Here is a 115343-nt window from a genome sequence, read left to right as displayed (position 1 = left end):
GTCATAAAGCCCCTGCGGTGCAACAGGTCCTGAAACCCGCGTTCCGCGTGGTTAGCGCTTCGTTAAATGATTGCGGCGATAATTGGACTCCAGGGGGCTCTCTTCGGGGAGTCACGGGTGGGAACAGTTTTGACGTGGGAACCAGCGTGAACAGCAATGTGAGCAAGAACATTACGGTCAGCCGCCGTCTCTGGATGGCCGGCTTCGGCGCATTCGCCGGCCTCGGCGCGACCATCGCAATCTCGGCGTATGGCAATATGTCCGTCAACGAGGCCCTCAGGGGATCCGTGACAGCCGAACAGTTCAACCAGCAGATCACAGGCATGCGGCTTGCCAATACAGAGCTCGTCCTCGCGGCGATGGATTCGATCATCGACGCCGACGCAAAGACCATCCCTGCCGACCGCATGAACATCATCACGCAGAACTCCGAATTGCTGAAGAACGGCACATCCGAACTCGTCGGGCTCGCGAAGTCGCAGGGCCTCACGGAGATTGCCAACACCCTCGCCGACAACATCACTGCCCTGACAGCTGCCATTCAGACCGATCTCGTCAAGATGATAGAGACGGGCGCCGACGTCAGCGAGTATGCGAAGATCGACGACGTCATCGATGGTGCCGGCGAACGCGTTACGCAATCCCTGGCGACCCTTGCCGAGGCGGCGGGCAAACTCCAGTTCCAGCACATCCAGAACGCCAGCCAGTCGGTCACCAGCACATTCTACGTCCAGCTTCTGGCAGGTCTTGCCGCACTTGCAGCGGTCTCGCTCATCGTCTCCTGGCAATCGCGTAACATCCTGCGCGGCATCCGCAACCTGCGCGACAGCCTGCAGCACATCGCCAGTGGCGACTACGACAGCGCCGTCGGCAGCATCAAACGCGGCGACGAGATCGGCGACATGGCCCGTTCCGCCAACATTTTGCGTGTGGCAGCGCTCGAGAAACGCAAGGTCGAAGCCGATGCCGCACTCGCGCGCAGCCAGCGGGAGACGGAACAGAACCAGCGTGTTGCCACCCATGAGCGCGAGCAAGCCGAAATCCGGCATGCCGTCGACGCCCTCGCCGCAGGCCTCACGAAACTCGCCGACGGCGATCTGAGCCATGACATCGTCGAACCCTTCCGCGCTGACCTCGAACGCCTGCGGACCGACTACAACAGTGCGCTCGTCAAGCTGCGCGGCGTGATGCAGGTCATCAAAGAACAGTCGAGCGCCATCCACGCCAATGGCAGCCAGATGCGCAACGCCGCGGACGATCTCGCCCGTCGCACCGAACAGCAGGCGGCCTCGCTTGAGGAAACGTCATCCGCGCTCGACCAGATCACTGCGACCATGCGCAACGCCACCGCGCGCGCCGAGGAAGCGACCCGCCTCGTCGGCCATACCAAGTCGCGCGCCGAACATTCCTCCACCGTCGTCACCGAGGCGATGGAAGCCATGGGCCGGATCGAGACCGCCTCGGCCGAAATCGGCAAGATTATCAACGTCATCGACGAAATCGCCTTCCAGACCAACCTTCTGGCGCTGAATGCCGGCGTCGAGGCGGCCCGCGCAGGTGAAGCCGGCAAGGGCTTTGCCGTCGTCGCCCAGGAAGTCCGCGAACTGGCCGGCCGCGCCGCAGGTGCCGCCAAGGACATCAAGCATCTCGTCGCCCGCTCCGGCGCCGAAGTGCAGACCGGCGTCGAACTGGTCACCGCCACCGGCACCGCCTTGCGCGAAATCAGCGGCGACGTCGTCCAGATCAACGACCACATGCAGTCGATCGTTGTCGCCGCCCGCGAGCAGAGCGCCGGCTTGAACGAAATCAACACGGCCGTCGGCCAGATGGACCATGTGACCCAGCAGAACGCCGCCATGGTCGAGGAGACCAATGCGGCAAGCCATACGCTGCATCAGGACACCGTCCGGCTGGAGGAGGTCATCGGCCAGTTCCGGCTTGGCGATCGCAACGAAGGCTTCGCCCGTCCGTCGGCCGCGCCGCACTCCGCCGGACCCGCAGCCGCCCCTCGCCCGGTCGCCGCTCAGCCGAAGCCGGCTCCCTTCCGCACTCCGGTCAAGGCTGCCGATCCGGCCGCCAACAGACCGCGCAATTCACCCGCACATTCGTTGATGGGCAAGGTCGCCTCCGCCTTCAACGCACCAGCCAAAACCTCAAGCTCAACTGATAATTGGGAAGAGTTCTGATCATGAGCAATGCCATCAAGCAAACCGGTTCCTACCTGGAAATCGTCTCTTTCCATCTCGGCGAGCAGGAATTCTGCATCGACATCATGGCCATCCGCGAAATCCGCGGCTGGGCCCCGGTGACACCGATGCCGCATACGCCCGACTACGTGCTGGGTCTCATCAACCTGCGCGGTGCCGTGATCCCCGTCATCGACATGGCCTGCCGCCTCGGCATGCCGATGACCGAGCCCTCCGAGCGCTCGGCCATCATCGTGACCGACATCAACGGCAAGCTGGTCGGCCTCCTGGTCGAGCAGGTCTCCGACATGATGACCATCAAGTCCGAAGCCCTGCAGCCGGCGCCTGAGATCATTCCGGAAGTCCAGCGCGATTTCTGCCGCGGCATCGTCGCGCTCGAAAAGAGCATGGTCTGCTTCCTCAACCTCGACACGGTCATCGCCGAGCAGCTGCAACAGGCCGCCTGAGGCCTGTCAGCACCGATCGCTTGCAAACCGGGGGCTTCGCGCCTCCGGCTTTTGGCGTTTGCAGGCGACGGAAATAAAAATGCGGCAGGTGGAGAGGTGATCCAGCCTGCCGCATGAGCGAGATACAGACAGTTCCCGGGCTTTCACCCGTGAGTCAATTCTGTATCAACTCCAGAATTGCCACAACGACTGTCACGTGAAAATGACAAACGAACCAATTCCCGGTTGATCAAGGATATTTGATCGAAGCAACCGCCCTCCTACACCATATGGGTGAGGATGGCGAAAACGACCGTTCGGGATCACTTCTTCTCCCACTGGACATCCTGGTTGAACAACGGAACCGTCGAGATCGCCATCTTGGCCGAACCGTCCGTAACCTGGCGCGAATGGACGAGGTAGATCAGCGTGTTGTTCGGCTTGTCGTAGATCCGGTTGACGACCAGCTTCTTCCAGATCAGTGAGCGCCCTTCCTTGAAGACCTCCTCGCCGCCCTCACCCATGTCGATGTCGCCAATCTTGATCGGGCCGGTCTGCCGGCAGGCGATCGAGCTGTTGGAGGGATCCTCGAACCAGTTGCCCTTGCTTAAGCGATCGATGATCGAGCGGTCGAAATAGGTCACATGGCAGGTCACGCCCGTGATCTTCGGATCGGTCAGCGCGTCAACGATGATGTCGTTGCCGACCCAATCGACACCGACCTTGCCGACCACCTCGGCTTGCGCGGGCGCGGACAGGGAGGCGAGACTGGCGATGAGGGCCATGGCAGCTATTTTGAGGCGCATCCTGATCTCCTTGGGAAACGATGTTTCATAGGTAAGGCTGCGGCCAAGATTTGCAAGATTGCCCGGCTTTGCAGGCGTTTGCGAAATATCCGCTGTACATTCTGGCCTTTGGCGGCTAGGAACGCGGCAACTAGGCCGGCGGATGGCAAAGTGCTGTCCACCACGCGAGACTGCGTGCAAGGGTCCACCAAACCCCTTTATTCGAAAGACTGATCCATGACTGATATTGACGGCATCGTTTCGACGATCGCCGAGGCCCTGCGCAAGCGCGGCTACGACACCCTCACCCCGGTCCAGACGGCGATGATCGATCCCGATCTCATCGAGCGCGACGTGCTCGTCTCGGCCCAGACCGGCTCCGGCAAGACGGTCGCCTTCGGCCTGGCGCTCGCGCCGAACCTGCTTGAGGAAGACGGACGCTTCGACCGCGCGGCAACGCCGCTCGCATTGGCGATCGCGCCGACGCGCGAACTGGCCATGCAGGTCAAGCGCGAACTCGAATGGCTCTATGAGATGACCGGCGCCAGCCTCGCGACCTGCGTCGGCGGCATGGATGTCCGCACCGAGCGCCGGGCGCTGGAGCGCGGCGCGCATATCGTCGTCGGCACGCCGGGCCGCCTGCGCGACCACATCACCCGCGGCGCTCTCGACCTTTCCGACCTGCGCGCCGTCGTTCTCGACGAAGCCGACGAAATGCTCGACCTCGGCTTCCGCGAAGACCTCGAATTCATCCTCGAAGCCTCTCCAGAGAGCCGCCGCACGCTGATGTTCTCGGCAACGGTTCCGCGCTCGATCGCCGATCTCGCCAAGACCTACCAGCGTGACGCCCGCCGTGTCGAAACGGTGTCGGAGAAGAAGCAGCACGTCGATATCGAGTATCGCGCCCTCGTCGTCGCCAATCCCGACCGCGAGAACGCCATCATCAACGTGCTGCGCTATTACGAGGCGAAGAACGCCATTGTCTTCTGTTCGACGCGCGCCGCGGTCAACCATCTGACCGCAAGGCTGCACAACCGCGGCTTCTCGGTCGTGGCGCTGTCCGGCGAACTGACGCAGAATGAACGCACCCACGCGCTGCAGGCCATGCGCGACGGCCGCGCCCGCGTCTGCATCGCCACAGACGTCGCCGCCCGCGGCATCGACCTGCCCGGCCTGGAACTCGTCATCCATGCCGACCTGCCGACCAATTCGGAAACGCTGCTGCACCGCTCCGGCCGTACCGGACGTGCCGGCAACAAGGGTGTCTCGGCCCTGATCGTGCCTATGAGCGCCCGCCGCAAGGCCGAACGGCTGCTGATGGGCGCCAGCGTCCAGCCGACCTGGGCGCTGCCGCCGACCGCCGACGAGGTGATCGAGCGCGACAACGAGCGTCTGCTGGTCGACCCCTCCCTGAACGAGGCGGTCACCGACGACGAGGCACCGCTGGTCGCCCGCCTGCTGGAGGCCCATGGCGCCGAAAAGCTCGCCGCCGCCTTCCTGCGCCTGCAGAGCGGCCATCGCTCCGCGCCCGAAGACCTGATCCCGGTGACGCTGGAGCCGCAGAGGAAGCGCCGCGAAGGCGAGGATTTCCCGGTCCAGACGACCAGGGGCCGCGATGCCGAATTCGGCCCGAGCCGCTGGTTCTCGCTCGCCGTCGGCCGCAACCAGCGCGCCGAACCGCGCTGGCTGATCCCGATGCTCTGCCGCCACGGCAACCTGACGAAGCGCGAGATCGGCCGCATCAAGCTGATGCAGGAAGAAACCTTCGTCGAGATCGCCGAGAATTCCGCGGAAAGCTTCCTCGCCTCGCTCGGACCGAACAAGACCATCGATCGCGGCATCAATGTCCGCCCCGTCGACGGCATGCCGGATTTCGCCGCTCCGCAGAAGGAGCGCGCTCCACGTCCGCCGCGCGACAACGCCGATCGCCCCCGCCGCGATCGCGATGACGCCTACGAGAAAGCGCCGCGCAAGGACTGGAAAAAGGACAAGCCTTCCGGCGACGGCTTTGCCGCAAAGAAGCCCTACGCCGGCAAGCGCCGCGACGACGACATGCGCAAGGCCGACGACGAAGTCTGGGGCGACGCGAAGCCCGCAGCTGAAAAGCCGTTCCGCAAGAGCGACGACAGCGCACCATGGAAGAAGGCGAAACCGGCCGGCGGCAAGTCCGCCTTCGCCGGCCGCGACAACGGCGACAGGAGGGGCGACAAGCCCGCCTATGCCGGCAAGCCCAAGGGCGGCCCCGGCGGCAAGGGCAAACCTGGCGGCAAGCCATTCGGCGGGAAGCCATTCAAGGGGAAGAAAAAGGGCTAGCTTTCAACGCAGCTGTGAGCCAGAGGGCTTGGACACCATCGCCGTTGGTGGTAAAATTTGCCACCAACGAGGTGTGTTATGGCCAACGTAGAGAAGATCAGCATATCCATGACGCCGCAGCAGGCGGAACTTCTGCGTGACGCGGTTGATAGCGGCGCCTATGCCAGCAGCAGCGAGGTCGTGCGCGAAGCGATGCGTGAATGGTCGGCAAAATGGCTGCAGCGACGTGACGATATTGCAAGGCTGAAGGCACTGTGGGCGGAAGGAAAAGCCAGCGGCGCCGCGGCAGAAATCGACCTGGAACAGCTCCTTGACGAAGCCCGTGAGGCGCTTGCCGCGGCCCGGACTGATGATCGCTAAGCTGGTATGGTCCCCAAGAGCCAGAGAAGACGTCAAGCGGATTTATGTCGACCTGGGCCTTGTCAACCCGCTAAGCGCAGAGCGCTATTTCGCACGCTTCAAATCAAAGACTGCCTTGCTTGCCGAACATCCGCGCCTGGGCTCACGGCATCCCGAAATCCATCACTCAGCAAGAATGCTCGTCGAAGCGCCTTATGTCATCCTCTACGAGACAATTCCGGATACGGAAGAAGGCGAAGTCCACACCGTCGAGATAGTACGGGTCATTGACGGTCGCAGAGACCTGACGAACCTCTTTTGAACACCCCTCACCCACCGATCAGCGCAAGCCATTCGTCCTCGTCCATTGTCTGGATGCCAAGTTCCTGGGCCTTCGTGAGCTTTGAGCCGGCACCGGGGCCGGCGACGAGGATGTCGGTCTTCTTCGACACCGACCCCGCCACCTTGGCGCCGAGGCTCTCGGCCCTCGCCTTGGCTTCGTCGCGGGTGAACTTTTCCAGCGAGCCGGTAAAGACGACCGTCTTGCCGGCAACCGGGCTGTCGGTCACCACCGGCATTTCGGCGGCCTCCGGCGTCACCTCGGCGAGCAGCCGTTCCAGCACTTCGAGATTGCGCGGCTCCTTGTAGAACTCGACGATCGACCGGGCGACGACTTCGCCGATGCCGTCGATATTGTTGAGGTCGTTCCAAGCATCACCGGAGAGGCTCCCCGCCTCCTTCATCGCCGCCGCAAAGGCCTCGTAGGTGCCGTAGGAGCGCGCCAGGAGCTTGGCCGTCGTCTCGCCCGCGTGGCGGATACCGAGCGCGTAGATGAAGCGATGCAGCGCGATAGAGCGACGGTCGTTGATCGCGGCGTAGAGCTTCGCCACGCTCACCTTGCCAAAACCGTCGATGTTTTCGAGCTTGGTCAGCTCCGACTGCGCCTGCCGCTTCTCCAGCGTGAAGATCTCCGGCGCCGTGCGGATCTGCAGGGACGGATCCTCGTTCTCGAAGAAAAAATCGACCTGCTTCGAGCCGAAGCCCTCGATGTCGAATGCGTTGCGAGAGACGAAGTGCTTCAGGTGCTCGACGGCCTGCGCCCGGCAGACGAAGCCGCCGGTGCATCGCCGCACGGCGTCAATCTTGCCGGTCTTCTCATTGACTTCCCGGACCGCATGGCTGCCGCAGACTGGGCAGCTCGTCGGGAACCTGAAGGCTTCCGCCCCTTCCGGCCGCTTCTCCGGCACGATGTCGACGATCTGCGGGATGACGTCGCCGGCCCGCTGCACGATCACCGTGTCGCCGACGCGGATGTCGCGCCCCTCGCGGATCGGCTCGCCGGAATTGCCGATGCCCTTGATGTAGTCCTCGTTGTGCAGCGTCGCATTGGTGACGACGACCCCGCCGACGGTGACGGGCTCGAGGCGTGCGACGGGCGTCAGCGCCCCGGTGCGGCCGACCTGGATGTCGATGCCGGTAAGCTTGGTGAAGGCCTGTTCGGCCGGGAACTTGTGCGCCGTCGCCCAGCGCGGCGAGCGCGAGCGGAAGCCGAGCCGCTCCTGCAGGTCCAGCCGGTCGACCTTGTAGACGACACCGTCGATGTCGTAGTCGAGGTCGCCGCGCTTGAGGCCAATGTCGCGGTAATGGGCAAGAAGATCATCGAGCGACGACAGGCGCGCCATCAGCGGATTGACCGGAAAACCCCAGTCCTTCAGCACCATGACCATGTCATATTGGCTTCGGGCCGGCATTTCCGACATTTCGCCCCAGGCATAGGCGAAGAATTTGAGCTTGCGGCTGGCCGTCACCTTCGCATCGAGCTGGCGCAGAGAGCCGGAAGCGGTATTGCGCGGATTGACATAGGTCGGCTTGCCCTCTTCCTCCATCAGCTTGTTGAGGGCCAGGAAATCGGACTTGGCCATGTAGACCTCGCCGCGCACTTCGACGACGGCCGGAACTCCTGCGGGCAGCCTTTCGGGGATCTGCGAGATGGTGCGGATATTGGCGGTGACATTCTCGCCCGTCGTGCCGTCGCCGCGTGTCGCCCCCGTGACCAGCCGGCCGTTCTCGTAGCGCAGCGACATGGAAAGTCCGTCGATCTTCGGCTCGGCGGTAAAGGCGATCGAATTGTCCGGCAACTGCCCGAGGAAACGATAGACCGAGGCGACAAAGTCTTGCACGTCCTCGTCGGAAAACACGTTGCCGAGCGACAGCATGGGGCGGGCATGCGTGACCGGCGCAAAGGTGTCCGACGGCGCAGAGCCGACCTTCTTCGACGGGCTGTCGGCGCGGATCAGGTCCGGAAACCGTTCCTCGATCGCATCATTGCGCCGCTTCAGCGCGTCGTAGTCGGCATCGCTGATCTCCGGCGCGTCCTTGCCGTGATAAAGCTCGTCGTGACGACGAAGCTCGGCAGCGAGGAAGGCAAGCTCGCTCTCCGCCTCTTCGCGGCTCAGGGTTTCGACGGGACGGGGCTCAGGGGTGTCGGACATCGGGTCGCCTCATGCAGATTTCCGCATTGTGTTTAGCCGTGAAGTCGGCGGAAGAAAACCACTCACGAGCCGGCTCCAGCCGAATGCTGACAGGTTTAAGCATCCACCCGGTCGAGATTGACGATGCCGGTCAGCGGCAGATGGTCGGAGGCGGTGCGCGCCAGCGCGCTGTCATGCACGGCAAGCGCCTGCACCAGCCCCTGCCGGTTGCCGAGAATGCGGTCGAGCGACAGCATCGGCAGGCGCGACGGGAAGCTCGGCACAGGCTGCGGCAGCGGCCCGAAATCCGCCTGCAGCGCCGATAGCGCCGAACGCTCCCCGAGCCGCCATTCGTTGAAATCACCCATCAGCACGGTGGCGATGTCCGGGCCGTTGCGCATCAACGAGGCGATCGCATCCACCTGCCTGAGCCGCGCCCAGCGCAACAGGCCGAAATGGGCGGCGATGAAGCGCAGCGCCGAACCGGTCTCCAGTTCGATCTCGGTGACCAGCGCGCCGCGCGGCTCGATCCCCGGCAGGTTCATCTGGTGGATGTCGCGAATGATCGCCCGGCGCACGAAGAGCGCGTTGCCGTGCCAGCCATGGGCCCGCGCAAGCCCCGTGATCGGCACGGCGGTCAATCCGGTCTCCATCTGCAGCCGCTTGAGATCAAGGAGGCCGGTCCGCTCGCCGAAGCGCGTGTCCGCCTCCTGCAGGGCAATGACGTCGGGATCGATTTCACCAATCACCTTCAGGATGCGTTCGGGATCGAAACGTCCATCGGTGCCGACGCATTTATGGACATTGTAGGAGGCGACACGCAGCTGGCCGGTCTCGACGGCCACCCTCTCCGCCGGCCGGCTCGCCCGCCGGGTGCGCAGCGAGGTGATGATCGTGGAGGTCAGGTTGTCCTTGCGCTGCCTTCGCATATCCATCCTTCGACGGGTTTGTTGCGTCTTCCCCTATAGATAGGGCGAGCCCAACCAAAGGATACGGTCAAAAAGCCGCAAGAGGAAAGGCCGTTCGCGCAAGCTCCTCAGCGTGACCGGCTCGCCCCGGTCGATCGCCGCACCGATCCGGTTGGAGATCATCGTCGCGAAGTCGGCGTCGAACACTTCGAGGTCGATCTCGAAATTGAGCCGCAGCGAGCGCGAATCAAGATTGGAGGAGCCGACAAAGGACCAGGCGCTGTCGACGCAGAGAAGCTTGGAGTGATTGAAGACGCCGGCACCCCGGTAGATCCGGCACCCCTCCTTGATCAGCTGGTCGAACTGCGCCGTCATCGCACGGTCCACCAGCATCAGGTTGTTGAGCGACGGCACGATGATCTCGACGTCGACGCCGCGCCTTGACGCCGTCGCCAACGCGCTGATCAGCTCCTTGTCCGGCAGGAAATAGGGCGACATGATGCGGATCGAATGCTTTGCGACCGAGAAGGCGCCGAGCAGCATTTTCTGGTTGGCTTCCAGATGCCGGTCGGGGCCGGACTGCACCGCACGCATAAACACCGGCGACTTCGGCGCAGCGACGCCTGCCGCGACCTTCCACGCCGGACCGTCCAGGGTCTCGCGGGTGGCGAAATGCCAGTCCTCGGCCGCACAGGTGAACAGACTGCCGACGATGGGCCCGCGCACCCGAAAATGCGTGTCGCGGGCGGAATCGGGGCCCCGGAAAGCGTCGCGGATATTCATGCCCCCGACAAAGGCGACTGATCCGTCCACGGTCAGGATTTTCCGGTGCACGCGCAGATTGGCGTAGGGCAGCCTCAGGCCGACGATGACGTTGCCGTTGAAGACATCGGCCCTCACCCCCTTGTCACGAAGATAGCCGAGGATGCTCGGCGTCGAGTAGCGCGCGCCGACGGCATCGACCAGCACCCTGACCTCGACCCCGCGGCTGACGGCCTCGCCCAGCCGATCGGCAAGCGCCTTGCCGATCCCGTCGCGGTCGAAGATGTAGGTCTCGAGGAAAATGCTCCGCTGGGCATTGCCGACCGCCTCCAGCATGGACGCGTAGGTCTCGTCGCCGGACGACAGCAGCTCCACGCTGTTGCCGGACGTCACGGGCCAGCGCGTAACACGGTCGCCGAGCCGCACCATGGCGGCCGTGCGTTCGCCGAAGATCGGCTCCAGTTCCTGGTCCGTCACCTCGAACTGGTCGGCGTCGACATCCAGAACCTCGGTGAGGAGATGGCGGCGGTAGCGCATCTGCTGGCGGCGGATGCGGTTGATGCCGGCGATGTAGTAGAGGAGCGCGCCGACCACCGGTGAAAGCAGGATGATGCCGACCCAGCCGACCGCGGAGCGCACGTCATCCTTGGTCAGGGTCGCATGGATTGCAGCCGGAGCGCCGAGAAGGATGGAAAGGACGGCAAGGATGTGCGGCCAGTAATGCGCAATGATATCGATCATCAAACTCCCTTTCCCGCCGCCGGAACGGCCGCGGGCAGAATGTCAGGTCCGGGTCGAGCCGCAAGCCGCCCCGGACAAGCGGCGGAGGCTCTAGCCGCCGGACAGGAGCTTGGCCGCCGCGGCCCTCGCCTCGTCGGTCACGGTAGCGCCGGCGAGCATTCGGGCAATTTCCTCCATCCGCGCCTCGCGCGCCATGCTGGCGACACGGGTGGCGATACGGTCCTCCTTGCCGCTCGTCGGGGCCTTGGAGATGAGATAGTGCGTCGAAGCCCGTGCTGCCACCTGTGGCGCGTGCGTCACGGACAAAACCTGCACCCGCTCGGAAAGCCGCTTCAGCCGCTGTCCGATGGCGTCGGCGACCGCACCCCCGACGCCCGTGTCGATTTCGTCGAAGACCAACGTCGGCGCGGATCCGCGATCGGCAAGCGCGACCTTGAGCGCCAGCAGGAAGCGCGACAGTTCACCGCCCGATGCGACCTTCATGATCGGCCCGGGCCGGGTGCCGGGATTGGTCTGCACATGAAACTCGATCGTGTCGATGCCGTCGGCAGAAGCCTTGCCGGCATCCGTCTCGACCTCGACGGTAAAGCGCGCCCGCTCCAGCTTCAGCGCCGGCAGTTCGGCCATGACGGCGCCGGCGAGCGCATCCGCCGCATTGTGGCGCTTTGCCGAAAGCGCCTTCGCTTTCGCCGCGAATGCTTCGCGGGCGAGCGCCTCGGCCCCTTCCAGCGCCGCAAGCTTTTCCGCGCCCGCATCGACTTCGGCGACTTCCGCGATCATCCGCACGGCAAGCGCCGGCAGTTCGCTGACCGGCACGGAGAATTTGCGCGAGGCGGCCCTCAGCGAGAACAGCCGTTCCTCCACCCGCTCCAGTTCGCGCGGATCGAATTCCGTCCTGCGCAGCGCCGCCTCGACCGACATCTGCGCCTCGGAAAGGCTGTTGAGCGCCGCGTCCAGCTGTTCGACGGTCTCCTCGAGGAGGCCCGGCGCCTCGTGCGACTTGCGTTCCAGGCGGCGGACCAGCGAGGCGATCAGCGGTACGGGCGATGCGTTGCCATTGAGGATTTCGCTCGCCTCGGAAATGTCGCCGGCGATCCGCTCCGCCTTCATCATGTCGGCGCGGCGCTCGGCAAGTTCTTCTTCCTCGCCATCGGCGGGACCGAGCGATTCGAGCTCCTCGACGGAGGCCCGGAGATAATCGGCCTCCCGCGCTGCGTCCTCGACCCGCTGGCGCTGCTTCTTGACTGCCCTCTCCGCCTCGCGCATCGCCGCATAGGCATGGGCTACCTCATCCGCCTCGCCGGTCAATCCGGCGAAGGCATCGAGCAGAGCCCGGTGTGCGTCCGTGTCGACAAGGGCGCGGTCGTCATGCTGTCCGTGGATTTCGACGAGCAGCTGGCCGCATTGCCGCATCAGTTGCACGCTGACGGGCTGGTCGTTGATGAAGGCACGCGTGCGGCCGTCGGCGGATTGAACGCGCCGGAAGATCAGGTCGCCGTCGTCATCGATGTCGTTGTCGCGCACCAGGGCGCGGGCCGGATGATCCATGCCGACGTCAAAGACGGCCGTGACCTGCCCTTTGTCCTCGCCATGGCGCACGAGACCGCCATCGCCCCGGCCGCCAAGCGCCAGGGAGAGACTGTCGAGAAGAATGGATTTGCCGGCACCCGTCTCGCCCGTCAGAACCGAGAGACCATTTTCAAAGGCAAGGTCCAGCCGTTCGATCAGTACGATATCGCGGATCGAGAGCTGTGTAAGCATTCACCTTATGCCTTAGGTTCCGAGAAGCAGCTTCTTGCCGGCCCGCGAAATCCACGATCCGGTGCTCTCCCGCGGTTCGAGACCGCCAGACTGCAAGAGCTTATAGGAGTCGGCATACCACTGGCTATCCGGATAATTGCGTCCGAGAACGGCGGCTGCGGTCTGCGCTTCGCTGGTGATGCCCATCGCATAATAGGCCTCGACGAGACGGGCCAGCGCCTCCTCGATCTGGTTCGTGTTCGAGTATTTCTCGACGACGATCCGGAATCGGTTGATGGATGCAAGATAATCCTTGCGCTCCAGATAGTAGCGGCCGATCTGCATTTCCTTGCCCGCAAGGTTGTTGCGCGCGTAGCGGATCTGCTTCTGCGATTCGTCCGCGTACTGGGACTGCGGATAGCTGTCGAGCAGTTCCTGGCAGATGTCGACGGTACGCTGGGCGTTACGCTGGTCCTGCGTCACATCGACGATCGTGCGTGCCGACGACTGGCACATCAGGTAAAGCACGTAATCGCTGTCGTCGGAATTGCTGTACTGCTTCATGTACCGCTTGCCGTTCTGGATCGCGGTCTCGTAGTCGCCTTGACGGTATTTGATGAAGGTCGACATGACGAGCGCCTTGCGGGCCCAGTCGGTGAAGGGATGCTCGCGGTCGATCGCGTCGAACTTGCGGCCGGCCTCGGTCATGTTGCCGGCCTGGATGTTGGCCAGACCCTGATTGTAGAGCTGTTCCGGCGGATCGGTCTGCACGCCGAGCTTGGTAATGTCTATATCCTTGTCGGACTGGCAGCCGGCCACAAGGACACCCGTGCCGAACATCAAGGCGGAAACCAATGCCAGCCGAACGGTATTCTTTCTGGCAGATGACACTACATACTTCATCGAACAATCCCGTTTGTGCCGCATCGAAACTAGCGGCGTCTTGTCTGGCGCATGAGACCGATGGCGTTTCTAGACTGAGATGCGCTTAAATGAAAGCAATAATGCAATTTTAAGGCACGCGGCAGCGTCAGCGCCGATTTCCCCATGGAATTGATTTATTTCCGTCTTCACGCATCCCCCTGCCCCATCCACCGCAATCAAAAGGCCGCTTCCGGGGAAGCGGCCTTTATCCATTTTCAAGTGATTCCTGTCCGGTTCAAGCCGACCAGGGCGCAAATTCCGGCGCGTTGATCGCGACCATTTCGCGGGCCCTGACGGTCGGTGCCGGCACCTGCGTTTCGACGACTTCATAGGCCGTCGGATCGCTGAGCAGCGCCTTCAGCGCCTTCGCGTTCATCTTGTGGCCACCGCGATAGGACCGGTAGCAGCCGATGAACTGCGCGCCGGCAAGCGCCAGGTCGCCGACGGCGTCGAGCGTCTTGTGACGCACGAACTCGTCGACCGGATAGCGCAGGCCTTCCGGGTTGATGACAGTGTGGTCGTCGGAAATGACGACCGAATTCTCAAGCGAGGAACCAAGCGCCAGACCTGCGGCCCAGAGGCGTTCCACGTCCCGCATGAAACCGAATGTACGGGCGGCGCAAAGCTCGTCCTTGAAGGTCTGCGCCGTCAGGTTGCCTTCCCACTTCTGGCGGCCGATCAGCGGCGTGTCGAACTCGATCTCGACCTCGAACCGGGTGCCGTCATAGGGCAGGAACTCGCTCCAGCTCTGGCCTTCCTCGTAACGCACCGGCTTCAGCACGCGAATGTAGCGGCGCTTGACGCCGAGATTGACGATGCCGACTTCCTCGATCGCCTCGATGAACATCCGCGAGGAGCCGTCCATGATCGGCATTTCGGCGCCGTCGCATTCGATCACGACGTTGTCGAGGCCGAGCGCGTAGATGGCCGCCATCACATGTTCGACGGTCGCGACCGAATGGGCCGACGAGAAGCCAAGAACCGTGCAGAAATCGGTGTTGCCGACCTGCGAGGAAACAGCCTTCAGTTCCGTCGAGCTACCGTCAGCGTGCATGCGCTGGAAGATAACACCGGTGCCGGCCTCGGCCGGGTTGAAAGTGATGCTGACCGGCTTGCCGGAATGAACGCCGGCTCCGGAAATCGTCACCGGCTCTGCAACAGTCGTTTGAAAACTCAGCAAGCCAATTGCCATCGTTTCTACCTTTTTAGCGCCGAGACCAGCTGGCACCCGCGCCTATTGCCCCGAAATAAATCAAGTATGAGTTCCGACCAGCAAACGGCCGTTACGTTACCCACACGTCCCAGTGCATGTTTACGGTCGCCCGAAAGGAATTCCAAATCACTGTTTCTTTCCAATTGTTACGAAGGCAAGACATTGAATCAAAAAGGAAATTCATCCTCAGAAAAAGCCCCTGAAACACGATGGCCCGGGCATTTCTGCCCGGGCCATCGATGACAATCTGGAATCACTCGCCGTTAGTTCGACTGCCGGCGAAGGAAGGCCGGGATTTCCAGGTGATCGTCGTCGCGCGACGCGCTGGACTGCGGTGCAGCACGGCCGTGGTCGTCGAGCTGGCCACGACGCGGCGCATAGAGGCTGGCCTCCGGCGACAGGGCGGCGCGGCGCTGCTGGACGGAAGGCTGTGCGGCCGGAGCCGAAACCTCTGCCCGCGCATCGTCGTCTTCGTCACGACGCGACAGCGAGTTGGTGATCTTCTTCAGAAGACCCATCGGACCGCGTTCGTCGGTGTCGGGCGCGTGGATGGTGTGCGCACGATGTTCGATCTCTGCCTTCAGGACCGGCGGAAAATCCTCGACCTTCGGCATGCGGACCGGCTCGACCATCTGGTTCATGGACGGCTCGCTGCGCAGCGTCGGCTGCGGAGCGACAGGGGCCGGAGCCGGAGCGCGCTGCATCACAGGTGCCGGTGCCGGAGCTGCAGCCATCGGCTGCGGCTGGGGCTGCGGCATCGGACGAACCGGAACCGGCTGCGGAGCTTCAGCGACCGGTGCTGCGCCTACAAATAGCTTGCTCTGGGGGCGAAAGGTCTCGTCCTGCTGGACGACCTGCCTTTCCTCCTGAGACGCCTGATGACGGTTGGCGATCTCGAGTTCGCGTTCCATTTCGGCTTCGGCAGAGCGGATCGTGTCGGCGATCGGATCGGCAGCCTTCTGCTGAACCGGAGCCACCGGAGCCGGCTGCTGCATCATCTGCGGCTTGGCAGCCGGACGGACGATCGGGCGGGAAGCGATTTCCTGCTGATAGGCCTGGTTGATCTCGCGATCGATACCGGTGGCAACGACCGACACGCGGATGATGCCTTCCAGCGATTCGTCGAAGGTCGCGCCGAGGATGATGTTCGCATCCGGATCGACTTCCTCGCGAATGCGGGTCGCAGCCTCGTCGACTTCGAAGAGGGTCATGTCGCGACCGCCGGTGATGGAGATCAGCAGGCCCTGCGCGCCCTTCATCGAGGTTTCGTCGAGCAGCGGGTTGGCGATTGCAGCTTCGGCTGCAGCCATTGCGCGGCCTTCGCCGGATGCCTCGCCGGTGCCCATCATCGCACGGCCCATCTCGCGCATGACCGAGCGAACGTCGGCGAAGTCGAGGTTGATCAGGCCTTCCTTGACCATCAGGTCGGTGATGCAGGCGACGCCGGAGTAGAGAACCTGGTCGGCCATCGCGAAGGCGTCAGCGAACGTGGTCTTGTCATTGGCGATACGGAAGAGGTTCTGGTTCGGAATGACGATCAGGGTGTCGACCGACTTCTGAAGTTCCTCGATGCCCATCTCGGCGAGACGCATGCGACGCGCGCCTTCGAAGTGGAATGGCTTGGTGACGACGCCGACCGTCAGGATGCCCTTGTTGCGGGCTGCCTGGGCCACAACCGGAGCTGCACCCGTGCCGGTGCCGCCGCCCATGCCGGCGGTGACGAAGCACATGTGGGTGCCGTTCAGGTGATCGACGATCTCGTCGATGCATTCTTCAGCGGCTGCACGGCCGACTTCCGGCTGCGAACCTGCACCGAGACCTTCGGTGACCTGCACGCCGAGCTGGATGATGCGTTCGGCCTTGGACATCATCAGCGCCTGGGCGTCCGTGTTGGCGACGACGAAGTCGACACCCTGGAGGCCGGCGGTGATCATGTTGTTGACGGCGTTTCCGCCACCGCCACCGACACCGAATACGGTGATGCGGGGCTTCAGCTCCGTAATGTCTGGCTTCTGCAGCTTGATAGTCATATACCCAGTTCCTTCTCGATTATGGCCGCATCGCCACGCCGGCCAATTCCTTGTGTTCCGTTAAAAGCTCTCTTTCAGCCACTGTCCCATCCGCGCCAGACGGCCGCTGCCGCCGGACAGGGAAGACAGAAGGCCGCCACCTGACGCGTGGGCTTCCTGACCGGCTGCCTGCGGATAGATCATCAATCCGACCGCAGTGGAGAAGGCCGGTCCCTTGGCTGCCGTCGGCAGCCCGGAGACACCCATCGGACGACCGACGCGGACGTTGCGGGCGAGGATGCGCCGTGCAACTTCCGGCAGGCCGGTCAGCTGGCTTGCGCCGCCGGTCAGCACGACCCGCTTGCCGACGATCGGGGAGAAACCCGAGCGCTGGATGCGGTCCCGGATCAGCTCCAGCGTTTCCTCGACGCGGGCCCGGACAATGCGGGACACCAGCGCACGCGGCACGTGGGTGGGAAGATCACGGTCATCGTCGCCAAACGGCGGAATGGTTATGACGTCGCCATCGTCGGCGCCGGCCGGCAGAGCCGTCGCATGCACCGCCTTCAGGCGTTCGGCATCGTCGATGCGGCAGGACAGCCCGCGCGCAAGATCGGTCGTCACATGGTGTCCGCCGAGGCTGATGGCATCGGTATGCACCAGCTTGCCTTCGGCGAAGACGGAAATCGTCGTCGTGCCGCCGCCCATGTCGATAGAGGCGCAGCCAAGCTCGATCTCGTCCTCGACGAGAGAGGCAAGACCGCTGGCGTAAGGCGTCGCGACCATCGCTTCGACCGAGAGGTGCGCGCGATTGACGGCGAGCTCCAGGTTCTTCAGTGACGGCACTTCGGCGGTCACCACATGCATGTCGACGCCGAGCAGGTCGCCGTACATGGCCAGTGGATCGCGAATGCCGCGCTCGCCGTCGAGCGTGAAACCGGCCGGGATCGAGTGCAGCACGGTGCGCTCCTGGCGCATCGACTGCTGGGCTGCGAGCGACAGGACCTTGCGCAGGTCGGTCTCGACGACCTCCTGGCCGCCGAGGTCGACGGTCGCGGTGTAGATCTCGCTGGCAAGACGGCCGGCCGAAACGTTGACGATCAGGCTGTCGACAGTCAGGCCCGCCATGCGCTCGGCCGAATCGACGGCCAGGCGGACGACGTTTTCCAGAGCGTCCAGATCGACGATGACGCCGGTCTTCACACCGCGCGAGCGCTGGTGGCCGATCCCGATGATCTCGATGCTGTGCGTTCGGCCCGGAAGGATCTCGCTTTCCTGGCGCGGCGTCAGCCGGCCGATCATGCAGACGACCTTGGTCGAGCCGATGTCGAGCACGGACACGACATGCGAGCGCTTCAGCGAAAGCGGCTTCATGCGTGGCAGGCCGAAACTCTGTGACCCGAAAAGGCTCATATTTGCCGCTCCGCTTTCTTCAGTTCCTTCATGCGCACGGCAACAGCCGCATCACGGCGCTTGGCGGCATCGGGGGTGAGTTCGATGGTGGTCCGGTCAGCAAGCCGGAAGTCGACCGAGGCGATCTCGCGCTCGAGCAGCTGCTGCGAGCGTTCCATGTCGGAGAGCTCAGCCAGCGCCTGATCGATGCCCTCTTCCGGCAACTTCACGATCACGCCGTTGTTGAGATAGAGGTCCCAGCGACGGCCGCCGACGCGAACATATGCCCTCACCCGCGCCTTGACGTCGGGCCACGCGGCGAAATCGGCATCGAATTCGCGGGCGGCCACTTCGGCGTCGCGACCAACGAGCAGCGGAAGGTTGACGAACTTGCCGTCCTTGAGCGGTGCGATCACGGAGCCGCTCTTCTCGATCAGCGAGAGATCGGAACCGTGCTGCCAGATGGCATAGGCCTGACGTTCAACCAGACGGACATCGACAGTCTTCGGGTAAATCTTGCGAACCTCGGCCTTCTCGACCCAGGGCAGCTTTTCCAGGTTGCTCTTTGCAGCCTCGGCGTTCAGCGCCATCAGCGAGGTCGCACCATCAAGGCCAAGCACCTGAAGGATTTCGATCTCGGAGGTCTGGACATTGCCGGAAACCTTGACGTCTTCGATGGCGAAGCCGGCCGCAGTCGTCGTGGCCTGGGCGACGGCATCCGCATGACCACCAAGGACCATGCCGTAGATGCCGACGGAGGCCAGGAAGGCGATCGCGGAAACGGTGCCGACATGCTCGGGGATATGAACCCGGCCACCGGCAAGGCTCGACATGAAGCGAACCACGCGACGAACCGGACGCGGCAGAACCATCACCTTCTGCTGCGACGCAGGAGCAACAGGCTCCCGCCCCGTATGTCTCTTCAGACTTTGCAGCTTCAACGCAGGCACGATGCGTCCTCCACCATCCAACGGAGAAATTCACCAAAGGAAAGACCCTTGTGCTGGGCCATTTCCGGTACGAGCGAGGTCGCGGTCATGCCGGGCTGCGTGTTCACTTCCAGCCAGATAATCTCACCATCCCCACCAGCGCTGTCGTCGAACCGGAAGTCCGAGCGGCTGACGCCGCGACACCCGATCGCACGATGCGCCTGGAGAGACAGTGTTTGTATTTTTTGGTAAATAATCGGTGAAATTTCCGCCGGAAGGACATGTTTTGATCCACCCGGCGCATACTTCGATTCGTAATCGTAAAATGTGTTGCCCTGCGGCAATACTTCCGTCACGCACAGCGCCTCATCACCCATGACGCCGCAGGTCAGTTCGCGGCCGGGAATGTAGCGCTCGACCATGACGCGGTCGCCGTATTTCCATTCCGACGAAGTCAGGAACTGCGGCGGATGCGACTGATCTTCCTTGACGATGACGACACCGAAGGACGAGCCTTCCGTGACCGGCTTCACCACATAGGGCGGCTCGATCGGATGCTTGTCGCCGATTTCGAAGCGGTTCATCACGCGTGCCGGCGCGACCGGGATGCCGTGCGCCATCGCAACGCACTTCGCCTGCTGCTTGTCCATGGCGAGCGCCGAGGCCAGCACACCGGAATGCGTATAGGGAATCTGGAGATATTCGAGCACGCCCTGGATCGTGCCATCTTCTCCAAACGGGCCATGCAGCGCATTGAAGGCGACATCGGGCTTGAGTTCGGCAAGAACGGAGGAGACGTCGCGGCCGACATCGACGCGCGTCACGCGGTAGCCCACCGATTCCAGCGCATCAGCGCAGGCGTTGCCCGAAGAAAGGCTAACGGGCCTTTCGGAGGAAAAACCTCCCATCAGGACAGCCACATGCTTGGCACTCATAAATACCCCCAAACTAGACTTCTCAACCTATGTGCCGACGCTTGCGTCAGACTGGCGGGTTCGTGAATCGGTTAACGGCAATCGCCTGAAACCCACTTCAAAACCATTATGGTTAATATTGCGTTTACTTTCGTTAACTGATGTCGCGAATGAGGAAATCCATCCTCTGCGGAAGGTCGCGACAGATCCACTTCTCCCATGCAAATCAGACACTTGCATGGCGAACGAGACTCAAGACATGAGTACAAAAAGAAACGCCCCTGATCCGGCTTTCGGACGGGGGCGTTAAGGATCAGGTTAACGGTTTTGAGGCCTACGGCGTAAAGATTTCGACCTCGCGACCGGGCATGAAATTGCCGATCCGCTTGATCTCCCACTCCAAGAGAACGCCGGAATTCTCGTAGACCCGGCGGCGTACGGTTTCGCCGAGACTTTCGAGATCATAGGCAGTCGCCTGCCCCGTATTGATCATGAAATTGCAATGCAGCGACGACATCTGCGCGCCGCCATAGACGAGACCGCGGCAGCCCGCTTCGTCGATCAGCTTCCAGGCGGAATGGCCGGGCGGATTCTTGAAGGTCGACCCGCCGGTCTTCTCGCGCACCGGCTGCACGGTTTCGCGGTGCTCGCGCACGGCATCCATATCGGCGCGAATCTTCGCCTTGTCTTCCGGATAGCCCTCGAAGGTGGCGAACGTGAAGATCAGGTCGGCCGGCGCTTCCGAATGACGGTAGCTGTAGCCCATGTCGGCATTGGAAAGCCGGACCGGATTGCCCTTGCGGTCGACGGCTTCGACCTCGACCAGCCGCTCGCGCGTTTCCGAACCGTTGGCGCCCGCATTCATGCGCACCGCGCCGCCGATGGCTCCGGGAATGCCGTAGTAGAAGGCAAAGCCGCCGATGCCGTTGTCGAGCGCCATGGCGGCGATGTTCTTGTCCGGGCAGATCGCGCCCGCGCGGATGCGATTCTCTCCGGCCAGATCAACCGAACCGAAGCCCTTGGCCGAAAGCCGGATGACGACACCCGGAATCCCGCCGTCGCGCACGAGGAGGTTGGACCCGACCCCGATGATCGTCGCCGGCACGTCGTCCGCCAGGTTCTTCAGAAAGGTCGAGAGATCCTCGACGTCATGCGGCTGGAACATCAGCTCGGCAAAACCGCCGGCGCGGAACCAGGTCACACGGTCCATGGGCGCATTCGGCGTCAGCCTGCCCTTCAATCCACTCACGCTGTCGCCAAGCGAGGCGAGCAGCTTTTCACCATCTACAGTCTTCATGCACGAGCTCCGGGAAGAGCGGCCAGTTCGCCTGCAAGCGCGGCCGCCCAGTATGTAATGCTTCCTGCCCCCAAAAATACGACGTAGTCACCCGGGCGGGCAAGCTCGGCGACGATCGGGGCGATTTCCGCCGGCGTCGCCACATAGCGCGCATCGCGGTGACCGCCGGCGCGGATCGCCGAAACCAGGCCTTCGGCGTCGGCGCCCTCGATCGGGTCTTCGCCGGCGGCATAGACCGGCGCGATCAGGATGCTGTCGGCATCGTTGAAGCAGGCGGAGAAGTCGTCGAACAGGCTCGACAGCCGCGAGTAGCGGTGCGGCTGGTGGATGGCGATGATTCGGTTGGAGCAGGCATCGCGCGCAGCGCGCAGCACGGCCTTGATCTCGACCGGATGATGGCCGTAGTCGTCGAAGATGTGAACGCCGTTCCATTCACCGACCGGGGTGAAGCGGCGCTTGACGCCGCCGAAGGAGGCGAGCCCCTTCTTGATGTCCTCTTCCGAAATGCCAAGCCGGTTGGCGACCGCGATTGCCGCCGTGGCGTTCGAGACATTGTGCCGGCCGGGCATCGGCAGGACAAGATCCTTGAACTCGAACACACGGCCGGTGCGACGGCGGCGGATCACCACGTCGAAGATCGCCCGCGCGCCTTCCGTGCGCACATTCATGAAGCGCACGTCGGCCTGCGGGTTCTCGCCATAGGTAATGACCTTGCGGTCCTCGATGCGGGCGACCAGCGCCTGCACTTCCGGATGGTCGAGGCACATGACGCCGAAGCCGTAGAAGGGCACATTCTCGACGAACTGCCGGAAGGCGGCGCGCACTGCGTCGAACGAACCGTAATGATCGAGATGTTCGGGATCGATGTTGGTGACGACCGCGACGTCAGCCGGCAGTTTCAGGAAGGTGCCGTCGGATTCGTCCGCTTCGACCACCATCCACTCGCCCTCGCCCATGCGCGCATTGGTGCCGTAGGCGTTGATGATACCGCCATTGATGACGGTCGGGTCGAGATTGCCGGCTTCGAGCAGCGTGGCGACCATCGAGGTCGTCGTCGTCTTGCCATGCGTACCGCCAATCGCGATCGCATTGCGGAAGCGCATCAGCTCGGCCAGCATTTCCGCCCGGCGGACGATCGGCAGCGATTTCTCGCGCGCGGCGACGAGCTCCGGATTGTTCTTCTTGATGGCGGTCGAAACAACGACGACTTCGGCGTCGCCAAGGTTTTCCGCCTTGTGGCCGATGAACACCTCAATGCCCTTGTCACGCAGACGCTGCACGTTGGCGCTGTCGTTCTGGTCCGACCCCTGAACCTTGTGGCCGAGATTGTGCAACACTTCGGCAATGCCGCTCATGCCGATGCCACCGATGCCGACGAAGTGTACGAGGCCGATGGCCTGCGGCATTTTCATGCGACTGCTCCCTTGAATTTCTGTACGCCCTGTCTGTCGGCAATAGCTTCAACCATATCGGCAAGCAAGTCCGCAGCATTCGGCTTCCCCGTCCCTTTCGCGGCCAGCGCCATTTCGGCGAGCCGTTCGGGGTCGTTCATCCAGTCGGCGATCATGCCCGACAGCCGCTCCGGTGACAGATCGCGCTGCTGGATGACTTCCGCGCCACCCTTGGCCGCGAGCGCCGCGGCGTTGGCCGACTGGTCGTGGTCGAGCGCGTGCGGATAAGGCACGAGGATAGCCGGACGGCCGATGACCGAGATTTCCGAAACGGTCGACGCGCCGGATCGGCAGATCAGCATCTGCGCGGAGCCGATGCGCTCCGCCATGTCGGTGAAGAATGGCGAGACGTCGGCCGGCACGCCAAGGCCGGCATAGGCGGCGATGACCGCATCCTTGTCCTCGGGCCGGGCCTGCTGCGTGATCTTCAGCCGTGCCCTTAAGGGTTCCGGCAGCTGTTCCACGGCGGCGGGCAGCGCCTGCGAGAAATACTGGGCGCCCTGGCTGCCGCCGAAGACGACGAGATGGAAGGGCTGACCTTCGCCGGACGCTGTATACCCAGCCTCGGATGCGGCAATGACAGCCGGTCTCACCGGATTTCCGGTGGTCACTGTCTTTTCCGAAAACGTGCCGCCCTGTTCGGGCAGGAAGCCGCCGGCGATCGCCTGCACACGCGCGGCGAGCGCCTTGTTGGCGCGGCCCATCACGGCGTTCTGCTCATGGATCATCGACGGCACATGCAGCGCAGTCGCTGCCAGAAGCGGCGGGACCGTCGGATAGCCGCCGAAGCCGACGACGACCTTCGGCTTGACCGTAAGGATCATCCGCTTGGCCGTGCGGTATCCGGTCCACAGCGTCAGCAGGGACTTTGCGACCGAGGCCGGATTCTTCGAGGCGATCGTCGCCGACGGCACCACATGCACCTCGTCGGCCGGGAACTTGCCGGCATAGCGCTCGGCGCGGCTGTCGGTGACGAGATGCACGCTGTAGCCGCGCGCCTTCAGCGTGTGCGCCAGCGCTTCGGCCGGAAACAGATGACCGCCGGTTCCGCCGGCGGCCAGCATGACAATACCTTTACTAGCCGTCATCGATTACTCCGCTGCTACGCTTTCCTGGACGCGGAACATGCTGCGCTCCTGCGCCCGCCGTTCGGGTCGGAACCGGGTCAGCGCCAGGATGAAGCCGGCCGTCACCGCGATCGCCACCATCGACGAACCGCCGTAGGAAATGAAGGGCAGCGTCATGCCCTTGGCCGGCAGCAGTTCGAGATTGACGCCGATGTTGATCATAGACTGGATGCCGAGCTGCAGCACCAGGCCGGCGATGGCGAAACGCTGGAAGTCGTTCTTTTCCTTCAGCGCGTGCGACAGGCCGCGCATGACGATGAAGGCGAAGATCAGCACGATGAACATGCAGAAGATGATACCGAACTCTTCCGCCATTACCGCGAAGATGAAGTCGGTATGGCTGTCGGGGATGATGCGCTTGACGGTGCCCTCGCCCGGCCCTTGGCCGAGAAAGCCGCCGCGCATGATCGCGTCGCGCGCCGCATCCACCTGGAACGTGTCGCCCTCGCCGGTCAGGAACCGGTCGACGCGTCCTGTCACGTGCGGCAGCATGTAATAGGCGGTCATGAAACCGGCGACGCCAAGGCCGCCGAGAACGAAGATCCACAACCACGGCACGCCGGCCATGAAAAACATGCCGCTCCACACGAGACTGGTCAGGATCGTCTGGCCAAGGTCCGGCTGTGCGACCAGAAGCGCCGCGACGATGACGAACAGGATCATCGCGAAGAAATTGCCGGGAATTTCCGGCTGGCGGGCGTGTTCGGAAAACAGCCAGGCGCAGATGACGATGAAGGCAGGCTTCATGAATTCCGAAGGCTGCAGCGAGAAGGAGCCGATATTGATCCAGCGCCGCGATCCCTTGACCTCTATGCCGAAGAACAGGGCAATGAGCATCAGAGCTATGGCTGCCACCAGCATGATCAGCGCGGTGCGGCGAACCTGCCGCGGCGTCAGGAACGACAGCCCGATCATAACCGCGAGCGACGGAATCAGAAAGACCGCGTGGCGGATGACGAAATGGAAGCTGTCGTAGCGCAGCCGCTCGGCGACCGCCGGCGACGCCGCAAACGACATCATCATGCCGATCCCCATCAGCAGCACGAACACCGCGAGGAGATAGCGATCTATGGTCCAGAACCAGTCGGCGACCGGCCCGCGCTTCGCTCGGCTCATCACCATGTCAATTCGCTCCCGTTTCCTGATCGATCAGCATCGCCATGCCATCGAGTGCACGCACATGCCCGACAAAGGCGTCACCGCGCACTTCGAAGTTCTTATACTGGTCGAAGCTTGCGCAAGCCGGGGATAAAATGACCGCAACCGGCCCGTTTTCGTCTTTTTCGGCGTCATTGGCCGCATGGGCGACCGCCTTTTCCAGTGTTCCGGAAATTTCATAGGGCACCGCCTCGCCGAGCGTCGCCGCGAATGCGGGTGCCGCCTCGCCGATCAGATAGGCCCTGGCGATCTTCGGGAAGAAACCCGTAAGGCTGGTGATCCCGCCCTCTTTCGGCAAGCCGCCGGCGATCCAGTAGATGCGATCGTAGCTCGAAAGCGCCGGCGCCGCGGCATCGGCATTGGTCGCCTTGGAATCGTTGACGAAGACAACGTTGCCACGTCGGCCGACCGGCTGCATGCGGTGTTTGAGGCCCGGGAAGGAATTGAGACCGGCGACGATCTCCGCTTCGGAGACGCCGACCGCGCGGCAGGCGGCAATCGCCGCGGCTGCGTTCTGCGCATTGTGAGCGCCGCGCAAAGTCTGGATGGCGGAGAGGTCTGCCACCTTGTGCGTCGCGCCGCTATCGGCTTCGACGATGCAGCCCTTTTCGAGGTAGTAGCCGTCCGCCAGCACCTGCCGGCTGGAAATGCGCCTGACGGTCACGCCGGCGCGCTCGATGCGGTCGGCAATCATCAAGCAGTAGCTGTCGTCGACGCCGACGATGGCCGTCTTGCTGCCGGCCACCAGCCGTTCCTTGATGTCCGCGTAGTGCTGCATCGTGCCGTGCCGGTCGAGATGATCCGGCGTCAGGTTCAGGAGCACGCCGGCGGTCGGATCGAGCGTCGGTGCGAGGTCGATCTGGTAGGACGAGCATTCAACGACGAAGAACCGTCCGTCCTTCGGTGGGTCGAGGGTCAGCACGGCCGTGCCGATATTGCCGCCGAGTTGCGTGTCGCGGCCGCTCGACTTCAGGATATGGGCGATCAGCGCCGTCGTCGTCGACTTGCCGTTGGTGCCGGTAATGGCGATCAGCGGGCAGTCGGGCGCTTGAGCGCGGCGTTCGCGGACGAAGAGTTCGACGTCGCCGATGATTTCGACGCCCGCCGCCCGTGCCAGATCGACCGTCCAGTGCGGCTTCGGATGGGTCAAAGGCACGCCGGGAGAAAGCACGAAGGACGCGACGGACGTCCAGTCGACGCCATGCAGGTCGGCGGTAGGAACACCAGCCTCGCCGGCCTTCTCCACGCTTGCCGGATTGTCGTCCCAGGCGATGACATTGGCACCGCCGTCAACCAGGGCTTTCGCCGTCGCAAGGCCGGAACCGCCAAGCCCGAAAAGAGCAACTGTCCTACCCTTGAAGGAAGTGACCGGGATCATCGCGCCCTCAACGGATCTTGAGGGTGGAAAGGCCGAGCATGGCAAGCGCCATGGCGATGATCCAGAAGCGGATGACCACCTGGCTCTCGGTCCAGCCCAGCTTTTCGAAATGGTGATGGATCGGCGCCATCAGGAAGACGCGCTTGCCGGTCATCTTGAAATAGCCGACCTGGATGATGACCGACAGCGTTTCCATCACGAACAGTCCGCCAATGATCGCCATCACGATCTCGTGCTTGGTGGCAACGGCAACCGTGCCAATGAGACCGCCCAGCGCCAGCGAACCGGTATCGCCCATGAAAATGGCCGCCGGCGGCGCGTTGAACCAGAGGAAGCCCATGCCCGCGCCGATCACCGCGCCGAGCACAACGGCCAGTTCGCCGGTGCCGGGCACGAAATTGATCTGCAGGTAATTGGCGAAGACGGCATTGCCGGCGAGATAGGAGATGGCGCCGAAGGACGCAGCAGCGATGATTACCGGCACGATTGCCAGGCCGTCGAGACCGTCGGTGAAGTTGACGGCATTGCCGGCACCGACGACGACGAAACCGCCGAACAGGATGAAGAACCAGCCGATATCGAGGACGAAATCCTTGACGAAGGGAAACGCGATCGAGGTGGCAAGCTTGGCGCCGTTCGGCTCGCTATGCTCCGACATCATCATCATCGCAACGACGGCAATGGCAGCGATCACGAACTCAATGCCCAGCCGCGCGCGCGCCGAAAAGCCCTTTTCCGTCTGCTTCGTCACCTTGAGGTAGTCGTCATAGAAGCCGATGGCGCCGAAGCCGAGCGTGACCAGCAGCGTCGCGACCACGTAGATGTTGGAGAGGTCCGCCCACAGCATCGACGAACCGATGATGCCGGCGAGGATCATCAGGCCGCCCATGGTCGGCGTGCCGGCCTTCTTGAAATGGGTCTGCGGCCCGTCGGCACGGATAGGCTGCCCCTTGCCCTGCCGGATACGCAGGGAGGAAATGATGCTCGGCCCAAACAGGAAGACAATCATCGCCGAGGTGAAGACCGCGGCGCCGGTGCGGAAGGTAATGTAGCGGAAGAGATTGAAGAACTGTAGGTGATCCGCGAAATCCACGAGCCAGATGAGCATAAGAAACCTTTCAAAAAGAGGTCATGCGTTGCCGCCCGTGTCGGAAAACGCGGAGTAATTGTCAAGGAGCGCGGATACAATCTTGCCGAATCCGGTGCCAAGCGACGATTTTACCATAAGCACATCGCCAGGCCTGACGGATCCGACGACGAAAGTCGCCAAATCCTCAGTTTTTTCCCGGTATTCTACTTGAACGTTGGGCGGCAGGGCGTCTTTCAGCGCCGCCATGTCCGGCCCTGCGAGCCAAACGTCGGAAATTCCCGCAGCGAGAAGCGGCGTTGCCAGCTCTGCATGGACGTCCTGGGAGAACGCGCCCATTTCGCGCATGTCGCCCAGCACGGCGATCCGCCTGCCCTCGCCCTTCGGCTTGGCCGATGCCAGCAGCGCGATGGCCGCGCGCATGGAGGCCGGATTGGCATTGTAGCTTTCGTCGATCAGCGTGAAGGTGCCGCCGTCGATCTTCAGAATGTGACGCTCGCCGCGCCCCTTGACGGCCGACAGCGCGCCGAGGGCGGCAATCGCTGCATCCAGGTCGGCGCCGGCAAGCTTGACCGCGCCGAGGACCGCCATGGCATTTTCGGCGATATGCCGGCCGGCGGCCCCGATGGCGACGTCGCGCGTCTCTCCGTCGATCTCGGCCACCACGAGGCCGCTCTCACCATCGCCTTCATATTCGACAAGGCGATAGTCGGCCTTGGAATGCTGGCCGAAGGTATGGATATTGGAGACGCCCGCGGCAACCGCGGCGCCTTCGAGGAATTCGAACTGGGCGTTATCGCGATTGAGGATCGCGTGGCCGTCAGGCTCGACGCCTTCGAAGATCTCCGCCTTGGCGGCCGCGATCTCTTCCAGACCGGAGAAATTTCCGAGATGCGCGGCGGCGATCGTCGTGATGATCGCCACATGCGGACGCACCATCTTTACGAGCGGACGGATCTCGTTCGGATGGTTCATGCCGATCTCGAAGACGCCGTATTCGGTGTCGGCCGGCATGCGGGCGAGCGTCAGCGGCACGCCCCAGTGATTGTTGAAGGAGGCGACGGCGGCATGCACCTGGCCCGACGGCGCGAGTGTGTGGCGCAGCATTTCCTTGGTGGTCGTCTTGCCGACGGAACCGGTGACGCCGATGATCTTTGCCTGGGTACGGCTGCGCGCCGCCACGGCGAGACGGCACAGCGCCGCAAGAACGTCGTCGACGACGATCATCGGCGCGGTGAGTCGGCCGAGCGCCGGAAGCTTGCCCTCGGCGACCACCAGCAGCGCCGCGCCGCCGGCAACCGCCTTCGTCGCATAGTCGTGTCCGTCAACGCGGTCGCCCTTGATGGCGAAGAACGCTTCGCCCGGCCCGATCGAACGACTGTCGATGGAAATGCCGTTGATGCCTTCAGGCAGGTTCCCGATCGGGCGGCCCACCATGGCCTTGATCATGTCGGAGATGGTCCAGAGATGGCTCAAGACGTCAAACCTTCCAATGCCTTCAGAATTTCCTTGTGGTCGGAGAACGGAACGGTGACGCCGTTTGCCGTCTGCCCCTCTTCATGCCCCTTGCCGGCCACGATCAGCGTGTCGCCGGGACCAAGCAGACCGACGGCATGGCGGATTGCCTCGCCGCGGTCGGCGATCTCCGTTGCCGAGGGCACGGCGGCCATGATCTCGCTGCGGATCGTCTGCGGCACTTCGGAGCGCGGATTGTCGTCGGTGACGATGACGAGGTCGGCCAACCGTCCGGCAATCTCGCCCATGATAGGGCGCTTGCCCTTGTCACGATCGCCACCGCAGCCGAACACCACGACGACCTTGCCGGTCGTAAACGGGCGGACGGAGGAAAGCACGTTTTCCAGCGCATCCGGCTTGTGAGCATAATCCACATAGGCGAGCGCGCCGTCCTTCGTGTGACCGACCAGCTCCAGCCGTCCCGAAGCGCCTTCAAGCTTCTCGAGCGCCCGCATCGCGATCTTCGGCGCCACTCCCGTCGCGATAGCCAGTCCAGCCGAAACGAGCGCATTGGCCACCTGGAAATCGCCCGCCAGCGGAATATCGACTTCGTAGATGTCGTCGCCATGATGGATCTCGGCGACCTGCTTGTGGCGGAAGTGCTCGACCCGCTTCAAGGACAGGAAATTGCCCTTGCGCCCGACGGTGAGAACCTCGTGTCCCGCTTCGCTCGCCGCCGCGATCGCCTTTTGCGACCAGGCGTCGTCGGCATAAATGACCGCCGGCGAGCCCTTCGGCAGCAGGACGCGGAAGAGCCGCATCTTGGCGTCCATGTAGTCTTCGACGGTCGGATGGTAATCCATATGGTCGCGGCCGAGATTGGTGAAAGCGGCAGCGGCCAGTTTGACGCCGTCGAGGCGGCACTGATCGAGGCCGTGGCTGGACGCCTCCATCGCCGCGTGGGTGACGCCGGCCTCGGCGAGTTCGGCGAGGATCTGGTGGAGCGCGACAGGATCGGGCGTCGTCAGCGAGCCGTATTCGTTGCGGCCAGGTGCCACAATGCCGGTGGTCCCGATCGACGCCGAGGCCAGTCCGGCCGCAGCCCAGATCTGCCGCGTGAAGGAGGCAACCGACGTCTTGCCGGCCGTGCCCGTCACTGCGACCATGGTCTCGGGCTGCGCGCCATAGAAATTGGCCGCGGCGAGTGCCAGAAAGCGGCGCGGTTCGGAGACGACGAGAACGGGAACGGAAAGACCCGGGACATCCACGCCGGAAACGATGGCGACGGCGCCGTTCTTCTCGGCATCGGCTGCGAAGGTCGCGCCGTCCGCCTTGCTGCCGGCGAGCGCTACGAACAGCATGCCGGGCGAGATCTTGCGGCTGTCGGAAGAAAGGCCGGCGACGGCAAGGTCACCCTCCGCGCCACGCAGTTTCGCATCGATTTCCGGAAAGCCGTTTCCAGCCAGGTCCCGCAGTTTCATATGACGTCTTGTCCCACGCTTTGTTCGGGCTGCGTCCCCGCGACTCGCCCGCCGGGCTCATTCATCCATAATCAATAAGACACAAGCAAGGCTTCGCCATCCGGCCCGAATTTCGGCTGGACACCGAGCAGAGGCGCCGCGCGGCGGATGATTTCGCCGACCATCGGGGCGGCGTTCGAGCCGGCCGTATTGCCCGCACCGCCGAAAGGCTTCGGGTCGTCGATGATGGTCAGGACCACGTATTGCGGATCGTCGACCGGGAAAGCTGCCAGGAAGGCGTTGAAGTTGTGCTGGCTGGAATATCGGCCGTTGATGACCTTGTCGGCCGTACCCGTCTTGCCGCCAACGTCGAAGCCCATGATGTTGGCTGCCTTGCCAGAGCCTTCGACGGCATTGGCGCGGAAGAGATAGCGCATATTAGCGACCGTCGACGGGTTGACGACCTGTACGGCGACCTTGTCCGCCTCTTCCTCGGTGCGCGGCAGGAAGGTCGGCTCGATCAGCCTGCCGCCGTTCATCAGCGCCGCGCCGGCGACGGCCGTCTGCAGCGGCGTGGTGGACACGCCGTGGCCGAATGCGATGGTCATCGAGTTGATCTTTTTCCAGACCTTCGGCTGCGACGGCGTCGCGACTTCCGGCAGCTCGGTCTGCATGCGGGTCAGAAGGCCGAGACGCGTCAGGAATTCCCGGTGACCGTCGATGCCGACGAGGTCGGCCATACGTGCCGAACCGACGTTCGACGAATGGGTAAAGACTTCCTTGACCGTGAGGATGCGTCGGGTCGCGTGGAAGTCGTGGATGGTGAAGCCGCCGATATGCATGGGCTTGGTGGCATCGAACGTGTCACCCATGTGCACCAGGCCGGAATCAAGCCCCATGGCGATCGTGAAGGTCTTGAAGGTCGAACCCATTTCGAAGGTGCCCGCAGACATGCGGTTCAGACGGTCTTTTTCGAGGGCGTTGTAGGGGTTGTTCGGATCGAAGTCCGGGATCGACGCCATGGCGAGCACTTCGCCGGTCTTGGCATTGAGCACCACGCCGCCGGACGCGATCGCCTGGTACTTCTCCTTGGCGTCGACCAGCACGTCATGCAGGATCGACTGGACGCGCAGGTCGATCGACAGGCGCACCGGCTCCAGCGGAGCGTTGGAGGTGAGACCGGCTGCGGCGAGCGCTCCGAGGCCCTGCCCGTCGATGTACTTCTCCATGCCGGCAATGCCGCGGTTGTCGATGTTGACGAGGCCGAGGATGTGCGAGGCGACCGGACCGCCGGGATAGAAGCGGCGCTTTTCGGGACGGAAACCGATGCCGGGAATGCCGAGCGACAGGATCTGGCTCTGCTGCTTCGGCGTCAGCTGACGGCGCAGCCACTGGAAATAGGTCTTCGACGAGAGCTTCTCGTAGGTGCGCTTTATGTCGAGGTCCGGCAGAACGGTCGAAAGCAGTTCGACGGCTTCGTCCGGGTCGACAATCTTGTTCGGCTCGGCATAGAGCGAAACGGTGCGGATGTCGGTCGCCAGCACTTCGCCGTTGCGGTCGAGGATGTCGGGGCGCGATGCCATCAACTGGTCGGCCGGGCCGATCGAGGAAACGGTTTCCGACGGCGTCATCCCGTATTGCACGAGCCGTGCGCCGACGACGCCGTAGACGGCCACGAAGCCGGCGACGATGATGATCAGCCGGTTGCGCGCCAGCTGGCTTCGCATTTTGACGGCCCCATCGAAACTGCTGTCGACGGAGCGGCCGCGCTGGCCGGTGGAAACATGGGCACGGCTCTTGAGGGTCATGACGCGCGAGAGGAAGGACATCAGCGTTTCACCGATCCGGTTGCGATAGCATCAACGGGGCTCTTTTCACCCTCAACGGTCTGGGGTGCATCTTCGCGAATGCGCGGCAGCTCGTTCGGTTGGACGATCTGTTCCGGCTTCGTCTCCTGCAGGTGCAGCTGATCCACGTAGGTGTTGGCCAGCGCCTCCAGACGGGTCGGCTGTGTCAGCAGCGCCCAGTCGGCCTTCAGGAGGTCGATGGTGTCCTTCTCCTGTTTTATCTTCGTCTCGAGTTCGTGGACCTTGTCGACTTTCTGGTCCGTCTGGTGGCGTACGGAATAGGTCACCGCCGCCATCCCGGCCATGATCGCGATCAACATAAAGTCAAGGCTACGCAACATGCCTCAAGCTCCGATCTTTGAAAGACTTGCGAGGGAAGGAAGTTTGAACAGGGACGTGTCAGGCTTGCCGGCCGGTGCGGCCGTGCGAATCCCTGCCCTGAGCTTGGCTGAGCGCGCCCGCGGATTGCGGGCGGCCTCGGCCTCTCCGGCGGCCACCATCGGCTTGCCGACAAATTCGAAGACGGCGGCCTTTTCGGCAACCATCGGCATATGACGCGAACCCGACGCCTTGCCGGACCGGTCGCCGAAGAATGTCTTGACGATGCGATCCTCAAGCGAATGAAAGGTGACGACGACCAGGCGTCCACCGGGCTTCAGCGACCGCTCGGCCGCAAACAGGGCCTGCGCCAGCTCACCGAGTTCGTCGTTGACGAAGATGCGCAGCGCCTGGAAGACACGCGTGGCCGGGTGGATCTTGTCCTGCGCCTTGCGCGGTGTGACCTTCTCGATCAGATGGGCAAGGTCGAATGTGGTGCGGAACGGCTGTTCCAGCCGCTTCTTCTCGATGGCGCGGGCGATGCGGCCCGCCTGCTTTTCCTCGCCGAGGAAGGAGAAGATGCGGATGAGGTCGTTGACCTTGGCGCGGTTGACGACGTCGGCAGCCGAAACGCCGGAAACGGCCATGCGCATGTCGAGCGGGCCGTCCTTCTGGAAGGAAAAGCCCCGACCCGCCTCGTCGATCTGCATGGAGGAAACACCGATGTCGAGCACGACGCCGTCGACGCCCGCGCCCGGTGCAAAATCAGAGAGTTTCGAGAACTCCGTCTGCTCCAAACGAAGATGACCGGCGCTCTTTTCGACGAGAGACTGCCCGGCGGCAATCGCGGTGGGATCGCGATCGAGAGCGATGACATCGGCGCCGGCCTCCAGAATGGCGGAGGTGTAGCCGCCTGCCCCGAAGGTACCGTCGATGATGAGCTTGCCCGGTGCAGGCTGAAGCGCCTCGAGCACCTCAGCCAGCATCACGGGTACGTGACGAACCGGTCCGCCGTCGGCGCCAGATTGATCCGTGCCTTGATTCGCCGCCATTTCTGTCCCTCGTGCATTCAGGTGCGTCCGCCGCCAAGCCCGCGCACCCGCCTCGCCTCTGCCTGGGCCGCCTGAAAGGTGTTCGGCTCCCAAAGCTGAAAATGATCCGCCCTGCCGACGAACGTGACATCCGTCGTGATGCCGGTGAAATCCCGGATGAAATCCGTGACCATCAACCGCCCTTCGGCATCGAGCTTCATGTAGACGCCGCCACCGTGAATGAGCAGCGACATCTGGTTGGCTTCCGGCGAGAACGGATCGTCCGCCACGATCTGCCGCTCGAAACGATCCAGAAGCTCCGGACCGCCGGCACTGATCGCCGGAAATACAAAATCCTGGAAGCAGAACAGCTCCCCTATCTGCCGCTCGGCGAGAACCGAACGGAACGGCGCGGGAACCGAAACACGGCCCTTGGCGTCGATACGATTGGTAATATTCGAAAGAAAGCGGTTCATGACGCGAGACTGCCGCCCCCTCGAACGAGACCCCCCTAGAGGCATCCCGGACAATCAACACAAAAATGCTCGAATCGCCGGCTTTTCCGCCGGCCGAGTTCCAGACCATCCCGTTTCGGGACGCCCAGGATTCTCGCGATTTGCGGGCCAAAACTCGCCCTGTGAAAATGTGCTTTTGGGATACCATGGGTACATATGGGCGTCAATGGGAACAACCGCCACCGAGCGGTTGTACGTCCGACCATTTATAAGCCATTAAGCTTAACGAAAGATTAGGGAATGCCGGGACTTAACCGCCTTTGTGCAAGCGCGATTCCGTCAGATTTGAGATCATGAAATGAAAGGGGAAATGCAGTTTTATCTTTTTCTTTTCATAGACTTGTCATTTTCCCGAACCGCAGGGAAAATTACGCCAGTTGGCCTGTAAGCCGGGTTCTGTATGGCCCCGGATTTCTCCGGGACGTGGCAGCCATTCATCTGGGACAATGCTTGCGCACTGCCTCGCGCAACCCACCCGAACGACAGGCCCGGAAACGGGCTGTACCGTCTTGCGACGGCCACGTCGTTCCTATTCGGTTTTGCTCCCGGTGGGGTTTACCGTGCCGCTTCCGTTACCGGTCGCGCGGTGGGCTCTTACCCCACCCTTTCACCCTTACCCGGACAAGCCGGGCGGTTTGCTTTCTGTGGCACTTTCCCTGGGGTCGCCCCCGCCGGACGTTATCCGGCACCGTGTTTCCGTGGAGCCCGGACTTTCCTCACCTCACCGCCTTTCGGCATTGGTAAAGCGCGGCTGCCCAGCCAACTGGCAGGGCGTCCATAGCCGAGGCAGGAAAGGAATGCCACCGAAATATCGGCTCAGATGAAATCTGCCCGGAAATCAGTGGTGTAGGCGTCGTCCTGGATTCGACCCGTGAAGATCAGTTCGGCGCCGAGACGGCCGATTTCGTCCGAACTCTTGGCCGCAGATCCCGCCCCGCCGGTCAGCACCGCAATGCGCGGTGACGAGGTGAACGCGATAGCGGGATATCCGGTCGGCGTGAACGATGTGACGCAGGCGGCCGAATGGCTGCTTTCCGCCTTCAGGCTGGGGACCAGATTGCACATGATGCGGGTCAGATGCTGGCGCGCGGCCTCGCGGCCGTCGCCCTTGAACCAGGCCTTCAGGGCCTTCTCGTCGGGCAGCAGCAGGTCGTCCGGCTCGCCGCCGATCTTCAGGCAGACGCGTCCGTCGGGATAACGCACCGGCGGTAGAAGATAGTAGAACTCGTGCTCGGAATACGGCTTACCGATGACGGACGGCATGCCGGACAGGCGCTCCGCCTCCTCCGGCCCCAGCTCGAAAAACTGCACGGTGCGGCCATAGACCTTGAGGTCGAGCGGTCGTGGCATCAGTCGGTTGGCGTTCTGGAAGCCGCCGGCAGCGACGAGAGTCTTTTCGGCGGTGTAGGACTTGCCCTTGGACGTCACGACACGCACCGCGCCGCCCTCGTCCTTGACCTCGGACACCTCCTCGCGGAGTACCGCGGCGCCGTTCCTTTCGGCAAGACGGCACTGGGCTGCGACCAGCCGTCGCGGATTGATATGGCCTGCGCCCTTCGGTTCCCAGACGGCCTGCGCATCCTTCGGCAGATGGAAATATGGGAAGCGGCTCTCGAGAGCCTCGTGGTCAAGGTGCTCCACGGCGGCGCCGAGACGCCGTGCGGATTCGAGCGCGCCGCCGACGTAACCGGCGCCCGCGCCGCTTTCGGCGCCCCAGATCAGGCAGCCGACCTCCGAATAGAAGTCGATGCCGCTCTCGCGGGCGATCTCGTCATAGCGGGCAATAGACCTGTTGGCGAAGGTCGCCCAGTTCGGATTGGAATCGATCGTTCGGGTGATCCGGGCCTCGTCATAGTGGCTGGCGAAAACCCCGTTATGGGCGGACTTGACCTCCGGCTCGCCGGGACCGATCAGCGCCACGCCGCTATCCATGGACGCAAGGTGGCGGGCAGCAGCCGACCCCATCATTCCGGCGCCGATGATAATCGTCTTGTAATCCGTGACCATGATTTGCGAGACCTGCCAGTGACCGTTGAAAGGGATCATTGAAAATCAGCCGGCGGCTGAATCGGTCCCTGAGAAGACAGGTGCAAGCGACTCTTTGACCAGCGCTTTCCACAAGTGCCGCGACTGATGGTCGTCCGCAAGGGCACAAGCGCCGGAATCAACTTTTTAAGAAAGGCCGGCACGCCGAAACCGACAAGGTTCCGGCTATCCGGTGGAAGTGACGAACGCCCCCGGCGTCAGTCGAGCAGGGCCAGGACCTTGCCGCAATAACGCTTGGAGACCGGGTTCATCCGCTTGGCGGCATGGCCGGCATTGTACTTGAGGATCGTCGAACAGGTCTTGCCGTCGCCCAGATCCTGGGCCATTGCCAGGTATTTCATGCCGAAGTTGAGATTGGTTTCCGGATTGTAGAGGCCCTTCGAGCTACCCTTGTACCCCATCATCCGCGCCGTAGCCGGCTTGATCTGCATGAGCCCGATTTCCCCGGCGCTGCCCCGCGCCTTCGGATTGAAATTGCTCTCGACCCGGACCACGGCATGGGCGAGCGAGACCGGAACGCCGTACTTCTTGGCGTAGCGGGTGATCAGCGACGTGTAGGGACTGTCGGAGAACTCCGGTGCGTCCGCATTCGCAAGGTTGCCGTCCGAGATCGACCCCGTCGAAATCATGTCGACCAGCGTCTCACCGCCGTCCTGAGCGCGCACAACTCCGCCGGCAGCAAACAGCATAGCCGTCGCCGTTACAGCAATCATCAGTTTATTCATGAACTTTATTCTACTCCAGACAAAGGATCACCAAGCCCGCGCCATGTAAAAAGACGCGAGCGACGGGACGCTTTCTTTGGGATGTCCCCCGTAAGCCTGACCCTATTGGTTAAACGTGCATCCCGTTAGCATCGCTTTGCTTGACGGGTGCGGTTCAGTGGCTTCCTTAGAACAATGCAATGAGAAAAATATGTGGCAACGCAATATTTTGCCAATGACGGCCGAAATCCAACCGACACGAAACTCCGGATTTTCACGGTTTCAGGAGGTATAGCGCGGCAGAGAAGTGAGAAGACGATGAAGCGTATCGATCGTTGAAAAGTCCGCGATGCCGTCAACCAGAGCGGGCCGGAAATGACGCTGGAAAGCGGCCACGACCCCTTCGGTTTTCTCACAGAATCGGCCAGTGATTTCAATGCCGTAACCATAGAAGGACAGCATCGACTGCAAGGCTTCGACTGGCTGCCCCTCGTCACCGCGCTGAAAGAAGCGTCCACCGGTGATGGAAGAGGGCTCGACCCAGTGACCAACGCCCGAATCATGCAATTTGTTCCATGGGAAATTTTCGCCCGGATCGACCTTGCGAACGGGGGCGATATCGGAGTGCCCGAGCACCCTCTCCGGGGCGATTTGCCACCGTTCGACACAATTCCTGCACAATTCGACGACCGCCGCGATCTGGCGTTCTGGATAGGCCGGCAGTCCGCCAGGGTGCCCCGGATTGGCAATTTCGATCCCGATCGAACAGGAATTGATGTCCGTGCGGCCGGCCCAGACACTTTTGCCCGCATGCCAGGCACGGCGTTCTTCCGGCACGAGTTGCGACACTGCGCCCGCCTCATCGACGAAATAGTGGCTGGAAACCTCGCTCTCGACATTCCTGAGCCAGCCAAGGGCCGCTTCGGCCGTCGGCATGCCGGTATAATGGAGAATAATCATGTCCGGCGTCTGCCCGTCGCGGCGTTCGCCATGATTGGGCGACGGCAGAACCGTCGCGCCCGGGAAATCGGCTTCGAAGGCCGTCATGCTGCCCGGCGTTCCTTCTCGATCGCCGCATAGGCGGCATTCAGCGCCGCCATCTTGTCATTGGCGAGCGCATGAAACTCCTCGGGAATGCCGCGGGCGGTCAACTTGTCGGGATGGTTTTCCGAAACCAGAACGCGGTAGCGCGCCTTGATCTTGGAAAAATCGTCGTTCGGCGAAACGCCAAGCACGATATAGGGGTCCCTGCCCTCGACATAGATGTGGCGCGCCAGGATCTGCTCGAAGCGCAGCTCATCGATATTGAAGATCTCCGCCACCCGTTCCAGGAAGGCCAATTCCTTCTCGTGCAGAAGACCGTCGGCCTTGGCGATATGGAAAAGCCCGTCGATCACATCCTCCAGGATGGCGCAATTCGTATCGCAGGACGTGCACATGGTGGCAAGCCGCTCGGCATAGGATTCGAATCCGGCGATATCCTGTCGGGCAAGATTGTAGAGGCGCGCGACGTTCTTTGCCTCGCTCTCCGGGAAATCAAAGATCCGCCGGAACGCGTCGACCTCGTCCATGGTGACGATTCCATCGGCCTTGGCCATCTTGGCTGAAAGCGCAATGACGGCCACCGAAAAGGCCACCTTGCGGCGGGTCTCGGGATCACCCTCGAACTTGGTGCGCACGGCTTCGATCAGCGCAGACAGCGCCGATGATGCGGTGAGCGTCACCGAATTCAGAAGCTTCTCCCACAATGACATTCCGGCCTCTTGCGGCGCAACATTGTTTTCCATGCACCCAGATTGACCAAATTCGCGTCGGATTTGCAAGGCTGAACGGTTTCAACGATGGCGCTATTACGATCACATATTTGCTATCGCCCTTTGAAATTTGGTCTGAATTTCTTCAAAACTTCACTTTACAGCGCTTGCGCAGTGCAGCATCCATGCCACCGTCGGCGGCTGGGGTTAGCGACGCCGGACGAAAGGGAGTTTTCATGGCAAAGCAGAAGGTGGGAATTTTGACGGCAGGCGGGCTTGCGCCATGCCTTTCCTCGGCGGTCGGCGGCTTGATCGAACGGTATACCGACGTCGCGCCCGACGCCGAGATCGTTGCCTACAAGTCGGGCTATCGCGGCCTGCTGATGGACTACAAGATCCAGATCACCAACGAGATGCGCGAGAAGGCGCATGTCCTCCACCGCTACGGCGGCTCGCCGATCGGCAACAGCCGCGTCAAGCTGACGAATGTCGCCGACTGCCTGAAGAACGGCCTGATCAAGGAAGGCGAGAACCCGCTGCACGTCGCAGCCGAGCGACTCGCCAAGGACGGCATCACCATCCTTCACACGATCGGCGGAGACGACACCAACACGACGGCGGCCGATCTTGCTGCCTATCTCGATGCCAACGGCTACCGGTTGACCGTCGTCGGCCTGCCGAAGACGGTCGACAACGACGTCGTGCCGATCCGGCAGTCTCTCGGCGCCTGGACGGCGGCCGAAGTCGGCGCCCGCTTCTTCGACCATGTGTCGAACGAGCAGAGCGCGGCCCCCCGCTCCCTCGTCATCCACGAAGTCATGGGCCGCCACTGCGGCTGGCTGACGGCGGCGACCGCCAAGGCCTACATCGACCGTACCCGCGACAACGAGTACATCGAGGGCATGATGATGAACACCGAGCTGAAGAACATCGACGGCCTCTACCTGCCGGAGATGCACTTCGATCTCGACGCGGAAGCCGACCGGCTGAAGGAGCTGATGGATCGCACCGGTTTCGTCACGCTGTTCGTCTCGGAAGGCGCCTGCCTCGACCAGATCGTCGCGGACCGCGAGGCGGCCGGCGAGGAGATCAAGCGCGACGCCTTTGGCCATGTGAAGATCGACACGATCAATGTCGGCAACTGGTTCCAGAAGCATTTCGCCAAGCTCCTGCAGGCCGAACGCTCCATGGTCCAGAAGTCCGGCTACTACGCCCGCTCGGCACCGGCGAACGCGCAGGACCTGCGCCTGATCCAGAGCATGGTCGATCTCGCCGTCGAATGCGGCCTCAACAAGGTGTCGGGCGTGACCGGTCACGACGAAGGCCAGGGCGGCAAGCTCAGGGCGATCGAATTCCCGCGCATCAAGGGCGGCAAGGCATTCGACGTGACGACACCCTGGTTCAAGGATGTGATGGACTATATCGGCCAGAACATCACACCGTCCAAGCACTGACGGCTGAGACAGAATGAGGCGGCCCGTCCCGCTTGACGGGGCGGCGCTTTGATGGCTTGCTCTTCCCAAACACCCAAAGCGCGTCCGGAGAGAAGCAATGCAGATCGAAACCTGGCTGGCATTTGTCGTGGCATCCGCCGTGATGCTGGCGATTCCCGGCCCGACGATATTGCTGGTGATCTCCTACGCGCTCGGCCATGGCCGCAAGGTGGCGGCAGCGACCGTCGCTGGTGTCGCGCTCGGCGATTTCACCGCCATGACCGCCTCCATGCTGGGCATGGGTGCCGTGTTGGCCGCCTCGGCCTCACTCTTCACGGTCTTCAAGTGGATCGGCGGCGCCTATCTCGTCTATCTCGGCATCAAGCTCTGGCGTGCGCCGGTCATCAAGGGGCCGATTGCGGAAAACGATAATCTGCCCGATCAGCGGCCGCTGCACATTCTCGCCCACACCTATGTGGTGACCGCGCTGAATCCCAAGAGCATCGTCTTCTTCATCGCCTTCGTGCCGCAGTTCCTGAGCCCGGACCGACCCTATTTCGAGCAGATGGCGATCATGGAAGGCACCTTCCTTGTGCTTGCCGCGCTCAACGCCTTTCTCTACGCCCTGCTTGCCGATGCGGCGCGCGGCTTCATCCGCAAGGCGTCCGTGCAGAAGGCCGTCAACCGCACCGGCGGCACGCTTCTGGTCGGCGCCGGCATAATTACCGCAGGATATCGGAACGCGGCCTAAATTCGGCCATCAATGCGCCCCAATGCGTCGTATGGTTAATATGCCTTGGCATTCGGGGATTCGGCTGCTATCGCATTTCGGGGAAATTAGGAACAAGCACGGCGTAATGGCTGCACGCTTAACACCAGCGCGGTTCGGCGCAATCGGCCTGATCATGGCAGCCGGCATGGCCGCTTCAGGTTGCACGAGCACCACACAGGAGATGTCGGCAATCGCCGCCTCGCCTGCACCTGCGTCCGCTGATACGTCCGCGACAACTGCGCAAACAGCGTCCGCCGCTGCACCGATCGATCCGACCGCGCCCCGCAAAGTCGTGACGGCTGACGACGAAAGCGCCGTCGAGGCCGCCGGCGTCGCCGGTCTCGCGCCCGACAGCACCGCTCCCGCTCAAGGTCAGCTCGCCTATGCCGGCACCGATACGTCTTCGGCAAGTGGGGCTGTCAGTGCACTGGCCTATGCCACGCCGGACCGTGACATCGAGCTTCTGACCGCATCCATTCCGGTCGCCCAGGCGCTTGCCGCCGAGGAAGCGACCTATGTCGACACCGGCAATGACGACGACAGCGTTCCCGATCAGCCGAGCTCGAACACGCTCGAAGGCCTGATCAAGCAGTATGCCGACCTCTACAAGGTGCCGCTGAACCTCGTTCGACGTGTGGTTCATCGCGAAAGCCGCTACAATCCGACCGCCTATAACAGGGGCAACTACGGATTGATGCAGATCCGTTACAACACTGCCAGGGGCTTGGGCTACAACGGCGAGCCGAACGGTCTTCTCGACGCCGAGACCAATCTCAAATACGCGGTGAAGTATCTCAAGGGCGCCTGGCTCGTTGCCGACAAGGACGAGGACAAGGCCGTCAGCCTGTATGCGCGCGGCTATTATTACGACGCCAAGCGCAAGAACATGCTCTACGTTCTCGCCGAATAGTCCCTCCCCCCGCTTTAGCGTTTCCCCAGCACGTTCGAGATCGCCCGCACTAGCGGTACGGGATCGTAGCCGAGCCCGCTCGGCGTCATGCCCATCCTGACGACCACCAAACCATTCGCCGGCGAAACCGCGACCGACTGTCCGTCGTGACCCTGGAGCCAGAACATGTCTGCCGGCAGGCCCTTCGCCTCGTCGCCGATCTTCTTCCACGCCTGCAGTTCGGTATATTGCCCGCCGGACGCCTCCGTCGGCGTTCCCATCGCCGCAACGAACCCTTCCGGCAGCCGCCGCTCGCCGTTCCACACACCGTCCTGGGCGAGGAACAGGCCGAAGCGCGCCCAGTCGCGCGGGGTTGCGTAGAGATAGGAACTGCCGACATAGGTGCCCTTCTCATCCGCCTCGAAGACGGCGCTCGTCATGCCGAGCGGATTGAAGAGACGGCGCCAGGGATAGATCAACGCCTGCTCCGGCGAGGTCAGCCGGTTCATCCACAGATGCGACAGCAGAACGGCGGTACCGCTCGAATAGCTGAACTTGACACCCGGATCAGCGCCCAGCGGCTTGCCCAGCGCGAAATCGGCCATGTCCGGCTCGAGGTAGAGCATGCGCGTCACATCCGTGACCGCGCCGTAATCCTCGTTGAACGCCAGCCCGCTCTCCATGGCGAGCAGGTTGGCGAGCGTGATCGCCTGTCGCCCGTCGGTCCATTCCGGGAAGAGGCCGGCCTCATTGAGCGCCATCATCCGGTTCTGGACCATCGTGCCGATGACGGCGGCATTGACCGTCTTCGTCATCGACCAGCCGAGCTGCGGCGTGTCGGCGGTAAATCCCTGCCCGTAGATCTCGCCGACGATCTGCCCGTCCTTGACGACGACGACGGCGCGCATGCCGGGGCCTGTCAGCACCTCGTCAGACAGCAGGATCGAGATCGACGGATCCTTCTCGGCCGGAACGTAGCTTCCCTTGGGCCACGGGATGTCGGCGGCAAGCTCCGGCATGAGCGGCCGGTCGGGCATGGCGACGGCGCGTGCCGCCGCGATCTGACCGTCCGGCACCGACGTGCAGCCGAGCCCCTCGCGGTAGACCGCGGTGCTCGGCGCAAAGACGGCGAAGAGCCGTGCCGTGACGCTCTTCTGCGACTGGTTCACGCCAAGCGTCGTGATGTGGAAGATCGGATGGCCCTGCGGGCGGATGTCGCGGCGGAAGACATCGGCCGGATCACGGCCGGACACGAATATCCCCGAGCACCCCATCTTGGCCGCATAGCCGGTGGCGACCATGAGCAGGGTCGGCGGGAAATAGAGAAGCCAGAAATACGCGCCGACGAGAGCAACCACCAGAACGAAAACGAGACGCCTGACCAATCTTTTCAACCAGCGGAACACCAAATCCTCCGTACGCGACGCATATGCCAGTATGCAATCAGGAATGCGTCCTGAGGGGAAGTGTCAAATATGCCGTTATCAACCGCGGCGTCGGCACCGGGCGGCTCACCCACGCCGTCCACGTCATCAAACTGTAGCAGACTCCCTTTAAACGCCGCTCAACCGGACAAACCGGCTGGAAACAGGGACGATCTGACGATGAGCGATATCGCGACGGACATCGGAATAGACCGCAATCGCAAGCTGAAGGCCGCGCTGCTGCGTCACAAGACCTTCAGCAAGGCCGGCTTCTCGGAACGTCTCTTCGGCCTCCTCTTTTCCGGCATGGTCTATCCGCAGATCTGGGAAGACCCTGAAGTCGACATGGCCGCGATGGAGCTTCAGCCGCATCATCGCATCGTCACCATCGGCTCGGGTGGCTGCAACATGCTCGCCTACCTCTCCGCCTCACCCGCATCGATCGACGTCGTTGACCTGAACCCCCATCACGTCAACCTGAACCGCCTCAAGCTCGCCGCCTTCCGCCTGCTCCCCGACCATCGCTCGGTCGTGCGATTTCTGGGCTCAGCCAACGAGGCGGAAAACAGCGCCAACTATCACCGCCACATCGAGCAGCATCTGGATGGCGCGACGCGCAAATACTGGAGCGGCCGGCATCTCACCGGCAAGCGCCGCATCCGCGTCTTCGACCGCAACATCTACCGCACCGGCCTGCTCGGACGCTTCATCGGCGCCGGTCACTTCATCGCCCGCGCGCATGGCGTGAAGCTTGAGGAATTCACCCGCTGCAAGTCGATCGACGAACAGCGCGTCTTCTTCGAAAGCCGCATCGCGCCGCTGTTCGAAAAGCCGGTCATCCGCTCGATGACGAAGCGCAAGAGCTCGCTGTTCGGCCTCGGCATTCCGCCGCAGCAATATGACGAGCTGGCGAGCCTCTCCTCGGACGGCACGGTCGCACCGGTTCTTCGCCATCGCCTCGAAAAGCTCGCCTGCCATTTCCCGCTGCAGGACAACTACTTCGCCTGGCAGGCCTTTGCCCGCCGTTATCCGGGAGACGGCGAAGGCACACTGCCCGATTACCTGAAGCCCGAAAGTTACGAGGCGATCCGCGCCAACACCGCCCGGGTTTCGGTTCATCACGCCAATTTCACCGAGCTCCTGAACACCAAGGCCGATCACTCCCTGCACCGCTACGTCCTGCTCGACGCCCAGGACTGGATGAACGACGAGCAGCTGAACGCGCTCTGGAGCGAGATCACCCGCACCGCCGGCGGCGATGCCCGCGTCATCTTCCGCACCGCCGCCGAAAAGAGCATCATCGAGGGCCGCCTCGATCCGGCGATCCGCAGCCAGTGGCGCTATGACGAGGAGCGGTCGCGCGAACTCGGCAGCCGCGACCGTTCGGCAATCTACGGCGGCTTCCACATCTACGAGCGGATCGTCCAGTGACAACCGGCACCGATACGCTCGATCGCGGCCATGCCGGCCTGATGGACCGGATGTACCGCTACCAGCGGCACATCTACGACCTGACGCGCAAATACTACCTGCTCGGACGCGACAGCACGATCGCCGGCCTCAACGTGCCCGTCGGCGGCTCGCTTCTGGAAGTCGGCTGCGGCACAGGCCGCAACCTGCTGCTTGCCGCCCGGCGCTTTCCCAATTCCCGCCTTTCCGGCCTCGACATTTCCGCCGAGATGCTGGCGAGCGCCGAAAAGAAACTCGCGGGCTGCCGTCATCGTCCGGCACTGCGGCTGGCCGATGCCACTGCCTTTTCGCCCGCCCAGTTCGGCGAGACCGGCTTCGACCGGATCATGATCTCCTATGCGCTTTCCATGATCCCCGATTGGCAGAAGGCGATCGACACCGCCATTGCAGCGCTCGCGCCCGGCGGCGAACTGCACATCGTCGATTTCGGCCAGCAGGAACGCCTGCCGGGTTGGTTTGCGACCCTGCTCAAGGGATGGCTCGCACGCTTTCATGTCACGCCGCGCAAGCAGCTTCGCGACGTGCTGCAAGACCGGGCCACAGCACACTGTGCGACGCTCGTCTTCAAGGCGCTGAACGGCGGCTATGCCTGGCACGCGGTCTATCGCGCCGCATCGGTCGTCGAAGCCGACCAGCCCGACGAAAGTCTCGGCGGTTAAACACCGGTTAACCAAGAAATCTCACCGTTTCTTTAGGATACCGGGAGCAGGATGGACCGTGTATAGTCCCTCTGCACCGAAGTGGATCGGTCGTGAGGGAAAATCCGGTTTCATTGTTGCCAAACGGGACATTCATGCTGCGGCTTATCACCGTTCTTCTGCCGATACTTGCTCTGCTTGGCGGCTGCTCTTCCACGACCTACGACTTGATGGAAACCAAATCCATCAAGACCATTTCCCATCCCAGCCGTTTCGCCGACACCGATCCGCATGATTTCGGCTCCAACTATCCCGACCGACTGAAGGTCCACGGCATTGATGTCTCGAAGTGGCAGGGCGACATCGAATGGCGCAAGGTCAAGGCGTCCGGCGTCTCCTTCGTCTTCATCAAGGCGACCGAAGGCAAGGACATCGTCGACCCGCGCTTCAACGAATACTGGCGCGAGGCGCGCGCCGCCGGCCTCGCCTATGCCCCGTATCATTTCTACTATTTCTGCTCGACGCCGGATGAACAGGCAGACTGGTTCATCAGGAACGTGCCCGCAGCCGCAGTCGGCCTGCCGCCCGTGCTCGACGCCGAATGGAACCCGACATCGAAGACCTGCAAGCGACGGCCGGATCCGGCCACCGTACGGTCCGAACTGAAGCGCTTCATGGACCGGCTCGAGGCTTATTATGGCAAGCGCCCGATCATCTACACCTCCGTCGACTTCCACCGCGACAATCTCGTCGGCGCCTTCCAGGATCATCACTTCTGGCTGCGCTCGGTGGCCGGCCATCCGGGCGAAGTCTACCCTGAACGCCGCTGGGCCTTCTGGCAGTATACGTCCACCGGCGTCGTGCCGGGCATCGACGGCCCGATCGACATCAACGCCTTTGCCGGCACGCCCGACAACTGGCGTAACTGGGTTGCGTCCATCCAGTAGCGGATGCGGTGTGATGACCGGCTGGGCTGACCGGCGCCTCTCGCCCATCGCCCCCTATTGCTGCCCAATAACGCAGTCGTGTCTTGCTTCGGTCACACTCATTGGCAAGAACACGTCACAAAATCGGAAGAAACATCAGGAAGGATCCCCTCGCATGCGTCATACCCTCAGCATCCCGCTCGCAGTCGCGGCCCTGTCTCTGGCGGTCGCAGCCTCACCGGCAGCAGCCCAGCAGGCGCAGTGCGGTGGCGACCTTGGCGCCTTTCTCGCCGGCGTGAAGGCTGAGGCTGTCGCCGACGGCATTCCGGCTGACGCCGCCGACCGGGCGCTGGCCGGCGCGCAGATCGACCCGAAGGTGTTGAAGATGGACCGCGCCCAGGGCGTCTTCCGCCAGACCTTCCTGGAATTCTCCCAGCGCACCGTCAGCCAGGCGCGCCTCAATATCGGCCTGCAGAAGATGAAGCAGTTTTCCGACGTCTTCGCCCGCGCCAAGCAGGAATACGGCGTGCCGGCTGGCGTCGTCACCGCATTCTGGGCGATGGAAACCGATTTCGGCGCCGTCCAGGGCTCTTTCAACACCCGCAATGCGCTGGTCACGCTCGCCCATGACTGCCGCCGCCCAGAACTCTTCCGCCCGCAGCTGATCGCGCTGATCAAGATGGTCCAGCACGGCGACCTCGACCCGCAGACCAACACCGGCGCCTGGGCCGGCGAAGTCGGTCAGGTGCAGATGCTGCCGAAGGATATCGTCGCATTTGGCGAGGATGGCGATGGCGACGGCCATGTCCGCCTGAAGGAAAGCGGCCCCGACGCCATCATGACCGCCGCCCGCTTCATCGCGCATCTCGGCTGGAAGGCGGGCGAGCCATGGCTGCAGGAAGTCAGCCTGCCCGAGAACCTGCCTCTGGAGAAATCCGGCCTCGACAGTTCGATGACGGCGGGTGACTGGTTTAAGCTCGGCGTCCAGCCACGCGACGGCAACACGTCCTTCGGCAACCTCAAGGGCGATCTCCTGCTGCCGCAGGGCCGCAAGGGTCCGGCCTTCATCGCCTACCCGAACTTCGCGATCTATTTGGAATGGAACAAGTCGTTCATCTACACGACCTCGGCCGCCTACTTCGCCACCCGCTTCGAGGGCGCGCCGAAGTATGACGTCGGCAATCCCGAGCCCGGTCTCGACGGCGCGGCGATGAAGCAGCTGCAGGAAAAGCTCGACAGCATGGGCTACGACGTCGGCGAGGTTGACGGCATCCTCGGCTCCGGCACGCGCGACGCGGTGCGCAAGGAACAGGTCCGCCTCGGCCTGCCGGCCGACGGCTGGCCGACGCCGGCATTCCTCGCCGCTCTCAAGTAAGCGTCAACCTGACACGCATCACTCTGCGCCATCCGCCTTTTCCTTCTGGCGGGCGGCGTTTTCCTTTTCGAGCTTCGCCTTGCGCGCCACCGCACGGCGATGAAAAACCGCGAGACGCACGGCGCGGTAACGCACATGCCCCTCGTGCAGGACATGCGCGACCGCATCGCGCGACCGGCTGACCTCGTGCAGCTCGTGCGAATAGGCAGTCGCCAGCGCCTTGCGGTAATCCTGGAGCCCTTCGGTCGCGATGTTCTCCAGCCGGTGCATGACGCTGACCCAGAGCGGCGAGACGAGCAGCGACACGGCGGTCACCGCAATGGCGATCCGGTAGAGATCGATGCCGAGCGCGCCGACCGAGAAACCGGCGGCGGCCAGCACGAAGGAAAACTCCCCGATCTGCGCCATCGACAGGCCCGCGACCAACGCCGTCTGCGGGCTCGACCCGGTCTTGCGCAGAAGCACGATGTTCAGCACCGTCTTCACCGCGACCACCAGCAGCGAGATGAAGATCACGGTCCAGATATTCTCCCAGATGAAATTGAGGTCGATCAGCAGGCCAATCGACAGGAAGAAGACGACGAGCAGGATGCTCTGGATCGGTTCGATGACGGGAATGACACGGCTTCGAAGCGTCGAATTGCCGACGACGATGCCGGCCAGGAAGGCGCCGTAGACCGGCGACAACCCCTGCGAACCGGAAATCGCCGCCGCCGCGAAGCAGGCCGCCAGCGCCCCGAGCGCCAGGATTTCCGTCTTGTCCTCGATCTTCTCGGCAAAGGGAATGCGGATCTTGCCGTGGGTGGCGAGCCACCACATCAGCCACGCCATGGCGCCGACGGCGACCGCCATCTTGCCGATGATCGACCAGACATCCATGTTGCCGCCGCCGAGGCTGGAGACGAAAATCAGCATCGGCACCACCGCGAGGTCCTGCGCGATCAGGACGCCGACCGCCACCCTGCCCGCCTCGCCGCGCAGCATCCCCATCTCGTCGAGCATCTTCATCGCCACCACCGTCGACGACAGGCCGATGATGAAGCCGAGAATGACGGCCTCAGACAGCGATGCGCCGGTGAAGAAGGCCGTCACCAGTCCCAGAAACATCGCGGCGAGCAGCTGTCCGCCGGCGACCTTCAACGCCTGCCGGATCGACAGGATGAAGGCCTTGATCGACAGTTCCATGCCGATGAAGAACAGGAGGACGATAACGCCCATTTCGGCGAGCAGCTGGACGTTGTCCGAATTCTCGATCAGACCCGCGCCGGTCGGCCCGAGCGCCACGCCCGCGATGATGAAGCCGACTAGCGGCGGCTGGCGCAGCCAGAGAAAACCGAGACCGAGAATGGCCGCGACGGCGACAACCGCTGCGATGGAGACGAGATCGGCGCCATGGCCTGCCGATTGCGAAATGGTGTCTGTCACTGTCGGATCCAGCGGTCCGTCCTTCCCTCGAAGTTTCGTTCAGGCCCCCGATTGCGAAGCGCATGTTTATGATGCACAGCAGGATTCGGGTGGCAATCGCCAATTGCGTTTTCTACCGTCCCGCCAAACTGTCACACCCGAGGATTCCCGCAATGGCTACTGCCTCTGCACAGAAGCTCACCCTTACCGCCTGGACCCTTCTTTTCATTCTGGGCCTGCTCTGGGGCGGCTCCTTCTTCTTCGCCCGAATCGCGGTTGCCGAAGTGCCACCCTTCACGCTGGTCTTCCTGCGCCTCTCGATTGCAGCCGTGGCGCTGCATGTCTATCTCCACGGCCGGCACGGGCTCTATCCGTCGCTCGCCGGCCGCTGGCGGCAGTTCCTGCTGCTTGGCCTCATCAACAACGCGGTCCCGCACACCTTCATCTTCATGGGGCAGACTGAGATCGGCGCCGGCCTCGCCTCGATCCTGAACGCCACGACGCCGATCTGGACGGTGATAATCGCACAGTTTCTGACGACCGACGAAAAACTAACGGGCGCGAAGCTCGCGGGATGCGCGCTCGGCCTTGCCGGCACTGTGGCGCTGATCGGCCCGACCGCCTTCGAGCACACGGATATTCCGCTCTGGGCGCTCGCCCTGCCTTTGGCGGCGGCGATATCCTATGGCTTTGCCAGCATCTACAGCCGTTCTTTCCGAGACCTCAATTCGTCGGTGACGGCAACGGGACAGCTGACGGCATCGAGCCTGATCATGCTGCCGGCCGCACTCCTGATCGATCACCCCTGGACGATCGCCATGCCTTCAGGCGCGGCAATCGCCTCGATCCTGGCGCTGGCGCTCGCCTCCACCGCCTTCGGCTACATCCTGTTCTTCCGGCTGATCGGCCTTGCCGGGGCGACGAACACGTCGCTCGTCACCCTGCTGGTGCCGCCGAGCGCCATTCTTCTCGGCGCTCTTTTCCTCGGCGAGGTGCTGAGCAGCGCAGACTGGATTGGCATGCTCTTGATCGGTGCGGGACTCGTGGTTCTCGACGGTCGCGTGCTGAAACGGCGCCCGCGGATGGCATGAGACCACCGGCAATTTCAGCGGTAAATTCCCGCGCAGGTTGAAATCAATTATGTCGAAATCATGACACGGGTATTGCGTCGGTCAGGCTTGTTGCTCCAAGGCGGGAATGGCGTAAACCAACCGGTCCGCGCCATTCACGAAACGTTAGCCATTCTCATAAACCTTGTGAATTATTTTCAGAAGTAAAAACAGAGCTTTAGATAGGCTAACCAAGGGGAAGTTGGTGCGACTTTTTGCAGCGCAGCACAAAATCCGCTTTCCAATTTTAAGGAATTCTGCCTATCATCTGATTGTCAACTCAGGGAGACAGCTATGGGACTTACAACTTCTCTGAACGTCCTTCTGATCAGTGCAGCCTTCGTGTTCATCGCAAGCATGCTCTTCATCTGATCAGATTGCAGTCTTGAAATTCAGTCGCAAAGACGAACCCTAACAAAAATCAGTTCTGCTTAGAAATTTACAGCAAGCGCATCCCATGACCTCCGGATGCGCTTGCTTCATATCTGCGGTCGGGTTTTTGCCGCTCAGGCGGCGGCGCCGGACTTGAGTTCGCTCTTGCGCGAGAAACCGAGTCGTTCGAGCACCATCGAGGACAGCGTCGCCCGGTTCATCGAATAGATGTGGAACTCGTTGACGCCACGGCGGACCAGATCGGCGATCTGTTCGGCTGCGACATCGGCCGCGACCTCGAGCCTTGCGGCGGGATCGTCGTGGCGGCCTTCGAAGCGCGCATCCAGCCGGGCCGGAACGGTCGCGCCGCACATGGAGGCGAAGCGCTTCAGCTGCGTCAGATTCTGGATCGGCATGATGCCCGGCACGACCGGGATCTTCACGCCGGCATCGCGCACCTTGTCGAGATAGGTGGAGAAGCGATCATTGTCGAAGAAGAACTGGGTGAGCGCCCGGTCGGCGCCGTTGTCGGCCTTGCGCTTCAGCATGTCGATGTCGGCGGCCGCGTCGGTGCTTTCCGGATGCTTCTCCGGATAGGCAGAGACGGAGATCTCGAAATCGCCGAGCGCGCGCAGCCCGGCCACCAGCTCGGCGGCGTTCGCATAGCCGCCCGGATGCGGCTTGTAGGCATGACCGATGCCGCCGGCCGGATCGCCGCGCAGCGCCACGAAGTGGCGAACGCCAGCTGCCCGGAACTGGTCGACGACGGCATGCACCTCTTCACGCGTCGCCCCGACGCAGGTCAGATGCGAGGCGGTGGCAAGCGGTGTCTTGGCAATCAGCCGCGACACGGTGGCAAGCGTCGGCGCCTGTGTGGTGCCGCCGGCGCCATAGGTCACGGAGACGAACTCCGGGCCCCACTGGGCAAGCTGGTCGACCGTTTCCCACAACTGGCCTTCCATTTCTTCCGACTTCGGCGGAAAGAACTCGAAGGAGAAGCGGACATTTTCCCGTTCTGTGGCGATAAGGGGCTGAAACGCCATTGATCAAATACTCCCGGACATTTCGGGGAGTGCGTCGGTCTCGCCGGCCATCAGAAGACGCGGATCGCGCGCCAGCCAGATCGAGACCGTCAGCGCCGCATCGGCGCCCTCCCCCGGATGGATATCGATGGCCTGCTCGGCATTCAGTCCCGCCTTCTTCAGCCAGTCGTTCATGACCTGGTGAGAAAAGCCGAGACGCTGATGCGCATGCTCATCACGAAGATACTCGTGCCCGTGCGGTGCCAGGTCGATGACCACGAGGCGTCCGCCGGGCCGAAGCATTCGCGCCGCTTCCGCGATCGCCAGTTCCGGCTGCGGCAGGAAGTGCAGCACCTGATGGATGATGACGAAATCGAAGTCTTGGCCGTCGACCGGCAGGTTGAGAATATCGCCGTGGCGCACGGAGGCACGAGTGATCCCGGCCTTGTCGAGATTGGCGCGGGCGACCGCCAGCATCTCGCGGCTGGCATCAATGCCGATCGCGCGACGGTAGCGGTCTTTCAGAAGCGTCAGGATGCGGCCGGTGCCGGTGCCGAGGTCGAGCAGCGAATCGATCGGATTGGCGCCGATGATCTTGATCAGCTGCCGGTCAATCTCTTCCTCGTTGACCTGCAGGCGGCGCATCTCGTCCCATTCCCCGGCATGGCGGCTGAAATAGGATTGCGCGCGTTCCGCCCTCTGCGCCTTGACCGCGCCGAGCCGCTCGCCGTCGCGGGCGAGCACCGGATCGCCGTCATTGACCGCCGACAATAGCGCCGAGGCGAGCCTGACGGCTTCACCTTCCTGGCGCAGGCGGAAATAGGCCCAGGCGCCTTCCTGGTAACGCTCGATGAGCTCGGCTTCGGACAGCAGCTTCAGGTGCCGGGAAATGCGCGGTTGGGATTGGCCGAGAATTTCGGTAAGATCGGTGACGGTCAGGTCGCCCTTGGAAAGGAGCGCAAGCAGCCTCAGCCGGGTCGTTTCCCCCGCCGCTTTCAGCGTCTCCACCAAAGGTTCCAGTCCCAGCGCCATCGGTCGCCCTCATCGCAATCAAGATATAAAGATATCTTTATGTGATTTGAGATCGTTGTGCAAGGGGGAATTGGCTGAGAAGGTAGCCCCAATGAATGGAAAGAGGGCCCCAGCGTACCGGAGCCCTCGACAATTCATGTTTCCGACGAAACCGACTTACCGCGTCAGGCGCTTGTAGGATTGGCTGCCGGGATTGAGCGCATCCGGACCCAGACGACGGATCTTGTCCTGTTCGTAGTCTTCGAAGTTGCCTTCGAACCATTCGACATGGCCGTCACCTTCAAAGGCGAGGATATGCGTTGCCAGACGGTCGAGGAACATGCGGTCGTGGCTGATGATGATGGCGCAGCCGGCAAAGTTCTCTAGTGCCGTTTCAAGTGCGCCGAGCGTTTCCGTGTCAAGGTCGTTGGTCGGTTCGTCGAGAAGCAGAACATTGCCGCCGGACTTCAGCATCTTGGCCAGATGCACGCGGTTGCGCTGACCACCAGAGAGATTGCCGACCTTCTGCTGCTGGTCACCACCCTTGAAGTTGAAGGCGCCGCAATAGGCTCTGGAGTTCATGTCGAACTTGCCGAGCTTGATCACTTCAGCGCCGCCGGAAATCTCTTCCCATACGGTCTTGGAGCCATCCAGCGCATCGCGGCTCTGATCGACATAACCGAGATGGACGGTATCGCCGATGCGGATCGAACCGGCATCGGGCTTTTCCTGACCCGTGATCATCTTGAACAGCGTGGACTTGCCGGCGCCGTTCGGGCCGATGATGCCAACGATGCCGCCCGGCGGCAGCTTGATCGACAGGTCGTTGATCAGCGTGCGACCTTCAAAACCCTTGGTGATGCCGTCAAGCTCGATGACGACATTGCCGAGGCGCTCGGAGACAGGGATGATGATCTGTGCATCGCCCGGCCGAATGCCTTCAGCCGCATCCACCAGCTGTTCATAGGCCTTGATACGCGCCTTGGACTTGGCCTGGCGAGCCTTGGGGCTGGATGCGATCCATTCCTGTTCACGCGACAGCGCCTTCTGGCGCCCAGCCTCTTCGCGGTTTTCCTGCTGCATGCGCTTCGCCTTCGCCTGAAGGTAGGCAGAGTAGTTGCCTTCGTAAGGAATGCCACGGCCGCGGTCGAGTTCGAGGATCCACCCGGTGACGTTGTCGAGGAAGTAGCGATCGTGGGTGATCATCATCACGGCACCCGGATAGTCGCGCAGATGCTTTTCGAGCCAGGCAATCGTCTCGGCGTCGAGATGGTTGGTCGGTTCGTCGAGCAGCAGCAGATCCGGCTGCGACAAGAGCAGCCGGCAGAGCGCGATGCGGCGGCGTTCACCACCCGACAGCACCGTGACGTCGGCATCCTTCGGCGGGCAGCGCAGCGCTTCCATCGCCATTTCGACCTGCTGTTCCAGGTCCCAGAGGTTCTGGCTGTCGATGATGTCCTGCAGCTTGGCGCCCTCTTCCGCCGTCTCGTCGGAATAGTTCATCATCAGCTCGTTGTAACGGTCGAGCACGGCCTGCTTGTCGGCCACGCCTTCCATCACGTTTTCGAAGGCGGTCTTCGCCGGATCGAGACGCGGTTCCTGCTCCAGGTAACCGACGGTCGCGCCCTCGGCCAGCCAGGCTTCGCCGGTATATTCCTTGTCCTGACCCGCGATGATGCGCAGCACCGTCGACTTGCCGGCGCCGTTCGGGCCGAGAATACCGATCTTCGCATCCGGATAGAACGACAGGTGGATGTTCTCGAGGATCTTCTTGTTGCCGTAGGACTTGTTGAGCCCGGCCATGTGGTAGATGAACTGACGTGCCATGCTGGTCCGCGCGCTCCATTTGAAATTCAGGGAAATCTGCCGCCCATGTAGGCGATTTAGGGTCCACAGGCAATGGCCGAGTGTTGATCCGGCGGGGATTGCCCCGACGGAATGCCGGGCTCCAAGCCAATATCCGTCATTGTGGCGGCGCCGCCGTCCCGGCCATCGGGTTGCAGGAATTATCATGCAAGCCCATTGCCCCGTCCGCGAAAATCGCCAATGCTCGCGTCGGCTTGAGGAGGCGGAGGAGACATGTTCAGCCAGCTCGAATTTCTTGATGCGCCGTCCGGCGCCCGGATCGCCTGGCGCAACAAGGCTGCGGCGGGAGCGCCCCTTGGCGTGGTGCTGATCTGCCATGGTCTGGCGGAGCATTCCGGGCGCTACGCACCGTTTGCGGACGTGCTTTCCGATAGCGGCTTTCATGTCTATGCCCATGATCATCGCGGCCACGGCGAGACGCGGGCGCCGGATGCACCGATCGGGCGTTTTGCCGTGAGGGATGGCGTCGACAAGGTGATTGCGGACGTGATCGCCATGCGCGACCTGGCCGCAGCACGCCACCCCGGCCTGCCCGTCATCCTCTTCGGTCATTCCATGGGCGGCCTCATCAGCTTCAATACGGCAGTCGCGCATCCGGAGAAGTTTTCGGCGGTCACCGTCTGGAATTCCAACTTCCACCTCGGCGCGGGCCGCTATCTGGCGCTTGGCGTTCTCAAGACAGAGCGCATGCTGATGGGCTCGGACGTGCCGAGCTTCGTGATGCCGAAGGCGACGTTCGATGCCTGGGGCCGGTCCATTCCCGGCAATCATCCCGCCTCCGCCTGGCTTTCGCGCATCCCCGAGGAAGTCGACAAATACGACGCCGATCCGCTCTGCGGCTTCGATGCCAGCATTTCCATGTGGCTCGACGTGATGGAGCTTTCCGCCCGGCCACTGCGCCCGGACCAGCTCTCCCGGCTCCCGAAGAATTTCCCCATCCACCTTGTCGGCGGTGGCGAGGACCCGGCGACCAACAAGGGCAAGGCGATCCGCTGGCTTTCCGATCACCTGAAACGCCTCGGCTACCGCGACGTCACCACAATCATCGACCCGGAAGCGCGCCACGAGACGCTGAACGACATCGGCCGCGAAAAGGCCGCAGCGGACTTTGCCATCTGGTGCGTCGACGTTTGTAAAAGAATCCCGGGCGCAGCAGCCTAGAAACCTCTCGATCCATCACTCCCAACCGCGCAAACAGCATGAACCGATGACAGAAAATCACATGCCGTTGCCGGGCCGCGAGGCTATAGGAAGACCATGAGTTCGCAATCCGCTGAGAAAGTGCCGGCCGTTACATCTCCCATCCTGCAGGGCATGGGACTGATGGTGATTGCCACGCTGCTCGCGCCCGGCATCGACATCTTCGCCAAACTCGCCACCGACAGCGTTTCTCCGGGCGTCATCACGCTCGCACGCTTCGTCTTCCAGGCCGTTTTCATGCTGCCGCTGGTGATCGTCAACGGCAGCTGGCGGCGCTTCTCCTTCCGCCGCAGCCTGATCCATGCAATCCGTGCCGCTGTCATCGTCATCGCCATGGTCTGCTTCGTCACGACGCTGGCCGAGATGGCCGTCGCGGATGCCATCGCCATCTTCTTCGTCGAGCCGATCATCCTGACGGTACTTGCAAGCATCTTCCTTGGCGAGACGATCGGCTGGCGGCGCTACACGGCCTGTGCCGTCGGCTTCCTCGGCGCCGTCATCGTCATTCGTCCAAGCTTCGCCGATGTCGGCTATGTCGCCCTGCTGCCGATCGTCACCGCATTCTGCTTCGCCATTTTCGGCCTGATCAACCGGACGGTGTCGCAGCATGAGGACACCTGGTCGATGCAGTTCCAGATGGCGATTTGGGGCATCCCGATGGCCGCACTTCTTTTGTGGGCGGGCGATGCCGGCGGCATTGCCGTGCTGGAACCGTCCTGGCCGAGCGGCACGGCGTTCCTCTGGCTACTGGGCGTCGGCGTCGTCGCCGCTCTGTCCGGATTCCTGAGCGTCAGTGCCTATCGACTGGCGCCGGCCTCCGTGCTGGCGCCGTTGCAGTATATCGAAATCGTATCGGCGACGGTGTTCGGCTGGCTGGTGTTCGGCAATTTCCCGGATGCCGTCAAATGGCTCGGCATCGCCATCATCATCGGCTCCGGCCTCTACATCGTCTTCCGCGAGCGCCAGCTGCAACGGGGCGTGGTGTCGGAAACCAAACCCGTTCCGCCCTGACCAGCGATCGGAGACATTCCCCCATCAGGGCGCAAGACTGACTGAAAGAGAGATGAACACATGAAGAAGACGGGCGGCCAGCTCATTGTCGAAGCCCTCGAAGCCAATGGTGTAGAGCGCATTGCCAGCGTTCCGGGCGAAAGCTTCCTCGCCGTTCTCGACGCGCTCCACGACAGTGCAATCGAGATGATCGTCTGCCGCCAGGAAGGCGGCGCGGCAATGATGGCAGACTGCTGGGGGCGACTGACCGGCAAACCGGGCATCTGCATGGTGACCCGCGGTCCCGGCGCCACCAACGCCTCCGCCGGCCTGCACATCGCCATGCAGGATTCAGTCCCGATGATCCTCTTCATCGGCCAGGTCCAGCGCGAGGCACGCGAGCGCGAAGCCTTCCAGGAGGTCGAGTTCCGCCGCGCCTTCACCGAATTCGCCAAATGGGTGGGCGAGATCGATGACGCCGCGCGCATTCCCGAATTCGTCACCCGCGCCTTCGCGGTCGCCACATCCGGCCGCCCCGGCCCTGTCGTCCTGACGCTGCCCGAAGACATGCTGCGCGACGAGGTGGAAGCGCCTGCGGCAAAGGCCTGCACGCCGGTTCCGGCGCATCCGGGGCCGTCCCAGATTGCCGACCTCCGCGAGCGGTTGCAGAAGGCGGAGCGTCCGATGATCATCCTCGGCGGCACGCGCTGGAACGAGGAATCGGTCGCCGGCATCCGCGCCTTTGCCGAACGCTGCAACCTGCCCGTCGGCTGCTCCTTCCGCCGCCAGATGCTGTTCGATCACCTGAGCCCGTCCTATGCCGGCGATGTCGGCATAGGCATCAATCCGGCGCTGGCAAAAGAGATCAAGGAGGCCGACCTCCTGATCCTGATCGGCGCCCGCATGTCGGAAATGCCGTCCTCCAGCTACACGCTGATCGACATCCCCTATCCGAAGCAGACGCTCGTTCACGTCTTCCCCGACCCGGAGGAGCTCGGGCGCGTCTACCGGCCGGACCTGGCGATCTGCGCCGCACCATCGGATTTCGTATCAGCCCTCGCAGGGTTCGAGCTTACCGACAGCGCACGCTTTGCCGAGCGCACCCGCGCCATGCACGACGCCTATCTCTCCTGGTCAACCCCGCCGAAGACCGGCCCGGGCCTGGTCCAGATGGGACCGATCATGGAGTGGATCGAAGAAAACACGTCCGCCGATACCATCTTCACCAACGGCGCCGGCAACTACGCCACCTGGCTCCACCGCTTCCACCGCTTCCGGGCCTACAACACGCAGGCGGCCCCCTGCTCCGGCTCGATGGGTTACGGCCTGCCGGCGGCGGTCGCCGCCAAGGCGCGGTTTCCCGAACGCGAGGTCATCTGTTTTGCCGGCGACGGCTGCTTCATGATGCATGGCCAGGAATTCGTCACCGCCGTACGCTACGGCCTTCCGCTAATCACCCTGGTCATCAACAACAACATCTACGGTACGATCCGCATGCATCAGGAACGGGAATATCCCGGCCGCGTCTCCGGTACGGATCTCGTCAATCCGGATTTTGCCGCACTCGCCCGCGCCTATGGCGGCCATGGCGAAACGGTGGAGACGACGGCAGACTTCGCACCGGCCTTCGAACGTGCGCGAGCCAGCGGCAAGCCGGCGATCATTGAAATCAAGCTCGATCCGGAAGCGATCACGCCGACGCGGACGCTGTCCGAGATCTCGGCTTCGTCAAAGCGCTAAAAATCAATCGCCTTCAGGTGCTTGGAGGCAATTCCGGACTCAATCTCGCAAGCACCTGAATCAATCTCTCGCAAACAAAAAGCCCCGGCGCGACAGCACCGGGGCTTTTCTCTGATCTGCGGGACAGATGCGCTTACAGCGCCGCCGTCACGATGAATTCGACCTTGTACTTCGGCGCGGCAAGCGCGCCCTGGCTGGTCGCGCGGGCCGGCGTGTTGGCCGGATCGACCCAGGCTTCCCAGGCTGCGTTCATTTCAGCGAACGTCGACATGTCGGAGAGGTAGATGATCGTCTGCAGGATCTTCGACTTGTCGGTGCCGGCAGCCGCCAGCAGGCGATCGACTTCCGCCAGTGCGTCCTTGGACTGCTCGGCAACGGTCTCGCCTTCGCCGACCTGGCCTGCGAGGTAAACGGTGTTGCCGTGAATGACGGCCTGGCTCATACGGGCGCCGGCTTCGATACGCTTGATGCTCATCATGGTCTCCTTGATAAATGGATGTGCAAATGGAAACGGGGCAGCGCCTGCACTGCCCCGAAAAAACAGATGGGCGGGATATTATCCGCGCATATGGACGGTCTGCTCGTAGATGCGGGTCGAGCGCGCGCCGGACCGGCAATAGCCGAGCATCGGCCGCGGCAGCTCGTCGAGCGCGTCGACCATGCCTTCGACCGCCTCTGCGGTCACGCCCATCGGCCCGACGGGAATATGCCGGGTCTCAATGCCGAGTTCGGCCGCACGGGCGGAGATATCGGCAAACGTCGGCTGACCGCCGTCTTCATGGTCCGGCCGGTGGCAGACGATCGACTTGAAGCCCATGTCCTTGATGGCGTCCAGTTCCTCGACCGTGATCTGGCCGCTCACCGAGTATTCACCGTTGACTTCGCGGATATCCATGCGCCTCTCCTCGATTTCGTTTGGCGTTTGTCTACGCGCAAGCGCCCGCTCGCGTCAATCTTCCCCGCATCAATCTTCGAATACGAAGCTGATCGAATAGTCCCTGCTCTCGCCGGGCTGCAAGAGATCGAGTTCGCCAGCTGCCGCAAGATCGGCGCGCGAGACCCAGCGGTGCGAGACCGGTTCGATGCCGAGCACATGCGCCGGACGCTCCTGGTTGCGCCACATCTGCAGATGGGGAAGCGTCGCGACGGAGAAAGCAACCTTCAGCGTGCGCCCGGCAATTCCGGCGATCGGCCCGAGCGCGACAGCTGCGTCGTCATGCCCGGCCTTGGTGGTCGCGGGCACGCAGAAGACCTTCATGTCCGTATCGCCGAATTTCCAGCCGATGGAACCGCCTTCGAACATGGCACCATCGAGCCGCGTGCGATCGTCGAACAGATGCGCGCCGATATTCATATGATACATGAAGACCGGCGGAAACGGCGTATCGCCGGCATTGACCACCCGGTCGCTGAGCGTAGTCTTGCCGGTGACGCCGTCCATCATCCACCGACGCTCAAGCCTGGCAGTTCCACCCTGGGCGAGCTCGACGACGACAGTGGCGCTGATTTCGGCATGATTGCTGGACTGCTCATTGGAAATCACCACCGCGGGACTACCGGCAAGCGAACCATGCAAAGGAAACTTCTTGCCGTCCGTCCGGCCCCCAATCGGCTCCGGATGACGGATATGATCCGGACCGCAGGTGAAGAGAAACCCGCCGACCGAGTGGAGAATACGCGCGTCACCATCGTCCGGAACGGCTTTGCCGGGCGCGATATCGACGCCGCCGACCACGCATCCCTGCACATCCAGCGCGGAGGATTCGTCCAGAAAAAGGTGTGGGCCCCGGCCTACATGAAATTCAATCATCGGTTATCCTGTCCGTTAGGGAAGGCGATTCCCGTTTGCCGTTGGATTCTTAGGGCTTATCCTTGCCTTCGGGAAACGAAAATCCATATTCGGGCCAAATTCGGGCGCTACAGAAAATAGTCTTTGAAAGAATGGTGCTGCTGCAGTGATCAAAAACGCCAAAACATTTCTGCCTGCCTTGTTGCTGATCGGAACCCTGGCCGGAACCGCGTCCACGGATGCCCGCGACCTCTGGCGTGGCGGCGGCAGCCAGGTCGTGCTCGTCACCCCCCAGGGCGATATTCTCGACTACATGCCGGAAGAAGGCGAAGTGACGACACGCTTCGACACCTACGGCCGCCGCGTCCTGATCGACCGCTATGGCGTGCTGATCGCCACGGAGGTACCGGCCGACCAGTATTACAGCTGGCTGGAGGAACAGGGCCGTCGCAACTCGCGCGTCACCGTTCGCGAGACCCCCTCCGATTCCTACGGCCAGCAGGAGATCATCACCGGCACGGTGCCCAATCAGGGCACTGTCGATCGCGAACCGCTGGCGCCCACCTATCCGGATGCACCCGAGCCGGATCAGCAGGCCGATCAGTCGAACGACGATGTTCCTCAATACGCCAACACGCTGCCCAGGCCCTACACGCCGCCGAAGTCTGTCGAGCCGGCCTTGCAGCGCGACGATCCGAACCTGACGCTGAGCAAGCGTTCGAAGCCGGAAGTGGTGGCCCTGCAGGTTTTCCTCGACCGCGAGGGCTTTTCGCCGGGCGTCATCGACGGACGCATGGGCTCCAACGTCCAGAAGGCCGTCGCCGCCTATGAGCAGACCACCGGCGAGAAGCTGAACATCAACGACCTGAACGACGACGAGACGGTGATGCAGAACCTCCGGCTCTCCGGCGGCCTGCCGATCGTCAACTACACGATCACCGCCGCCGATGCCGCCGGCCCCTACGTCGCCGAAATCCCGAGCGACTACAGCCAGAAGGCCAAGCTGCCGGCGATGTCCTTCACCTCGACCTCGGAAATGCTGGCCGAGCGGTTCCACATGGATGAGGACTACCTGAAGGAACTCAATCCGGGCGTCGACTTCTCCATTCCCGGCACCATCATCAAGGTGGTCAATCCGGGCAATCCGAAGAAGGGCACCGTCACCCGCATTCTCGCCGACAAGGCGAAGAAGCAGGTTCTCGCCTATGGCGAGGATGGCGGTCTGATCGCCGCCTATCCGGCCACGATCGGTTCCTCCGACACGCCCTCGCCGTCCGGCACCGTGACGGTGGAGCGCGTCGCGCTGAACCCGGGCTACACCTACAATCCGAAGATCAACTTCAAGCAGGGCGAGAACAACCAGATCCTGCAGATCAATCCGGGCCCGAACGGCCCCGTCGGCAATGTTTGGATCGCACTCTCGAAGCCGACCTACGGCATTCACGGCACGCCCGAGCCGTCGCAGATCGGCAAGACAGCCAGCCATGGCTGCGTGCGCCTGACCAACTGGGACGCTAACGAGCTCGCCAAGATGGTCAAGCCCGGCGTCACCGTCGAATTCGTCGACTGATCGCCATCAACGCCTGAAGACATGAAAACCGCCCGGTCATCGACCGGGCGGTTTTCATTTCGGCCGAGCTTGGGAGGAGATCAGGCCGCTGATTTGTTCCAGAAGCCGAAACGGCTTCGATTTGCCGTGACGGCGGCGCGCATCGACGGACGTGCCCGGACTTCGGCCGGCAGAAGCGTGAGAACTTCCCGCGCGAAGGCCCTGGCGTTTTCCTGTGCCTTATCGAGATTGCTGACCTTGGCGGCATCCATCGTGTAGAGCGTGCCGCCGCAATCGAACACCTCGCGGAAGGCGGTGCGCTCGGCGATCGACGTGTCGAGCACGTTGACGCCCCGGGCCGACAGCAGCTCCTTGATCGCGGCGAGCGCCCGCGTCGTCACCATCGAAGTGACCCGCGTCAGCACCACCGAATGTGGAATGTGAATATTTGCCTTCTCGCGCAGGAGCTTCAGGAGATCGAGGATCTGCGCCGCCCCTCGCGCATCCATGGCACAGCCCTGCACCGGGATCAGCACATGGTTGGAAACGCCGAGGGCGGTCGTCACCAGCGCATCGCGCGCACCGGCCAGATCGATGATGAAGTAGTCGACGCCCGCCATCCGGGCATCATGGATATGACAGGGAAGCGAGGCCGTGCTGACTTCGGAAATGACCGAGAGATTGGCGATGACGCCGCCCGCCTCGTGCCACGACGAGATCCAGCGCTGCGGGTCGGCGTCGAGGACGACGACCCTGTGCCCTGCCCGTGCCAGTTCGGTCGAAAGAAGAAGGGAAGCGGTGGTCTTGCCGGCACCGCCTTTTGCGTTTGCGAGGGTAATCACTTGCATTCTGAATTCTCCGCCTGCTGAACCGCGAGCCCCATCTCGCCCTCTTGCACGTGCACCGAAGGACATGGTGCGAGGTTAATCAACTGTTGCGGAGTATGGTTAACGAGGCGTTAACCCGAGGCGCTGCCTTTGCACTCATGAGAAATGAGGGATAACCATCGGAAAATCCGGGAAAATTTTCTTATTAGCACACCCTGAAATGAAGACAGGGTTGAAATCCGTTGTTTCTCAGGGTTTCCACGCGTCCCTCGCGGCAAGTTCCGTCTCCGTACATGACAGCAAAAAGCCGGGCGCGGCGGGTTGCGCCGCGCCCGGCTTGCACATGTCAGAGTATCAGATGCACTCGGCGAAGAGTTTCTTGGCTGCATCCAGCGTCAGTTCTACCGGGTTGCCGCCGGCCGTCGGGTCGACGATCGCCATTTCCGACATCTCGTCGATGCGGCTGGTGTCGACGCCGAGCGCCGAGAGGCGATCCGGTACGCCGAGCTCTTCGCGAAGCTGCAGCACGTAGTCGTAGAAGCCGTTGAAGCCGCCGGAAATGCCCAGATAGGCGGCCGCAGCGGCAATCTTGTCCTCGATTGCCGGACGGTTGAAGCGCAGCACCGGCGGCATCACGACGGCATTCGTCATGCCGTGATGGGTGTTGTAGATCGCGCCGACCGGATGCGACAGCGAGTGGATGGCGCCGAGCCCCTTCTGGAAGGCGACGGCGCCCATCGCGGCCGCCGACATCATGTGCGCACGCGCCTCGATGTCCGTGCCGTCGGCATAGGCGCGCGGCAGGTATTCCTTGACGAGGCGCATGCCTTCGAGCGCGATGCCCTGGCTCATCGGGTGATAGAAGGGCGAGGAATAGGCTTCCAGGCAATGCGCAAACGCGTCCATGCCGGTGCCGGCGGTGATCACCTTCGGCATGCCGACGGTCAGTTCCGGGTCGCAGATCGTGATCGACGGCAGGAACTTCGGGTGGAAGATCACCTTCTTCGTATGAGTCGCCGAATTGGTGATGACCGAGGCACGTCCGACTTCCGAGCCGGTGCCGGCGGTCGTCGGCACGGCGATGATCGGCGCGATGCCGTCGGAATTGGCGCGCGTCCACCAGTCGCCGACGTCCTCGAAATCCCAGACCGGGCGGCTCTGGCCGACCATGAAGGCGACGCACTTGCCGAGGTCGAGGCCCGAGCCGCCGCCAAAGGCGATGACGCCATCATGGCCGCCGTCCTTGAAGGCTTTCACGCCGGCGTCGAGGTTCTTGTCGTTCGGGTTCGGATCGACGTCCGCGAAGATCGCCCGGCCAAGGCCGCCGGCGTCGAGAATGTCGAGCGCCTGCGCCGTGATCGGCAGGCTCGCAAGCCCGCGGTCGGTGACCAGCAGCGGCTTCTTGATGCCGGTCGCCTTGCAATGATCGGCGAGTTCCTTGATGCGCCCTGCCCCGAACTTGATCGCGGTCGGGTAGCTCCAGTTGGCGGTAATGGTCATGTCAGTCATGCCTTCTTGAGATGATAGGATTTCGGGCGGGTCAGGTTGTGGAAGCCGATGACGGAGAGCGAGCCGCCCTTACCGGTTTCCTTGCAGCCGGTCCAGCAGAGTGCGGGGTCGAGATAGTCGGCGCGGTTCATGAACACGGTCCCGGTCTCGATCTCGCGGCCGATGCGGGCGGCGCGCTCCGCATCCTTGGTCCACAGCGATGCCGTCAGGCCGTATTTGCAGTCGTTCATCAGTTCGAGCGCTTCCGCGTCGTTCTTGACCTTCATGATGCCGACGACCGGACCGAAGCTTTCTTCGGTCATCACGTCCATCGTGTGGTCGACATCGACGAGCACCTGCGGCGCGAGATAGGCGCCACCGTCATCTTGCGGGAACAGCTTCGGATCAACGAGCGCCTTGGCGCCCTTCGCAACGGCCTTCGATATCTGGTCGCGGACGGTAGCCGCAAAGCGCTTGTGCGCCATCGGGCCGAGCGTGGTTTCCTGCTCCAGCGGATTGCCGAGCTTGTAGGACGAGGCAAAGGCGACGGCCTTTTCGACAAAGGCGTCGTAGAGGTTCTCGTTCACATAGATGCGCTCGATGCCGCAGCAGCACTGCCCGGAATTGAACATCGCGCCGTCCATCAGCGTGTCGACGGCCGCATCGAGGTCGGCGTCTTCCATGACGTAGCCCGGATCCTTGCCGCCAAGCTCGAGACCGACATTCGTGAAGGTGCCGGCCGCAGCACGTTCGATCGAACGGCCGCCTTCGACGGAACCGGTGAAGTTGACGAAGCCGAAGCTCTTCTCGCCGATCAGCGCCGATGTCGTGTCATGGTCGAGGAAGATGTTCTGGAAGACGTCTTCCGGCACGCCGGCCTCATTGAAGGCGCGCACCATGCGCTCGCCGACGAGGATCGTCTGGCTGGCGTGCTTCAGGATGACGGTATTGCCGGCCATCAGAGCCGGCGCGACCGTGTTGATCGCCGTCATATAGGGATAGTTCCACGGCGCGATGACGAAGACGACGCCATGCGGCTCGCGCTCGATGCGGCGCTCGAAGGAGGCGCTGTCTTCGATGACCAGCGGCGCCAGAGACGACGCGGCGATCTCGGCGACGTAGTTGGAGCGCTCGTTGAAGCCCCTGAACTCCCCGCCGTAACGCACCGGCCGGCCCATCTGCCAGGCAAGCTCGGTGACGACCTCGTCGGCCATCTCGTTCAGGCGGGCGACGCCCTTCAAGACAAGCTGAACGCGGTCTTCGAGCGGACGGGCCGCCCATGCCTTATGCGCCTTCTTCGCACGTGCCACCGCCGCGCGGGCATCATCCAGCGCCAAAGCCGGACGCTCGGCATATACTTCGCCGTTCACCGGCGAAATGCATCGGATCATGGTCATGATCTTCACTACCTTTTGCTGGGTTCTGCTGCGAACCCGTTTCTTTCGTTAGGCTCTCTCGAAACCGCGCGCGACTTCCCAGTCGGTGACGCGGCGGTCGAATTCTTCCTGCTCCCATTCCGCCGCCCGGACGTAATGGTCGATGACGTCGCTGCCCAGCGCCTCGCGCAGCATCTTGGACCCCTTCAGGGTCTCGATTGCCTGGCGGAGCGTCTTCGGCACCTCGCGGACATTGGCCGCGCCATAAGCGTCGCCGGTATAGGGCGCTTCGAGCTTCATCTTCTTCTCGATGCCGTCGATGCCGGCGGCAAGCAACGCCGCAAAAGCAAGATAGGGATTGAGGTCGGCGCCGCCAATGCGGCATTCAACCCGCACACCCTTGGTATCTTCGCCGCACAGGCGGAAGCCGGCCGTACGGTTGTCCTTCGACCAGACGATCTTCGTCGGGGCGAACGTACCGGCGATGAAGCGCTTGTAGGAATTGATGTAGGGCGCGAGGAAATAGGTCATCTCCTCGGCATGCGCCAGCAGGCCGGCGATATAGTGCTCCATCAGCTCAGACATGCCGGATTCGCGCGCCGGATCGTAAAACAGCGGCTTGCCGTCGAGGCTCCACAGCGACTGGTGGACATGCGATGAGTTGCCGGCGGCCTGGGCATGCCACTTGGCAAGGAAGGTGATCGCCTTGCCCTTCTGCCACGCGATTTCCTTGGCGCCGTGCTTGGCGATCGAATGATTGTCGGCAGCCAGCATCGCCTCGGCGTAGCGGACGTTGATTTCTTCCTGGCCGGCGGACGCCTCGCCCTTGGTGTTTTCGACCGGAATGCCGGCACCGTAGAGGCCGTTGCGGATCGCCCGCATGACATTCTCGATCTTGGTCGTCTGGAGGATATGGTAGTCCTCGTTATAGGCGCTCGAAAGCTTCAGGTTGCGGTAGCCGGCGGCATTGGCGCTCTCATAGCTCTCGTCGAACAGGAAGCATTCCAGTTCGGTCGCCATGAAGGCCTTCATGCCCATTGCTTCGAGCCGCTTGATCTGCTTCTTCAGGATCGAGCGCGGCGACAGCGGCACTTCCGCATGGGTGTGGTGATCGTAAAAATCGGACAACACCATCGCCGTGCCTTCGAGCCACGGGATCTTGCGCAGCGTCGAGAGGTCCGGCTTGACCGTGTAGTCGCCGTAGCCGGCCGACCAGCTGGCCGAGGTGTAGCCCGGCACCGTTTCCATCTCGATGTCGGTTGCCAGCAGGTAGTTGCAGCAATGGGTTTCCTCATAGGCGCTGTTGATGAAGTGCTCAGCGTGGAAGCGCTTGCCCATCAGACGACCCTGCATGTCCACCTGTACGGAAAGGACGGTGTCGATGCGCCCTTCGGCGACATCCTTCTTCAATTCATCGAACGTGTAGGTGGCGGTCATCTGAGTTCCTGCCTCGAGCGTTTCATCCATCAACTGCAAACGGCCCGGAGCTTAGGCGCCCCGGACCGCGATTTCCTATATAGACGCAATCAGCCTTCGCGGTAAGGCGAGCCTGCCTTGGCCATGACCGCCTGATAATCCTTGAGGATCTTGACGACCTTGGCGTTGCGTTCGCTCTGGGTGGCGATTTCGTCCCAGAACTCCATGGCCTTGTCTTCGACCGTCTTCCACTCTTCCGCCGGAATGCTGGTGAGCTCCAGCGGCGAGCCGCCGGCGCGAAGCGCTGCCTCGCCCCCCCAGTACCAGTGCAGGCGGTGGTAATGCGAGGAGTCCATGCAAACACCCCACAGAGTTTTCAGGTGCTCCGGCACTTCCTTCCAGCGGTCGGCATTGGCGAAGAACGATCCGCACCAGCCGCCGGAGATGTTGTTGGTCAGGAAGTACTTCACCGTATCCTCCCAGCCGACGGTATGCACTTCGGTGATCCCGGACCACGCAACCGCGTCGATTTCACCGGTCTGCATGGCAACCGGCGTATCTTCGTAGGGGATCGTGACCGGGATGACGCCGAACTGTTCGAGGAACTTGCCGGCCGTCGGGAATGTGAACACGCGCAGGCCCTTCAGGTCGGCCAGCGACTTGATCGGCTTGTTGGTCGAGAAGTTGCACGGGTCCCAGGCGCCGGCGGACAGCCACTTCACGCCGACTTCGGCATAGGCTTCGTCCCAGATCTCGGCCAGACCATACTTGTAGAACAGCGTCGGCACGTCGAGTGCGAACTTCGAGGCGAACGGGAAATAGCCGCCGAACACCTTGATGTCGACCGGCGAGTTCATCGAGTCGTCGTCCGACTGGACGGCGTCGATCGTGCCCTGCTGCATGGCGCGGAAAAGCTCGCCCGTCGGCACCAGCTGGTCGGCCGTGTAGAGCTCGATTTCCATTTCGCCATTGGCGACCTTGTTGAACTTCTCGACGCAGGGCTTGACCACTTCTTCGGCGAGCGCCGCGCCGGCATAGGTCTGGAGACGCCACTTGATCGGCGCCTGCGCCTTCACATAGGGAGCGGCAAGCGTAGCAGGACCGGCGGCGGCAACGGCAACCCCGGCCTTTTTCAGGAATTCGCGTCTGCTTTTCATGTTGGTATCCCTCTATTGTTTCTCTGGTTTGTCTTATCGGCGGCGAAATCCCCCGCCACCGGTCTCACATTCCGGCCCCTTCTGTCGGGGGCCTTCAAAAACTCCATGCCGCGGCCCTAGCCCCTGACCGACACCTGCTCCGGCAGCCAGAGCGCGATCTGCGGAAACAGCATGACCAGGACGAGGCCGATGATCATCAATCCGACAAAGGGCCAGACAGACTTGTAGATGTCCTTCAGCGCGATTTCCGGCGGTGCCATGGCGCGCATCAGGAACAGGTTGTAGCCGAACGGCGGCGTCATGTAGGCGATCTGGCAGGTGATGGTGTAGAGCACACCATACCAGACGAGATCGAAGCCCAGCGCCCTGACCAGCGGAATGTAGAGCGGTGCGACGATCACCAGCATGGCGGTGTCGTCCAGGAACGTCCCCATGATGATGAAGGAGATCTGCATCAGGATGAGAATTTCCCAGGGACCGAGGCCCAGCTTGTCCTGGAAGATCGACGAGATCGTCTTGACCGCGCCGAGCCCGTCGAACACCGAGCCGAAGCAGAGCGCCGCCATGATGATCCACATGAACATCGCCGAGATGCCGAGCGTCTGTTCGAGCGTACGGTTCCAGACCTCCTTGGTCAGGCGGCCCTTGTACCAGGCCGCGAGAAGCGCGGAGGCCGCACCGATCGCCGAGCTTTCGACAAGGCTCGTGACGCCCATGACGAACAGGCCCATCATCAGGAAGAAGATCAGGAACGGGATGATGCCGGCTCTCAGAAGCTTGAGCTTTTCCTTCATCGGAACATTGCGTTCCTCCGGCGACAGCATCGGCGCCAGTTCCGGCTGCAACTTGCAGCGAATGATGATGTAGATGATGAACAGCGTCGCCAGAAGCAGGCCCGGGAGCGCGCCGGCGAGCCACAGCTTGCCGACCGGCTGGCGGGCGATCATGCCATAGAGAACCAGCACGACGGACGGCGGAACGAGGATGCCGAGAGAGGAGCCCGCCTGGATCACGCCGGAGACCATGATCTTGTCGTAGCCACGCCTCAGGAGCTCCGGAAGCGCGATCGTTGCGCCGATCGCCATGCCCGCGACCGAAAGGCCGTTCATCGCCGAGATGATGACCATCAGTCCGATCGTGCCGACGGCGAGACCGCCGGGCAGACCGCCAATCCAGACGTGGAACATCTTGTAGAGGTCTTCGGCAAGCCCGGATTCAGACAGCAGGTAGCCCATGTAGATGAACAGCGGCAGCGTGACGAGCGCATACCATTTCATCAGTTTCATGCCGGCGGAAAAGCCGAGCTCCATGCCACCGGGGCCCCAGAGGAGCGCGGCAGCAACGACGCCGACGACGCCGATCGCGGCAAACACACGCTGACCGGTAAACATGGTCAGCATCATCGACAGGAACATGAAGAAGGCGATCAACTCATAGGTCATCGATCGGCTCCCCTCTCCAGATCGCGACATCCTTGATCAGGATGGAGATCGACTGCAGGATCATGAGGAAGATGCCGACCGTCATGGCGATCTTGATCGGCGCCATGTAGGGCGACCAGGATGAATAGCTCGTCTCGCCGTATTCCAGCGCATACATGGTCGACGAAATGCCGCCGTAGAGCATGAAGCCGAGATAGGTCAGCAGCAGGAAAATGGTGAAGCAATCGACGATCGCCTTGGTACGCGGTGACCAGCGGCCATAGATCAGGTCCATGCGCACATGGCTGTCGAGCTGCATGGAATAGGGTCCGCCGAGCAGGAAATAGGCGATCATGATGAACTCCGCCATCTCCAGCGTCCAGTTGGCCGGCAGGAAGAACACCTTGGAAACGGATGAATACAGCAATACGCCCATGAGGACGAAAACGAGATACATCACAATACGTCCAAGCCGCCGGTTGAACCGGTCGACGCGACGCACATAGGTTTTCAGAAAATCAGGCATCGACGCCCCCGCGCCGCAGTCCGCCTGCATCCCTCAAATTCGTCATTTCCCTCTCCAGTTCGGATAGTGACCCGGCCTACCTCGTCCTGACTGTTCCCCGTTTCCTGCAGTCTTATTGTCGTTTCAGCTTCTTGCCTGCAGGGCCTGTTTCAAAAGATCTTCGAGAAAGCCCGCCGCCTTGTCCTGGCCAGCCGCATCGGCGATCAGGTCGTTGCGGACCTCGATCATCACGTTCAGCATGCCGCGCGCCTTGGCGTGCAGGTTCAGTGTATGCGTTACGCCGTCGGCCGGACCATAGGGTTCGTTGCGCCGGACCCGGTACGGACTGTCAGCATCCGTGCAGGCGGACAGCATCCGGTCGGCAAGGCGGGCGTCGTCATCATGCAGGATGCCGATCTCGACCTCCCGCTGCTTGCCAAAATAGACGGGCGTGAAGCTGTGCATGGTGACGAGCACCGTGCCGCGCGCCGCCGCTTCCCGTGCAGCAATCACATCCTCGACCCTGCTGTGGAACGGCAGGTAGAGCGCCTCGACCCGCGCGTTGCGCTCCTGTTCGGACAGGTTGCGATTGCCGGGGATGTCGTAGATCTCGCTGACCTCCGGCATGGCGCCCGGCGATTCCGGCGGGCGATTGCAGTCGTATACGAGCCTCGAAAACTGCTGATAGACCAGCGGCGCATCGAAGGCGACCGACAGGCGTTCGGCGACGGCGAGCGCGCCCGGATCCCAGGCGACATGGCTTTTCAGTACCTCGTCCGTCAGGCCGAGATCGCCGACGCTGGCCGGCAGACGACTGGACGCATGCTCGCAGACGATAAGGATATCGCCCGCGCCGCCGGGATTGACCACCCCGACGGGATCGCCTTCCGACCGCGCCAACAATCCGGCATGATGAAGCATGGAACCGGGGCCTTTCCGCACTGACTTTCGAATTTATGAAGAGAATTCTTCACAATCCTGTCACTGTCAATGCCGATAGAAAATTTCTTTACATTTTTATTGACTCGCTGATCAACTGCGTTTTTAGTGATAAAAAGAAGGCACCGGCAAAAGCCGGGCGGGGAACAAAACATCAGTGTCGGATACGTCGCCAAGAACAGTCGCGGACGTGATTCATGCCAATTTCGGCGGGTTGACGCGCGCCGAGCGCATGCTTGCGGACCGCATTCTGGAGAACTACCCGGTCTCCGGGCTCGGGAGCATCACGGCCATCGCCGAGCAGGCCGGGGTGTCGACGCCGACGGTCGCGCGCATGGTGCAGAAGCTCGGCTACAAGGGCTATCCGGAATTCCAGGCGCATTTGCATCACGAGCTTGAGGAAACGCTGTCCAATCCGATCGCCAAGCATGATCGCTGGGCAGCGAACGCCCCGGACACGCACATCCTGAACCGCTTCGCCGATGCCATCATGTCGAACCTGCGCCAGTCGCTGACCGGGCTCGACACGGCGACGTTCGACAAGGTCGCGGCACTTTTTGCCGACCGGAACCGCTCCCTCTATTTCGTCGGCGGGCGTATCACCGGCGCCATCGCCGAGTATCTCTTCACCCACATGCAGGTCATCCGCCCGCGCGCGACGCTCATGACCTCCAACTCCTCGTCATGGCCGCAATACGTCTTGAACATGGCGAAGGGCGATGTCCTGGTGATCTTCGACATCCGCCGCTACGAGGAGGAACTCGTCCGGCTCGCCAAGGCAGCGGCCGAAAGCGGCATCGAGATCGTCGTCTTCACCGACCAGTGGGCGTCTCCTGCCGCCAAGCATGCAAGTCATGTCTTCCGCATCCAGATCGAAGCGCCCTCCGCATGGGACTCTTCCGTCGTCATCCTGTTCGTCGTCGAGGCGCTGATCGAAGCCGTGCAGAACGACAGCTGGGATGAAACCCGCGAACGCATCAACACCCTGGAAAGCCTGTTCGAGCAGTCCCGGCTTTTCAGGAAGGCAAGATAAGGGGGGACGAAGGTTGCAGCAAAATGGCCGCAGGCCGCAGGATGAATGCCGAAATACAGGAAATGACGGTTTCCCACACGCCGGAAACTGACGCTACGGAAACCGTCACACAGGATTCACACAAGTTCAATAACGCCGAGCAAGCCGTTCGGCCGCAACTCACAAGAGGAGAAACAGAAGTGACCAACACCCTGCACCGCATGCTGTCGCTGACGACAGCGATCATGGTGGCATCCGCACCCTTCGCATATGCGGATTCCATGGACGACCTCGTTGCCGCCGCCAAGAAGGAAGGCAAACTGACCACCATCGCCCTGCCGCACTCCTGGTGCAACTACGGCGAAGCCATCGAAGGCTTCAAGGCCAAGTACGGCATCGAAGTCAACGAACTGAACCCCGACGCCGGCTCCGGCGACGAAATCGAGGCCATCAAGGCCAACAAGGGCAACACCGGCGACCAGGCCCCTGACGTCATCGACGTAGGCCTGTCCTTCGGCCCGTCCGCCAAGGCCGAAGGCCTGATCCAGCCCTACAAGGTCTCGACCTGGGACGAAATTCCGGATTCCGCCAAGGACGCCGAAGGCTACTGGTATGGCGACTATTACGGCGTCATGTCGCTTCTGGTAAACAAGGACCTGGTCGACACGGTCCCGACCGACTGGGCTGACCTACTGAAGCCGGAATATGCCAACATGGTGGCGCTTGCCGGTGATCCGCGCTCGTCGAGCCAAGGTGTAAACGGCGTTTTCGCCGCTGGTCTTGCGGCCTCGGGCGGTGACGTTGCAAAGGGCGGCGAAGCCGGCCTTGAATTCTTCAAGAAGCTGCATGAAGCCGGCAATTTCGTTCCGGTCGTCGGCAAGGCTGCTCCCTTCGCACAGGGCACCACGCCGATCATCGCCGCCTGGGACTACAATGCCCTTTCTTGGGGTGAAGGCCTCAACGGCAACCCGCCGTTCGAAGTCGTCGTTCCGAAGTCCGGCGTTCTTGCCGGCGTCTACGTCCAGGCAATTTCGGCCTACGCGCCGCATCCGAACGCTGCAAAGCTCTGGATGGAATACCTGTACTCCGACGAAGGCCAGCTCGTTTGGCTGAAGGGCTTCTGCCACCCGATCCGCTTCAACGCCATGTCGAAGGCCGGCAAGATCCCGCAGGAACTGCTCGACAAGCTGCCGCCGGCAGCGGCCTATGAAGCCGCCCTGTTCCCGACCCTCGACGAACAGAGCGCCTACAAGAAGACGATCACCGAGAACTGGGACAGCGTGGTCGGCGCCGATATCCCGAAGTAATCAACTGAACTGGCGTTCCGCCCCTTTCAAAAGGGCGGAACGCTGCCTCGTCCGCCCACCGGAAGACCAACGCCATGCAAAACCAGATCTCCGCGGCGGCCCGCAAGAGGGTCATCGACTGGCTCGGCATCACGCCGTTCATGATCTTTGCCGTCATGTTCCTGATCGCCCCCACTCTGTATCTGCTCGTTGGCGCCTTCTTCAATCAGGCCGGTGAGCCGACGCTGGATAACATTCGCGGCCTGTTCACCGACAAGATCCTCGCCTCCTACATGATCTCGCTGAAGGTATCGGTGGCCTCGGCGCTTGGCGGCGGGCTCGTCGGCTTCTTCCTCGCCTGGGCCGTCGTGCTCGGCGACCTGCCGAAATTCATCCGCTCGCCGATCATGACCTTCTGCGGCGTGGCTTCCAATTTCGCCGGCGTGCCGCTGGCCTTCGCCTTCCTCGCCACGCTCGGCCGCACCGGCCTCCTGACGCTGATCCTCAAGGAAGCCTTCGGGTTCAACATCTACACCCACGGCTTCAACCTGCTGAGCTTCACCGGCCTGACGATCACCTACATGTACTTCCAGATCCCGCTGATGGTGCTGATCATCACCCCGGCGCTCGACGGCATGAAGAAGGAATGGCAGGAAGCCGCCCAGAGCCTCGGCGCCACCACCTTCCAGTACTGGACCCGTGTGGCCCTGCCGATCCTGTTTCCGAGCATCCTCGGCACGTTGCTCCTGATGTTCGCCAATGCCTTCGGCGCGATCGCCACCGCCTATTCGCTGACCGGCTCGACCTTCAACATCGTGCCGATCCAGCTCTACGCGCAGATCCGCGGCGACGTGCTGCACAACCCCAATCTCGGCTATGCGCTCGCCTTCGGCATGGTGGTCATCACCGGCATTTCGAACCTCATCTACATCTGGCTGCGCGTGCGCGCCGAAAGGTGGCAGAAATGAACGCGAAGAAAATCGGCGCCTGGTTTGCCGTCTTCATCGGCTCACTCTACTTCATCGTCCCGCTGATCGGCACGTTCGAATTCTCCTTGCGCATGCGTCGCGGCGAATATTCCTTCGACGCCTATCGGTCGGTCTTTTCCGACGTCGATTTCCACCAGTCCTTCAGCTATTCGATCGTGATGGCGCTGCTGACCATCCTCTTCGGCATGCTGCTGGTCGTCCCGACCGCCTACTGGGTGCGGCTGCGCCTGCCGCAGATCCGCCCCGTCGTCGAGTTTTTAAGCCTCATGCCGCTCGTCATTCCGGCGATCGTCATCGTCTTCGGCTACCTGCGGCTCTACAACTCGTCGTCGCTGATCCCCTTCACCGGCACGACGCGCGGCACCGACGCACTGCTGATGTTCGCTTTCATGACGCTGTCGCTGCCCTACATGTACCGCGCCGTCGACACCGCGATGCGGGCGATCGACGTCAACACACTGACGGAAGCCGCCCAGAGCCTCGGCGCCTCCTGGCCGATGATCATGTTCCGCTGCGTCTTTCCGAACGTCATGAGCGGCGTGCTCTCGGGCTCGTTCATCACATTCGCGATCGTCATCGGCGAATTCACCCTGCCCTCGCTGCTCAACCGGCCGGCTTTCGGCCCCTATCTGCAGCTGATCGGCGCGAACCGGGCCTATGAGCCGCCGGCGCTCGCCATCATCGCATTCGCCATCACCTGGCTCTCCATGGGCCTGATCCAGCTCGTTTCGCGCCTCTCCCGCTCCAGCGCACGCCTCGCCTGAAGGAACTGAAAACCAATGTCTTTTCTCGAACTGACGAACATCCAGAAAAGCTTCGGCCCGGTCAAAGTCGTGCACGACTTCAACATGGCGATCGACGAAGGCGAGTTCATTTCCTTTCTCGGGCCGTCGGGCTGCGGCAAGACGACCATCCTGCGCATGGTCGCCGGCTTTGAAATCCCGACGGGCGGCATGATCAACATCAACGGCGTCGACCAGTCGCGGCTGAAGCCCAACCAGCGCAATATCGGCATGGTGTTCCAGGCCTACGCGCTGTTTCCCAACATGACCGTGTTCGACAACGTCGCCTTCGGCCTGAAGATCGCCGGCATGAGCAAGGCCGACATCCAGAAGCGGGTGAAGGAAATGCTCGGCCTCATCCATCTCGAGCACCTGTCCGACCGCTTCCCCTACCAGATGTCCGGCGGCCAGCAGCAGCGCGTGGCGTTAGCCCGCGCGCTGGCGCCAAGCCCCAAGGTGCTGCTGCTCGACGAACCGCTGTCGGCGCTCGACGCCAAGATCCGCGTTTCGCTCCGCGAGGAAATCCGCGCCATCCAGCGAAAGCTCGGCATCACCACGATCTTCGTCACGCATGACCAGGAAGAGGCCCTGTCGATCTCCGACCGCATCGTCGTCATGAACGCTGGCCGTGCCGACCAGATCGGCTCGCCCTCGGAGGTCTACAACAAGCCGGCCACACGGTTCGTCGCAAGTTTCGTCGGCACGCTCAACATCATCGAGGCGAAGGTCGCAGATCCCGCCGCCAACACGATCACCATCGGAGACCAGACGATCGCGCTGGCGGAATCCCTTGGCGGCATGAAGGGCGGCGACAAGGTATCCCTGGCGCTGCGTCCGGAGGCGGGTTCGCTGAACTCGTCCGAAGGCGACACGGCGCTGACCGGCAAGGTGGTCTCGACCAACTTCCTCGGCTCCGTCATCCGCACCAAGATCGACGTCGGCGGCAATGCGATCTCCTTCGACATGTTCAACAATCCCGGCCTGAAGCCACCGGCGATCGGCGACGTAACGACGCTGCATTTCGCCGCCGCGGACCTTCTCGTCATTCGGGAGTGAACTGAGCCCGAAAGGCGCGTAGAACAGTGTCTGCCGGCCGGCGGGCCCGGCTTTTTTCAAGCCTCGCCTCCGGAGCCTTCGCCATGCCGCTTTCCGCCTTTTCCGCCCCCGGCCGTTTCCATCGGGGAAACCTGCATACCCATTCGACCCTCTCGGACGGTATCCTCGCGCCTGAGGAAGTCTGCCGGCGCTACAAGGCGGAGGGCTATGACTTCATCGCGCTGACCGATCACTTCGTCGGCCGCTTCAACTATCCGATCGCCGATACGAAGCCCTTCCGCGACAACAGCTTCACCACCATTCTCGGCGCCGAACTCCATTCCGGTGCCATGCAGAACGGCGAGCTCTGGCACATTCTCGCGGTCGGCCTGCCGGAAGATTTCGCGCCCTCGCACACGCCGGAATTCTTTCCCGTCGAAGGCCAGGAAACAGGGCCGGAGATTGCCAGGCGGGCCCGCGACGCCGGCGCCTTCGTGGCCGTCGCCCACCCGCAATGGTCCGGCATGACGCTCGAAGACGCCCGCTCGATCGACGCCGCCCATGCCGTGGAAGTCTACAATCACGGCTGCGCCATGGGCTGCGACCGGCCGGACGGCTTCCACACCGCCGACCTCCTGCTCTCCGAAGACCGCCGGCTGACGCTGATCGCCACCGACGACGCCCACTTCAACGAACCGGACCATTTCGGCGGCTGGGTGATGGTCAAGTCCGAGGCCAATACGCCGGAGCTGCTGCTCGAAGCCTTGAAGCGCGGCGATTTCTATTCGAGCCAGGGACCGGAAATCCGTGGCGTCTCGCTGTCCGCCACCGCCGTCACGGTTCAGTCGACAGCCGTCGCCTCCGTCATCGTCCAGGGCCACGGCACCGCCGCCGTCGCCACCCATGGACATTCCATGAGCGAAGCCAGCGTCCCGCTGCAACGCTTCACAAGATCCCCCTGGATTCGCATCACCGTCATCGACGCCGCCGGCAAGCGGGCCTGGACCAACCCGATCTGGCTCTGATCCCGGAAACGAATCCGAAATCAGTATCTTGGAGGAGAAAGCGGAATCGGATGCTCAATCACTTGAATCGGTTTGCGAAGAATACTCACCAGCGCGAGTTTCCCCTCCCCAACCCCTCCCCACAAGGGGGAGGGGCTAACCTCTGGCAACGCATTCCCGCACTACCAACCTCGAGCTGCTTTCAAGGTCTGTAGGGGAGAACAAGCGCGTGGCAGCAAAGCCCCTCCCCCTTGTGGGGAGGGGTTGGGGAGGGGCATATCCAAACGACAGAGATTACGCCGCGTCGTCGACCGCCCCCGACTGCCTCGGCACGTAGTTCAGGACCGGTCCCAGCCAGCGTTCGGCCTCTTCCATGCTCATGCCCTTGCGCTGGGCATAGTCCTCGACCTGGTCGCGCTCGACCTTGGCGACGCCGAAATAGTAGCTGTCGGGATGGCCGATATAGAGGCCAGAGACGGATGATCCGGGCCACATGGCGAAGCTTTCCGTCAGCTCCACGCCGGTCGCCGCCGTCGCGTCGAGCAGATTGAAGAGCGTAGTCTTCTCGGTGTGGTCCGGCTGCGCCGGATAGCCCGGCGCGGGCCGGATGCCGGCATAGGTTTCCGAGATCAGCTCGTCGCTCGTCAGGTTCTCCTCGGTCGCATAGCCCCAGAATTCGCGCCGCACCCGCTCGTGCATGCGTTCGGCGAAGGCCTCGGCGAAACGGTCGGCAAGCGCCTTGACGAGGATCGAGGAATAATCGTCGTTCGAGCGTTCGAAGCGCTCGGCGATCGCCACTTCCTCGATGCCCGCCGTCACCACGAAGCCGCCGACATAGTCCGGCTTGCCGGAGACTTCCGGCGCGACGAAGTCCGATAGCGCCACGTTCGGCCGGTCGCCACGCTTGGAGAGCTGCTGGCGCAGCGTATGCAGCATCGCCAGCTCGTCCTTGCGGGCATCGTCCTTGTAGAGACGGATATCGTCACCGACGGCATTGGCCGGCCAGAAGCCGATCACGGCGCGCGGGCGGAACCATTTTTCGGCAATGATCTTTTCGAGCATTGCTTGAGCGTCGGCAAAAAGCTGGCGCGCCGCCTCGCCCTGCTTCTCGTCCTCGAGGATCGCCGGATAGCGGCCCTTCAATTCCCAGGTCTGGAAGAAGGGCGTCCAGTCGATGTAGCGGGCAAGCTCTTCAAGATCGTAGTCCTCGAACACCTTGGTGCCGGTAAAGCTCGGCTTCACCGGCTGGTAGGTGTCCCAGTCGAGCTTGACGGCATTGGCGCGGGCGGCCGCGATCGGCAGGCGCTGCTTCTCCCGCTCGGCGCGCTCGTGGGCTTCGGCGACCTTCCTGTATTCGGCACGGATCTGCTCGACATAGACGTCGCGCGCCGTCTTCGACAGGAGCGTCGAGACGACGTTGACCGCGCGGCTCGCATCGGTGACGTAGACCGCCTGGTTGCGCTGGTAGCGCGGATGGATCTTGACGGCGGTGTGGACACGGCTCGTCGTCGCGCCGCCGATCAACAGCGGAATGTCAAAACCCTGCTTCTCCATTTCGGAAGCCACATGCACCATCTCGTCAAGCGACGGGGTAATGAGGCCGGAGAGACCGATGATGTCGACCTTTTCCTTCACGGCCGTTTCGAGAATCTTCGTCGCCGGCACCATGACGCCGAGATCGATGATCTCGTAATTGTTGCAGGCGAGCACGACGCCGACGATGTTCTTGCCGATGTCATGGACGTCGCCCTTGACGGTCGCCATCAGCACCTTGCCGGCAGTCTCGCGGCCACTGCCGCCATTGGCGAGCTTCTCCGCCTCCATGTAAGGCAAGAGCACGGCGACCGCCTGCTTCATCACGCGGGCGGACTTGACCACCTGCGGCAGGAACATCTTGCCGGCGCCGAACAGGTCGCCGACGACATTCATGCCGGCCATCAGCGGCCCTTCGATGACATGCAGCGGCCGCTCGGCGGCAAGCCGCGCCTCTTCCGTGTCGGCGTCGATATATTCGGTGATGCCGTTGACAAGCGCATGCTCAAGGCGCTTTTCGACCGGCCATTCGCGCCAGGAAAGGTCCTGCTCGCGGGGGCCCTTGGTGCCGGTGCCACGATAGCGCTCGGCGATCTCCAGCATCCGCTCGGTGGCGTTCGGGCTGCGGTTGAGGACCACGTCCTCGCAGGCCTCCTTCAGTTCCGGTTCGATCGTCTCGTAGACCGACAGCTGGCCGGCATTGACGATGCCCATGTCCATGCCCGCCTGGATGGCGTGGTAAAGGAACACGGCATGCATGGCCTGGCGCACGGGTTCGTTGCCGCGGAAGGAGAAGGAGAGGTTCGACACGCCGCCGGAAATATGCACATGCGGCAGCGTCTTCCGGATCGTCCGCGCCGCCTCGATGAAGGCGACGCCATAGTCGTTGTGTTCCTCGATGCCGGTCGCAATCGCGAACACGTTCGGGTCGAAGATGATGTCTTCCGGCGCGATCCCGACCTTTTCGGTCAGGAGCTTGTAGGCGCGCGTGCAGATTTCCACCTTGCGCTCGTAGGTGTCGGCCTGGCCCTCCTCGTCAAAAGCCATGACGACGACGGCAGCACCATAGCGGCGCACGAGTTCGGCCTGCTTGAGGAAGGCTTCCTCGCCTTCCTTCATCGAGATTGAATTGACCAGCGCCTTGCCCTGCACGCATTTCAGGCCCGCCTCGATGATCGACCATTTCGAACTGTCGATCATCACCGGCACCCGGGCAATGTCCGGCTCGGCGGCGATCAGGTTCAGGAACTCGACCATCGCCTTTTCCGAATCGATCAGGCCTTCGTCCATGTTGATGTCGATGATCTGGGCGCCGTTTTCCACCTGGTCGCGGGCGACATCGAGCGCGGCGTTGTAGTCGCCGGCGGTGATCAGCTTGCGGAACTTGGCGGACCCCGTAACATTGGTGCGCTCGCCGACATTGACGAACGGGATTTCCGGCGTCAGCACGAAAGGCTCAAGGCCGGAAAGCGACATGAACGGCCTGTGCTCCGGCACGACGCGCGGGCTGAAGTCCGAGACGGCGTCGCGGATCGCGGCAATATGCTCGGGCGTCGAACCGCAGCAGCCGCCGACGACGTTGACGAGGCCTTCGTCTGCAAAGCCGCGGATCTGGCGGGCCATGTCGTCCGGCGTTTCGTCATACTGGCCGAAGGCGTTCGGCAGGCCGGCATTCGGATAGGCGCAGATGAAGGTGTCCGCCACACCCGACAGTTCCTGCAGGTGCGGTCGCATCGCATCCGCGCCGAGCGCACAGTTGAGACCGATCGTGAACGGGTTGGCGTGGCGCACGGAATTCCAGAAGGCAGACGGCGTCTGGCCGGAGAGCGTCCGGCCGGAAAGGTCGGTGATCGTGCCGGAAATCATCACCGGCAGGCGGATGCCCTTCTCCGCGAAGGCCTCTTCGGCCGCGAAGATCGCCGCCTTGGCGTTCAGCGTATCGAAGATGGTTTCGATAAGGATGATGTCGGCGCCACCGTCGATCAGTCCGACGATCTGCTGGCCATAGGCCTCACGCAATCCGTCGAAGGTGACGGCGCGGTAGCCGGGATTGTTGACGTCCGGCGAGATCGATGCGGTGCGGTTCGTCGGCCCGACGGCGCCGGCGACGAAACGGCGCTTGCCGTCCTGCTTCTCGGCCCGGAGCGCGGCCCGGCGGGCAAGCCGCGCGCCGTCGCGGTTGAGGTCGTAGACGATGTCTTCCATCGCATAGTCGGCCTGGGCGATGACCGTCGAGGAGAAGGTGTTGGTTTCCAGGATATCCGCGCCCGCCATCGCATAGCGGTAATGCACCTCCTCGATCGCCTTCGGCTGGCTGAGGATCAGAAGGTCGTTGTTGCCCTGCTGATGGCACTCGCAGCCGATGAAGCGGTCGCCGCGGAAATGATCCTCGTCGAAGCCGAGGCCCTGGATCTGCGTGCCCATGGCGCCGTCGAGGATCAGGATGCGCTCGCTGGCAGCCTTTTTCAGAGCCGCCGCAATCTCCCTGCCGTCGCGCTTTTCTCCCTCGGGGCCAAAAAGATCATCGAACATGGGCATTCTCCTCGTGTGCATGCATGAGTATTGCAGATCACATAAAGATATCTTTATGTCAACATGTCTATCGCAAAACTTGACCAACGACAAAGTGGCCTCGGCGGTGACATCCGCAGGCAAAAGCGATAGATGAGTGATCCGATTTGATGACGCCAGCATAACGGGAGAAGACGATGGGTCAAATTGCGGAAACCAATCCGGAAAAGTGGAAAGACCGCACCTATCACCGCCGCTGGCTGATGAGCCAGGCCGACAACCTCTTCAACTTCTTCGAAGGCTCTATCATCAATCCGAAGGGCGGCTTCTTCGAGCTCAACCTCGACGGCAGCCTGCCGGAAGGCGAAAACCCGGTGCGCGGCATTCACGTCACCTGCCGGATGATCCATTGCTTCGCCATCGCACATCTGCTTGGCCGCCCCGGCGCCTGGGAGATCGTCGACCACGGCATGAACTTTCTCTGGAACCGCCACCGCGACGCCGAGCACGGCGGTTATTTCTGGCGAGTTGACGACAACGGTCCGGTGGACGCCTCCAAGCAGGGCTATGGCCACGCCTTCGTGCTGCTGGCCGCCTCCTCCGCCAAGACCGTCGGCCATCCGCTGGCCGACGAGCTGCTGGCCGATATCACCGGCGTGATCAACACCCGCTTCTGGGAAGACGAGCACGGCGCCATCGCCGAGGAATTCGAGCGCGACTGGTCGCTAAAGGACGGCGGCACCTATCGCGGCCAGAACTGCAACATGCACCTGACGGAAGCGCTGATGGCGGCCTTCGAGGTGACCGGCGAACGCGATTACCTCGACAAGGCCGAGCGCATCGCCGACCTCATCATCAATCGCAAGGCCGCCGAGCTCAACTACCGGGTACCCGAGCATTTCGACACCGACTGGACGGTCGACCAGGCCTATGACGGCGACCAGATGTTCCGCCCGTCCGGCTCGACGCCCGGCCACTGGCTGGAATGGGCCCGCCTCCTCCTGCAGCTCTGGACGCTCGGCGGCCGCAAGCACGACTGGATGCCGGAAGCAGCCAAGGCGCTGTTCTTCCAGTCCATGGCGCTTGGCTGGGACCGTGATCGCGGCGGCTTTGTCTACACGATCGGCTGGGACAATGCGGTTTCCCGCGGCTTCAAGCTCTGGTGGCCGATGGCCGAAGGCGCCGGTGCTGCGCATTTCCTCAACGAGCATTCGTTCGGCGACTTCCACGAGGAAAGCTACCGCAAGATCTGGGACACGATCGCCCGCCACTTCGTCGACCGCGAGAATGGCGGCTGGCACCAGCAGCTGTCGGAAGACATGAAGCCGGAAGCCGAACTCTTCCCGACCCGTGACGACATCTATCACGCGCTGCAGGCCTGCCTGATCCCGCTCTTTCCGGCCGATGGCAGCCTGACAAAGATGATTGCCGAGAACGGCGCCGCGCTCTGAACGAAAAAGGGCGGCCTGTGAGCCGCCCTGCATCCCCTGCATCATATCCAGGATATCAGATCGTCAGGACGACAGCGTCCGCGCAGCACCCGAAAGCGCATCGGAACGCAGCAGGGCGCGGTAGCGGGCCTGACTGCCCTTCAGGTGCCGGCGCATCGCCTCGCGCGCGCCCTCCTCGTCACCGTTGGAAATCGCCACCACGATGGCCTCGTGCTCGGCGCAGATCCGCTTGGCATAGCTCATGTCGCGCTCGTCGCCGCTCTCGGTCTGCAGGGCCGCACGCGGAATGATCTGCGTGCCGAGCCGCGACAGGAACTCCGCAAAGCGTGGATTGTTGGTGGCACTGGCGATGGCGAGGTGAAAGGCGAAATCCTCTTCCGACGTCGGCCGCTGCGCTTCGATGCAGGCAACGACGGCGGCGTGACAGCTGAAGATGCGGTCTTCTTGCGCCGGCGAGCGACGCTGGGCGGCAAGTCCGGCCGCCTCGACCTCGACGGCCGTGCGCAGCTCCAGAAGCTCGATCATCGATGAGACGCGCGCCTGGTCGATACGCTGCTGCGGGAAGAACGGCACGGACGGCGAATCGAGAACGAAGACGCCCGCCCCTTGCCGCGCCACGACCAGCCCGTCCGCCCGCAAGGCGGCAATCGCCTCGCGCACCACGGTCCGGCTGACGCCGTAGGTCTCGGTCAGCTGTACTTCGCTCGGCAGCTTTTCGCCGGGCGAGAATTTTCCGGACTGTATGGCGCGTCTCAGTTCTTCGCCAATTTTGGAGACAAGCGTACCCTTGCCCTTGTTGGCGAACTTCGCAAACCCTTCCACGGTTTTCTTTCTCCCCGGCATCTCTTCAACTGCCCCTTCTCCGAAGGCCCTCAGCAAGGCTTTGTCAAGACATTCCTTTTGCCGAGACCTGGTGCCTCACCGACTCCAGTTTATATTCATACATATACGCTATACTTGTATGATAAATTAAGCAAACAGGTCATGCCGCAACCCAGGCAAGAGCCGCACAGCAGACAAGCCGCCATTCACAGCTCCGCCGGCGGGCCACCCACCCAACGGCGCAGGAAGGCGAGCGTCGCCTGCCGCATCGCAGGGCTTTCCTTGTGGCCATCGCCATCGCCGAGAAAGCGGTCGAGCTTGTCTTCCGATCCGGCCATTCGATAGGCCGCCGTCACAGTCGTCAGTGCTGAATCGCGCGCGGCGGCCGGCGTCAGATGATCGCCCCGCTCGTGCCCGACGAACTGCGAACGCGGCGCGACCAGACCCGCGATATCGCCCATGTCGGCCACCGCGAGCAGGCCCGGCACCGTCAGATAGATGCCGTGGCGATCATGAACACCGAGCGCGATCAGCTCCTTGATGTCGGCGAGCATGCAGAGATCCGCGACCGCCGCGACCCGGCCGTCCAATGCTCCGAGCCACGACGCCAGCGCGCCCCCCATCGAAATGCCGAGCGCCGCGATCCGTCCCTCGTCCACCTCCGGCCTTGACGCGAGATAGCCGAGCGCGGCGGCCTGGCACTTCAGCATCTCGCCGAACAGGCAATCGCCCCGCCACAGCGCCGCCTTGGCCATCGCGCTTTCGCTCCCCTCACCCTGGCGCGAACCGAAGCCGGGCATGTCGACCGACAGGACGGCGAAACCGAGCTTCAGAAGATCTTCGGCATAGGGGCCGGCAAGGTAGAGTGCGCCGGTCAGTAGCTCGTCCGCCCCCTGTTCGTAGTTGCCGCCATGCGCATGGCAATAGAGGATCGCCGGACACGGCAGGCGCGCCGGCAACAGCAGAATCCCGGAAACGTCGCGACCATCGATCGACAATGTTACCGTTTCACGGCTGCCGCCATCCGCCATCGGTACCGTCTCGGTCGTCCGGCCGCTGGCAGCCAGATCGCTCCGCCAGCCGACCAGCGCTGCGATCCGGCTGCGAAACATCTCTGCCGTCTCAGACATGTCGCCCCCTCAGCAATGCGCCGTCGAGCCGTCCGGGCGGATCGGCAGCTTGCGCTCCCAATGCACGTAGCGGTCGGTTTTCAGGTATTCCTCGTCGATCTCGACGCCCCAGCCTGGCCGGTCGGGCCTGAGCTCCAGATACCCGCCCTTCGGCACATAGGGATCGACGACATAGCCGACGCGCTCGTCGCCACTCATGCCGTCGCTGTGATAGGCCGCGCCGACCGGCAGGCGGTATTCGAGGATCTTGAAGTTCGGCTGTGAGGCCGCGAAGTGCAGGTTCACCGCGGTCGCCAGCGGCCCCATCGGATTGTGCGGCGCGACGCTGACATAATGCGCCTCGGCCATCGCCGCGATCTTGCGCATTTCGAGGAGCCCACCGATCACGCAGATATCCGGCTGGATGATATCGGCGCCGGAGACCTGCATCAGGCGCAGGAACTCGAACTTGGAAAACAGGCTTTCGCCGGTCGCCAGCGGCACCTTGAGCTGCGATTTCAGCCGGCCCCAGGCCTCGAAATTCTCCGGCCGGATCGGCTCCTCGTAAAACAACGGATTGAATTCGGCGAGAAGATTGCCGAGCTGCACGGCCTGCCAGGGCTCGTAGATTTTGGCGTGGGCGTCAAAGGCAAACTCGACGTCCTCCCCGCAAGCCTCCATCACCTTCTCCACCCATTCGCCGGTCGTCCTGAGAACCTTGCCCCACGGGTTGGCATGGATATCGATCCGGTAGGGAGACAGCTTGAAGGCGGTCAGCCCGTAGCTCTCGCGCATTTCAATGCAGTGATCGCGGATGCGCTCCGGCTCCGGCGCCGTATAGACGCCCTGATAGACCCGCACCCGCTCGCGCACATTGCCGCCGAGCAGCATGTAGACCGGCACGTTGAGCGCCTTTGCGGAAATGTCCCACAGCGCATGGTCGATGGCCGAGATCGCCGCAAGGCCGAGAGCCCCGGGAGGAAAGCGGCTCTGCTGCATGAGCTTCAACACAAGGGCCTCGATCCGTCTCGGGTCCGCGCCCTCGATCTGAAGGTAGAGATAGTCGAGAAGCGGCGGCAGAGCCCGGTCGGGACCGTGATTGTAGCACTCCCCCCAGCCGGTGATGCCCTCGTCGGTGTCGATCGCGACCAGCACACGCGGCCGATCCCGGTCGCAACTCATGAATGATCGCAAACCCGTAATTTTCATAGTCGTTCTCCTCCAAACGGCGTTTGAGCCAAGCCCCGTACACCAAGCCCGGTGATGGCGAACAGGCCGCCGGCGCAAGGTTGCCGGTCCTCGGTGCCCGGTGTCTTTTCAGTGCCGAAGCTGGTCACGTAAAGGGTGTCGAGATACGGCCCGCCAAACATGATCTTGGTCGGCCGTTCCGCCGGCATGTCGATGATCCGGTCGATTGCGCCTTCGGGCGTGTAGCGCACCAGTTGCCAGCCGCCCACACCGGCCATCCAGTAGCAGCCCTCGGCATCGACGGTGCCGCCGTCCGGTCGGCCCTCGACGGCACGGGTGTCGAAGAACACCCGCCGGTTGGAGGGCGTTCCGGTTTCCTCGTCATAATCGCAGACCCAGATGGTCCGCACGGCAGGGTTGGAATCGGAGAAGTACATGCGCTTACCGTCTGCGGAAAATGCCAACCCGTTGGGCGTGAATATCTCGGAAAACCAGCGCGTGCATGTACCGTCCAGATCAAGCCGATAGATGGAGCCTTCCGGCACCGGACCACCGCCTTCGCGCATGGTCCCGGCCCAGAACCGCCCCCTCCCGTCCGTCGCCCCGTCGTTGAAGCGATTCTTCGGCATGTCGGGCTCCGGATCGACGATCAGCGTCTTCTCGCCGCTCTCGAAATCGAAGCGGAAAATGCCGTTCCGCCCGGCGACCACCAGCCCTCCGTCGCCGGTCGGGGCAAGGCATCCGGCAGCTTCGCCGAAGGCGCGCGAGCGGTTTTCGCCAAGGGCCGGATCGAAGCGATGTACCTTGCCGGCGGGGATGTCGACCCACCACAGGCACTGCTGTCCGACATCCCAGAAAGGCCCCTCGCCCACCGTACTGCATGGCTCGAGGACGCACTCAATCCGCATTCGCAATTCTCCATTCTGCACTCTGTCCACCCAGATCGTCAGGCAGGCGGATACTCGCATTGGTTACGATGCGACGCAACATGTCATACATCATTTGAAATTTGTTTGACAACATGGTCCTTATGATGCCAGCTTGCCAGATGCGGCACGTTCAATCGCCGCACCTTGGAGGAGGAATCATGAACAACATTTGGTGCAGGATGCGCCGGCCGCTGATGGCGTCAGCCGCTGCCGCGCTGATGCTTACCCCGCTAAGCGCCTGGGCATTCCAGGACGCCCCTATGCTCGAGGAACAGGTGAAGGCAGGCAAGCTGCCTCCCGTCGACCAGCGACTGCCGGAAAAGCCGGACGTCATCACGCCGCTCAACGAGACCGGCACCTATGGCGGCACGCTGCGCCGCATGCTCGGCGGCTCGAACGACCACAACTCCATTCTTCGCATCGTCGGCCCCCAGGGCCTGACGCGCTGGAAGGCCGACTGGTCCGGAATTGAACCGAACGTCGCGGAGAGCTGGGAGGCCAATGCCGACGCAACCGAGTTCACGTTCCACCTGCGCAAGGGCATGAAGTGGTCGGACGGGGAACCCTTCACCGCTGACGACGTGATGTTCTTCGTCGACGATCTCTTGAACAACGAGGAATTCTATCCCTCGGCACCGTCGAACTACGCGGTCGACAACCAGCGGATGAAGGCCGAAAAGATCGACGACTACACCGTCAAGTTCAAGTTTGCCGGCCCCTACGGCCTGTTCCTGCAGCTCCTGGCGACGCCGCTCGCCCAGGAACCGGTCTTCTGGGCCAAGCACTACTGCAAGCAGTTCGTGCCGAAGTACAATCCGGACGTCGACAAGATGGTCAAGGACACTCCCGGCGTCGAGGACTGGCCGTCGCTCTTCAAGCTGAAGTGCGGTGAACTGGAATCGCCCGCCCGCTGGGGCAATCCTGCCCGTCCGACCCTTGATCCCTGGATCATGACCGACCAGGCCTACACCGCCGGCACGACCCGCGTGGTCATGACCCGCAACCCCTATTTCTGGCAGGTCGACGACAAGGGCAACCAGCTGCCCTACACCGACGAAGTCACCATGGGCGTCGCTCCCGACAACCAGGCGCTCCTGCTCGAAGCGGTCGCCGGCAACATCGACATGCAGCGCCGCAAGATCGATACGCTCGCCAACAAGCCGGTGCTCGCGCAGGCCATGGAAAAGGGTGGCTTCCACTTCTACGAAGCGACCCCGTCCAGTTCGAGCACCATGACCGTTCACCTGAACCTGACACACAAGGATCCGGTGATGCGCAAGCTGCTGAACGACAAGAACGTCCGCGTTGCCCTGTCGCTCGGCATCGATCGTGAGGAAATCATCGACATCGTCTACCAGGGTGTCGGCAAGCCTTGGCAGATCGGTCCGCTGGAGCAGAGCCCGCTCTACAACGAGCAGCTGTCGCACCAGTTCACCGAATACGACCCCGACAAGGCCAACGAACTGCTCGACGCCGCCGGCCTCGACAAGCGTGACGCCCAGGGCTACCGGCTGCGTCCGGACGGCAAGCGCTTCACCTTCAACGTCAACTACACCGGCATCGAGCAGCCCGACTGGGGCGACGCGCTCGAAATCATGAAGGAGCAGTGGCAGAAGATCGGCATCGAACTGAACGCCACCTCGGTCGAGCGCTCGATCTACTATTCGCGCGGCGAAGCCAACGACTACGACTTCATGGTCTGGCAGTCGCCAGGCGGCCTCGATGCCTATTTCGATCCGCGCGACTACTTCCCGATCCATCCGCAGGGCTCCTGGCAGGCGATCCCGTGGGTGCGCTGGTATCTGACCGGCGGCAAGGAAGGCGAGGAGCCGAACGAATCGAACAAGGAACGCCTGAAACTCTATGACGAGTTCAAGGGCGCCGCCGACCCGGCCAAGCAGGAAGAGATCTTCAAGAAGATCCTGCAGATCTCGGCCGACCAGTTCGAAATGTTCTCGATCTCCTCGGCGACCAGCACCTTCGGCGTGGTCAACAACAAGCTCATGAACGTTCCGGAAAAGATCCCGTCCTCGTGGATGTATCCGGATCCGGCTCCGACCCTGCCGCAGACCTACTTCTTCAAGAAGTAACCACGTGCTGCCTGAATGCCGGCCCTTCCAATCGGGGCCGGCATTTACGTCAAATGCCCTGAAACAACAGAACGGACGGCTTTCAGCCATGCTCTGGCGCTATATTCTCAAACGGCTTCTCTGGATGATCCCGTTTCTCTTCGCGGTCTCCGTGGTATCCTTCCTGCTGATCCAGGCACCGCCCGGCGACTATCTGACCACCTATATCGCCAAGCTCGCCGAATCCAACGAAGTGCTCGATCAGTCGGCGATCGACAATCTGCGCCAGCGCTTCGGCCTCGACCAGCCGATCTACGTCCAGTACTTCAAATGGATCGGCAATCTCCTGCACGGCGACTTCGGCATGTCTTTCGAATGGCGCCAGCCGGTCTCGGAGCTGATCTGGGAGCGCATGGCGCTGACGCTGATCCTGTCGCTGGCAACCCTGCTGTTTTCCTGGGCCATCTCCCTGCCGATCGGCATCTACTCGGCCGTCCGCAAGTATTCGATCGGTGACTATGTCGCCTCGACGCTCGGCTTTCTGGGGCTGGCGACGCCGAACTTCCTGCTGGCACTGGTCCTCATGTATATCGGCGTCGTCTATTTCGGCTCCGATGTCGGCGGTCTGTTCTCCAACGAATATGTCAATGCCCCCTGGTCGTGGGGTCGCTTCATCGACCTGTTGAAGCATCTGTGGCTGCCCGTCGTCGTGCTCGGCACAGGCGCCACCGCCAGCCTGATCCGCATCATGCGCGCCAATCTCCTGGACGAGCTGAACCGGCCCTATGTCGACACCGCGCGCGCCAAGGGCATGTCCGAATTCTGGCTGATCATGAAATATCCGGTGCGCGTGGCATTGAACCCGTTCGTCTCGACGATCGGCTGGGTGCTTCCCAACCTGGTGTCGGGTGCCGTCGTCACCGCCATCGTCTTGAGCCTGCCGACCGCCGGTCCCCTCATGCTGCAGGCGCTCCTGTCGCAGGACATGTATCTCGCCGGCGCCTTCGTGCTGCTGCTCTCCTCGCTGACGGTCGTCGGCATGCTGATCTCCGACATCCTGCTCGTGCTGCTCGACCCGAGGGTGAAATATGAGTGATACCGTGAATGCAAGCATCGAGAGCGGCACTGGCAATGACAAGGTCGCGATCGCCTCGCAATGGCAGCTGACCTATTGGGCCTTCAAACGGCACAAGCTGGCCGTCGTCGGCTTCTGGGTCATCGTCCTGTTCTATATGGTCGCCCTTTTTGCCGAGGTCATCGCCCCCGACGATCCGTCGGACCAGAACCGGCGCGCCGTCTTCCAGCCACCACAGGCGATCCACTTCATCGACCATGCCGAGGACGGCATGCACATCCGGCCTTATGTCTATGAGATGAAGCGCAATCGCGACCCGGTCTCGCTGCAGGTGACCTACGAGCGTTCCGACCGCAAGATCTATCTGCGCCTGTTCGGCGAAGGTCCCGCCTACGAATTATGGGGCATCATCCCCATGAACACGCATCTCTTCGCCAGCCAGGACCCGAAGGATCGCTTCTACTTCTTCGGCGCCGACCGGCTCGGCCGCGACATGTTCAGCCGCGTCGTCTACGGCACACGCATTTCCATGTCGATCGGCCTCATCGGCGTCGCCATCAGCCTGTTCCTGGGCATCACCCTTGGCGGCATATCGGGCTATTACGGCGGCCGCGTCGACGCCGTCATCCAGCGCCTCATCGAATTCGTGCTGAGCCTGCCGACCATTCCGATCTGGCTGGCCTTGGCGGCCGCATTGCCGGCCTCCTGGCCGATCTACCAGCAGTATTTCGTCATCACCCTGATCGTCAGCCTCGTCGGCTGGACCGAACTCGGGCGCGTGGTGCGCGGCCGGTTTCTCGCCATGAAGAACGATGATTTCGTCATCGCCGCCCGTCTCGACGGTGCGTCGGAGGCACGCATCATCTACCGCCACATGCTGCCGTCGCTGACCTCGCACATCATCGCCTCGATGACGCTGGCGATCCCGCTGATGATCCTTGCCGAAACAAGCCTCTCCTTCCTCGGCCTTGGCCTGCAGCCGCCGGCCATCAGCTGGGGCGTGCTTTTGAAGGAAGCGCAAAATCTCCGCTCGGTGACACAGGCGCCATGGCTGTTCATCCCCGGCGGCTTCGTCGTGCTCGCGGTTCTGGCATTCAACTTCCTCGGCGATGGCATGCGCGATGCCGCCGACCCATACGGCCATTGAGACGAGGAATGGACATGACGAAACCCGTTATCACCGTCGACAACCTGACCGTCGGCTTCAACACCCGCAAAGGGCTCTATGACGTCCTTCACGGCGTCAGCTTCGAGCTCCATCGCGGCAAGACCACCTGCATCGTCGGCGAGAGCGGCTCCGGCAAGTCCGTGACCGCCCGCACGATCCTCAACATGGTTCCACGCCCCGGCGTCATCAACGGCGGCCGCATCCTGTTCAATCCGGACGGTGACAACGAACGGGATATCTCGGCGCTCGATCCGCGCGGCAAGGAAATCCGGGCGATCCGCGGCGGCCGCATCGGCATGATCTTCCAGGAACCGATGAGCTCTCTCTCGCCGGTCCATACGATCGGCAACCAGATCATCGAGGCGATCCGCCTGCACCGCGACGTCTCCAAGCAGGAAGCCCGCAAGATGGCAGCCGAGCTTCTGGCGCAGGTGGAAATCCCCAATCCGGACAAGGCGCTCGACAAGTACGCCTTCGAATATTCCGGCGGCATGCGCCAGCGCGCCATGATCGCCATGGCACTCTCCTGCCGCCCGGACGTGCTGATCGCCGACGAGCCGACAACGGCGCTCGACGTGACGACGCAGGCGGAAATTCTCGACCTGATGCGCAACCTCCAGCGCGAGCTCGGCATGGCCATCATGTTCATCACCCATGACATGGGCGTGGTGGCCGAGATCGCCGACGAGGTCGTCGTGATGGAAAAGGGCTATGTCGTCGAGCGCGGCGACGTCCACCAGATCTTCAGCGCGCCGCGCCATCCCTACACGCAGAAGCTACTCGGCGCGGTCAAGCGGCTGGAGGAGCCGGCGACCGAGAAGGTCCGCCCTGCCCCGAACGCGCAGCCCATTCTCAAGGTCGACCAGTTGAAGCTGCATTTTGAAAAGCGTGAGGGCTTTCTCCAGCGCGTCACCGAAGTCACCAAGGCGGTCGATGGCATCTCCTTCGAGCTGAAGCAGGGCGAAGCGCTCGGCATCGTCGGCGAAAGCGGCTCAGGCAAGACGACCGTCGGTCGCTGCATCGCCCGCGTCTACGATCCGACCGACGGCGTCATCGACTACCAGGGCGCCGACATCGCCAAGCGGCCGACGAAGGCGCTGAAGGAATATCGCCAGCAGGTCCGGATGATCTTCCAGGACCCGTTCGCCTCGCTCAATCCGCGCATGACGATCAAGCAGATCATCGCCGAGCCGCTGATCATCAACGGCGTGACAAACAGCTCCGAACTCGAGGACCGCGTCGCCAAGCTCCTGCGGGAGGTCGGGCTGTCGCCGGACATGATGGAGCGCTATCCGCACGCCTTCTCGGGCGGCCAGCGTCAGCGCATCGTGGTCGCCCGCGCCATTGCACTGGAACCGAAGCTGGTGATCGCCGACGAGCCGACGTCCGCGCTTGACGTCTCGATCCGCACCCAGGTTCTCGACCTGCTTCTGCGGTTGCAGGCGGAAATGGGGCTGAGCTTCATCTTCATCAGTCACGACATGGCGGTGATCCGCTATTTCTGCGACCGCGTCGCGGTGATGTATCACGGCCGCATCGTCGAGATCGGCGAAACCGAGCAGATCATCACCGATCCGCAACATCCCTACACCAAGGCGCTGCTCTCTTCCGTGCCGATTGCGGACCCGGCGCTGCGCGGCACCCGCCAGCGGCATCGTTACCGCGAGGAGGCATAGGTGATCATAGGGCGGCGGCGCGCGGAGATGATGGCCTTCGCGCCGGGCATGGCAGAGGTTCTGGCAGAAGATGCGCGCCTGTCTCCGCTCGGTGACGCGGCGACAGCCGCCTTCTGGGCCGAAGGTGCGCGCGACGTGACCGACATCCGCGACCTGACCTTCGAAGGCGCTGCCGGTCAAGCGCAGTCGGCCCGCCTCTATCGCAGCCGCGAGGGCCAGACACCGGTCCTCCTTTACATCCATGGCGGCGGCTGGTCGGGCGGCTCCATTGCACTGAACGAGCGCGCCGCCCGCGAACTGGCGGCCGAAAGCGGCTGGAGCGTCCTCAGCATCTCCTATCGACTGGCCCCGGCGCATCCCTTTCCCGCCGGACTGGACGATTGCCGTCAGGCACTGGCATGGCTGAGGCGCGAAGGCCCTGCCCTTGATCTCGACACCGACAGGATCGCTGTCGGCGGAACCTCGGCCGGCGCCAATCTGGCCATGGCAACCGCACTCGCCGAAAAGCAACAGGGCCTTGCCAAATTGCTGCTATTCTACGGTGTGTTCGGCGCCGACTTCTCGACGCCGAGCTATGAACGTTTCGCGGCTGGTCCGGGTCTGACCCGCGAGCGCATGCGGCATCTCTTCTCGCTCTACGATCCGCAAGGCCAGCGTGACCGCGAGCCTTTGATCACACCTCTCCTTGCCGACCTTGCCGGCCTGCCGCCCGCCCTGCTGATCGCCGCCGAATGCGACGTGCTTTGCTCGGACAGCGAACGTATGGCCGATGCGCTGACGCGGGCCTGCGTCGAAACAAGCCTTCACATAGAGCCGGGCGTCACGCACGGCTTCATCAACCGCGGAAGACTGCTGCCGGCAGCCACCGCCGCACTTCACCGCGCCGCCGGCTTTCTTGCCGGCCGCCCATGACACAGGGACGGATCATGAAGATCGAGACCATCACAACGACGAAGTTCCGCTACATCACCAACAAGGTGAAGGACACCGACGGCCACACCCATCCCGGCCCCGAGCGCGAGGCGCAGTCGGCGCTTCTGACGATCACCGCCGACGACGGCACCACCGGCCACATCGTCACCAGCTACGGCGACATCGAGGAACAGCTGATCGAGAAATTCGTCCGGCCGGTCCTCGTTGGCGAAGATCCGCTGCGCATCGAGCGACTGTGGCAGGCGCTCTACAAATGGCAGCGCGGCTCGTCGATGAAGCTGACGGACCGTACGCTCTGCGCTGTCGAGCTGGCGCTGTGGGACCTCGCCGGCAAGGCCAGCGGCCAGCCGGTCTGGAAGCTCATCGGCGGCTACCGCGACAAGATCCTCGCCTATGGTTCGACCATGTGCGGCGACGATCTGGAAAACGGGCTGGCCACGCCGGAAGATTACGGCCGCTTCGCCGAATGGCTGGTCAATGTGCGCGGCTACAAGGCCGTCAAGCTGCACACCTGGATGCCGCCGATCCCCGGCGCGCCGAATGTGCGGATGGACTATGCCGCCTGCGCCGCCGTGCGCGAGGCCGTCGGCCCGGACATTCCGCTGATGCTCGACCCCAACCACTGGTATTCGCGCGCCGACGCCCTCTGGCTCTGCCGCAAGCTCGAGGAGCTCGATTTCTACTGGATCGAGGAGATGATGGAGGAAGCCTCGCTGTCCTCCTACCAGTGGCTGACGGCCCGCACGCCGAAGCTCAACATCCTCGGCCCCGAATCCATGACCGGCAAGCACTGGACGCGCGCGGAATGGGCGGCCAAGGGCGCCTGCGACATGCTGCGCACCGGTGTGTGGGATGTCGGCGGCATCGGCCCGGCCATGAAGACCGCTCATCTCGCCGAAAGCTTCCACATGTCCTGCGAGGTTCACGGCACCGGTGCCGGCAATCTCGCCGTCGCCGCGGCGATCCCGAACACCAGCTACTATGAACGCGGATTGTTGCACCCGTTCCTCGATTACGACAAACCGTCGGCCTATCAGAATCGCATCGATGATGAGATGGATCAGGACGGTTACGTCCATTGCCGCAACACGCCCGGACTGGGGCATGATTACAACCTGGACTACATAGAGGCCAACCGTGTCTGATACCCGTATTGCCGAACTGCGCGTCACTCCCATCGCGTTCTACGATCCGCCGCTCTTGAACAATGCCGGCTGCCACCAGCCCTTCGCGCTCCGCTCGATCATCGAGGTGGAGACCGAGGACGGCGTCATCGGCCTTGGCGAATCCTACGGCACCAAGCCCGTGCTCGACGGGCTTAAGGAGCTCGCCCCCATGTTGGTCGGCATGGACATCACCAACATCAACGGCCTGTGGGCGCGCGCCCGCAAGGCCGTTACCACCTCCATGCGCGGCTATGTCGAGAAGGAAGCCGTGCTGCCGCGCGTCGTCGGCGCGGTCGAGGTCGCCCTCTGGGATGCGCTCGGCAAGTCGACCGGCCGGCGCGTCTGCGACCTGCTCGGTGGCCCGGTGCGCGAACGCGTCCCCTTCTCCGCCTACCTGTTCTACAAGTTCGGCCGCCACATCGACGAGACCGAAGACGACGAATGGGGCGCGGCGCTGGATCCGCAAGGCATGGTCGAACAGGCCCGCAAGATGATCGGCGAATACGGCTTCGAGGCGATCAAGCTGAAGGCCGGCGTGTTTGAAGCGGAAGAAGAAGTCGCCGCACTCGAAGCGCTGCGAGAAGCCTTCCCCAAGGCGCCGCTCCGGATCGATCCGAACGGCGGCTGGCACGTCCACACGACGCTGAAGCTCCTGCCGCGGCTCACCGGACTGATCGAGTATCTGGAAGACCCGACGCTCGGCATCCCGGCCATGTCCGTCGTCCAGGCGGCGACCGACATTCCGCTCGCCACCAACATGTGCGTCGTCGAAACCGCCCACATCCCGCCGGCAATCGCCAAGGATGCGGTGCGCGTCATCCTCTCCGACCACCATTACTGGGGCGGCCTGATGGCAAGCCGTCATCTCGCAAACATCTGCGACGTCTGGGGCATCGGCCTGTCGATGCATTCCAACTCGCATCTCGGCATTTCGCTCGCCGCCATGACGCATCTGGCGGCTGCCACGCCGAACCTCACCTATGACTGCGACACCCATTACCCGTGGGCGATCGACGAGGTGATCGAAGGCGGCAAGCTGAAATTCGAGAAGGGTTCGCTGGCCATACCCGACGGCCCCGGCCTTGGCGTCACGCTCGACCGCAGCGAGCTGAAGCGCCTGCACCAGAACTATCTCGACAACGGCTATGGCGAGCGCAACGACGCGGCCGAAATGCAACGCCACCTGCCCGACTGGAAGTTCGGGCGTCCGAAGTTCTAAGCATTCCGTGCAAACGAAGAGGGCGGCCCCGGATCACTCCGGGGCCGCCCTTTTCCGTCAATCAGACTTCGGCCGTATCAGGCCAGTTCGACCGGCTTGCCGGTCTGCCAGGAGAGCGTTGCGGCTTCCGCCAGCTTCTGCGCCTGCAGGCCATCGAAGCCGGACGGACGCGGGCTCTTGTTGCCGGCGTCGATCGCCTCGATGAAGGTGTTGATCTCGTTGGCATAGGCCTGGGCATAACGCTCCAGGAAGAAGTGCTGCACCGGATCGCCCTTCACACCGTCGGCGTTCGACATCTCGACGCTGGTGTTCTGGATGTTCTTCGCGGCCAGCATGCCGCCGGCGCCGTGCACCTCGATGCGCTGGTCGTAGCCATAGGTGGCGCGGCGCGAATTGGTGATGACCGCGATGCGGCCGGACGCCGTCTGCATCTGCACGGCAGCGGTATCGACATCGCCTTCAGCGCCGATCGCCTTGTCGACGAGCGCCGAGCCGAGCGCGTTGACCACGACGAACTCCTCGCCCATCAGGAAGCGGGCCATGTCGAAGTCGTGGATCATCATGTCGCGGAACAGGCCGCCCGACGACTTGACGTATTCGGCCGGCGGCGGCGACGGATCGCGGCTGGTGATGGTGACGATCTCGATCGCGCCGACATCGCCGCGGCGAAGGCGGGCCTCGACGCTGGCAAAATTCGGGTCGAAGCGGCGGTTGAAGCCGATCATCAGCGTCGTGTCGGTCTTGGCGACTACCTCGAGGCACTGGTCGATGCGCTCGACCGACATCGACACCGGCTTTTCGCAAAGCACGGCCTTGCCGGCCTTCGCACCCGCTTCGATCAGATCCGCGTGGCTGGGAGTCGGCGTGGCGATCAGGATCGCGTCGACGTCGCTCGCCGCAATGATCTCCTCGACGCTCTTCACCTGCGCACCCGTCTGGGCGGCCAGCGCCTCGGCGGATGCCGGAAAGGCGTCGGCGATATAGCTGAGCTTCGCCTTCGGGTTTGCCGCGATCGTGGCGGCATGCACCTTGCCGATACGGCCCGCGCCGAGCACTCCGAACCTGATCATGTCTTTATTCTCCATAAGATTGAAGGGCACGCCTCGTGCCCGGTCGTAACCTGTCAGATGATGGCGTCGCCTTCAGGCATTTTGGCGGCATGGCAGGCGCAGTGACATAGCGCCCTCGCCTCGCCAGAACTGCTACGGGCTCACAATTGCCCTACCCGCCAACAGGGGCCGAAGGCAATCACCGGATGACTGAAGTCGATGAAAATTCCCTGCGGCCGAAAGCCGCCGATTGCGCCGCCCACCGGCGACCCGTCTCCTCCCAGAACGCCCGCACCAAACCGCGAGCGCCGCGTACACTAAGACCTCGCCACAAAAAATCAAGCATCCATTCCGCGCAAAATAAAAATGGAATTTTTGTTTCAAACGCGAATATGCATGAGGCTGAAGTTCTCACATGATATGCGTCGGGACAAACAAGTTCACGACCGCCCGCCTCGCGGAAGGCAAACCGGCCAACCGGGGCGTAAATTATTGATCTCAAAGACAAATGGTGGGCCCGGAGGGACTCGAACCCCCAACCAAGCGGTTATGAGCCGCCGGCTCTAACCATTGAGCTACAGGCCCGGCGCGGCAGGCGCGCGATGCGCGGGAAGCAATGGTTCCGCCCGCGCGGGTTCCGCTCTAGCCGATAAAGCCGCGCCGGGCAAGAGTTGCCGTAATCGCTTCACAATCGCCATGCACAAGCTTATGAGCGGTTGCTGAAAACCGCATATACAACAGGAGGATTGATCTTGAGTTCCATTCTTGCCCGCCGCACCTTCTTCGCCGCCCTCGGTGTCGCAAGCCTTGCCCTATCGTCCTCCGCCTTCGCCGAAGATACCGCGCCGAAGGAGGCGATGCTCTCCGTCAGCGGCACCGGGGAGGCTTCCACCGCACCCGACATGGCGATCATCGACCTTGCCGTCCTGCGCGAAGCCGATACCGCCCGCGAGGCGCTCGACGCCAACAACAAGGCGATGAGCGACGTCCTGGCGGCGCTGAAGAAGGACGGCATCGCCGAGAAGGACCTCCAGACCTCCGGCCTGTCGATCCAGCCGAAATACGACTATTCCAAGAATGACGGCTCGGCGCCGACGCTGACCGGCTACTCGGTGACCAACAGCCTGACGATCCGTATCCGCGATCTCTCCAAGCTCGGCGCAGTGCTCGACAAGTCGGTGACGCTCGGGGTCAATCAGGGCGGAGGCATCCGCTTTGCCAACGACAAGCCGGATGCGCTGCTCGAGGCCGCCCGCACGGATGCCGTCAAGAACGCGATCGCCAAGGCCAAGACCCTGTCGGAAGCCGCCGGCGTCAAGCTCGGCCGCATCGTCGAAATGAGCGAGGCCTCCGCCGCGCCCATGCCGCAGCCCATGGTCCGCATGTCGATGGCCAAGGAAATGGCCGACGCCAGCGTGCCGGTCGCCGCCGGCGAAAACAGCTACTCGGTCACCGTCAATGTGACATTCGCGCTGGAACAGTAGGCGCAAGAAAAGACCACAAATGAAAACCGCCCTCCGCAGGTCTGCGAAGGGCGGTTTTTTGTGTCCGCCCGGCGGGGCGGTTCGGGTTTAGCGTCCGATCAGCGGGCAACCGCGGGCGTTCGCGAACACCATCCGCACCTGGTGGCGGTGCTGGCGACCCTTGACCACGACGCGGCGGTGATCGGCGCGCACGATGCGGGCGTGGCGAACGCCGTGACGTTCAGCCTTGCGCAGGGCCTGGCCGGGGACGCAACCGCGGCGATGTTCGCGATGGCCGCTGTAGTAGTGATGGCCCGGCGTACCGAAATAGATGCCGAAGCCGACATCCGGGCCGCGGGCGGCGGCGGTAGACGTGGTGCCGGCGATGGTGCCGAGCGAGATCAGAAGGGCAATACCTGCCTTGGCGATGAAGTTGGTCATGGTCTCTCTCCTTGAGTTGACGTTGGGTTTCGAAGACTGCTCTCCTCAATCACTCGTCCCAAGTGATTGACCTGACGATATCGCCTGCCGCCTGAACCCAAACGGAACCGGCCGTTCATCCGCCATTCATGAAAAAGCCATGATTTCCGCCGCGCAAACGCCCGGCTTTCGCATGGTGCGAGGCAAACGACCCGACGTCCAAACGCAGAAAGCCGCCCTTTGCGGGAAGACAAAGGGCGGCTTCAGAGCTCCGGCTCCTGGACGGGGAAGTAGGTGGCCGGAGAAGGCTTGTTTCAGGTTACTAGCGGATGACCGGGCAGCCGGGAACGTTGGCGAACACCAGCCGGACCGGGCGGTGATGCTGGCGGCCATCGACGACCACGGTGCGACGGTTCATGTCGACGACATGGGCGCGGCGAACACCGAAGCGTTCGGCCTTGTCGACAGCCTGCCACGGGCTGCAAGCGGGCCGGCGGCCAAAGTCGCGGCCGAAATCGCGACCGCGGTCGCCACGGTAGCCGTCACGGTATCCATCGTGATAGCCGGGGCTGTCGATGTAGATGCCAAAGCCGAAGCCCGGGTCACGGGCGGAAGCGGTGGAGGTGATGCCGGTAATGGCGGCGATGGAAACCAAAGCTGCAATGCCTGCCTTTGCGATGAAGTTGGTCATGGTCTCTCTCCGAAAAACGTCCGTTCGTGACGTTGGCTGATCTGGTTGCACTCCCCCTCTCCAAGGGATTGAGTGGAATTTAGTCCAGCCAATCTGAACCGATCCGGAACCGGATATTCATCTGCCGTTCACGAAGCGAATTTGATTTCAGGCCGAAAGATGCAGCACGATCTGGCGGCTGTGGGGACGTGTCCTGTGCTCGAAGAGATAGAGGCCCTGCCAGGTGCCAAGCGCCAACCGGCCGTCGGTTACCGGAATGCCGATCGAGGTCTGGGTCAGCGCCGCCTTGATATGCGCAGGCATGTCATCCGGGCCTTCCATGGTGTGGACGATCCAGCGCATCGACGGGTCGTCGGAGTCCGGCACCAGCCGGCGGAAGAATTCATCGAGGTCGCGCCGGACGTCCGGATCCGCGTTTTCCTGGATGACGAGCGAACAGGAGGTGTGGCGGACGAACACGGTCAAGAGCCCCTCGCCCGCCGCATTGGCACGCACGAAGGCCTCGGCCTCGCGCGTGAACTCGTAGAGCCCGGCGCCACGGGTGGAAAGCGAAAGCATGGTCTGCGGCATGGCGGTCTCCTGTCGTCACCTGACGGAGACTTGGCGCGAAGCGGTCCCGATTGCAAGGTCGCGCGCCGTGCCCCTTCCCCGTTGGCACGCCTGCAGGTAACATCCCGCGAAAAACGAGGAGACATTCATGGCCGACACGGAAGACCTCTTGGAGAAGCTCGCCGCGCAGGAAAAGGCGCTGGTCTTTTCCACCTTCAACGAATCGACCGCACTGCAGGTGGGGCTGGCGCTGGTACAGGCGGCGCAGGCGCAATATGCGTCCGTCGTCATCGACATCCGCACGCCGAATCGCACCCTCTTCCACGCGGCACTTCCAGGTTCGGCTCCCGACAATGACGAGTGGGCGCGCCGCAAGTCGAACACGACGCTGCGCTTCCACCGCGCCTCCTTCGCCGTCGGCGAAGGCATGCGCCAGAAGGGACGCACGCCCGGGCCGGATATCGGCATCGACCTGATGGAATATGCCACCCATGGCGGCAGCTTCCCCGTCCGCGTCGAAGGCGTCGGCGTGGTGGCGGCAATCACCGTTTCCGGTCTCGCACAGGCCGAAGACCACCAGATGATCGTTGACGCGCTCGAGACATACCTGGCGCAATAGGGAGAGGATCATGACCAGCCTGGCGAAGACCGCAATCACTGCCGGCACAGGTCTGCTGGCGGCGAGCTGCCTGTGGCTGATGCCGGCACCGCCGGCTGAGGCCGCCTCGCCGAGCTTCGACTGCGCCAAGGCGAGCCACGAGATAGAGACGCTCATCTGCGGCGACGACGGCTTGGCGGCGCTCGACCGCAAGCTGCAGGACACATTCAAAGAGGCGGTCGACGTGGTGGAAAAAATGCCGAACCACGGGGCGGCGCTGAGCGACATGAAGGCCTATCAGCGCGGCTGGATCAAGGGCCGCGACGACTGCTGGAAGGCGGACGACAAGCGCCAGTGCACCAAGACCGCCTACCGCAACCGGATCGCCGAACTGCAGGCGCGCTACGTGCTGATCAAGGGCCACGCGCCGGTGTTCTACACCTGCAACGGCAACCCGTCCGACGAGGTCGTCGCCACCTTCTTCGACACGGATCCGCAGTCCGTTAGGCTGGAGCGCGGCGACACGACGAAAATCGCCCTCCAGGCCATCTCCGCCTCCGGCGCCCGCTACGAAGGCGACTTCGGCCTTGAGTTCTGGGTCAAGGGCGACGAAGCGATGGTGACATGGCCGCAAGGCAACGACTTCACCTGCAAGGTGAGGCAGCAGTAGCCGCCTCAAAACGCCGGGAAACCCCTCTCCTTCCACTTGGCGCGCGGCACGGGGGCGCCGACGGCGTAGGCGAAGGAGACGACGCGGGTGGCGCCCTTGTCGACCTCGCAGCGGAAGGACAGGTCGAACCATTGCCCCTGGGCGCGGAAGGCAGCCTTGCGAACCGCCAGCACGGTTCCGCTGGGCAGGTTGTAGGCCGGCAGCAGCTCAGGCTGGTAGGAAGGCTTGCCATGGCGCAGCTGCTCGCGCAGTTCGGTCACGCAGAGCCGGCTCGCGCGCTCCGAAGGCGGAATGCCGTTCTCGGCAATCATCGCCTCCTCGGAGGTACTGTCCGAATTCGAGTACAGCTTGCCCGCCCGCTTCAGATCGGGCACGTCCTCCGGCTTGGCGGCATCCTCCGCCTCCTTTTTGGCCTCATCCGCCTCGGCCTTGGTCTTGTCCGCTTCCTTATCGTCTTCAACCGGCAGCGCAAGCGCCGCGGCGGCTTCTTCCTCCGACATTGCATCGGCGCCGGACTTTGCTGCCGTCAAGGTTTGCGGCAATGGCTTGGGCTTGGGGTCCTCGGCCTTCTTGTCGGCCTCCGATGGCGCTGGCTTGCCGCCTGCGGCCTCCTGCGGCTTGACCTCCGGCTTGGCCTCATCCGTTTCGAGCTTGCGAGCCGCATCGCCGTCGAGCGCCTTCTTCGGACCGGCATCCTTGTCTCCGAAGCGGTAGGCGGGATTGAGCACGGGGATCGGAATGCGCATCGCCTGGTCCGGCTGGCCGGGTGGCGGCGTCTGCGGCTTGGGCGGCGGCTTCGGCGGTGCCGCCTGCTCCTCGGGCTTTTCCTCGGCTTTGGGCGGCGGCGTCTCCTCCGGCGGGGGCACCAGGGCAACCTGCACGGCCTGTTGTTGCTCCTCCTGCTTTTCGGGGAACTCCGGCAGGCCGAAGAGGAAGATCGCCAACAGGAGCAGATGCAACCCCACCGACACGACGGCACCGGCAGTCACCTGCCGACGCCGGCGGCGTTGCAACTGGTGATCCTCAATGTCCGCCGTCAATTCGCTCATGGTCAGATTGATGTGGGTCGCAATGAGGCCCAATCAAGGCAATGGCGGAAGAAAGAGCCGCCCCTCACGCCGCTTTCAGCACCATCACGCCGGCGGCGATGACGCAGGCGGCGGCGATGCGGGCGCGGCCGACCTTTTCGTGCAGCACGAAATAGGAGATCAGCGCCCCGAAGAGAATGGAGGTTTCACGCAGCGCGGCAACGACGGCGACCGGCGCGATCGTCATCGCCCAGAGCGCCAGGCCGTAGGATGCCGATGTTCCGATGCCGCCGACGAGGCCGCCGAGCCAGTTGCGTTTCAGATAATCGAAGAACACCGCCTTGTAGGCGAGAACCGCCCAGAGCGTGAGCGGAATGCCGGTCAGCAGGAAGACCCAGAGCGTATAGGCCGCCGGCGCGCCGGAGAGCCGCACCCCCATGCCGTCGATCAGCGTGTAAGTGGCGATCACGCAGGCGTTCATGAGCGCCAGCATGGCGCCTTGCGCATTGCCGCGGGAATTGACCGCCATCGTCAGGATCCCGAAGCAGATGACGGCGATGCCGGCCCATTCCAGCGGCACCAGCTTCTCGGCGACGAAGAAGGCCGAAATCAGCGCCACGATCAGCGGCGCGGTGCCACGCATCAGCGGATAGGCCTGGCTCATGTCGGCGACGTGATAGGTGCGCGCCACCATCATGTAATAGACCACCTGGCAGCAGGTGGAGGCCGCGATGAACGGCCAGCTTTCGCGCGCCGGCTGCGGCAGGAAGGGCAGCAGCACCATCGCCAGGACCGAGGAGAACGCGGCGACGAGAACAGCGGTCAGCACCTTGTTGCCGCCGCCCTTGACGATGGCGTTCCAGGAGGCGTGCAGCAGGGCGGCGAAGAGGACGACGGCGAAGACGCTGAGGGGCATGGAGATTTTCCGGGTGGTTCCGGGAAGACCTCCCGGCGCAAGACGACGCGGAGACGGACGCTACAGGACTCACCCCTGCCTGTCGAGAACGGCCCGTTTCCCGGCTTGCAATTGTGTTCAAACGCGCAAGCCAATGGTGAACGCAACGGAAATCGATAGCGGTATCGGCGCATGGAGAGACCGGACTGAGATCGCCACGAGGCCGCTTGTTTGCAAAGCTGCACACCCCCCTCATAGGCCGCCTATCGATATCCATTCCGAGCAGCGGCCTCGTTTGTGATGCAACCTTAAAGTACCGAAATTAATACCAAAAAAGGTTCAGTTAGAGCCAATTCGGAAGACTTGCTGAAAGCGGGGCCGCATGAGAATAACGAAACATCTTCCGATGGTTGCGATTCTCGCCTCGGAAAGGGGAGCCTGGGGTCTCGCTCGGGTGTTGTTGCGGGTATTCAAACAATGGCCATACATACTCAGCCTTCTGGCGGACATGCGAAGCTTTGTCTTGGTCGCTTGCATATCCTGGCGCTAATGGCCGGAGCGTCGGCATTGCAGCTATATGCCGTTTTGCCTTCCCAGGCGACAGCCGCCGAGTGTACCGTGGAAGACAATTCATGGACGGACTATGCCATCAGATATCAGACCGATTGTTCGTACTCGGTTTCCGGGGACATCACGGATTTCGACGGCATCGATTTGGTCGGGTCGAGTGGCGTCGAGCTGACGATCGGGGCGGACTACACGGTGACGGGCACCATGTATGACGCAATTTGGATTGCCGAGAACACCGGTACTGTGGCGATTACCAATTACGGAAACCTCGTCGGAGTGTGGGCCGGCGTCGAACTCAGCAACAATGCAGTTACTCCCACGCTTTATAATAGTGGAACAATCGCGGGGAACAGATATGGGATTTTCGCAAGCGAAAGTACCGTTTCTATCACCAATAAAGGCACGATTTCCGGCGGCGTTGAGGCGATCTATCTGGGGCTGAACGGCAACACGCTGAACATCCTGTCCGGCGCCGTTTTCGACGGCGTGGTCGATTACAACGACACGACCGGCAACGCGACGACCTTCGGCTCGGGCAGCTATTCCGTTCCGGTCGCCTATTATGACGCCGACAACAACACCATCACCCTGAACAACGCCCGCCAGACGCTGGTGATGACCGACGAGGATACCTCCTCCGGCACCTTCGAGGTGGTCGAGAGCGCGGGCACAGCCTCGCTGCCGCATGCGGTCACTGGTTATACCGGCTCGATCAACCAGGTGATGACCTCGATCCTCGACATCGACATCGAGCGGCCCTTCGACGGCATCGACCTGCCGTCCGGTTCAGGCGCGCTTGGCTACGCCGAGGAAAAGAAGGATACGCCGGCCACCGCTGCCATCAAGAAGATTGCTGACGATACCGCCGTCGACAAATTCGGCAACCTCCTGTGGCTGCGCGCCTTCGGCGGCCAGACCTATGATAACGGCAACGATACCACGGCTTCCAATTACGGCGTCGCCGCCGGTATCGGCCATCAGTTTGATTTCGGCCGCTTCGGCATTCTCGGCGGTATCGGCCGCATGATCAACAGGGCCGACGACGGGACCGGCAAAGTGACCGGCGACACCGGCTTCGGCGGCGTCTATCTGCGCCGCGAGATGGCCGGCCTCACCTTCGACACCTCGCTGATCGCCGGCGGCATTCATAGCCGCAGCACCCGCGAGGTCTCCGGCTCCGACGATGCAACCGGCACGTTCAATGGCTGGTACATCTCGCCGGAAGTGGCGGTGTCGAAGAAGATCGCGTTCGGCGCGCCCGGCTGGAGCGTGACGCCCGCTGCCAAGCTGCGCTACACCGCCGGTTTCTACCGCGGCTATACGGAAACCGGCTCCACCCAGAACGTCACCTATGACGACCGCACCTCGCAGTCTCTCGAAGCCGTGCTGGAAGCCAAGCTGACCAACAGCCGCACCTTCGACAACGGAATGGCGGCCAATGCCTCGCTCGTTGCCTCTCTGGTCGATACCGTCAACCTCGGCTCATCCGACATGAACGCCAGCGTCAGCGGCACCGACTTCACCGTCTCGACGATCGGCCACCGTAATGTCTTCGGGGCCAGGCTCGGCCTTGCCGGGGAGCTGCAGCTCAATCCGCAGACGACCGTCTACGGCGGCGCCAATGCCGGCCTCTACACCGACGGCACATGGTCCTGGTCCGCCAACACAGGCGTCAAGGTCGCCTTCTGAGCACACGCCGGGCGAGACAGTTGCGCCCGGCTCACCGCCGGTCAATCAACCGTCCGGCGGATGCCTCCTTCGGAAGCAACCAAAGGACAGTCAGGTCCTCTTCCAAAAAGAGCAAACTTTGCACGATGACTTTCTCGACATTCTCCCCCGGAACACGAACGGGGAAAACGTTCATCGCCAATCATCAATGGTGGCGGACGAGTGAGGCGGCGCGAACCTCCTTCAAGACCTCGCGCATTTGGCCCTGAAGATCCTGGCGGCGGATGACGATCCCCTTGAACTTCACACGCGCCGCCCGGTCGCGCGCATCCTTCACGGCAGCGGCGAACGCAAGGTCGTAGGTATGAAACCGCGGTGAGGTGCGCCCGGCGAGTTCATAGGTCCAGCCGTCGCAATCCGGCACAATGTCACATAGTATGTCTTTCATCGCTTCTCCTCCGTAAAACTCTGCGCCCGGCCTCCTCCGGCCGGTAGCACCTGCCGTACCGATTGATCTTTCCTAGGCTCTGGAAAAGATCGCGATCGAACGGGATTTCATCTGGAATTCGCTGCCGGGTTCGTGGCTCGAAGGCTCCGGATCGGTCGCATCGGTCAACAGCGCCAGCGTCCAGCGGCGGTCTTCAAGCTGTGCAGGCATGCGGAACGTCACATCCTCCTCGGACGGATTGCAGAAGATCAGCGCTTCGTTCCAGGCACTGCGGCTCCGATACTTCTTCCCGCTCGCCAGATGCAGCTGGAAGCAATTGGAATTCGCCCAGGAGTCCGCCGACTTCTCGCCACCGTCCGCGTCGAACCAGTTGATGGCCATTCCGTCCCGCCAGTTGCGGCGATGGAGAAGCGGCTGCTGCTTTCGGAGCGCGATGAGGCGACGGGTGAAACGGCTGAGATCATGGCCGGCTTCGTCGATATGATCCCAATCGAACCAGGTGATGTCATTGTCCTGGCAGAACCCGTTATTGTTGCCCCGTTGCGTGTGGCCGAACTCGTCGCCGGCAAGGATCATCGGCGTGCCATGCGAGAAGAGCAGCGTCGCCATCAGGTTCTTTGCCTGGCGCAGACGGATGTCATTGATCCGCGGATCGTCGGTCGGTCCTTCCGCGCCGTAATTGTAGCTGTGATTGTTGTCGTGGCCGTCGCGATTGTCCTCGCCATTGGCCTCGTTGTGCTTGCCCTCGTAGCTCACCAGATCGCGAAGCGTGTAGCCGTCATGCGCGGTGACGAAATTGACACTCGACCAGGGCCGGCGGCCGCTATGGTCGTAGATGTCCGCAGAGCCCAGGAGCCGCGCGGCGACGTCCGAGGCAGAGCCCTGATCGTTGCGCCAGAACTGCCGCACACCGTCGCGATACTGGTCGTTCCACTCCGCCCAGCCGGGCGGAAAACCGCCGAGCTGATAACCGCCGGGGCCGAGGTCCCAGGGCTCGCCGATCAGCTTGACCGCCGACAGGACCGGATCCTGCATGACGGCATCGAAGAAGCCGCCGCGGCGGTCGAAGCCCTCGGGCTCCCGCCCGAGAATCGATCCCAGATCGAAGCGGAAGCCGTCGACCTCCATCTCGCTCGCCCAGTAGCGCATCGAATCCGTGATCATCCGGATGACGCGCGGATGGGAGGTGTTCACCGTGTTGCCGGTACCCGTGTCGTTGATGTAGTAGCGCGCCTCGTCCGGCATCGTCCGGTAATAAGAAAAGTTGTCGATCCCCTTGAACGACAGGGTCGGGCCCATTTCGTTGCCCTCGTTGGTGTGGTTGTAGACCACGTCGAGAATGACCTCGATGCCGGCGTCATGGAAGGCGCGGACCATGTCGCGAAATTCGCGCCGGCCGTTCTCGATAACATAGCGGTTGGCGGGGGCGAAGAAGCCCATCGTGCTGTAGCCCCAGTAATTGCTGAGGCCGCGATCGATCAGATGGCCGTCGTCGGTGAAGGCATGGACGGGCAACAGCTCGACCGCCGTCACACCCAGGCTCTTGATGTATTCGACGACATTCGGATGCGCCATGCCGAGAAACTTGCCGCGCTCCCGCTCGGGCACGTCGCTCTTCAAGGCCGTGAACCCTTTCACATGTGCCTCGTAGATGATCGTCGTTGGCCACGGCACCGGTCGGTGATGCGGGCGGCTCTCGCCCTCCTCCGACAACGGCGCACAGACCCGCGCCTTGGGCATGAACGCAGCGCTATCGAGGTCATTGAAGGAAAGATCTCCGGCCTCGTCCTCGAAGCGATAGCCGAAGACCGCCTCGGACCATTTGACGTCGCCGACGATCTCGCGGGCGTACGGGTCGAGGAGCAGCTTGTTCGGGTTGAAGCGATGGCCGGCCATCGGGTCGAACGGACCATGCACCCGGAACCCGTAGAGTGTCCCCGGCGCCAGCCCCGGCACATAGCCGTGCCAGATCTCGTTGGTGTATTCAGGAAGCGTCAGCCGCGCGACCTCCACCTCGCCGCTGGTGTCGAACAGACAGAGTTCGACACGTTCCGCATGCGCGGAAAAGAGCGCGAAATTGACCCCTTCCCCGTCCCACACCGCACCCAGTTCGGTCCAGCGACCGGATTCGATGACGTACTTTCCAGCTTCAGCATTCATGAGTGGTGACCGCCCGAAATTGCGACGAGGAATGGGAAGATATGATTTTCAGGAAAATGTCTCATGCCGGAGGGGCGCCGGGATCGACCCGCCTCACCCGATGGCTTGCCCTGCAGCAACTGAGGCTTCATCGCGGTTCTCTCTATTGAAAAGATGCGCCGCTTTGTGCCTTCGGCGAAAGAGACAGTAGGACTGGCTCTTCGCTGGCATAACTCCGTGGATGAATACTTGTTCCGTGGGTGGCAGAAATTTTGCGTGGCCGGAAGCATGCGAGACACTTCAGCGGCTTCGACCGCACCCGAAGTGTCTCAACAACAAAAAACCCGGCGTGAAGAACACGCCGGGCTTCTTATCAATAGCAGTGCGGAGAGCTTAGCTATCCAGGAACGAGCGCAGCTTGCGCGAGCGGCTCGGGTGCTTGAGCTTGCGCAGCGCCTTCGCCTCGATCTGACGGATACGTTCGCGGGTGACCGAGAACTGCTGGCCGACTTCTTCGAGCGTATGGTCGGTGTTCATGCCGATGCCGAAGCGCATGCGCAGGACGCGTTCTTCACGCGGCGTGAGCGATGCCAGAACGCGGGTCGTCGTCTCGCGCAGGTTCGCCTGGATGGCGGCATCGATCGGCAGAAGCGCGTTCTTGTCCTCGATGAAGTCGCCGAGATGCGAATCCTCTTCGTCGCCGACCGGCGTTTCCAGCGAGATCGGCTCCTTGGCGATCTTCAGGACCTTGCGGACCTTTTCGAGCGGCATGGCGAGCTTTTCTGCCAGTTCTTCCGGCGTCGGCTCGCGGCCGATCTCGTGCAGCATCTGGCGCGACGTGCGGACGATCTTGTTGATCGTCTCGATCATGTGCACCGGAATACGGATCGTGCGGGCCTGGTCGGCGATCGAGCGGGTGATCGCCTGACGGATCCACCACGTCGCATAGGTCGAGAACTTGTAGCCGCGGCGGTATTCGAACTTGTCGACAGCCTTCATCAGACCGATGTTGCCTTCCTGAATGAGATCGAGGAACTGCAGGCCGCGGTTCGTGTACTTCTTGGCGATCGAGATGACGAGACGCAGGTTGGCCTCGACCATTTCCTTCTTGGCGATGCGGGCTTCGCGCTCACCCTTCTGCACCATGTGCACGATGCGGCGGAATTCCGTGACCGAAATGCCGGTCTCGGTCGCAAGGCTCTGGATCTCCGAGCGGATATCGCGGATCGTCTGGTTTTCCTCGCGGGCGAAATCCTTCCAGCCCTTGGCGGCCAGATTGGCGATCGACTTCATCCAATTCGGATCGAGTTCCGCGCCCTGGTACTGTTCGAGGAAGCTGTCACGCTTGACGCCGTAGCTTTCGGCGAGACGCAGCAGACGGCCCTCGTTCTGCACGAGGCGCTTGTTGATGTCGTAGAGCTGCTCGACCAGAAGGTCGATGCGGTTCTGGTTGAGCGACAGCGACTTGACCGCCGTGATCAGCTCGTCCTTCAGCTCCTTGTAGCGGCGCTCCTGGGCGGACGACAGCGTACCGGTTGCCGCCAGGCGGGCTTCCACCTGCTGGTCCTGCAGCTTGCGCAGCTTCTTGTAGGTGTCGGCGATGTGGTCGAGCGTCATCATCACCTGCGGCCGCAGCTCGGCTTCCATGGCCGCCAGCGACAGGTTGCTCTCGTCCTCGTCTTCTTCTTCCTCTTCCGGCAGGCCCATCTCGCCGCCGACATTGGTGATGTCGTCCTCACCGGACGAAGAGGCCCGCGCCCGGCGCGTGTTTTCTTTCTCTTCGGCCGCCTTGCGGTCGGCTTCGATCTTTTCAGGGCTCTGGAACTGCGGAGCGGCCTTCGCCTCGGGACCGGAATAGGTTGTCTCGAGGTCGATGATTTCGCGCAGCAGCGTCGTGCCTTCATTGAGCTCGTCGCGCCAGATGATCAGCGCCTGGAAGGTCAGCGGGCTCTCACAGAGGCCGCCGATCATGGTTTCGCGGCCAGCCTCGATGCGCTTCGCAATCGCGATTTCGCCTTCGCGCGACAGCAGCTCGACCGATCCCATTTCGCGCAGATACATGCGCACCGGATCGTCGGTACGGTCCGTCGGTTCCTTCTTCTTCGCCGTGGTCAGCGCACCGGTCGACGGCGCGGCCAGCGCACCGCCTTCGCTATCTTCGTCGTCACTGTCGTCGGAGTTCGCATTGGCGTTCTCGTCGACCTCGTCCTCGTCTTCGATGACGTTGATGCCCATGTCGGAGAGCATCGCCATGGTGTCTTCGATCTGCTCGGACGTGACTTCCTCGGACGGCAGGACGGCATTGAGCTCATCCATCGTCACATAGCCGCGCTTCTTGGCGGCCTTGATCATCTTCTTGACCGCGTCGGCGGAAAGATCGAGAAGCGGACCATCCTGCGAGCTATCGCGTTCCGATTCGGCTTCTTCGTTTTCTTTGACCTTGGTTGCCATATTGCCTTGTCGCTTTCGTTGACGCTTTCAATTGCCCAGACGGTAAACGTCGCCCGCGCCTGCCGGATCGGTCACGATACGGAGGTCCTGCGAACGAATCGCCTTTCGTCAGCTAATGGAACGACGTTTAATGCCAGATTAACCACACTCACGGACGCCTGCTCGCCGGTCGGCATTTGCGACCGCTTGTTGCCAGTCATGGTTTCCCTGATCCGCCCGATACCGTTCACCAAACTTTTAGAGATGGTGATTCCCACAATTTTTTCGTCCGTCAAGCTTCATACGCGAAAAAGCGCCGAATTTGCGGAAAAAACCTTTAACAACCGGGGTCCGGACCTTCACCATCCATCTGGACCATAATGTAGGAGCGCCCGGTTCAAAGACAAGTGCAGGCACGATCACGCAATCTTCACCCCTGAAATCGTGCGTCAACGCCCCCGTTTCCGGATCAATAGCAGCGATTGCGAGACGCTGCAAATTTCGGCAGCGCGCTCCGGCTCTATTTCTTGCCCGCGACGCCCTTGACGCGGCCGGACATCACCCCGAACCCTTCGATGATCGCCTCCTGGTTTTCCAGGCGTAGCCCCTCCTGGTGCACCTCCTGAAGCGCCAGCATCAGCTGCATCATGCGGGTCTCGTCGCCCGCCTCCGTCGCCTCGGCGATTTCGCGCTGCAGCTCGGCCTTCTGCCGCGACAGCGCTTTCGTCCGCTTGTGCAGGGCGATCGTCTGCAGGTAGCCGTCCCGGGCATCCTCCTCCGCAGCCTCCGCCGTCGCCGTCCACAGCCGCGCATTGCGCACCTGCTGTTCAAGGCTGGCGATCAGCGGCGCAAATCCCTGCCGTTCGAGTTCTTCCATCAGCAGCTCGCGCGAAAGCTTCGGACCGAGCGCCGCCGCCGAACCGAGCAGCACGGGCCAGAGCCGCTGCAGTTCGCGGTTCTCGTAGAGGATGGTCGACACCTCGTCATATTCCGACAGAAGCAGGCCGGGATGATTGGCGATCGTCAAGGCCAGCACGCTTTCGCGCAGCGGCGGCTGCGAATGGTGGCCCTTGACCATGCCCGAGCCCGAAAGGCTCTGCGAGGCGAGCGTGGATTTCGCCGGCGGCTGTCCCCTGCCGCCGCCACCCCGGCGCGGGCCGGCATTGCGGCGGTCGCCGCCACCACCGGACGACGCAAATTGCGGGCGGAAAAAGGCGTTCAGCCGGTCCCGCATGTCCTGCTGGTAATGCCGGCGAACATTCTCGTCGGCAATCACCGAGGTGATCTGGCGAAGCCGCGCCTCAAGCTCGGCCCGCTTCTCCGGCGTGTCGTACTGCCCAGCCTGAACCTCCCGGTTCCAGAGCATTTCGGACAGCGGCTGCGATTGCGCGGCCATCCGGTCGAAGGCCGCCCTTCCGTCGTCGCGCACGAGATCGTCCGGGTCCTTGCCGTCCGGCAGCAGGATGAAGCGCACGGAGCGTCCCGGCTTGATGTGCGGCAGCGCCAGATCGGCGGCACGGTTGGCGGCGCGGATGCCGGCGCCGTCACCGTCGAAGCAGAGCATCGGCTCCGGCGTCATCCGCCACAGGAGTTCCAGCTGGTTTTCGGTGAGCGCAGTGCCAAGCGGCGCGACCGCATTCTCGATACCCGCCTGATGCAGGGCGATCACGTCCATGTAGCCTTCGACGGCAATCACGGTCGAAGCGCCTTCGCTGCCGCCGAGCGCACGGCGGGCGCGGGCAAAGTTGAACAGCACATTGCCCTTGTGAAAGAGCTCGGTCTCATTCGAGTTGAGGTACTTTGCCGGCGCATCCGGCGACATGGCACGGCCGCCGAAGGCGATCACCTTTTCGCGCGACGACAGGATCGGAAACATGATCCGGTCGCGGAACCGGTCGTAGGAGACCGGAATGTCCGGGCCATGGACGACGAGGCCGCAAGCCTCGATCTGCTCCTTGGCGACGTCCTTGCCGGCGAGATACTCCTTCAGCGCATTGCGGCTTTCCGGTGCAAAGCCGAGACGGAAGGTCTCGATCGTCCTCCCCGAAAGGCCGCGTTCACGCAGGTAGGCCCGCGCCCGCGCACCGGAGGCCGACTGCAGCTGATCCTGGAAGAACTGCGTCGCCATTTCCATGACGTCCTCGAGCGTGGCGCGCTGGCGTTCGCGCCGCTCTGCCTGGATGTCGGGCTTGGGCATCGGCACGCCGGCCATGTCGGCGATCTGCTCTACGGCTTCGGGAAACGGCAGGCCATCAAGCTCGGTCAGGAAGCGGAAATGGTCGCCCGACACACCGCAGCCGAAGCAGTGGTAGCGGCCCTTCCTGTCCTCGCAGTGAAAGCTCGGCGACTTCTCTCCGTGGAACGGGCAGCAAGCCCAGTAGTCGCCGCGCGACGGGTTCGTCTTCTTGCGGTCCCACGTCACCCGACGTCCGATGACGCTCGAAATCGGCACCCGATCTCTGATCTCGTCAAGGAAGGAAGGGGAAAAGCGCATCGCGGCTCCGGATTTCGCAGACAGACAATTTACATGAACTCGGCAGTGCCATCATCCGATATTCGCCGGCAGTCAACAGCAATTTGAAAACCGGCCCAAACCTCCATATACCCTGCCGCTCCGGCTTACCAATTTGTAATCTAATTACCGATATTTAATTTGAACCGGCGGGGGCCGGGTCGTAAGTTCTTAGTCACCGGACAGGGTCTACCCCACCCCCACACGCAGAACCCAGTCCGGTGTTGCCGATGCCGCTGCACATCCCCGCCAACCTGGCAGCGCTCGGAAAGACAAAAGGGCAGGAACTTCCCGGTTCCTGCCCCTTGTTTTTTTCAGGGCCGGAGCCCTGAGCTTCTGTCGGCAGCCGCCTACTTCAGCATATCCTTGACGACACCGGAGGCCTTCCCGAAATCCATCTGGCCGGCATAACGCTCCTTGAGCGCGCTGATGCACTTGCCCATGTCGCGCAACCCCTGCGCGCCGGTTTCCGCGACCACGGACGCACACACTTCACGGATACGGTCTTCGGACAGCTGCTGCGGCATGAACGAACGGATGACCTTTATTTCGGCCAGTTCCTGATCGGCAAGCTCCTGGCGGCCGGCTTCCTGGTAGATCTTGGCGGATTCCTCGCGCTGCTTGATCATCTTGGCGAGGATCTGCAGAATCTCGTCGTCGGAAACGGGGTCCTTGCCGACGCCTCGGTTGGCGATATCGCGGTCCTTGATCGCGGCCTGGACGAGGCGGATCGTCGAAATCCGCGGCGCGTCCTTCGCCTTCAAGGCGTCCTTGAGTTGAGTCGATAGTTCTTCACGCATTTTTGGTTCACTCCTGCAGGAACGGATCGGCTGGCGCCCTCGTGGAGCTGCCCGCCAGACATTCTGCGTTTCTGCTGTCTTTTCGCCCTATTTCGCCGTCTCATAGACCAGAGCCCGAGCAACAATCAAATTAAAAGCACAAGCCATTGAATCGATTGAATCTCGTCAATCGCAAACTTGTCGCTTCCGTTGCACTGGACACCGGTCCGATGAAATTTCCTTCAAAGATTTGCAAGTGCCGATTGACCGCCCGCCGGGCTTTCATTATTTACCGTCACCTGCACATAATTCAAAAACGGCTTTGTCCCGCGGGAGTTCCCTCGGGGCCCTTTGCTGCAGCTATAAATGGCCCGGGCGGTCCGATCTTTCAAGATCACCCGCCGGCGGGCCGGAAACGGATAGTGATGACCGCGACCCCAGCATGGACTCCCCAGAAGCCTACCGCCCTCCTCGTCCTTGCGGACGGAACAGTGATCGAAGGCACCGGCATCGGTGCAACCGGCAAGGTGCAGGCGGAAGTCTGCTTCAACACGGCCCTGACCGGCTACGAGGAAATCCTCACGGATCCCTCCTATCTCGGCCAGATCGTTACCTTCACCTTCCCGCACATCGGCAACATCGGCACCAATGACGAGGACATCGAAGACCTGACGCCGGCAGCCCGCCGCGGCGCGGTCGGCGTCATCTTCAAGGCCGACATCACCGAACCGTCCAACTATCGCGCCGCCAAGCACCTCGACGCCTGGCTGAAGGCCCGCGGCATCATCGGCATGTGCGGCATCGACACGCGCGCGCTGACCGCCTGGATCCGCGAGAACGGCTCGCCGAATGCGGTGATCGCCAACGATCCGTCCGGCGTCTTCGACATCGACACCCTGAAGGCTGAAGCCAAGGCCTGGAGCGGCCTGGAAGGCCTCGACCTCGCCAAGGAAGCCACCACCGGCCAGTCCTCCACCTGGACGGAGACGCCTTGGGTCTGGAACGAAGGCTACGGCGAACTCGAAGTCGACAAGGCCGCCTATCACGTCGTCTGCATGGATTTTGGCGTCAAGCGCAACATCCTGCGTCTGTTTGCCGGCCTGAACTGCAAGGTGACGGTGCTGCCGGCAACGGCGACCGCCGAAGACGTCCTTGCCCACAAGCCGGACGGCGTCTTCCTCTCGAACGGCCCGGGCGATCCGGCTGCGACCGGCGAATACGCCGTCCCGGCGATCAAGGGATTGATCGACAGCGGCATCCCGATCTTCGGCATCTGCCTCGGCCACCAGATGCTGGGTCTGGCCGCCGGCGGCAAGACGATGAAGATGCACCAGGGTCACCACGGCGCCAACCATCCGGTCAAGGATCACACGACCGGCAAGGTCGAGATCGTCTCGATGAACCACGGCTTCGCGGTCGATTCGAAGTCCCTGCCGCAAGGCATTGAGGAGACTCACGTATCGCTGTTCGACGGCACCAATTGCGGCCTGCGCATCACCGGCAAGCCGATCTTCTCGGTCCAGCATCACCCGGAGGCCTCCCCCGGCCCCCAGGACAGCCATTACCTCTTCCGCCGCTTCGTCAATCTGATCCGCGAGCAGAAGGGCGAGCCGGCGCTGGCCGAACGCTGAGCCTCTAAGGCATTGTGAATCCCAAAGCCCGGAGCGAT

At 62.7% G+C, this 115343-nt stretch carries 95 protein-coding genes, 1 tRNA gene and 1 other RNA gene; 36 read left to right on the top strand and 61 right to left on the bottom strand.

The features are described 5' to 3' along the window. Positions 1–158: 158 nt before the first annotated feature. Positions 159–2186 carry a methyl-accepting chemotaxis protein gene (locus ACU5AZ_RS18310; RefSeq protein ID WP_446823751.1) on the top strand — a complete coding sequence of 676 codons (2028 nt, stop codon included), beginning with the start codon at positions 159–161 and terminating at the stop codon, positions 2184–2186. 2 nt (positions 2187–2188) lie between these two features. After that, complete coding sequence (locus ACU5AZ_RS18305) at positions 2189–2653, top strand: chemotaxis protein CheW (RefSeq protein ID WP_446823750.1); 465 nt, start codon at positions 2189–2191, stop codon at positions 2651–2653. A 302-nt stretch (positions 2654–2955) separates the two neighbouring features. On the opposite strand, the gene ACU5AZ_RS18300 is transcribed toward ACU5AZ_RS18305, so the two are convergent. Next, the gene (locus tag ACU5AZ_RS18300) at positions 2956–3438 is read right to left on the bottom strand and encodes a CreA family protein (RefSeq protein WP_446823749.1); all 483 of its coding nucleotides are present in this window, start codon (positions 3436–3438) and stop codon (positions 2956–2958) included. A gap of 216 nt (positions 3439–3654) precedes the next feature. Here ACU5AZ_RS18300 and ACU5AZ_RS18295 point away from each other — a divergent pair, with 216 nt between their 5' ends. From ACU5AZ_RS18295 to ACU5AZ_RS18285, 3 genes are all read left to right on the top strand, one after another. Further along, positions 3655–5730 (top strand): DEAD/DEAH box helicase, encoded by a 2076-nt coding sequence (locus ACU5AZ_RS18295; protein WP_446823748.1) that lies wholly within the window; start codon positions 3655–3657, stop codon positions 5728–5730. Between the two features lie 78 nt (positions 5731–5808). Then, the gene (locus tag ACU5AZ_RS18290) at positions 5809–6090 is read left to right on the top strand and encodes a ribbon-helix-helix domain-containing protein (RefSeq protein ID WP_446823747.1); all 282 of its coding nucleotides are present in this window, start codon (positions 5809–5811) and stop codon (positions 6088–6090) included. Continuing rightward, positions 6080–6391, top strand: a complete 312-nt coding sequence (locus ACU5AZ_RS18285) for a type II toxin-antitoxin system RelE/ParE family toxin (protein WP_446823746.1) — start codon at positions 6080–6082, stop codon at positions 6389–6391. Before ACU5AZ_RS18290 ends, ACU5AZ_RS18285 begins: the two co-directional genes overlap by 11 nt. Positions 6392–6398: 7 nt before the next feature. Here ACU5AZ_RS18285 and ligA read toward each other — a convergent pair whose 3' ends face one another. The 27 genes from ligA to ACU5AZ_RS18150 all read right to left on the bottom strand — a co-directional run bounded on the left by ligA (position 6399) and on the right by ACU5AZ_RS18150 (position 38700). Then, positions 6399–8561 (bottom strand): NAD-dependent DNA ligase LigA, encoded by a 2163-nt coding sequence (gene ligA, locus ACU5AZ_RS18280; protein ID WP_446823745.1) that lies wholly within the window; start codon positions 8559–8561, stop codon positions 6399–6401. Positions 8562–8656: 95 nt separating this feature from the next. Further along, on the bottom strand, positions 8657–9469 hold the full coding sequence (locus ACU5AZ_RS18275) for an endonuclease/exonuclease/phosphatase family protein (protein ID WP_446823744.1): 813 nt from the start codon (positions 9467–9469) through the stop codon (positions 8657–8659). 33 nt (positions 9470–9502) lie between these two features. Next, on the bottom strand, positions 9503–10951 hold the full coding sequence (cls, locus tag ACU5AZ_RS18270; protein ID WP_446823743.1) for a cardiolipin synthase: 1449 nt from the start codon (positions 10949–10951) through the stop codon (positions 9503–9505). A gap of 90 nt (positions 10952–11041) precedes the next feature. Then, the gene (gene recN / locus ACU5AZ_RS18265; protein ID WP_446823742.1) at positions 11042–12712 is read right to left on the bottom strand and encodes a DNA repair protein RecN; all 1671 of its coding nucleotides are present in this window, start codon (positions 12710–12712) and stop codon (positions 11042–11044) included. Between the two features lie 12 nt (positions 12713–12724). Beyond that, positions 12725–13594 (bottom strand): outer membrane protein assembly factor BamD, encoded by an 870-nt coding sequence (locus ACU5AZ_RS18260; protein ID WP_446823741.1) that lies wholly within the window; start codon positions 13592–13594, stop codon positions 12725–12727. A 256-nt stretch (positions 13595–13850) separates the two neighbouring features. Further along, on the bottom strand, positions 13851–14807 hold the full coding sequence (gene lpxC / locus ACU5AZ_RS18255; RefSeq protein WP_446823740.1) for a UDP-3-O-acyl-N-acetylglucosamine deacetylase: 957 nt from the start codon (positions 14805–14807) through the stop codon (positions 13851–13853). Positions 14808–15091: 284 nt separating this feature from the next. Next, complete coding sequence (ftsZ, locus tag ACU5AZ_RS18250; protein WP_446823739.1) at positions 15092–16858, bottom strand: cell division protein FtsZ; 1767 nt, start codon at positions 16856–16858, stop codon at positions 15092–15094. A gap of 60 nt (positions 16859–16918) precedes the next feature. Beyond that, positions 16919–18250, bottom strand: coding sequence for a cell division protein FtsA (ftsA, locus tag ACU5AZ_RS18245; protein ID WP_446823738.1), 1332 nt, complete (start codon positions 18248–18250; stop codon positions 16919–16921). Next, a complete protein-coding gene (locus ACU5AZ_RS18240) occupies positions 18247–19101 on the bottom strand; it encodes a cell division protein FtsQ/DivIB (RefSeq protein WP_446823737.1) in 855 nt (284 codons plus the stop codon). Before ACU5AZ_RS18240 ends, ftsA begins: the two co-directional genes overlap by 4 nt. Before the next feature lie 65 nt (positions 19102–19166). Then, positions 19167–20093 carry a D-alanine--D-alanine ligase gene (locus ACU5AZ_RS18235; protein ID WP_446823736.1) on the bottom strand — a complete coding sequence of 309 codons (927 nt, stop codon included), beginning with the start codon at positions 20091–20093 and terminating at the stop codon, positions 19167–19169. Positions 20094–20406: 313 nt separating this feature from the next. Continuing rightward, on the bottom strand, positions 20407–21369 hold the full coding sequence (murB, locus tag ACU5AZ_RS18230; RefSeq protein WP_446823735.1) for a UDP-N-acetylmuramate dehydrogenase: 963 nt from the start codon (positions 21367–21369) through the stop codon (positions 20407–20409). Next, positions 21366–22781 carry a UDP-N-acetylmuramate--L-alanine ligase gene (murC, locus tag ACU5AZ_RS18225; protein ID WP_446823734.1) on the bottom strand — a complete coding sequence of 472 codons (1416 nt, stop codon included), beginning with the start codon at positions 22779–22781 and terminating at the stop codon, positions 21366–21368. Before murC ends, murB begins: the two co-directional genes overlap by 4 nt. Beyond that, positions 22778–23908, bottom strand: a complete 1131-nt coding sequence (gene murG, locus ACU5AZ_RS18220; RefSeq protein WP_446823733.1) for an undecaprenyldiphospho-muramoylpentapeptide beta-N-acetylglucosaminyltransferase — start codon at positions 23906–23908, stop codon at positions 22778–22780. Before murG ends, murC begins: the two co-directional genes overlap by 4 nt. A 3-nt stretch (positions 23909–23911) precedes the next feature. Further along, positions 23912–25066 carry a putative lipid II flippase FtsW gene (gene ftsW / locus ACU5AZ_RS18215; protein WP_446826049.1) on the bottom strand — a complete coding sequence of 385 codons (1155 nt, stop codon included), beginning with the start codon at positions 25064–25066 and terminating at the stop codon, positions 23912–23914. A gap of 4 nt (positions 25067–25070) precedes the next feature. Next, on the bottom strand, positions 25071–26483 hold the full coding sequence (gene murD, locus ACU5AZ_RS18210; RefSeq protein WP_446823732.1) for a UDP-N-acetylmuramoyl-L-alanine--D-glutamate ligase: 1413 nt from the start codon (positions 26481–26483) through the stop codon (positions 25071–25073). 7 nt (positions 26484–26490) lie between these two features. After that, entirely contained in the window at positions 26491–27591 is a 1101-nt protein-coding gene (gene mraY, locus ACU5AZ_RS18205; protein ID WP_446823731.1) for a phospho-N-acetylmuramoyl-pentapeptide-transferase, read from the bottom strand. A gap of 21 nt (positions 27592–27612) precedes the next feature. After that, positions 27613–29046: a UDP-N-acetylmuramoylalanyl-D-glutamyl-2,6-diaminopimelate--D-alanyl-D-alanine ligase gene (locus ACU5AZ_RS18200; protein WP_446823730.1), complete on the bottom strand. Its 1434-nt coding sequence runs from the start codon at positions 29044–29046 to the stop codon at positions 27613–27615. Continuing rightward, positions 29043–30506 carry a UDP-N-acetylmuramoyl-L-alanyl-D-glutamate--2,6-diaminopimelate ligase gene (locus ACU5AZ_RS18195; protein WP_446823729.1) on the bottom strand — a complete coding sequence of 488 codons (1464 nt, stop codon included), beginning with the start codon at positions 30504–30506 and terminating at the stop codon, positions 29043–29045. Before ACU5AZ_RS18195 ends, ACU5AZ_RS18200 begins: the two co-directional genes overlap by 4 nt. Before the next feature lie 71 nt (positions 30507–30577). Further along, positions 30578–32314, bottom strand: a complete 1737-nt coding sequence (locus ACU5AZ_RS18190; RefSeq protein WP_446823728.1) for a peptidoglycan D,D-transpeptidase FtsI family protein — start codon at positions 32312–32314, stop codon at positions 30578–30580. Further along, on the bottom strand, positions 32314–32673 hold the full coding sequence (gene ftsL / locus ACU5AZ_RS18185; protein ID WP_446823727.1) for a cell division protein FtsL: 360 nt from the start codon (positions 32671–32673) through the stop codon (positions 32314–32316). The genes ACU5AZ_RS18190 and ftsL overlap by 1 nt, the downstream gene beginning before the upstream one ends. 3 nt (positions 32674–32676) lie before the next feature. Further along, positions 32677–33702: a 16S rRNA (cytosine(1402)-N(4))-methyltransferase RsmH gene (gene rsmH / locus ACU5AZ_RS18180; protein ID WP_446823726.1), complete on the bottom strand. Its 1026-nt coding sequence runs from the start codon at positions 33700–33702 to the stop codon at positions 32677–32679. 17 nt (positions 33703–33719) lie between these two features. After that, the gene (mraZ, locus tag ACU5AZ_RS18175; protein ID WP_446823725.1) at positions 33720–34157 is read right to left on the bottom strand and encodes a division/cell wall cluster transcriptional repressor MraZ; all 438 of its coding nucleotides are present in this window, start codon (positions 34155–34157) and stop codon (positions 33720–33722) included. A gap of 408 nt (positions 34158–34565) precedes the next feature. Further along, an RNA gene (gene rnpB, locus ACU5AZ_RS18170) (RNase P RNA component class A) lies at positions 34566–34963 on the bottom strand. A gap of 49 nt (positions 34964–35012) precedes the next feature. Further along, positions 35013–36203 carry an NAD(P)/FAD-dependent oxidoreductase gene (locus ACU5AZ_RS18165; RefSeq protein WP_446826048.1) on the bottom strand — a complete coding sequence of 397 codons (1191 nt, stop codon included), beginning with the start codon at positions 36201–36203 and terminating at the stop codon, positions 35013–35015. 236 nt (positions 36204–36439) lie between these two features. Continuing rightward, positions 36440–36967, bottom strand: a complete 528-nt coding sequence (locus ACU5AZ_RS18160) for a lytic transglycosylase domain-containing protein (protein WP_446823724.1) — start codon at positions 36965–36967, stop codon at positions 36440–36442. Positions 36968–37228: 261 nt separating this feature from the next. After that, on the bottom strand, positions 37229–37993 hold the full coding sequence (locus ACU5AZ_RS18155) for an N-acetylmuramoyl-L-alanine amidase (protein ID WP_446823723.1): 765 nt from the start codon (positions 37991–37993) through the stop codon (positions 37229–37231). Then, positions 37990–38700, bottom strand: a complete 711-nt coding sequence (locus tag ACU5AZ_RS18150; protein WP_446823722.1) for a TerB family tellurite resistance protein — start codon at positions 38698–38700, stop codon at positions 37990–37992. Before ACU5AZ_RS18150 ends, ACU5AZ_RS18155 begins: the two co-directional genes overlap by 4 nt. 236 nt (positions 38701–38936) lie before the next feature. Between ACU5AZ_RS18150 and ACU5AZ_RS18145 the strand changes: the two genes are divergently transcribed. The 3 genes from ACU5AZ_RS18145 (at position 38937) to ACU5AZ_RS18135 (ending at position 41815) form a co-directional block, all read left to right on the top strand. Beyond that, entirely contained in the window at positions 38937–40154 is a 1218-nt protein-coding gene (locus ACU5AZ_RS18145) for a pyrophosphate--fructose-6-phosphate 1-phosphotransferase (RefSeq protein ID WP_446823721.1), read from the top strand. Positions 40155–40251: 97 nt separating this feature from the next. Then, positions 40252–40884, top strand: coding sequence for a LysE family translocator (locus tag ACU5AZ_RS18140; RefSeq protein ID WP_446823720.1), 633 nt, complete (start codon positions 40252–40254; stop codon positions 40882–40884). Between the two features lie 106 nt (positions 40885–40990). Beyond that, complete coding sequence (locus ACU5AZ_RS18135; RefSeq protein WP_446823719.1) at positions 40991–41815, top strand: transglycosylase SLT domain-containing protein; 825 nt, start codon at positions 40991–40993, stop codon at positions 41813–41815. 14 nt (positions 41816–41829) lie between these two features. Here the strand turns inward: ACU5AZ_RS18135 and ACU5AZ_RS18130 are convergent, their stop codons facing one another. Next, the gene (locus ACU5AZ_RS18130; RefSeq protein WP_446823718.1) at positions 41830–43200 is read right to left on the bottom strand and encodes a serine hydrolase domain-containing protein; all 1371 of its coding nucleotides are present in this window, start codon (positions 43198–43200) and stop codon (positions 41830–41832) included. 198 nt (positions 43201–43398) lie between these two features. Here ACU5AZ_RS18130 and ACU5AZ_RS18125 point away from each other — a divergent pair, with 198 nt between their 5' ends. The 4 genes from ACU5AZ_RS18125 (at position 43399) to ACU5AZ_RS18110 (ending at position 47627) form a co-directional block, all read left to right on the top strand. Beyond that, positions 43399–44649 carry a DUF3419 family protein gene (locus tag ACU5AZ_RS18125; protein WP_446823717.1) on the top strand — a complete coding sequence of 417 codons (1251 nt, stop codon included), beginning with the start codon at positions 43399–43401 and terminating at the stop codon, positions 44647–44649. A 41-nt stretch (positions 44650–44690) separates the two neighbouring features. Beyond that, positions 44691–45347: a class I SAM-dependent methyltransferase gene (locus tag ACU5AZ_RS18120; protein ID WP_446826047.1), complete on the top strand. Its 657-nt coding sequence runs from the start codon at positions 44691–44693 to the stop codon at positions 45345–45347. A gap of 134 nt (positions 45348–45481) precedes the next feature. After that, the gene (locus tag ACU5AZ_RS18115) at positions 45482–46273 is read left to right on the top strand and encodes a glycoside hydrolase family 25 protein (RefSeq protein WP_446823716.1); all 792 of its coding nucleotides are present in this window, start codon (positions 45482–45484) and stop codon (positions 46271–46273) included. A gap of 154 nt (positions 46274–46427) precedes the next feature. Then, on the top strand, positions 46428–47627 hold the full coding sequence (locus ACU5AZ_RS18110) for a lytic murein transglycosylase (RefSeq protein WP_446823715.1): 1200 nt from the start codon (positions 46428–46430) through the stop codon (positions 47625–47627). Positions 47628–47645: 18 nt separating this feature from the next. Here ACU5AZ_RS18110 and ACU5AZ_RS18105 read toward each other — a convergent pair whose 3' ends face one another. Continuing rightward, complete coding sequence (locus ACU5AZ_RS18105) at positions 47646–49052, bottom strand: cation:proton antiporter domain-containing protein (protein WP_446823714.1); 1407 nt, start codon at positions 49050–49052, stop codon at positions 47646–47648. Positions 49053–49204: 152 nt separating this feature from the next. On the opposite strand from ACU5AZ_RS18105, the gene ACU5AZ_RS18100 reads away from it, so the two are divergent. After that, the gene (locus ACU5AZ_RS18100) at positions 49205–50122 is read left to right on the top strand and encodes a DMT family transporter (protein WP_446823713.1); all 918 of its coding nucleotides are present in this window, start codon (positions 49205–49207) and stop codon (positions 50120–50122) included. 524 nt (positions 50123–50646) lie between these two features. Here the strand turns inward: ACU5AZ_RS18100 and metF are convergent. The 3 genes from metF to ettA all read right to left on the bottom strand — a co-directional run bounded on the left by metF (position 50647) and on the right by ettA (position 54372). After that, entirely contained in the window at positions 50647–51555 is a 909-nt protein-coding gene (gene metF / locus ACU5AZ_RS18095) for a methylenetetrahydrofolate reductase [NAD(P)H] (RefSeq protein WP_446823712.1), read from the bottom strand. Positions 51556–51558: 3 nt separating this feature from the next. Then, on the bottom strand, positions 51559–52566 hold the full coding sequence (locus tag ACU5AZ_RS18090) for an ArsR/SmtB family transcription factor (protein WP_446823711.1): 1008 nt from the start codon (positions 52564–52566) through the stop codon (positions 51559–51561). 156 nt (positions 52567–52722) lie between these two features. Continuing rightward, positions 52723–54372, bottom strand: coding sequence for an energy-dependent translational throttle protein EttA (gene ettA / locus ACU5AZ_RS18085; RefSeq protein ID WP_446823710.1), 1650 nt, complete (start codon positions 54370–54372; stop codon positions 52723–52725). 252 nt (positions 54373–54624) lie between these two features. Between ettA and ACU5AZ_RS18080 the strand changes: the two genes are divergently transcribed. The 3 genes from ACU5AZ_RS18080 to ACU5AZ_RS18070 all read left to right on the top strand — a co-directional run bounded on the left by ACU5AZ_RS18080 (position 54625) and on the right by ACU5AZ_RS18070 (position 58341). After that, a complete protein-coding gene (locus tag ACU5AZ_RS18080) occupies positions 54625–55572 on the top strand; it encodes an alpha/beta hydrolase (RefSeq protein WP_446823709.1) in 948 nt (315 codons plus the stop codon). 96 nt (positions 55573–55668) lie between these two features. After that, the gene (locus tag ACU5AZ_RS18075; RefSeq protein ID WP_446823708.1) at positions 55669–56622 is read left to right on the top strand and encodes a DMT family transporter; all 954 of its coding nucleotides are present in this window, start codon (positions 55669–55671) and stop codon (positions 56620–56622) included. A gap of 60 nt (positions 56623–56682) precedes the next feature. Continuing rightward, positions 56683–58341, top strand: coding sequence for a thiamine pyrophosphate-binding protein (locus tag ACU5AZ_RS18070; protein WP_446823707.1), 1659 nt, complete (start codon positions 56683–56685; stop codon positions 58339–58341). Between the two features lie 133 nt (positions 58342–58474). Here ACU5AZ_RS18070 and ACU5AZ_RS18065 read toward each other — a convergent pair whose 3' ends face one another. From ACU5AZ_RS18065 to ACU5AZ_RS18055, 3 genes are all read right to left on the bottom strand, one after another. Continuing rightward, the gene (locus ACU5AZ_RS18065) at positions 58475–58816 is read right to left on the bottom strand and encodes a RidA family protein (protein ID WP_446823706.1); all 342 of its coding nucleotides are present in this window, start codon (positions 58814–58816) and stop codon (positions 58475–58477) included. Between the two features lie 81 nt (positions 58817–58897). Then, positions 58898–59236, bottom strand: a complete 339-nt coding sequence (locus ACU5AZ_RS18060; RefSeq protein WP_446823705.1) for a TIGR01244 family sulfur transferase — start codon at positions 59234–59236, stop codon at positions 58898–58900. Positions 59237–59305: 69 nt separating this feature from the next. Next, positions 59306–60151 (bottom strand): DUF4432 family protein, encoded by an 846-nt coding sequence (locus ACU5AZ_RS18055; protein WP_446823704.1) that lies wholly within the window; start codon positions 60149–60151, stop codon positions 59306–59308. Between the two features lie 184 nt (positions 60152–60335). Here ACU5AZ_RS18055 and ACU5AZ_RS18050 point away from each other — a divergent pair, with 184 nt between their 5' ends. Beyond that, positions 60336–61700 carry a L,D-transpeptidase family protein gene (locus ACU5AZ_RS18050; RefSeq protein ID WP_446826046.1) on the top strand — a complete coding sequence of 455 codons (1365 nt, stop codon included), beginning with the start codon at positions 60336–60338 and terminating at the stop codon, positions 61698–61700. An 80-nt stretch (positions 61701–61780) separates the two neighbouring features. On the opposite strand, the gene ACU5AZ_RS18045 is transcribed toward ACU5AZ_RS18050, so the two are convergent. From ACU5AZ_RS18045 to ACU5AZ_RS18010, 8 genes are all read right to left on the bottom strand, one after another. After that, positions 61781–62527, bottom strand: coding sequence for an AAA family ATPase (locus tag ACU5AZ_RS18045; protein WP_446823703.1), 747 nt, complete (start codon positions 62525–62527; stop codon positions 61781–61783). 333 nt (positions 62528–62860) lie between these two features. Further along, positions 62861–64006, bottom strand: coding sequence for an iron-containing alcohol dehydrogenase (locus ACU5AZ_RS18040; RefSeq protein WP_446823702.1), 1146 nt, complete (start codon positions 64004–64006; stop codon positions 62861–62863). 5 nt (positions 64007–64011) lie between these two features. Continuing rightward, the gene (locus ACU5AZ_RS18035) at positions 64012–65391 is read right to left on the bottom strand and encodes an aldehyde dehydrogenase family protein (protein WP_446823701.1); all 1380 of its coding nucleotides are present in this window, start codon (positions 65389–65391) and stop codon (positions 64012–64014) included. A gap of 48 nt (positions 65392–65439) precedes the next feature. Then, on the bottom strand, positions 65440–66807 hold the full coding sequence (locus ACU5AZ_RS18030) for a glutamine synthetase family protein (protein WP_446823700.1): 1368 nt from the start codon (positions 66805–66807) through the stop codon (positions 65440–65442). An 89-nt stretch (positions 66808–66896) separates the two neighbouring features. Continuing rightward, positions 66897–67943 carry a TRAP transporter substrate-binding protein gene (locus ACU5AZ_RS18025; RefSeq protein ID WP_446823699.1) on the bottom strand — a complete coding sequence of 349 codons (1047 nt, stop codon included), beginning with the start codon at positions 67941–67943 and terminating at the stop codon, positions 66897–66899. A gap of 116 nt (positions 67944–68059) precedes the next feature. Further along, positions 68060–69385, bottom strand: coding sequence for a TRAP transporter large permease (locus ACU5AZ_RS18020; protein WP_446823698.1), 1326 nt, complete (start codon positions 69383–69385; stop codon positions 68060–68062). Further along, positions 69375–69890, bottom strand: coding sequence for a TRAP transporter small permease subunit (locus ACU5AZ_RS18015; RefSeq protein ID WP_446823697.1), 516 nt, complete (start codon positions 69888–69890; stop codon positions 69375–69377). The genes ACU5AZ_RS18020 and ACU5AZ_RS18015 overlap by 11 nt, the downstream gene beginning before the upstream one ends. A gap of 123 nt (positions 69891–70013) precedes the next feature. After that, on the bottom strand, positions 70014–70790 hold the full coding sequence (locus ACU5AZ_RS18010) for an N-formylglutamate amidohydrolase (RefSeq protein ID WP_446823696.1): 777 nt from the start codon (positions 70788–70790) through the stop codon (positions 70014–70016). A 175-nt stretch (positions 70791–70965) separates the two neighbouring features. Between ACU5AZ_RS18010 and ACU5AZ_RS18005 the strand changes: the two genes are divergently transcribed. The 6 genes from ACU5AZ_RS18005 (at position 70966) to ACU5AZ_RS17980 (ending at position 76937) form a co-directional block, all read left to right on the top strand. Further along, on the top strand, positions 70966–71841 hold the full coding sequence (locus tag ACU5AZ_RS18005; protein WP_446823695.1) for a MurR/RpiR family transcriptional regulator: 876 nt from the start codon (positions 70966–70968) through the stop codon (positions 71839–71841). 200 nt (positions 71842–72041) lie between these two features. Beyond that, the gene (locus ACU5AZ_RS18000) at positions 72042–73127 is read left to right on the top strand and encodes an ABC transporter substrate-binding protein (RefSeq protein ID WP_446826045.1); all 1086 of its coding nucleotides are present in this window, start codon (positions 72042–72044) and stop codon (positions 73125–73127) included. Between the two features lie 74 nt (positions 73128–73201). Further along, on the top strand, positions 73202–74074 hold the full coding sequence (locus ACU5AZ_RS17995) for an ABC transporter permease (RefSeq protein WP_446823694.1): 873 nt from the start codon (positions 73202–73204) through the stop codon (positions 74072–74074). Then, positions 74071–74859: an ABC transporter permease gene (locus ACU5AZ_RS17990; RefSeq protein ID WP_446823693.1), complete on the top strand. Its 789-nt coding sequence runs from the start codon at positions 74071–74073 to the stop codon at positions 74857–74859. Before ACU5AZ_RS17995 ends, ACU5AZ_RS17990 begins: the two co-directional genes overlap by 4 nt. Positions 74860–74874: 15 nt before the next feature. Beyond that, positions 74875–75933 carry an ABC transporter ATP-binding protein gene (locus tag ACU5AZ_RS17985; RefSeq protein WP_446823692.1) on the top strand — a complete coding sequence of 353 codons (1059 nt, stop codon included), beginning with the start codon at positions 74875–74877 and terminating at the stop codon, positions 75931–75933. An 83-nt stretch (positions 75934–76016) separates the two neighbouring features. Then, a complete protein-coding gene (locus ACU5AZ_RS17980; RefSeq protein ID WP_446823691.1) occupies positions 76017–76937 on the top strand; it encodes a PHP domain-containing protein in 921 nt (306 codons plus the stop codon). Positions 76938–77210: 273 nt separating this feature from the next. Here the strand turns inward: ACU5AZ_RS17980 and metH are convergent, their stop codons facing one another. After that, positions 77211–80981: a methionine synthase gene (gene metH, locus ACU5AZ_RS17975; protein ID WP_446823690.1), complete on the bottom strand. Its 3771-nt coding sequence runs from the start codon at positions 80979–80981 to the stop codon at positions 77211–77213. 176 nt (positions 80982–81157) lie between these two features. Here metH and ACU5AZ_RS17970 point away from each other — a divergent pair, with 176 nt between their 5' ends. Beyond that, positions 81158–82411, top strand: coding sequence for an AGE family epimerase/isomerase (locus ACU5AZ_RS17970; RefSeq protein ID WP_446823689.1), 1254 nt, complete (start codon positions 81158–81160; stop codon positions 82409–82411). A gap of 63 nt (positions 82412–82474) precedes the next feature. Here ACU5AZ_RS17970 and ACU5AZ_RS17965 read toward each other — a convergent pair whose 3' ends face one another. From ACU5AZ_RS17965 to ACU5AZ_RS17950, 4 genes are all read right to left on the bottom strand, one after another. After that, on the bottom strand, positions 82475–83254 hold the full coding sequence (locus ACU5AZ_RS17965; RefSeq protein ID WP_446823688.1) for a FadR/GntR family transcriptional regulator: 780 nt from the start codon (positions 83252–83254) through the stop codon (positions 82475–82477). A 185-nt stretch (positions 83255–83439) separates the two neighbouring features. Continuing rightward, on the bottom strand, positions 83440–84363 hold the full coding sequence (locus tag ACU5AZ_RS17960; protein ID WP_446823687.1) for an alpha/beta hydrolase: 924 nt from the start codon (positions 84361–84363) through the stop codon (positions 83440–83442). Positions 84364–84372: 9 nt separating this feature from the next. Further along, complete coding sequence (locus ACU5AZ_RS17955; protein WP_446823686.1) at positions 84373–85551, bottom strand: mandelate racemase/muconate lactonizing enzyme family protein; 1179 nt, start codon at positions 85549–85551, stop codon at positions 84373–84375. Then, positions 85548–86438, bottom strand: coding sequence for an SMP-30/gluconolactonase/LRE family protein (locus tag ACU5AZ_RS17950; RefSeq protein WP_446823685.1), 891 nt, complete (start codon positions 86436–86438; stop codon positions 85548–85550). The genes ACU5AZ_RS17955 and ACU5AZ_RS17950 overlap by 4 nt, the downstream gene beginning before the upstream one ends. Positions 86439–86617: 179 nt before the next feature. Between ACU5AZ_RS17950 and ACU5AZ_RS17945 the strand changes: the two genes are divergently transcribed. From ACU5AZ_RS17945 to ACU5AZ_RS17915, 7 genes are all read left to right on the top strand, one after another. Beyond that, positions 86618–88549, top strand: coding sequence for an ABC transporter substrate-binding protein (locus ACU5AZ_RS17945; protein WP_446823684.1), 1932 nt, complete (start codon positions 86618–86620; stop codon positions 88547–88549). A gap of 88 nt (positions 88550–88637) precedes the next feature. Next, entirely contained in the window at positions 88638–89624 is a 987-nt protein-coding gene (locus ACU5AZ_RS17940; RefSeq protein ID WP_446823683.1) for an ABC transporter permease, read from the top strand. Next, complete coding sequence (locus ACU5AZ_RS17935) at positions 89617–90750, top strand: ABC transporter permease (RefSeq protein ID WP_446823682.1); 1134 nt, start codon at positions 89617–89619, stop codon at positions 90748–90750. The genes ACU5AZ_RS17940 and ACU5AZ_RS17935 overlap by 8 nt, the downstream gene beginning before the upstream one ends. Positions 90751–90758: 8 nt before the next feature. After that, positions 90759–92447 (top strand): ABC transporter ATP-binding protein, encoded by a 1689-nt coding sequence (locus ACU5AZ_RS17930; protein ID WP_446823681.1) that lies wholly within the window; start codon positions 90759–90761, stop codon positions 92445–92447. Then, positions 92448–93359, top strand: a complete 912-nt coding sequence (locus tag ACU5AZ_RS17925) for an alpha/beta hydrolase (RefSeq protein WP_446823680.1) — start codon at positions 92448–92450, stop codon at positions 93357–93359. A gap of 14 nt (positions 93360–93373) precedes the next feature. Further along, the gene (locus ACU5AZ_RS17920; protein ID WP_446823679.1) at positions 93374–94525 is read left to right on the top strand and encodes an enolase C-terminal domain-like protein; all 1152 of its coding nucleotides are present in this window, start codon (positions 93374–93376) and stop codon (positions 94523–94525) included. Further along, entirely contained in the window at positions 94518–95765 is a 1248-nt protein-coding gene (locus tag ACU5AZ_RS17915; protein ID WP_446823678.1) for an enolase C-terminal domain-like protein, read from the top strand. The genes ACU5AZ_RS17920 and ACU5AZ_RS17915 overlap by 8 nt, the downstream gene beginning before the upstream one ends. 77 nt (positions 95766–95842) lie before the next feature. Here the strand turns inward: ACU5AZ_RS17915 and iolG are convergent, their stop codons facing one another. Further along, complete coding sequence (gene iolG, locus ACU5AZ_RS17910) at positions 95843–96835, bottom strand: inositol 2-dehydrogenase (RefSeq protein WP_446823677.1); 993 nt, start codon at positions 96833–96835, stop codon at positions 95843–95845. A gap of 488 nt (positions 96836–97323) precedes the next feature. Next, positions 97324–97399, bottom strand: a tRNA-Ile gene (locus ACU5AZ_RS17905). Between the two features lie 167 nt (positions 97400–97566). Here ACU5AZ_RS17905 and ACU5AZ_RS17900 point away from each other — a divergent pair. Further along, positions 97567–98298 (top strand): SIMPL domain-containing protein, encoded by a 732-nt coding sequence (locus tag ACU5AZ_RS17900; protein WP_446823676.1) that lies wholly within the window; start codon positions 97567–97569, stop codon positions 98296–98298. Between the two features lie 87 nt (positions 98299–98385). Here the strand turns inward: ACU5AZ_RS17900 and ACU5AZ_RS17895 are convergent, their stop codons facing one another. The 3 genes from ACU5AZ_RS17895 to ACU5AZ_RS17885 all read right to left on the bottom strand — a co-directional run bounded on the left by ACU5AZ_RS17895 (position 98386) and on the right by ACU5AZ_RS17885 (position 99958). Continuing rightward, positions 98386–98718: a hypothetical protein gene (locus ACU5AZ_RS17895; RefSeq protein ID WP_446823675.1), complete on the bottom strand. Its 333-nt coding sequence runs from the start codon at positions 98716–98718 to the stop codon at positions 98386–98388. A gap of 301 nt (positions 98719–99019) precedes the next feature. Then, entirely contained in the window at positions 99020–99388 is a 369-nt protein-coding gene (locus tag ACU5AZ_RS17890; RefSeq protein WP_446823674.1) for a hypothetical protein, read from the bottom strand. Between the two features lie 147 nt (positions 99389–99535). Further along, the gene (locus ACU5AZ_RS17885) at positions 99536–99958 is read right to left on the bottom strand and encodes a secondary thiamine-phosphate synthase enzyme YjbQ (RefSeq protein WP_446823673.1); all 423 of its coding nucleotides are present in this window, start codon (positions 99956–99958) and stop codon (positions 99536–99538) included. A gap of 127 nt (positions 99959–100085) precedes the next feature. Between ACU5AZ_RS17885 and ACU5AZ_RS17880 the strand changes: the two genes are divergently transcribed. Both ACU5AZ_RS17880 and ACU5AZ_RS17875 read left to right on the top strand, forming a co-directional pair. Beyond that, entirely contained in the window at positions 100086–100556 is a 471-nt protein-coding gene (locus ACU5AZ_RS17880; protein WP_446823672.1) for a heme-degrading domain-containing protein, read from the top strand. Positions 100557–100566: 10 nt separating this feature from the next. Then, positions 100567–101205: an MliC family protein gene (locus tag ACU5AZ_RS17875; protein ID WP_446823671.1), complete on the top strand. Its 639-nt coding sequence runs from the start codon at positions 100567–100569 to the stop codon at positions 101203–101205. A gap of 5 nt (positions 101206–101210) precedes the next feature. Here ACU5AZ_RS17875 and ACU5AZ_RS17870 read toward each other — a convergent pair whose 3' ends face one another. Both ACU5AZ_RS17870 and ACU5AZ_RS17865 read right to left on the bottom strand, forming a co-directional pair. After that, a complete protein-coding gene (locus ACU5AZ_RS17870; RefSeq protein ID WP_446823670.1) occupies positions 101211–102254 on the bottom strand; it encodes a DUF930 domain-containing protein in 1044 nt (347 codons plus the stop codon). 64 nt (positions 102255–102318) lie between these two features. After that, positions 102319–103149 (bottom strand): EamA family transporter, encoded by an 831-nt coding sequence (locus ACU5AZ_RS17865; RefSeq protein ID WP_446823669.1) that lies wholly within the window; start codon positions 103147–103149, stop codon positions 102319–102321. A 597-nt stretch (positions 103150–103746) separates the two neighbouring features. Between ACU5AZ_RS17865 and ACU5AZ_RS17860 the strand changes: the two genes are divergently transcribed. Continuing rightward, positions 103747–105387, top strand: a complete 1641-nt coding sequence (locus ACU5AZ_RS17860) for an autotransporter outer membrane beta-barrel domain-containing protein (protein ID WP_446823668.1) — start codon at positions 103747–103749, stop codon at positions 105385–105387. 184 nt (positions 105388–105571) lie between these two features. Here ACU5AZ_RS17860 and ACU5AZ_RS17855 read toward each other — a convergent pair whose 3' ends face one another. The 5 genes from ACU5AZ_RS17855 to ACU5AZ_RS17835 all read right to left on the bottom strand — a co-directional run bounded on the left by ACU5AZ_RS17855 (position 105572) and on the right by ACU5AZ_RS17835 (position 113695). Next, the gene (locus ACU5AZ_RS17855) at positions 105572–105814 is read right to left on the bottom strand and encodes a hypothetical protein (protein ID WP_446823667.1); all 243 of its coding nucleotides are present in this window, start codon (positions 105812–105814) and stop codon (positions 105572–105574) included. 72 nt (positions 105815–105886) lie between these two features. Further along, a complete protein-coding gene (glgX, locus tag ACU5AZ_RS17850; RefSeq protein ID WP_446823666.1) occupies positions 105887–107974 on the bottom strand; it encodes a glycogen debranching protein GlgX in 2088 nt (695 codons plus the stop codon). 372 nt (positions 107975–108346) lie between these two features. After that, positions 108347–110404 carry an RNA polymerase sigma factor RpoD gene (gene rpoD, locus ACU5AZ_RS17845; RefSeq protein WP_446823665.1) on the bottom strand — a complete coding sequence of 686 codons (2058 nt, stop codon included), beginning with the start codon at positions 110402–110404 and terminating at the stop codon, positions 108347–108349. A 499-nt stretch (positions 110405–110903) separates the two neighbouring features. After that, positions 110904–112877 carry a DNA primase gene (gene dnaG, locus ACU5AZ_RS17840; protein WP_446823664.1) on the bottom strand — a complete coding sequence of 658 codons (1974 nt, stop codon included), beginning with the start codon at positions 112875–112877 and terminating at the stop codon, positions 110904–110906. Positions 112878–113245: 368 nt separating this feature from the next. Next, entirely contained in the window at positions 113246–113695 is a 450-nt protein-coding gene (locus ACU5AZ_RS17835; RefSeq protein WP_446823663.1) for a GatB/YqeY domain-containing protein, read from the bottom strand. A 404-nt stretch (positions 113696–114099) separates the two neighbouring features. On the opposite strand from ACU5AZ_RS17835, the gene carA reads away from it, so the two are divergent. After that, a complete protein-coding gene (carA, locus tag ACU5AZ_RS17830; RefSeq protein ID WP_446823662.1) occupies positions 114100–115305 on the top strand; it encodes a glutamine-hydrolyzing carbamoyl-phosphate synthase small subunit in 1206 nt (401 codons plus the stop codon). Positions 115306–115343 lie beyond the last annotated feature (38 nt).

This window comes from Rhizobium sp. PAMB 3182 (genome assembly GCF_052908355.1).
The sequence above is the reverse complement of the archived record's forward strand: the minus strand, read 5'-3'. Positions and strand labels throughout refer to the sequence as shown.

Coding starts and splice junctions, on each gene's coding strand:
- ACU5AZ_RS18305 (WP_446823750.1), top strand. CDS start 2,189: ATGAGCAATGCCATCAAGCAAACCGGTTCCTACCTGGAAATCGTCTCT.
- ACU5AZ_RS18300 (WP_446823749.1), bottom strand. CDS start 3,438: ATGCGCCTCAAAATAGCTGCCATGGCCCTCATCGCCAGTCTCGCCTCC.
- ACU5AZ_RS18295 (WP_446823748.1), top strand. CDS start 3,655: ATGACTGATATTGACGGCATCGTTTCGACGATCGCCGAGGCCCTGCGC.
- ACU5AZ_RS18290 (WP_446823747.1), top strand. CDS start 5,809: ATGGCCAACGTAGAGAAGATCAGCATATCCATGACGCCGCAGCAGGCG.
- ACU5AZ_RS18285 (WP_446823746.1), top strand. CDS start 6,080: ATGATCGCTAAGCTGGTATGGTCCCCAAGAGCCAGAGAAGACGTCAAG.
- ligA (WP_446823745.1), bottom strand. CDS start 8,561: ATGTCCGACACCCCTGAGCCCCGTCCCGTCGAAACCCTGAGCCGCGAA.
- ACU5AZ_RS18275 (WP_446823744.1), bottom strand. CDS start 9,469: ATGCGAAGGCAGCGCAAGGACAACCTGACCTCCACGATCATCACCTCG.
- cls (WP_446823743.1), bottom strand. CDS start 10,951: ATGATCGATATCATTGCGCATTACTGGCCGCACATCCTTGCCGTCCTT.
- recN (WP_446823742.1), bottom strand. CDS start 12,712: ATGCTTACACAGCTCTCGATCCGCGATATCGTACTGATCGAACGGCTG.
- ACU5AZ_RS18260 (WP_446823741.1), bottom strand. CDS start 13,594: ATGAAGTATGTAGTGTCATCTGCCAGAAAGAATACCGTTCGGCTGGCA.
- lpxC (WP_446823740.1), bottom strand. CDS start 14,807: ATGGCAATTGGCTTGCTGAGTTTTCAAACGACTGTTGCAGAGCCGGTG.
- ftsZ (WP_446823739.1), bottom strand. CDS start 16,858: ATGACTATCAAGCTGCAGAAGCCAGACATTACGGAGCTGAAGCCCCGC.
- ftsA (WP_446823738.1), bottom strand. CDS start 18,250: ATGAGCCTTTTCGGGTCACAGAGTTTCGGCCTGCCACGCATGAAGCCG.
- ACU5AZ_RS18240 (WP_446823737.1), bottom strand. CDS start 19,101: ATGGTTCTGCCGCGTCCGGTTCGTCGCGTGGTTCGCTTCATGTCGAGC.
- ACU5AZ_RS18235 (WP_446823736.1), bottom strand. CDS start 20,093: ATGAGTGCCAAGCATGTGGCTGTCCTGATGGGAGGTTTTTCCTCCGAA.
- murB (WP_446823735.1), bottom strand. CDS start 21,369: ATGAAGACTGTAGATGGTGAAAAGCTGCTCGCCTCGCTTGGCGACAGC.
- murC (WP_446823734.1), bottom strand. CDS start 22,781: ATGAAAATGCCGCAGGCCATCGGCCTCGTACACTTCGTCGGCATCGGT.
- murG (WP_446823733.1), bottom strand. CDS start 23,908: ATGACGGCTAGTAAAGGTATTGTCATGCTGGCCGCCGGCGGAACCGGC.
- murD (WP_446823732.1), bottom strand. CDS start 26,483: ATGATCCCGGTCACTTCCTTCAAGGGTAGGACAGTTGCTCTTTTCGGG.
- mraY (WP_446823731.1), bottom strand. CDS start 27,591: ATGCTCATCTGGCTCGTGGATTTCGCGGATCACCTACAGTTCTTCAAT.
- ACU5AZ_RS18195 (WP_446823729.1), bottom strand. CDS start 30,506: ATGAAACTGCGGGACCTGGCTGGAAACGGCTTTCCGGAAATCGATGCG.
- ACU5AZ_RS18190 (WP_446823728.1), bottom strand. CDS start 32,314: ATGTCCTTCCTCTCGCGCGTCATGACCCTCAAGAGCCGTGCCCATGTT.
- ftsL (WP_446823727.1), bottom strand. CDS start 32,673: ATGTTGCGTAGCCTTGACTTTATGTTGATCGCGATCATGGCCGGGATG.
- rsmH (WP_446823726.1), bottom strand. CDS start 33,702: ATGGCGGCGAATCAAGGCACGGATCAATCTGGCGCCGACGGCGGACCG.
- mraZ (WP_446823725.1), bottom strand. CDS start 34,157: ATGAACCGCTTTCTTTCGAATATTACCAATCGTATCGACGCCAAGGGC.
- ACU5AZ_RS18165 (WP_446826048.1), bottom strand. CDS start 36,203: ATGGTCACGGATTACAAGACGATTATCATCGGCGCCGGAATGATGGGG.
- ACU5AZ_RS18160 (WP_446823724.1), bottom strand. CDS start 36,967: ATGAATAAACTGATGATTGCTGTAACGGCGACGGCTATGCTGTTTGCT.
- ACU5AZ_RS18155 (WP_446823723.1), bottom strand. CDS start 37,993: ATGACGGCCTTCGAAGCCGATTTCCCGGGCGCGACGGTTCTGCCGTCG.
- ACU5AZ_RS18150 (WP_446823722.1), bottom strand. CDS start 38,700: ATGTCATTGTGGGAGAAGCTTCTGAATTCGGTGACGCTCACCGCATCA.
- ACU5AZ_RS18145 (WP_446823721.1), top strand. CDS start 38,937: ATGGCAAAGCAGAAGGTGGGAATTTTGACGGCAGGCGGGCTTGCGCCA.
- ACU5AZ_RS18140 (WP_446823720.1), top strand. CDS start 40,252: ATGCAGATCGAAACCTGGCTGGCATTTGTCGTGGCATCCGCCGTGATG.
- ACU5AZ_RS18135 (WP_446823719.1), top strand. CDS start 40,991: ATGGCTGCACGCTTAACACCAGCGCGGTTCGGCGCAATCGGCCTGATC.
- ACU5AZ_RS18125 (WP_446823717.1), top strand. CDS start 43,399: ATGAGCGATATCGCGACGGACATCGGAATAGACCGCAATCGCAAGCTG.
- ACU5AZ_RS18120 (WP_446826047.1), top strand. CDS start 44,691: ATGGACCGGATGTACCGCTACCAGCGGCACATCTACGACCTGACGCGC.
- ACU5AZ_RS18115 (WP_446823716.1), top strand. CDS start 45,482: ATGCTGCGGCTTATCACCGTTCTTCTGCCGATACTTGCTCTGCTTGGC.
- ACU5AZ_RS18110 (WP_446823715.1), top strand. CDS start 46,428: ATGCGTCATACCCTCAGCATCCCGCTCGCAGTCGCGGCCCTGTCTCTG.
- ACU5AZ_RS18100 (WP_446823713.1), top strand. CDS start 49,205: ATGGCTACTGCCTCTGCACAGAAGCTCACCCTTACCGCCTGGACCCTT.
- metF (WP_446823712.1), bottom strand. CDS start 51,555: ATGGCGTTTCAGCCCCTTATCGCCACAGAACGGGAAAATGTCCGCTTC.
- ACU5AZ_RS18090 (WP_446823711.1), bottom strand. CDS start 52,566: ATGGCGCTGGGACTGGAACCTTTGGTGGAGACGCTGAAAGCGGCGGGG.
- ettA (WP_446823710.1), bottom strand. CDS start 54,372: ATGGCACGTCAGTTCATCTACCACATGGCCGGGCTCAACAAGTCCTAC.
- ACU5AZ_RS18080 (WP_446823709.1), top strand. CDS start 54,625: ATGTTCAGCCAGCTCGAATTTCTTGATGCGCCGTCCGGCGCCCGGATC.
- ACU5AZ_RS18075 (WP_446823708.1), top strand. CDS start 55,669: ATGAGTTCGCAATCCGCTGAGAAAGTGCCGGCCGTTACATCTCCCATC.
- ACU5AZ_RS18070 (WP_446823707.1), top strand. CDS start 56,683: ATGAAGAAGACGGGCGGCCAGCTCATTGTCGAAGCCCTCGAAGCCAAT.
- ACU5AZ_RS18065 (WP_446823706.1), bottom strand. CDS start 58,816: ATGAGCATCAAGCGTATCGAAGCCGGCGCCCGTATGAGCCAGGCCGTC.
- ACU5AZ_RS18060 (WP_446823705.1), bottom strand. CDS start 59,236: ATGGATATCCGCGAAGTCAACGGTGAATACTCGGTGAGCGGCCAGATC.
- ACU5AZ_RS18055 (WP_446823704.1), bottom strand. CDS start 60,151: ATGATTGAATTTCATGTAGGCCGGGGCCCACACCTTTTTCTGGACGAA.
- ACU5AZ_RS18045 (WP_446823703.1), bottom strand. CDS start 62,527: ATGCAAGTGATTACCCTCGCAAACGCAAAAGGCGGTGCCGGCAAGACC.
- ACU5AZ_RS18040 (WP_446823702.1), bottom strand. CDS start 64,006: ATGACCATTACCGCCAACTGGAGCTACCCGACCGCGATCAAGTTCGGG.
- ACU5AZ_RS18035 (WP_446823701.1), bottom strand. CDS start 65,391: ATGACCATGATCCGATGCATTTCGCCGGTGAACGGCGAAGTATATGCC.
- ACU5AZ_RS18030 (WP_446823700.1), bottom strand. CDS start 66,807: ATGACCGCCACCTACACGTTCGATGAATTGAAGAAGGATGTCGCCGAA.
- ACU5AZ_RS18025 (WP_446823699.1), bottom strand. CDS start 67,943: ATGAAAAGCAGACGCGAATTCCTGAAAAAGGCCGGGGTTGCCGTTGCC.
- ACU5AZ_RS18020 (WP_446823698.1), bottom strand. CDS start 69,385: ATGACCTATGAGTTGATCGCCTTCTTCATGTTCCTGTCGATGATGCTG.
- ACU5AZ_RS18015 (WP_446823697.1), bottom strand. CDS start 69,890: ATGCCTGATTTTCTGAAAACCTATGTGCGTCGCGTCGACCGGTTCAAC.
- ACU5AZ_RS18010 (WP_446823696.1), bottom strand. CDS start 70,790: ATGCTTCATCATGCCGGATTGTTGGCGCGGTCGGAAGGCGATCCCGTC.
- ACU5AZ_RS18000 (WP_446826045.1), top strand. CDS start 72,042: ATGCTGTCGCTGACGACAGCGATCATGGTGGCATCCGCACCCTTCGCA.
- ACU5AZ_RS17995 (WP_446823694.1), top strand. CDS start 73,202: ATGCAAAACCAGATCTCCGCGGCGGCCCGCAAGAGGGTCATCGACTGG.
- ACU5AZ_RS17990 (WP_446823693.1), top strand. CDS start 74,071: ATGAACGCGAAGAAAATCGGCGCCTGGTTTGCCGTCTTCATCGGCTCA.
- ACU5AZ_RS17985 (WP_446823692.1), top strand. CDS start 74,875: ATGTCTTTTCTCGAACTGACGAACATCCAGAAAAGCTTCGGCCCGGTC.
- ACU5AZ_RS17980 (WP_446823691.1), top strand. CDS start 76,017: ATGCCGCTTTCCGCCTTTTCCGCCCCCGGCCGTTTCCATCGGGGAAAC.
- metH (WP_446823690.1), bottom strand. CDS start 80,981: ATGTTCGATGATCTTTTTGGCCCCGAGGGAGAAAAGCGCGACGGCAGG.
- ACU5AZ_RS17970 (WP_446823689.1), top strand. CDS start 81,158: ATGGGTCAAATTGCGGAAACCAATCCGGAAAAGTGGAAAGACCGCACC.
- ACU5AZ_RS17965 (WP_446823688.1), bottom strand. CDS start 83,254: ATGCCGGGGAGAAAGAAAACCGTGGAAGGGTTTGCGAAGTTCGCCAAC.
- ACU5AZ_RS17960 (WP_446823687.1), bottom strand. CDS start 84,363: ATGTCTGAGACGGCAGAGATGTTTCGCAGCCGGATCGCAGCGCTGGTC.
- ACU5AZ_RS17955 (WP_446823686.1), bottom strand. CDS start 85,551: ATGAAAATTACGGGTTTGCGATCATTCATGAGTTGCGACCGGGATCGG.
- ACU5AZ_RS17950 (WP_446823685.1), bottom strand. CDS start 86,438: ATGCGGATTGAGTGCGTCCTCGAGCCATGCAGTACGGTGGGCGAGGGG.
- ACU5AZ_RS17945 (WP_446823684.1), top strand. CDS start 86,618: ATGAACAACATTTGGTGCAGGATGCGCCGGCCGCTGATGGCGTCAGCC.
- ACU5AZ_RS17940 (WP_446823683.1), top strand. CDS start 88,638: ATGCTCTGGCGCTATATTCTCAAACGGCTTCTCTGGATGATCCCGTTT.
- ACU5AZ_RS17935 (WP_446823682.1), top strand. CDS start 89,617: ATGAGTGATACCGTGAATGCAAGCATCGAGAGCGGCACTGGCAATGAC.
- ACU5AZ_RS17930 (WP_446823681.1), top strand. CDS start 90,759: ATGGACATGACGAAACCCGTTATCACCGTCGACAACCTGACCGTCGGC.
- ACU5AZ_RS17920 (WP_446823679.1), top strand. CDS start 93,374: ATGAAGATCGAGACCATCACAACGACGAAGTTCCGCTACATCACCAAC.
- iolG (WP_446823677.1), bottom strand. CDS start 96,835: ATGATCAGGTTCGGAGTGCTCGGCGCGGGCCGTATCGGCAAGGTGCAT.
- ACU5AZ_RS17895 (WP_446823675.1), bottom strand. CDS start 98,718: ATGACCAACTTCATCGCCAAGGCAGGTATTGCCCTTCTGATCTCGCTC.
- ACU5AZ_RS17890 (WP_446823674.1), bottom strand. CDS start 99,388: ATGACCAACTTCATCGCAAAGGCAGGCATTGCAGCTTTGGTTTCCATC.
- ACU5AZ_RS17885 (WP_446823673.1), bottom strand. CDS start 99,958: ATGCCGCAGACCATGCTTTCGCTTTCCACCCGTGGCGCCGGGCTCTAC.
- ACU5AZ_RS17880 (WP_446823672.1), top strand. CDS start 100,086: ATGGCCGACACGGAAGACCTCTTGGAGAAGCTCGCCGCGCAGGAAAAG.
- ACU5AZ_RS17875 (WP_446823671.1), top strand. CDS start 100,567: ATGACCAGCCTGGCGAAGACCGCAATCACTGCCGGCACAGGTCTGCTG.
- ACU5AZ_RS17870 (WP_446823670.1), bottom strand. CDS start 102,254: ATGAGCGAATTGACGGCGGACATTGAGGATCACCAGTTGCAACGCCGC.
- ACU5AZ_RS17865 (WP_446823669.1), bottom strand. CDS start 103,149: ATGCCCCTCAGCGTCTTCGCCGTCGTCCTCTTCGCCGCCCTGCTGCAC.
- ACU5AZ_RS17855 (WP_446823667.1), bottom strand. CDS start 105,814: ATGAAAGACATACTATGTGACATTGTGCCGGATTGCGACGGCTGGACC.
- glgX (WP_446823666.1), bottom strand. CDS start 107,974: ATGAATGCTGAAGCTGGAAAGTACGTCATCGAATCCGGTCGCTGGACC.
- rpoD (WP_446823665.1), bottom strand. CDS start 110,404: ATGGCAACCAAGGTCAAAGAAAACGAAGAAGCCGAATCGGAACGCGAT.
- dnaG (WP_446823664.1), bottom strand. CDS start 112,877: ATGCGCTTTTCCCCTTCCTTCCTTGACGAGATCAGAGATCGGGTGCCG.
- ACU5AZ_RS17835 (WP_446823663.1), bottom strand. CDS start 113,695: ATGCGTGAAGAACTATCGACTCAACTCAAGGACGCCTTGAAGGCGAAG.
- carA (WP_446823662.1), top strand. CDS start 114,100: ATGACCGCGACCCCAGCATGGACTCCCCAGAAGCCTACCGCCCTCCTC.